Origin of the sequence: Achromobacter sp. LC458 (genome assembly GCF_001005835.2) — a bacterium.
Taxonomy (GTDB): Bacteria; Pseudomonadota; Gammaproteobacteria; order Burkholderiales; family Burkholderiaceae_B; genus Achromobacter; species Achromobacter spanius_B.
Map to the genome: position 1 here is coordinate 1 of NZ_LBHW02000021.1, position 107,283 is coordinate 107,283.

A 107,283-nucleotide genomic window follows, 5' to 3' on the forward strand; every position below is an offset into this window, starting at 1 on the left:
ACCCCATTTACATGGTCGCCATGGTTCCCCACCCTTGGGCGGCCCGCCAGCGTGTAAACTCCCCCCTTTTTGACTCTGGTGGTATGTTGCAAGCCCCACAGCGCACAGGTTTAAGCGGCCCGACGCTCATTCGCTTGCTGACTCGCCTGACGGATGTCGACGTTCCGGAATCCAGGCAATCGTTGTCCGACCATTTGAGCCAGTGGCTTGGTTGGACGGACGCGATCGCATTGTCCGCGGCCCTGAACACGAGCCCGCCGGTGATCGCCCCCGGCGCGCGCATGTTCAGCAGCGCCGAAGAGCGGGAATGCGCGCGCGTTCGCACGACGCTGGCAGACGCCATCGCCAGCGACACGGCAGCCACAAGCGCCAAGCGGATCGTGCCGGGACAGGCGCCGGCCAAGAAGTCGGCGGCCGTCGAGCAGGCCGAGGCCGATTACTCGAATTTTCGCCAGCGCTACCTGTCGTTGCAGCACACGATGGAAACCAGCGTGGGCAACTTGCGCAGCCGTCTGCGCGGAATGGTCGCGGCCAAAAATGGCGAGATGACCCGTCTGGCCGTGGTGGACGCCATCATGGACCGGGCGCTGCTGCCCAAGGAACGCGCGCTGTTCGGCGCGATCCCCAAGCTTTTGCAGGGGCATTTCGAGCGCTTGCGGATGGCCGAGGCGGCGGCGTTGGCGCCCGTGGATGCGTCTGTGGACGCACCCGCTGCCGAAGCCGACGCTACACCGCCCACCGATGGCGCCGCCAAGCTGGATAACGGCAACGGCAAGGCGCCCGCGCCGGCAACCGCAACACCGCCTGTCACCCCCGGCGCCTGGCTGGACGTTTTCCGCAAGGATATGCGCAGCGTCCTGCTTGCCGAATTGGATGTTCGACTACAACCGGTCGAAGGGCTGCTTGCCGCCCTTCGCGCCAGCTAACCAGGACACCATGTCCAAGACTCTGATCAATTTCGTTGTATTTGTGGCCGGCTTGGCCGTTGTGGGCTGGATTGGCGCGGGCTATGCGGGGACGAACCCGTTGGCGCTGGCCGTGACGCTGCTGATCGGCATCTGCTATCTGGCGGGCGCTTGGGAACTGCTGCGGTATCAGCAGGCCACCAGCGGACTGGCGCGCGCCAGCACGTCACTGAACGAACCGCCGGCCAGCCTGGCCTCGTGGCTGGACCAATTACCGGCCAGCCTGCGCAACGCCGTCCGGCTGCGCGTGGAAGGCGAACGGGTGGGTTTGCCCGGCCCGGCGCTGGCCCCTTATCTGGTCGGCCTGCTGGTTTTGCTGGGCATGCTGGGCACCTTTTTAGGCATGGTCGTGACGCTGCGCGGCACCGGCATGGCCTTGGAAAGCGCCACTGACCTGGGCGCCATCCGCGCCTCGCTCGCCGCGCCGGTCAAGGGCCTGGGCTTTGCGTTCGGCACCTCGATTGCCGGCGTAGCCACATCCGCCATGCTGGGCCTGCTGGCCGCGCTGTGCCGCCGCGAACGCGTGCAGGCCGCGCAGCTGCTTGACGCCAAGATCGCCACCACGCTGCGCGTGTACTCGCAAAGCTATCAGCGCGAAGAATCGTTCAAGCTGCTGCAACGCCAGGCCGAAGTCATGCAGCGCCAGGCCGAAGCCATGCCCACGCTGGTTGACCGCCTGCAAGCCATGATGCAGGGCATGGAACAGCAGACGCGTTCCCTGAACGAACGCCAGTTGGCCAGCCAGGACGCGTTCCAGGGCAAAGCCGAGGCGGCGTACGCCCGCCTGGCTGCCGTCATGGAGCAGTCCATGAAAGAAGGCGTGGCCGAAAGCGCGCGCTCTGCCGGCGTTGCCTTGCAGCCGGTGGTGCAAGCCACGATGGAAAGCCTGTCGCGCGAAACCGCCAGCCTGCAAGACACCGTGGCCCAGGCCGTGCAGCAGCAACTAAGCAGCCTGACCTCGGGCTTCCAGGCGTCCACCAGCAATGTGGCCGACATCTGGAACCAGGCGCTGGCCGGCCAGCAACGCGCCAGCGAGACGCTGGCGCAAGATCTGCGCGCCTCGCTGGACCGCTTTGCCGAAACCTTTGAACAGCGCTCGGCTGCCTTGCTGGACGGTGTGTCGGCGCGGCTGGAAGCGTCGTCGGGCAACCTGTCCGAGGCCTGGACGGCGGCGTTGTCGCGCCAGGAACACGTCAGCGAAAAGCTGGCAGGCGACAATCTGCAAGCGCTGACGGCTGCCGCCGCCAGCTTCGAAAAACACTCGGCATCGCTGTTGCGCACGCTGAACGATTCGCACACCTTGCTGCAATCGGAACTGGCCTCGCGCGATCAGCAACGCCTGGCCGCCTGGACCGAAACGCTGGGCGCCATGGGCGCCACGCTGCGCCAGGAATGGGAACAGGCCGGCACGCAAGCCGCCACCCGGCAACAGGCCATCAGCGACACGCTGGCGCAGACCGTGCGCGACATCAACGCCCAGGCCGCCGCGCAAGCCAGCGTGCTGGAGGCGGTGTCGGCCCGCATGGAAGCCGCTGCCAATAACGTGTCTGACCGCTGGAACACTGCCCTGGATCGCCAGAGCGAAGTGGCCGAAAAGCTGGCTGCCGACAACCAACAAGCCCTGACCACCGCCGCCGCCGCCTTCGAGCAGCATTCTGCGTCGCTGCTGCGCACGCTGGACCAGTCGCATGCGGAACTGCAAGCGGCGTTGGCGTCCAAGGACGAAGCGCGTCTGGCCGCCTGGACCGAATCGCTTGCCGCTACGGCTGCCACCCTGCGCGCTGAATGGGAACAGGCCGGTGCGCAGGCCGCGACTCGGCAGGAAGCCATCAGCGCCGCGCTGGCCGGCACCGCGCGCGACATCGGCGCGCAAGCCCAAGCGCAGGCGCAGCTGCTGCAAAACGTATCGACCCGCCTGGAATCCGCCGCCAACAGCGTGTCGGACCGCTGGAACACCGCGCTGGATCGCCAGAGCGAAGTGGCCGAAAAGCTGGCCGCCGACAACCAACAAGCCTTGACGACCGCCGCCGCTGCGTTCGAGCAGCATTCGGCATCGCTGCTGCAAAAGCTGGACCAGTCGCACGCCGATCTGCAAACGGCGCTGGCCGCCAAGGACCACGAACGCCTGGCCGCCTGGACCGGCACGCTGACCGCCATGGCGGCCACGCTGGGCCAGGAGTGGAAGGCCGCGGGCGACCACACGGTGGCGCGCCAGCAGGAAATCAGCGACGCACTGGCGCTGACCGCGCTGGACGTCACCGGCCAGACCGAAGCGCAGGCGCGCCTGCTGGAGAGCGTATCGGCCCGCCTGGAAACCGCCGCCAGCAGCGTGACGCAGGCGTGGACCGAGGCGCAGGCGCGCCAGGAACAGGTCAGCGCGAAGCTGGCCGCCGACAACCAGCAAGCCCTGACGACCGCCGCCGCCACGTTCGAGCAGCACGGCGCATCGCTGCTGCAAAAGCTGGATCAATCGCACGCCGATCTGCAAGCCGCGCTGGCGTCCAAGGACGAAGCGCGCCTGGCTGCCTGGACCGGCAAGCTGGCCGCGCTGGCCGATGCGCTGGGCCAGGAATGGGAATTGGCGGGCGCGCAGGCCGCCACCCGCCAGCAGGAATTGACGCAGGCGCTGGCGCACACCACGCAAACAATCACGGCGCAGGCCGAGGCGCAGGCAAGCGTGCTGGAAACCGCGTCCACCCGCCTGGAGACGGCGGCAAGCCAGGTCACCCAGGCCTGGACGGACGCCCAAACGCGCCAGGAGCAGGTCAACCAGCAACTGGCCGACGGCAACCAGCAGGCGCTGGAGGCCGCCGCCGCCACGTTCGAACAGCATTCGGCATCGTTGCTGCAAACGCTGGACCAATCCCACGCCGATCTGCAAGCAGCACTGGCCGCCAAGGACGAAGAACGCTTGGCCGCGTGGACCGGCAAGCTGGCCGCCGTTGCCGACACGCTGGCGCAAACCGCCAACGACATCACCGCGCAAACGCAGGCGCATGCCAGCGAAACCATCACCGAAATCGGCCGATTGGTGCAAGCCGCATCGGAAGCGCCCAAGGCCGCCGCCGACGTCATCGGCGAACTGCGCCAGAAGCTGTCCGACAGCATGGTGCGCGACAACGACATGCTGCAAGAGCGCAACCGCCTCTTGGAAACGCTGGACACGCTGCTTAACGCCGTCAACCACACCGCCGCCGAACAGCGCACGGCCGTGGATGCGCTGGTGGCCTCGTCGGCCGAGCTGCTGGAACGCGTGGGCACGCAGTTCACCGACCGCGTCCAAGCCGAGACCGGCAAGCTGACCGATGTGGCTGCGGCAGTGACCAGCAGCGCCGTGGAAGTGGCCAGCCTGGGCGAATCGTTCGGCGCGGCGGTGCAGCTGTTCGGCGAGTCCAACGACAAGCTGGTGGCGCACCTGCAACGCATCGAAGCGGCGCTGGACAAGTCCATCGCGCGCGGCGACGAGCAACTGTCCTACTACGTGGCGCAGGCGCGCGAAGTGGTGGACCTGAGCCTGATGTCGCAAAAGCAGATCATTGAAAACCTGCAACAGCTGGCCACCCAGCGCGCCACCGCCGGAGAGCAGATCGCATGAGCGAGGACATCGACGGCGGCGTCGAAGCCTCCGCACCGGCCTGGGCCGTCTTCGGCGACTTGATGTCGGTGCTGCTGGGCGCGTTCGTGCTGATTCTGGTCAGCGTGATCGGCGTGCAGCTGCAACTGTCGACGCAACTGGAAGAAGAGGTCAAGCAACGCCAGGAAGAAACGCAGCGGCGCGAAACGCTGGAGCAGGCGCTGGCGGGGCCGCTGGCCGCCGGCCGCGTGACCTTGATCAACGGCCGCATCGGCATCAGCGGCAGCGTGCTGTTTGCCTTGAACTCGGACCAGTTGCAGCCCGAAGGCCGCGAGGTCTTGAAGACGCTGATCGAACCGCTGGCCGCGTACCTGAAGACGCACGACGAAATCCTGATGGTCAGCGGCTACACCGACGACCAGCAAGTGCGCGAAGGCAACCGCCGTTTTGCGGACAACTGGGACTTGTCGGCGCAGCGCGCGCTGACGGTCACGCGCGCGTTGATCGACGAAGGCGTGCCGTCCGCCACCGTGTTCGCCGCCGCCTTTGGGTCCGAGCAGCCGGTGGCATCGAACGCCGACGAAGCCGGCCGCGCCAAGAACCGCCGCGTGGAAATCACGCCTATCCCGAAGCCGTCCAATGAGCCGGGAAAGCCGCGTGAACAGTAACGACGATATCGGCGGCGCGGTGGATGCCGTGAATGGCGTGGACGGCGTGGACGCGGCGGATGCCGTGGACCCAATCAATGCCGTCCAGGCCGCCCACGCCGTGGATACCGCGGGCGCCGCCGACGCGGCGGACGCAGCGGGCGTTGACGTGCCCACGCTGGCGGCACAAGCCACCCTGGACGCCTGGGGCGACAGCGGTGCCGACCGCCTCGACCCGGTGCGCTTTCGCTTTCTTCAAGCCATGGCGCGGCGCACCGCCGCCCTGCAAGGCCTTGCCCGCCAACAGCTGGAGGACAAGATGGACACGCATCTGCGCGCTTATGCGCAGCTGCTAGAGGCAGTGGAGCCGGACGCTTCGACGATGGATTCGGCCGAGGCATCAGAGCCCGCTTCGCCCCCCTCTTCGCATCGCCCTTCGCACCCCTCTTCGCCCCACTCATCGCATCCCGCGTCGACATCGGCCGAGGCATCGCCTGCCGCCTCTGCCACCCCCCAATCCGCCCCCGCCGCGCTGACCGAACTGCTGGCCTACCTGACGTACCCTGACGCCCCGGACAACGACCCGACCTGGGACCGCGATGCGCTTGGCCTGCGCGAGGCATATCCCGACGTGCAGATGCTGGAGTATTTTCGCGGCGTCTGGTCGCGCGTCAGCGCCGACCGGCAGGTGCGCCAGTCGCAAGAGCAGGTGCACAAGAACGCCGGCCCGCTCAACTCCAACCAACTGGTGCACCGCGCGCTGTCGCTCATGCGCGAGTTGTCGCCCGGTTACCTGCAACAGTTTCTGTCGTACACGGACGCGTTGATGTGGATGGAGCAGATCCACGCGGCCACGGCTCCCGCGCCCAAGGAAAGCACGCGCTCGGGCGCCGCGAAAAAGACCTCGCGGGCGAAGGCGCGGCAAGGCTAGCCGCTGCGGCCGGGTTGCCGGCCCTGCCTATAATTAAGCCCATCCGTATCCGGCCACCCCGTCGGCCACCCATCGCCCCCACCCGCTTTGACGGCCCCGTCGCCGTGCCTCATGTCCACCTTGCCTATCCGTGTGCTGTCGATCATCCCCCCGATGACCCAGCTCAATACGCCCTACCCCTCCACCGCCTATCTGACCGGCTTTTTGCGGTCGCGGGGGGTCACTGCCTATCAGGAAGACCTGGCGCTTGCGCTGGTGTTGCGCCTGTTGTCGGGCGACGGCCTGCGCGCCGTGGCGGACCGGATCGCCACGTTGCCGCTTGAAAAGCACACGCCGGCCATCCAGGCGTTCGTGGCGATGCAGCCGCGGTACCTGGCCACCATCGGCCCGACCATCGCGTTTTTGCAAGGCCGCGATTCCACGCTGGCGCATCGCATCGTGGGCCGTCACTTTCTGCCGGAAGGCCCGCGTTTCAGCACCTTGGACGTCTATATGGACGAAGACGGTGGCGACCCGCTGGGCTGGGCGTTCGGCGCCTTGGGGCTGCAAGATCGGGCCAAGCACCTGGCCACGCTGTACCTGAATGACCTGGCGGATGTGCTGCGCGACGCGGTGGACTCGCGCTTTGAGTTCGTGCGCTACGCCGAATCGCTGGCCGGCAGCCAACCCACGTTCGACCCTTTGGCCAACGCCCTGGCCGGCGCGCCCACGCTGGTGGACGACACGCTGCACGGCCTGACGATCGACGCCCTGGCCCGCCATCAGCCAACGATGGTGCTGCTGTCGGTGCCGTTTCCGGGCGCGGTATACGCGGCGTTCCGCATTGCGCAAACCATCAAGGCGCAGGACCCGGCCATCATCACCGTGCTGGGCGGCGGCTTCGTCAACACCGAACTGCGCGAACTGAAAGACCCGCGCGTGTTCGACTACTTTGACTTCGTCAGCCTGGACGCCGGCGAACGCCCGCTGCTGGCGCTGCTGGAACACGTGCAAGGCAAGCGGTCGCGCCAGCGTCTGGTGCGCACGTTCCTGCGCGACAAGGACAGCGGCGCCGTCCAATACGTGAACCTGGTCGAACCGGACGTGGCCTTTGCCGAAGTCGGCACGCCCACGTGGGACGGCCTGCCGCTGGACCGCTACCTGTCGCTGCTGGACATGCTGAACCCCATGCACCGCCTCTGGAGCGACGGGCGCTGGAACAAGCTGACCGTGGCGCATGGCTGCTACTGGAAAAAGTGCAGCTTCTGCGACGTCAGCCTGGACTACATCGGCCGTTACGAGGGCGCATCCGCCTCGGTGCTGGCCGACCGCATCGAAGCCATCGTGCAAGAAACCGGGCAAACCGGTTTCCATTTCGTGGACGAAGCCGCGCCGCCCAAATCGCTGAAGGCGCTGGCCACCGAACTCATCGACCGCAACGCGGGCATTTCGTGGTGGGGCAATATCCGCTTTGAAAAAACGTTCAGCCCGGAATTGTGCGAACTGCTGGCCGACAGCGGTTGCATTGCAGTGTCGGGCGGGCTGGAAGTGGCGTCCGACCGCTTGTTGAACCTGATGAAGAAAGGCGTGTCGGTGGATCAGGTGGCGCGCGTCACGCGGGCGTTTTCCGACGCCGGCATCCTGGTGCACGCCTACCTGATGTACGGCTTTCCCACGCAAACGGTGCAAGACACCGTGGACGCGCTGGAATACGTGCGCCAGCTGTTCGCCAACGACTGCATCCAAAGCGGCTTCTTCCACCGCTTTGCCTGTACGGTGCATTCGCCGGTGGGCAAGAACCCCGAGGAATACGGCGTCACGCTGCAACCCCTGCCGCCCGTCACGTTCGCCAAGAACGACATCGGCTTTCATGACCCCACGGGCGTGGACCACGACGCGCTGGGCCGCGCGCTGAAAAAAGCCATCTACAACTTCATGCATGGCATCGGCCTGGACGAAGACGTGCGTACGTGGTTCCCATTCAAGGTGCCCAAGACCACCGTGTCGAAAAACCGCATCGCCCGCGCGCTCAGCCAGCAAGGCTGAAGCCGGGGCGCACGCCGGCCAGGGCTGGCTCCGGGTGGCTTCGGTTTGCTCCGCTTTGCCCGGGTTGCCCCGTTTGCCCCGTTTGCCCCGTTTGCCCCGTTTGCCCCGTTTGCCCCGTTTGCCCCGTTTGCCCCGTTTGCACGTGATCGTCGCGCGCAGTACTATACGATCCATATACAAACCATATACGGATCGTTCCTTCATGGGCCTCGTCAAAATTTCCGAGCAGATGCATGAGAATCTGCGTGTCGCCAGCAGCGCGCTCAGCCGCTCGATCAATTCCCAAGCTGAACACTGGATGCGCATCGGCATGCTGTCCGAGCTTTACCCCGAGATGTGCCACGCGGACATCTGCCAGTTGCTGATCCGCATCGAACAAAGCGAAGGCTTCACGATTGCATCGCTGTCCCGGCGCACGCCGGACGCCGCCCAGGAGGTTGCGTAAATGGCGCGCAAGGTTTCCATCAAATCCGCCGCTGATATCGCCATGGCCCGCAAGGCAGGCGCCATGGCGGCCGAAGTGCTGCACATGATCGGCGAACACGTGCGCCCCGGCGTCACCACCGACGAGCTCGACCGCATCTGCAACGAATACATCGTCAACGTGTTGAAGGCCATTCCGGCCAACGTCGGTTACCACGGCTTTCCGAAGACGATCTGCGCGTCCGTCAACCACGTCATCTGCCACGGCATCCCGTCGGCCAAGGTGCTGAAAAACGGCGACATCCTGAACATCGACGTGGCCGTCATCAAGGATGGCTGGTTTGGCGACACCAGCCGCATGTACTACGTGGGCCAGCCCAGCCCCTTGGCGCGGCGCCTGGTCAACACCACGTACGAAGCCACGCGCGCCGGCATCATGGCCGTCAAGCCCGGCGCCACGCTGGGCGACATCGGCCACGCCATCCAGACGGTGGCGCATCGCGAACACTTCAGCATCGTGCGTGAATATTGCGGTCACGGCATCGGCCAGATCTATCACGACGAGCCGCAAGTGCTGCACTACGGCCGCCCCGGCGAAGGGCTGGTATTGCAACCCGGCATGATGTTCACGATCGAACCGATGATCAACGCCGGCAAGCCGGCCACCAAGCAATTGCCGGACGGCTGGACGGTGGTCACCAAAGACCGCTCGCTGTCGGCGCAATGGGAACACATGGTGGTTGTGACCGACACCGGCTACGAGGTGCTGACGCCCTGGCCCGACGGCTACGGCGACTATCCGCCGATACCCTGACGGGAAGTGTGACCGTTGCGGCGGGCCGCGCGGCCTGTCGCCCCAACGTCGCGGGGTCCATGGCAAGGACCGGAGTGCAGGCCATCAAGGGCACGATCATGATCGTGCCCTTGCCGTTTCCGGCGCGATTGCAGCCCCCTGCCCCATTCCTTCATGCCCGTCCCGCCCGTCCTGTCTTCCCTGCCCGCCGCCTTTCGCCGCTTGGCCGCGTCCAACCTGGCCGCCCAGTTTTCCGAACAGATGGCATTGGCCGCCGCCCCGTTGGTGGCGGTGTTGACGCTGGGCGCCACGGCCGCGCAGACCGGCGCGCTGCAATCGGCGCAGACCTTGCCGTTTCTGCTGCTGTCCCTGCCGGCGGGCGTCCTGGCCGACCGAATGTCGCGCAAGGCGCTGATGACGGGGGCCGAATGCGTGCGCGCGGCCAGCCTGTTGGTTTTGCTGGCTCTGCTTTGGATGGGCGCGCTGAACCTGACGTGGCTGGCGGCGCTGGGCTTCCTCGGTGCAGTGGGCACCGTGGCGTACAACGTATCGGCCCCGGCGCTGGTGCCGCGCCTGGTGCGGGCCGGCGACCTGGCCAACGCCAACCGCTGGCTGGAGTTGGCGCGCAGCTGCGCGTTCTCGGCCGGGCCGGCTGCGGGCGGCGCGCTGGTGGGCTGGATGGGCGCGCCCATCGCCTATGTGCTTGCCACCACCTTGTCGCTGCTGGCGGCAGTGTGCCTGGCGGGCTTACCGCAAGATGCCGCGCCGGATGCGGGGTCTGATGCGGGGTCTGATGCGGTGTCTGATGGGGGGGCTGATGCAGGGGCGCCTGCGCGGCATGCGCTGCCCGTTGCCGCCCCCTTGCGCCCCGGCATCCTGGCGCAATTGCGCGAAGGCGCTGCGTTTGTCGCGGCGCATGCATTGCTGCGTCCCGTGCTGATCACCGCCGTGTTCTTCAACACCGCCTGGTTCATCCTGCAAGCGGTGTACGTGGCGTACGCCATCGACCGGCTGGGCCTGAGCGCCACGGGCGTGGGCATCACGCTGGGCGTGTATGGCGCCGGCATGCTGGCCGGTGCGTTGGCGGCGCCGTGGCTGGCGCGCCGGCTTAGCTTCGGCGCGATGATCGCGGCCGGGCCGTTGACGGCGTTGGTGGCAAGCGGCATCTTGCTGTCCACCCTGGCCTACCCGTCCGGCGTGTGGGCGGCCCTGGGGTTCTTTCTGTTCGGCGCGGGCCCGATTCTGTGGACGATCACCACCACCACGCTGCGCCAGGCCGTCACGCCCAATGCGCTGTTGGGCCGCGTGTCGGCGGTGATCCTGACCGCCACGTTCGGCGCCCGCCCGGTCGGCGCGCTGATCGGTGCGGGCCTGGCGGCGCGCGTGGGGGTCGAAGCGTGCCTGTGGGCGTCCACGGCGGGGTTCGTGATTCAGTTCCTGGTGCTGTTCGCGTCGCCGGTGTTGCGGCTGCGCAGTCAGCCGGAAAGCGTCGGCGCGGGCGCCTAGCGCGGCGTTGCCATCAGGCGGGCTGGCGGGCTGGCGGGCTGGCCGGACGTTACGACGAATGCCACGCGGGCTGGGTGGCTAGCTAGCTGGCCGGCCGGACGTTACGACGAATGCCACGCGGGCTGTTGCGGTCGTCGGTGGGCGTTTCTGTATCTGGCGGGGCACGACACGGCCCGTTAGACTCGCCCCTGTCCGCGCGCCGGTAAGCCGATGGCATCCCCCCTTAGTTGCCCCTCTCTTCATTTGCCCTCACTTCATTTGCGGTCACTTCATTTGCGCTCACTCCACCAATACGCCGCCCCCGCATGATGCTGAAAATTCTAGGTAAAGCTTCGTCCATCAACGTGCGCAAGGTGCTTTGGACCTGTGCTGAATTGAACCTGCCTTTCATCCGCGAAGACTGGGGCGCGGGCTTTCGGCCCACCAGCGACCCGGAATTTCTGGCGCTGAACCCGAACGCCATGGTGCCCGTCATTGAAGACGGCGACTTCGTGCTGTGGGAGTCCAACAGCATCATCCGCTACCTGGCGGCGCAATATGGCGGCGATGCGCTCTACCCCGCCAATCGCAAGACACGCGCCCGCGTGGACCAATGGATGGACTGGCAGGCCACTGACCTGAACCGGTCATGGAGCTACGCTTTCATGGCGCTGGCGCGGCATTCCCTGGCACACCAGGACGCGGCAAGCATCGACGCCTCGCGCCGGGCATGGGCGTTCTATATGGGGATACTGGACGCGCGACTGGCGGCGACCAAGGCCTACGTGGCGGGCGACGCATTCACACTCGCGGACATCGCCATCGGCTTGTCCGTCAACCGCTGGTTCGCCACGCCCTTCGCTTTGCCGTCCCTGGCGCCGAACGCCGCAGCGCCCGCTGCTACGAACGCTGCACCGTCCGCCGCCCCGACCGCCACACCGGCCACGACGCCGCCGGCCTCGCTATCCGCCGCGGCGTCATTGCCTGCCTTCGACAAGCCCGCGCTGCCCGCGGTGCAGGCCTACTACGATCGCCTGACCGAGCGCGACGGCTATCGGCTGTACGGCCGCAACGGCCTGGCCTGACCCTGGCAGGCGGGCGACGCCGCGCCCGCATGCCCTGTCCGCACGCCCTGTCCGCACAGCCTGCCCGCACGCCCTGTCCGGACGCCCCGCCCTGACGCCCTGTCCGCGCTACTTCACCACGCCGCAAACCAGTCGGCCGCCTCCGCCGCCCAAGGGCGCCGGGGTGTCGCTGTAGTTGTCGCCGCCCACGTGCACCATCACCGCATGCTTTTTCACGTCGGCCAGCTTCAGATGCGGCGCCACCACGGCTTTTTTGGCGGTGCCATCGGCGGCCACCACGATGAAAGGCAGATCGCCTTGATGGCCGTCGGTGGCCATGGGGCCCTTGTGCGCCTTGGTGCCCTTGGGGTCCAGGTGCCCGCCCGCCGCGCCGCCGGGCGCCATCTTGTCGTTCACCATGCCTGGCATGCACGAGCCTTTTTCATGCACATGAAACCCATGCTCGCCGGGCGGCAGGCCTTTCAGATGGGGCGTGATCTGCAAGCCGCCCTTGGTGTCCTTCAGGGAAATCGTGCCGGCGCTTTTGCCCAGGCCCTCGGCAGTCAGAAACGACATCGTGACGTCTTCGGCCAAGGCCGCGCTGGATGCGCCCGCCAACGTCAGGCCCGCGACCAGCATCGAGATTTTCTTCATGAAGTGCCTCCTGGAATCATGCACGCAAGGTGCGGATGCCCGGCCACGGCGACCGTGCCGCCTGGCCGATGGCGCAGAAAACAATAGCACCGGCGCGCCAACGCGCGCCAGCACTCTTCCTTCCTGATACAAGCCATCAGGCTTGTTAACGATTCAGCAGCAGCACCAATGCGTGCAACGCCACGCCGATCAAGCCGCCCACCAGCGTGCCGTTGAAACGGATGTATTGCAGATCGCGGCCCACGCTCAGTTCCAGTTCATCGACCAGATGGCGTTCGTCCCAGTTCTTGACCGTGCGCGAGATGTGCTCCGTCACGCCGATGCGCAGCCGCCCGGTCAGCCGCCGCGCGCTGCCCAGCACGTGGCTGTTGATGGCTTCGCGCAGGCCGGGGTCTTCGCCCAGCTTGCGGCCCAGGGCCAGCAACGCGCTTTCAAGGTGAGCCGCCAGCGCCGAGCCTTCGTCGGACAGATCGCGCCGCAGCGCCGCGTGGATGTCGTCCCACAGCCCTTGCACGTATTCCTGCACCTTGGGGTGGTCAATGGCGCGCTGCTTCAGTTCTTCAACCTGGGCGGACAAGGCCGGGTCGGCCTTCAGGCGTTCGATGTAGTTCAACACCCACGCCTCGTAGTCGCGGCGCACGGGATGGTCGGGTTCGGACAGCACGTCGCGCAGCTCGTCCATCAACGCCATCGCCAGCCGGTCCGCCAGGTTGTCGGCGATGCCGTCCACTGACTTCACCGCGTTCACGGCCGCGATGATGCGCGGCCATTCCTTGCGCGCGAATTTCACCAACAGCGTCGACGCGCGATCCTTGACCTCGTCCTGGCCCAGGTAGCCGCCCAGCCGTTCCATGGCGGCATCCAGCAATTCCTGATGGCGGCCGTCGCGGGTCAGCAATCCCAGCACTTCGCCCACCGTGCCCGCCGCGTCCCAACGGCGCAGGTTCTTCACGACGAATTCCTGGATCACGCCACGCACGGCGTGGTCGTCCAGCATGTCCAGCGTTTGCAGGGCCACGCGGCGCGCGCCGTCGCTCAAGGCCTGCGCCTGCCTGGGCCGCACCAGCCAGCGTGACAGCCGCGCGGCGGGATCAAAGACGCGCAGCTTTTCCATCAAGGTGTCCGGGTCCAGGAAGTGGTCTCGCACGAACACCGCCAGGTTGTCGCCGATGCGGTCTTTGTTGCTGGGGATGATGGCGGTGTGCGGGATGGGCAGGCCCAGGGGGCGGCGAAACAGCGCCACCACCGCGAACCAGTCGGCCAGCGCGCCCACGGTGGCGGCTTCACAGAACGCCCGCACCCAGGCCCACGCGCCCTGCCCGCCCATGACGTGGCTGGTGATGAAGCCGCACACCATGGCCACCAGCAACGCCAGCGCGGCGATTTTCATGCGCCGCAATTGTGTGCGGCGCACATCGGAAGCCAGGGACGAATGCGTGGCGAACGCGGCGGCGGGCGAGGAAGTTTCGGGCATGGCGGTTCCGGCGTGGCGAGGCGTCAGCATACCAACAGCGCTATTCGCCCAGGAACTCCGACACGGCCTCCAGCCCTTCGATATGGTCGGCCACCACCTTCGCGATAAAGGCGATGGGCACGGACAGCAGCGTGCCCCAGATGCCCCACAACCAGGTGAACAGCAGCAGCATCATGAACACCGCCACCGAGTTCATCCGGGCAATGCGGCCCGACATCCACGTGGTGACCAGCACGCCGATCAGCAAGGCGATCACAACCGAACTGCCCGCCACCTGAAGCGCCGGCCCGATCTCGCCGAACTGAATCAAGGCGGCCACCCCCGTGCCCACCGCCGTCAGCAGCGGGCCAAAGTACGGAACGATGTGCAGCGCGCCCGCCACCACGGCCCAGGTGGCGGCGTTTTCCAGGCCCAGCAGCCGAAACGCCCCCCACGACAGCACGCCCAGCGCCACATTGGTCACCAGCATCATCGCCATGTACATGTGGATCGAGCTGTTGATCTGGTCCAGCATGTGCACGCTGATCTTTTTCTGCGACAAGGTCTTGCCCGCCACCTTGACGAACTTGCGCTTGAACGCGTTGCCCGACAGCAGCAGGAAGAACACCAGGAATACGCTCATCGTCGCCTGGCCCAGGAAGGTGGCCAGGCCCTTGGAGCCCCACAGCAGGAATTCGCTGAATCCCGCGTCCGACTTCGTCACCACAACCTGGCGGCCGGGCGGGATGCCGCCGGTTTCCTGCAGCACGCTGGCCGCGCCCTTGATGCGTTCGATGATGGAGCCGTCGCCGCTGGCAAAGCCGCCCAGCGTGCGCGAGATCTTGCCCGAGATCTCGGGCAAGGCGTCCACGATGGAAGTGACCTGGCTTTGCGTGGCATACACCAGCCCGGCCAGGCCGAAGGCGATCACGGCCATCAGGATGACGATGCCGATGGGACGCGGCACGCGGACGCGCTCCATCAGCGCGACGGCCGGGTCCAGCGCATACGAGACCACGATGGCCATGACCACCGGCACGATGAATTCCTGCGCCATCTTCAGTGAGAACAGCACGGCCAGCACGGTCAGCGTGGTCAGACAGGCGCCGCGGGCCCAGACGTGCGTGACGTCAGGCGCGGGCTCGGGGACGATGCCGGCGTCCTGGACCGTGGCTTTTTCGTCCGAGGCACGATCATCCGGCCCCGACTTTTCCGCCGCGCGTTCTTCGGGTGATTTTGGCTCGGCCGCGCCGGCCGCAACCGCCACGGCCTTCGCCTGGGCGGCGCCCGCTGCGGGGCCTGCCGTGTCAGGCACTGTGGTGTCGCGCGTGCGGTCCCGCGCGCTGTCCTGCGTGCCGTCCCGCGTGCCATCCCGCGTGTCATCCCGCGTGTTGTCACGCGTGTTGTCCGGCATCTTGTTCGCCGGTGTCGCGCTATCCATCCCGCCCCCACTTTCCGTTTTTTGGTTGAGGTGGTCAGCAAGTATCGTGCCCGGCGCTTGTCAGCCCTTCACCGCCAGCAGGCCGGCCTGCCCTTCGTGACTGCGCTGCGCGCGTTCCAGGATGAATTCGATCAGCATCGAAATCGCGCGCGGATGGTGTCGGTTGGGCATGTACAGCATATACATGCCGCGTCCAAAAATGCTTAAACGCCATGGTGTCAGCACCGGCAGCAATTCGCACCGCGCAATGTCGTCGTGCACCACGTAATCGGGCACCACGCCCACGCCCAGCCCGGCCCGGATGGCATCGCGCAGAAATGCGTAGTTGCGGGAAATCACCGTCGGTTCCAGCACCACGTGCTGGCGCGGCTGGCCGTCGTAATACGCCGATAGCCGCAGCGGCCTGCCGATCACGGCGGCGCTGATGACCGGCAGTTGCGCCAGGTCTTCCGGGCGTTCGGGCAAGCCTCGGGCGTCGGCATAGGTCTGGGACGCGCATGCCACGTAGCGCACCAGGCCCAATTCGCGCGCCACCAGGTTTTGCGGAGGCTCGGACATGATCCGCACCGCGATGTCGACCTCGTCGCGCAGCAGATCGTCCACGCTGTTCTCGAACAGCACGTCCAGCACGATGTCGGGATAGGCCGCCTTGAATTCCAGCAGCCAGGGCGTCATCACGAATTGCCCGTAGCCACTGGGCACGCTCAGCCGCACCTTGCCCTGCGGCGTCTTGCCCAGCGTATCGACGGCTTCGCGCGCCGCCACCAGCTCGTCCTGAATGCTGCGGCCATGTTGATACAGCTTCAGGCCGATCTCGGTGGCCTCAACGTGCCGGGTCGTGCGCCGCACCAGCTGCATGCCCACCGACCGTTCCAGCTGGTTCAGGTGATAGCTGACGTTGGCGCGCGTCATCTTGAGCCTGCGCGCCGCTTCGCTCAGGTTGCCGGCGTCCAGGATGTCGACCAGCAAGGTCAGGGATTTGGTGTCCATGGTGTCTCCTTGCGCGGCATTGTCAAATTTTATTATCCGTAGTGTCAATTCCAGATGTCATTGTCAAGACATCTTTACTGCGAAAGAATAAAGAAATAAGAGATCAGCGATACGCGACAAGCGATCAGCGATAAGCCGTTACCGGCTTGCCCAGGCGCCGCCCCGGCGGACGCCTTACCGGAGACAAGGACCCCATGACGGACAGCAGCCCTGCCGGCGCCGCCCACGCGCGCCGCGACGAAGACATCCTGGTCATCACCCTGGACCATCCTCCCGTGAACGCCCTGAGCGCCGATGTGCGCCGCGACCTGGCCGACGCCATCCAGGCAGGCCAGGCCGATACATCCGTGCGCGCCATTCTGTTGGTGGGCGCGGGCAAGAACTTCATCGCGGGCGCCGATATCCGCGAATTCGGCAAACCGCCCAAGCCGCCCGCGCTGCCCGACGTGTGCAACTACATCGAGGCCAGCACCAAGCCCGTCGTCGCCGTGCTGCATGGCGCGGCGTTGGGCGGCGGCCTGGAAGTCGCGTTGGCCGCGCACTACCGCGTGGCGCTGGCCAGCGCCAAGCTGGGCTTGCCCGAAGTGAACCTGGGCCTGTTGCCGGGCGCCGGCGGCACGCAGCGCACGCCCCGCCTGATCGGCGCGGCGGCGGCGCTGGACCTGATGCTGTCCGGCAAGCACCTGTCGGCCGACGCCGCTTTGCGTGCGGGCTTGGTGGATACGCTGGCCGACGGCGACGACGCCTTGGCGGCCGGGCTGGCCTACACCCGCCAGCTGTTGGCACAGGGCGCCGGCCCGCGCCGCAGCCGCGACGCCACCGCCGCGCTGGCCGACAAGGCCGCCGCGCTGGCCGAAGCCGCCGCCGCCGGCGAACGCGTCGCCCAGACCCTGCGCGGTTTGTATTCCCCCGCGAAGATCGTCGAAGCCGTGCGCGCCGCCATCGAACAACCGTTTGACGAGGGCCTGCGTACCGAACGCGCCTTGTTTCTGCAATGCCTGGACAGCCCGCAACGCGCCGGCCTGGTGCACGCCTTTTTTGCCGAACGCGAAACCACGAAAATCCCCGAACTGAAGGAAGCCAAGCCGCGCCGCCTGGACAAGATCGGCGTGGTGGGCGGCGGCACGATGGGCGCCGGCATTGCCGTGTCAGTGCTGGACGCGGGCTTGCCGGTGGTCATGGTGGAACAGGACGACGCCGCGCTGGAACGGGGGCGCGCCCGCGTGGCGCAGGTCTACGACCGACTGGTGAAAAACGGCCGCATCAGCGCGCAGGAACGCGATGCTCGGCTGGCGCGGCTGACCGGCGCCACCACCTACGATGCGCTGGACGATGCAGACCTGATCATCGAGGCGGTGTTCGAGGACATGGACGTCAAGCTGGCCGTCTTCGCGCAGCTGGACCGCGTGGCCAAGCCCGGCGCGGTGCTGGCCACGAACACGTCTTACCTGGATATCAACCGCATCGCCTCGGCCACGCGCGGCCCGGCCGACGTGCTGGGCCTGCACTTCTTTTCACCGGCCAACATCATGAAGCTGCTGGAAATCGTGGTGGGCGAACATACCGCCCCCGACACGGTGGCCACCGGCTTCGAATTGGCGCGCCGCCTGCGCAAGACGCCGGTGCGCGCCGGCGTGTGCGACGGCTTCATTGGCAACCGCATCCTGGCCGTGTACCGCCAGGCCGCCGACATGATGATGGAAGACGGCGCGTCGCCCTATGACATCGACGCCGCCGCGCGCGAATTCGGCTACCCGATGGGCCCGTATCAAATGGCGGACCTGGCGGGCGGCGACATCGGCTGGGCCACGCGCAAGCGCCGCGCCGCCACCCGCGACCCGGCGCTGCGCTATGTGCAGATCCCGGACCGCCTGTGCGAACGCGGCTGGTTCGGCCAGAAAACGGGCCGGGGCTTCTACCAATATCCCGACGGCGCGCGCGTGGGCACGCCGGACCCCGAGGTGCTGGCCATCATCGACGAAGAACGCCGCCGCGCCGGCGTTACGCCACGCGCCTTTACCCACGAGGACATCCTGCGCCGGTATCTGGCCGCCATGGTCAACGAGGCCGCCAACGTGCTGCACGAAGGCATCGCGCTGCGGCCGTCGGACGTGGACGTGGTGTTTCTGTCCGGCTACGGCTTTCCGCGCCATCGCGGCGGCCCGATGCACTACGCCGACAGCGTGGGCGCGGCGCAGGTGCTGGCCGACATCCGCGCCTTTGCCAAGGAAGACCCGGCGTTCTGGAAGCCGTCGCCCTTGCTGGTTCGCCTGGCCGAATCCGGCGGCACCTTCGCCAGCCTCAATCAAGGCGCTTGAACGCGGGGCAATCCATGCAAGCCCCGATCGCCACCCAGGATCGCCGCGCCAGGTCGCTGCACCGGATCGCAGCCACTTAGCACGGCTGCCTGATCCCTGCCCCTTACTTTTTACTGGAACTCTTATGCGCGAAGCCGTCATCGTCTCTACCGCCCGCACCCCCATCACCAAGGCGGGGCGCGGCGAATTCAACCAGATTGCCGGGCCCACGCTGGCCGCGCACGCGGTGCGCGCCGCCGTTGATCGCGCCGGCATCGACCCCGCGATGATCGAAGACGCCTTCATCGGCTGCGGCTACCCGGAAGGCGCCACCGGCCGCAACATCGGCCGCCAAGCCGTCATCCGCGCGGGCCTGCCCGTCAGCGTGGGCGGCGCCACCATCAACCGTTATTGCGCGTCGGGCCTGCAAGCCATTGCGTCGGCCGCCGGCCGCATCGTGATGGACGGCGCGCCGGCCGTGATCGCGGGCGGCGTGGAATTGGTGTCACAGATTCGCACTCGCGATGACGGCGTCAGCGGCATGGACCCGTGGATCCTGGCCAACAAGCCCGAGCTTTACCTGCCCATGATCGAAACGGCCGACATCGTGGCCGCGCGCTACGGCATCAGCCGCGAAGCGCAAGACCGCTTTGCCGCGCAAAGCCAGGCACGCACCGAAGCCGCGCAGGCCGCCGGCCGCTATCGCGAAGAAATCATTCCGGTCACCACCACCATGTCCGTCACCGACCGCGCCACCGGCGCGGTCAGCGAACGCGAAGTCACCGTGGACCAGGACACCTGCAACCGCCCCGGCACCACCTACGAAGCCCTGGCGAGCCTAGCGCCCGTGCGCGGCGAAGGCCAGTTCGTCACGGCCGGCAACGCGTCGCAGCTGTCCGACGGCGCCGCCGCTTGCGTGCTGATGGAAGCGGCCGAGGCGCAGCGCGCCGGCATCCGCCCGCTGGGCGCGTTCCGGGGCCTGGCCATTGCCGGCTGCGAGCCCGACGAAATGGGCATCGGCCCCGTCTACGCCGTGCCCAAGCTGCTGGCGCGCCACGGCTTGAAGGTCGAGGACATCGACCTGTGGGAACTGAACGAGGCGTTTGCGTCGCAAGCGCTGTATTGCCAGGAAAAACTCGGCATCCCCATGGACCGCCTGAACGTGGACGGCGGCTCCATCGCGCTGGGCCACCCGTTTGGCGTCACCGGCGCGCGCCTGGCCGGCCATGTACTGATCGAAGGCCGCCGCCGTGGCGCCCGCTACGCCGTGGTCACCATGTGCATCGGCGGCGGCATGGGCGCGGCCGGCCTGTTTGAAATCTATGCTTGATATCGCCTGAGGATCGTCATGGACCTGGAATTCACCCCCGAAGAAAATGCCTTTCGCGATGAAGTACGCGCGTTCCTGGCGGCCAAGCTGCCGCGCCGCCTGTCCGACAAGGTCAACCTGGGCAAGCTGCTGACCAAGGACGACATGGTCCAGTGGCACGCCATCCTCAATGAACAAGGCTGGCTGGCCACGCACTGGCCCGTGCAATACGGCGGCACCGGCTGGAGCGCCACGCAGAAGTACATCTTTGACAACGAATGCGCGCTGGCCGCCGCGCCGCGCATCGTGCCCTTCGGCCTGAGCATGCTGGGGCCGGTGCTGATCAAGTACGGCAACGACGCGCAGCGCCAGTACTGGCTGCCCCGCATCCTGGACGGCAGCGACTGGTGGTGCCAGGGCTATTCGGAACCGGGCGCGGGGTCCGACCTGGCCTCGGTCAAGACCACGGCGGTGCGCGATGGCGATCACTACATCGTCAATGGGCAGAAGACGTGGACCACGCTGGGCCAGTACGCCAACATGATCTTCTGCCTGGTACGCACGTCGCAGGAAGGCCGGCGCCAGGAAGGCATCAGCTTTTTGCTGATCGACATGAACAGCCCCGGCATTGAAGTGCGCCCCATCATCACGCTGGACGGCGAACACGAAGTCAACGAGGTGTTCTTCTCGGACGTGCGCGTGCCGGTGGCCAACCTGGTGGGCGAAGAAAACCGTGGCTGGACCTGCGCCAAGTACCTGCTGACCTACGAACGCACCAACATTGCTGGCGTGGGCCAGTCCACCGCCGCGCTGGAACGCTTGAAGGCCGTGGCCGCCAAGCAAAAAAAGAACGGCCGCCCCCTGGCCGAAGACCCGGACTTTGCCGCCCGACTGGCGCGCGTAGAAATTGAATTGGCCAACATGCGCACCACCAACCTGCGCGTAGTGGCGGCGGTGGCGGGCGGCGGTGCACCGGGCGCGGAAAGCTCCATGCTGAAGATACGCGGCACGCAGATCCGCCAGGAAATCACGGCGTTGAACCGCCGCGCAATGGGCCCGTACGCGCGCCCCTTCGTGCCCGAAGCGCTGCATGACGGCTATGAGGCCGCCTCCATCGGCCCGGAAGGCGCCGACAGCGCCGCCGCGCAGTACTTCAACAACCGCAAGCTGTCGATCTTCGGCGGCTCCAACGAAATTCAAAAGAACATCATTTCCAAGATGATCCTGGGACTGTAAGGGCCGGCCATGAACTTTGAACACACCGAAGACCGGCGCATGCTTTCCGACATGCTGCGCCGCTTTGTCACCGAGCAGTACGACTTTGCGACCCGCGAACGCAATGCCCAATCGCCCCAAGGCTATAGCGAGCAGTTCTGGCGCCGTTATGCCGAGCTGGGCGCGATCGGCGCCCTGTTTACCGAAGCCGACGGCGGCTTGGGCGGCGCGGGCTTCGATATCTCCGTCGTCTTCGAGGCCTTGGGGCGCGGCTTGGTTGTTGAACCCTTTTTGGACGCCTTGATGGTGGGCAGCGCGATTGCCGCCGCCGGCACGCCCGCCCAGCGCGAAGCGCTGGACGGCCTGATCGCGGGCAGCATCACGGCCGCGCTGGCGCAGGCCGAACCGGACTCGGGCTACGAACTGTCGCGCGTCAGCACGCGCGCCGAACGGTCAGGCGAGGGCTGGGTGCTGAACGGCGCCAAGGCCGTTGTCACGGCGGGTGAACATGCCGACCTGTTCCTGGTGTCGGCGCGCACTTCGGGCGCGCAAGACGACGAAGCGGGCATCAGCCTGTTCCTGGTCAGCGCGGGCACGGCCGGGCTGGGCGTGCGCGGCTATGGCTTGATCGACGGCGGGCGCGCGGCGGAAGTCACGCTGGACAACGTCAAGCTGGGCCACGAGGCGCTGCTGGGCGACGTGGATACGGGCTATGCGGTGCTGGAACGCGCCGTGGGGCGCGGCATCCTGGCGCTGTGCGCCGAAGCCGTGGGCGCCATGGACTGCGCCCGCGACGACACCTTGGAATACTTGCGCACGCGGCGCCAGTTCGGCACGCCTATTGGCAGCTTCCAGGCCTTGCAGCACCGCATGGCGGATGTCTTGCTGGAAATTGAACAGGCGCGCTCAGCCGTCATCAACGCCGCCGCCGCGCTGGACCACCCGGACCGCGCCACCCGAGAACGCGCGCTGTCCGCCGCCAAGTTCACCATCGGCCGCATCGGCACGCTGGTGGCCGAAGAAAGCATCCAGCTGCATGGCGGCATCGGCATGACCTGGGAATTGCCGCTGGCCCACTACGCCAAGCGCCTCGTCATGATCGACCACCAACTGGGCGACGAAGACCACCACCTGCGCCGCTACATCGCGCTGGCACAGGCGTGAACGGAGGCCGGCACACCATGACGCAGGCCCACGCCGCCCCGCCCCTGTCGCCCCCATTCTCGGCGCCGTTCCCCGTGCGCAGCGCCGCCGACGTACAGCGCCTGCAAGCGCGGCCGCTGGCGGAAACGCTGACGGTGCAAAGCACCTACGAGATCTTCCGCAACTCGGCCGCGGCCTTCGGCGACAAGACCGCGCTGACCTTCCTGCGATCCGCCGACCCGGACGACGAGGCCATCCGCTGGAGCTACCGCGACTTGCTGGCCGGCATCCACCAGACGGCCAACCTGCTGCACGACCTGGGCGTGCGCGCGGATGACGCCGTGGCGGTCATGCTGCCCGGCTGCCTGGAATACCACCTGGCGCTGTGGGGCGGCGAGGCGGCGGGCATCGTCCAGCCGCTGAACCCGATGCTGACCGAAGACAAGCTCGCGTCTCTGATGACGGCGGCGCGCGCCAAGGTGCTGATCGCCTACGGCGCCGAGGCCGAATGCGAGATGTGGACCAAGGCCCTGCGCCTGCGCGACCGCGTACCGACCTTGCAGACGATCCTGCGCGTGGCGCCCCACACCGAAGCGCTGTCCGACCGGCCCGCCCTGCCCGATTACGCGCTGGACTTCAACGCCAACCGGTCCGCGCAGCCCGCCGGCCGCCTGCTTAGCGAACGCGTTATTCGCGCCAGCGACGTGGCGGCGTATTTCCACACGGGCGGCACCACCGGCGCGCCCAAGCTGGCCATCCACACCCACGCCAACCAGGTCTTTACCGCCTGGGCCGCCGTGCAGTTGCAGAACGCCGGGCCGACGGACGTGGTCATCAACGGCTATCCGCTTTTTCACGTGGCGGGCGTATTGCCGGCGTCGCTGGCGGCCTTGTCGGCGGGCGTGGAAACCGTCATCCCCACGCCCATGTTGCTGCGCAACCGCGAGGTGCTGCGCAACTACTGGCGGCTGGTGGAAAAGCACCGCGCGACCTCGCTGCAAGGCGTGCCGACGATTTTGGCGGCCCTGGCAGACATACCGTTGGCCGGCGCCGATATCTCATCGCTACGCTATTGCCGCACGGGCGCCGCGCCCTTGCCCGCTGAACTGGCCGCGCGCTTCAAGCGGCTGTTCGGCTTGCAGGTTAACGAAAGCCTGGGCATGACGGAAATGGCGGGCATATCGTCCATCACCCCGCCCGGCTCGGTATTCCCGGTCAATTGCGTGGGTTACCCGCTGCCTTACGTGCAGGTACGCATCGTGGGGCTGGACGTGCCCTCGGGCCAGGCCGCGCGCGACTTGCCGCCCGGCACGCCGGGCATGGTGCTGTTCAAGGCACCGAATGTGATCCCCGGCTTTCTGGACCCGGAAGACACCGCCCGCGCCTTCACGGAAGACGGCTGGCTGATCAGCGGCGACGTCGGCTTCATGGACGACGAAGGCCGGCTGCACCTGCAAGGCCGCGCCAAGGACCTGATCATCCGGGGCGGCCACAACATCGATCCCAAGACCATCGAAGACGCCCTGGCCACGCACCCCGGCGTGCACCTGTGCGCGGCGGTCGGCGCGCCGGACGCCTACGCCGGCGAGCTGCCCGTGGCCTTCGTCACGCTGATGGAGGGCGCCGAGGTCACGGAGGCCGAACTGGTTGCCTACGCCGCCGCCCATGTGGACGAAGGCCCGGCGCGGCCCAAGCGCGTGATCGTGCTGGACGCCATGCCCATGACCAATGTGGGCAAGATCTACAAACCCGATTTGCGCCGCCTGGCCACTGCCGTCTCGGTAGAGGCCGTGGTGGCGCGCACCCTGCAAGCGGCCGGCCTGACGGAAGACAGCAAGATCTTCCGCGTGCTGGCCGATGCACAACCGGATGTCGCCGTCCAGGCGGACGCCGACGCGCCCGCGCCGCTGAAGGAGCAGCTGCGCGAGGCGTTGGCGCGATTGCCGGTCAAGGTGGCCTTGCGCGACTGAACCGACGCCGCCCCCCCCGCCCTTTCAGCGACAACCGACGACCGACCACAACACATCACAACAACACCACAGGAGACAACCCATGCTGAAGATGCCTTTGCGCCGCGCCTGCCTGGGCGCATTGCTGCTTGCCGCCGTTGGCGCCGCCGTGCCGCTGGCCGCCAGCGCGCAAGCCGCTTTTCCCACCAAGCCCATCACCCTGATCGTGCCGTTCCCGGCTGGCGGCTCGACCGACCGCCACCTGCGCATCGTGGCGCAGGACGCCTCCAAGTACCTGGGGCAACCGGTCATCGTGGAAAACCGCCCCGGCGCGGGCGGCACGCTGGGCACGGCCACCATGGCGCGCACCGCCAAGCCCGACGGCTACACGATCGCGCTCTACACGCTGGCTATGCTGCGCATGCCCTACATGCAGAAAAGCAGCTGGGACCCGATCAACGATTTCAGCTTCATCATCGGGCTGTCGGGCTATACGTTCGGCTTCACCGTGCGCTCGGATTCGCCGTACAAGACGTTTAACGAATACATCGAGGCGGCTCGCAAGGCGCCGGGCACCATCGACTACGGCTCCACGGGCATCGGCTCGTCGCCGCATCTGCTGATTGAAGAAATCGCCATCAACGCCAAGGTCAAGCTGAACCACGTGCCGTTCAAGGGCAACGCCGACATGCAGCAGGCGCTGCTGGGCGGCCACGTCATGGCGCAAAGCGACGCCACGGGCTGGGACCAGTTCGTGGACTCGGGCAAGATGCGGCTGCTGGTGACCTTTGGCGAAAAGCGCACCACGCGCTGGCCCGACGTGCCCACGGCGCAAGAGCTGGGCTACAAGGTCGTGTCCACGTCCCCGTATGGCTTGGCCGGCCCCAAGGGCATGGACCCCGCCGTGGTCAAGACCTTGCACGATGCGTTCAAGAAAGCGCTGTTCGACCAGGCCAGCATGGACGTGATGAAGCAGCTGAACCAGGAGCCGGCCTATCGCAACAGCGAAGACTACAAGGCGTGGGCGCAGGCGACCTATGTGAAGGAAAAGGGCTTGATCGAATACCTGGGTCTGATGGCCAAGGACTGACGCCGGGGGGTGCGCGCGGGCGATAAGGCTGCGCGCACCGCGGTATGACGGCCTGGGGGGCAAAGCGTATGCAAGCACAACGCGCGCCCGGACGCGGTTTTGCATCCGTGCTTTGTATGCAAAAAATGTTTGTCTTTCCTGTCCGGCTTTTTGATAGACTGGCTGCCCGAAGATTTTGCCCTGCGGCCGCCGCAGCCGCGTCCCATGACCCAGGAAGTTTCCACAGACCCCAGCGCCGACGATATCGCCCGCGAAGTTTCCGCCGCCATCGTGGCGCACAAGCTTCCGCCCGGCACCCGGCTGCGCGAAGAGGCGCTGGCGCGGGTCTACAAGGTCAGCCGCACCAAGATCCGCGCGGCCCTGCTGATGCTGTCCAAGGACAAGCTGATCAATATCGTTCCGGACAAGGGCGCGTTCGTCAGCAAGCCCGACGCGAACGAAGCGCGCGAGGTCTACGCCGTGCGCCGCATCCTGGAAGCCGCGCTGGCCAAGGAATTCGTGGCGCGCGCCACGGCTGCCGATTACCGCCGCATTGACGCCCATCTGGCCGAAGAACGCGCGGCGCTTGAAGCTGGCGACGTGCAAAAGCGCAACCAGCTGCTGGGCCATTTCCACATCCTGCTGGCCGAAGCCGTGGGCAATTCGGTGCTGACCGGCATGCTGCGCGAGCTGTCGGCGCGCAGTGCCGTGATTACCGTGCTGTACCAAAGTTCGCACGACGCCAGTTGCTCGTCGCAAGAGCACCACGCCTTCATCGAGGCGGCCCGCGCGGGCAACACCGAACGCGCCTGCGCGCTGATGGACGAGCATCTGGAACACGTGCAGACAGCGCTGAACTTCACCGACGACAGCCAGGGCGGCAGCGATCTGGTGACGGCGTTGCTTAGCTAGCCGGGCTGGCATCACTCCAGCAATTGCCCCATCCGTTCCTGCAACCAAAGCTCGGTCGCGCTTAACGTCGCCCCTTGGAGCCACAGCGCGCGCACCGACAGCATCGGCAAGGACAGGCCCGCGCACGGCACGCGCGCCAGCGTGCGGCGAAAGCTTTCGTATTCCGCGATGTTCAGCGGCAGGATCGCCCAGCCCAGCTCGTCCGCCACCATGCCGGCGATGCTGTAGAAGCTGTCCGTGCGCCACACCGTCGGGCTCAGCACCACCTCTTCCACGCCTTCCATCTGCATCACCAGTTGCCGATAGCGGGCCAGATCGCTGCGCGTGACCTCGGCCAGTTCGGTCAGCGGATGCCCCGACGCTACGAACACCGCCTGCGCCACATTGCCCAGGTAGCGGTGCGCGAACGCGCTGCCCGGGTCGCCCCGGTCAAAGTGGAACGCGAGGCTGGCGCGGCCTTGCTGCACGTAGTCGGCCACCTCGGTGGCGGTGCCGTTCAGCTGCGTCAATTCCAGGGCGGGAAAGCGGTCGGCCACTTCGACCACCAGCGCGCCCAGCACCTGATACGGCAGCGCTTCGTCCAGCGCGATCGACAGGCGGGCATCCTGCCCGGCGGCAAACGACAGCGCCCGCTGGTCCAGCCCGCCGGCCTGCCGCAGCAGTTCGCGCGCTTCTTGCAGCATGACTTCGCCGGCGGGCGTCAGGGTGGCGTTGCGGCGCGACCGGTCGAACAGTTCCACACCCAGATCGGCCTCCAGCAGGCCCACCGAGGTGCTGATGGCGGACTGTGCCCGCCCCAGCCCACGCCCCGCCGCCGAGAAAGAGCCGGCGTCGGCCGCCGCGACGAAATGCCGAAGTTGGTCCAGGGTCCATTGCATGAGCGTCTCCTTAATTCATCTATTTTATAGATGGAATCAAACTTTTTAGCGCAAATAAACAGATAGATAATGCGTGCCTTGCGCTTGGCAGCCGCCCTTGCGGCGCAACAACCCAAGCGTGGATTCAAAGGGAGTAGAACTATGCAGCGGACTCATTCGATCGCTGTCGCCACGGCCGATCCGCGCCGTTGGCTGGTGCTGGGCATTGTGTCCATCGCCTTGTTATTGATCGTGGTGGACATGACGGTGCTGTACACCGCCCTGCCCCGGCTTACGCACGAGCTGGGCGTCACCGCGTCTGAAAAATTGTGGATCGTGAACGTGTATGGTCTGGTGGTGTCGGGCCTGCTGCTGGGCATGGGCACGCTGGGCGACCGGCTGGGCCACAAGCGGCTGTTCATGATGGGGCTGGTGGTGTTCGGCGTGGCCTCGCTGGCAGCGGCGTATTCGCCGGCGGCCGCCCCGCTGATCGCGGCGCGCGTGCTGCTGGCCGTGGGCGCCGCCATGATGATGCCCGCCACGCTGTCCATCATCCGGCTGACTTTCGCGCAAGAGCGCGAGCGCGCCGTGGCGATCGGCATCTGGGCCTCGGTGGCCTCGGGCGGCGCGGCGCTGGGGCCGGTGGTGGGCGGGGTGCTGCTGGAGCATTTCTGGTGGGGATCGGTGTTCCTGATCAACGTGCCGATTGTGCTGCTGGCGCTGCCGCTGGCCTGGCGGCTGATTCCGGCCAGCCGCCCCGCCACCGCGCGGCCGTGGGACCTGACCGGGTCGCTGCAAGTCATGGCCGGCTTGATCCTGTGCGCCTATGCGCTAAAGGAACTGGGTCGCGCGTCTACGTCGTGGCTGCATGCGGGCCTGGCCTGCGCCGCCGGGGTCGCGATGCTGACGGTGTTCGTGCGCCGCCAGCGCCGCCGCCCCTATCCGTTGATCGACTTTGCCATCTTCCGCAACGCCACCTTCAGCTCGGGCGTCGCCGCCGCGCTGTTCGCCGGCGCCGCGCTGCTGGGCCTGGAACTGGTCTTCAGCCAGCGCTTGCAGCTGGTGCTGGGCATGTCGCCCATCCAGGCCGCGCTGTTCATCCTGCCGCTGCCGCTGGCCGCTTTCGTGGCCGGCCCCGTGGCGGGATGGCTGCTGGCCTACGTGCGCGGACCTCGGCTGATGTTCCTGTCGCTGGCCGTCTCGGCGGCGGGCATGGGCGCGTACCTGCTGTGCTATGACGGCGCCGTGCTGCCGCAGATGGTCAGCCTGAGCGTGCTGGGGCTGGGCATCGGTGCAACGATGACGGCGGCGTCCAGCTCCATCATGCAAAGCGCCACGCCGGAACGCGCGGGCATGGCGGCATCGATTGAGGAAGTGTCGTACGAGCTGGGCGGTGCGCTGGGCGTGACGCTGATGGGGTCCATCCTGTCGGGCGTGTACGCCAACACGCTGGACGTGCCGCCGGCGTTGGCAGCAGCCCCCGCACTGCGCGACAGCCTGGACGAAGCGTTGATCGTGGCCGAAGGCCTGCCCACCGACCTGGCAGCCACGCTGACCGAGTTGGCCCGGACGGCGTTCGACACGGGCTACGCCGCGGTCATCGCCACCGCCACGGTCATGCTGGTGGCCACCGCCGCGTTCGTGCTGCTGAACCGGTCGCGGCGGCAGGCGGTGGCTGCGTAGGGTGGCTGCGTATGGTGGCGCAACCCGTCCCCTGCCCCCTAAGCATCCAAGCGCTCAGCGCGTGCGAAACGCGTTGTCCATGTCCGCGATCAGGTCTTCTTCGTGCTCCAGCCCGATCGAAATGCGGATCAGCCCTTCCGACACGCCCGCCGCCTCGCGTTCGGCGGCCGGCACGCCGGAATGGGTGGTGGACGCGGGATGGCACACCAGCGATTCCGTGCCGCCCAGGCTCACGGCCGACTTGAACAGATGCAGCGCGTTGATGAAGCGGAAGGCGCGTTCGCGGCCACCGTCCAGCACGAACGCAAACGTCGAGCCAGGCCCCGTGCACTGCCGCTTGTAGACTTCCTGATAGGCGCGATCCGCAATCATCTCGGGATGAAAAAGCGTGACCTTTTCGTAGGGGTTGCCGGCCAGCCATTGCGCCACCTTGGTCGCCGTGCGCGCGGCCTGCTTCATGCGCAGCACCACGGTTTCCATCGACCGCGTAATCATCCAGCACGAATGCGGGTCCAGCTGCGAACCGAACGCGCTGCGTATCGCCCGCACCTTCTTGATGAGGTCCTTGCTGCCCGTCACCGCGCCCGCCACCAGGTCGCTGTGACCGCCTACGTATTTCGTCAGCGAATACACGCACAGGTCCACGCCATGCTCGGCCGGCTTTTGGAAGATGGGCCCCAGCAGCGTGTTGTCGCACACCGAAACCGGGCGATAGCCGTGCCGCGTTTCGAAGGCATCCAGCTCGTTCTTCATGCCTTCGAAATCGATCAGCGCGTTGGTGGGGTTGGCGGGCGTTTCCACGTAGAAGACGCGCACCGGCCCCTTGGCCGCCGCCGCTTCCAGCGCCGCGCGCATGTGCTTGGGCGACAGCCCGTCCTGAATGGGGTGCGAGCCAATACCCCATTCCGGGAAAATCTTGGCGATCAGGGTTTCCGTGCCGCCGTATAGCGGCAGCGATTGCACCAATTGGTCGCCCGGGCGCAAAAAGGCCATCAGCACGGCGCTGATCGCGGCCATGCCACTGGCCGTCACGGCCGCCGCCTCGGACCCGTCCAGCAGGGCCAGCCGGTCTTCCACGATTTCCAGGTTGGGATGGTTGAAGCGGCTATAGACCAGCCCGGCGGATTCGCCCTGGGGCAAGGGTTTGCGGCCCGACACCAGGTCGAAAAACGCCGCGCCGTCCTCGGCGGACCGGAAGGCAAAGGTGGACGTCAGGAATACCGGCGGCTTGACCGCCCCTTCGGACAGGAAGGGGTCGTAGCCGTACGACATCATCTGCGTTTCCGCATGCAGCGGACGGCCAAAGATATCTTTCTTGTGATAGGTCGAATACGTCATGGTGTGCCTCTTTCTTCGGGGTTCCAGCCGACCGGGCAGGCGCGTGTCGCATGCTGCGACGATAGCGCCAGCCGCCTCGGGATGTCTTGCAGTATTGATGAGAAATATTGTTTCCCATTCGCACTTGTCCCTGAAAGACACTGCCTTGTTACATCAACTGGACGCGATCGATTGGAAAACCATGAAAATCCGTCAAGAAGATGGCCGGCTCAGCAAGGCCGAGCAGGCCGAGCGCGTGTCGCTATCGGCCCTCGCCCTGCTGGAAACGGTTACCGCGCCTGGAGCGCCTTGCGCGCATGAAGCGAAGTCGTCAACCCCGCTTCACCTGTCGCGGCGCCTAGGCAGGCGCTTGCATCTGCCCGGGAACGACGCGGTTGCGGCCGTCGCGCTTGGCTTGGTAAAGGCCGCGATCGGCCACCTGGATCAGGTCGGTGCAGGGTTGGTCGGCCACCGGAATGGCCGTGGCCGTCCCGATGCTGACGGTCAGCCAAGGGCCTGAGCCCGTGTCCTTTTGCGGAATCTGCATGGCCTCGACGGCGCGCCGCAGTTTCTCGGCCGCCAGCCTGGCGCTGCCCGCCGGCGAGCCCGGCAGCACCAGCGCAAATTCTTCGCCGCCAAAACGGGCGGCCAGGTCGGTGGACCGGTCGCAGCTGGCGAAGATGGTGTTGGCTACGCGCTTCAAAGCCTCGTCGCCCGCGATGTGGCCATAGGTGTCGTTGTAGGCCTTGAAGTGGTCCACATCGATCATCAACATGCTGATTTCGCGTTGGTCGCGACGCGCGCGTTGCCATTCGGCATTCAGGTATTCATCGAAATACCGGCGGTTGCCCAGGCCCGTCAGCCCGTCCGAATTGGTCAGGCGGCGCAACTCCATATTGCTTTCCAGCAGCTGCTGCTGGCTTTGGCGCAGCGCCTGGTAGGCCTCGTCGCGCTGCACCAGCGCCAGGTACGAACGCGAGTGATAGCGGATGCGCGCCACCAGTTCGATGGCGTCCGGCAGCTTGACCAGATAGTCATTGGCGCCGGCGGAAAACGCGGCGCTTTTGATGGCTGCGTCTTCCTTGGTGGACAGCACGATGATGGGAATGTCGCGCGTCACCGGATGGCTGCGGTATTCCTTGACCAGGCTCAGCCCGTCCACGCCCGGCAGCACCAGGTCTTGCAGGATCACGGTGGGCCGCGTCTGGATCGCCACCGTCAGCGCTTTGTACGGGTCCGAGCAATAGTGGAAATCGATGTTCCCTTCGGTGGCCAGCGCCCTCCGGATCGCTTCGCCGACCATCACCTGATCGTCAACCAGCAGCACCATGGCTGCGTGCGCGTTCAGGTCGGCCGATGCTGCGCTGTCGAAAGGTGGGTGCATGGTAAGTCCTTGATGTCGAACGGGATCGAGCGCTTAGGCCAAGGCCTGAATCAAGCGCGGCGCGATCTGGTCCAATGGTTTGATTTCCACCGCGGCCTGCATGGCGGCGGCCGCCTTGGGCATGCCGTAGACGGCACTGGTGGCTTGGTCTTGCGCGATGGTCAGGCAGCCCCGCTCGCGCATGGCCTTCAAGCCACGCGCGCCGTCCTGGCCCATGCCGGTCAGCAGCACGCCAACCACCGTGCCGCGCCAATGCTGCGCCACGCTGTGAAAGAACACGTCAATGGAAGGCCGATACAGGCTTTCTTTTGGGTCTTGCGTGTAGCGCAACGTGCCGTCGGGCAGCAGGTGCAGATGGTCGTCCGTGCCCGCCAGCAAGATCTGGCCGGGCACCGGCCGTTCGCCCTCGCGCACCAGCCTGACGGGCAGTTGCACCTGGTCGTTCAGCCAGTCCGCCATGCCTGCCGCGAACGAGGCATCCACGTGCTGCACCAGTACGATGCCGGCGGGAAAATCCAGCGGCAGGTCGCCTAGCAGCTGGGCCAATGTGGCCGGGCCGCCCGCCGAGGCGCCGATCACCAGCAGGCGTTGCGCGTCGGCACGCGCCGCTGATTTGGGCACGGGCGTCAGCGTGGGCCGGTTGCCATAGCGCCCGATCAGCCAGCCGATGTTGCGAATCTTGCGCAGCAAGGGCGCGGCGGCGGCACGCATGTCGCCGCCGCTGACCACCGGCGTGTCCACCGCGTCCAGCGCGCCGTGGCCCATGGCGTCGAACACCCGCGCCGTATGGCGGGCGACGTCCACCGTCACCACCACGATGGCGCACGGCGTTTCCGCCATGATGCGGCGGGTGGCCTCTACCCCGTCCATGACGGGCATGATGAGGTCCATCAAGACCACATCGGGCCGGTCGCGCGCGCATTGCGCCACGGCTTCTTCGCCGTTTGACGCCACCCACGCCACTTCCAGCCCCGGTTCCAGCGCGATGGCGCGGCGCAGGGTTTCAACCGCCATCTGCATATCGTTGACGATGCCGATTCTCACGTCAGTGCCTTCCCGATCAAGTCCTCGACGGCGTCCAACAGCGCGTCATCGTGGAAGCTGCCCTTGGCCAGATAGTAATCAGCGCCGGCGTCCAGCCCGCGCCGCCTGTCTTCTTCGCGATCCTTATACGACACCACCATCACCGGCAAGCCCTGCAGCTTGGGGTCGGCCTTGATGCGCGACACCAGTTCGATGCCGTCCATGCGCGGCATGTCCACATCGGTCACGACCAGGTCGAAATCCTCGCCGCGCAGCATGTTCCAGCCATCCATGCCGTCCACCGCCACGGCCACGTCGAAGCCCCGGTTCACCAGCAGCTTGCGTTCCAGCTCGCGCACGGTCAGGGAATCGTCCACCACCAGCACGCGCTTGCGGCGCCGCTCCTGGGCGATGGGGCCACCGCCGTCCACCCGCGCCAGCCGCCCGCCTTCGATCAGCTTTTGTACCGACAGCAGCATGTCTTCCACGTCCAGGATCAATAGCGGCGTGCCGTCGTCCATCAGCGCGCCCGCCATCACGTCCTGCACTTTGCCCAGCCGGGGGTCCAGCGCTTGCACCACCAGCGTGCGCTCGCCGACGTAGCGGTCAACGGCGATGCCGTACCGCTTGTCGTGGTCGCCCACGACCACCACGGCCATGGACTCGGTCGAGGGCGCGTGCTCGCCGCCGCGCAGGATCTGCCGCGCGGACACCAGGCCCACCTGCCGGCCCATGAAGCGAAAGTGCTGGTGCCCTTCCAGCTGCTCGATCTCTTGCGAGCGCACCTGCAAGGCATGGCTGACATAGGCCAGCGGAAACGCGTAGATGTCGCCTTGCACCTCGACCAGCAGGCTGCGCACCACCGATAGGGACAGCGGCATTTCCAGCACGAAACGCGTGCCCTGCCCGGTCGTCTGGTGCACACGCACGGCGCCGCGCAGCTGGCGCACCATGGTCTGGACCACGTCCAGCCCCACGCCGCGTCCTGAAATTTCAGTGACTTCGCCGCGCGTGCTGAAGCCGGACAGAAACAGAAATTCCAGCAGCTCGGCTTCGCTTAGACGGGCGGCCGTTTCCGCCGTGGTCAGCTTGCGCTGCACGACTTCAACGCGTAGCCGGTCCAGCGAAATGCCCGAGCCGTCATCGCTCAGTTCAATCACCAGCATGCCGGCCGAATGGCGCGCCGACAGCCGGATCAAGCCTTCGGGCGGCTTGCCGAGGTCCATGCGGTCCATCGGCATTTCAATGCCATGATCCACGGCGTTGCGCAGCAGGTGCATCAGCGGCGCGTCCAGTTTTTCCAGGATGTCGCGGTCCACCTGCGTGGCGTCGCCGTCTATTTCCAGCCGCACCTGCTTGCCCAGCGAACGGCCCAGGTCGCGCACCATGCGCGCCATGCCGCCCACGCCGTCGGCAAACGGGCGCATGCGGCACGTCAGCGCGGTGTCGTACAAGCGCTGCGCCAGATGGCTCATGCGCCAGCCGAATTCATCCACTTCATTGGTGCGTTCAATCAGTTCCTGCTGGCATTGGTCCACGATGCGCTGCGCGTCGTCCAGCGCCGCCTGGGCGCGCGCGTCCAGCTGCTGTCCGGCCAGGGCGCCGCGCACGCCGTCCAGCGCTTGCGCGGCGCCCGCCTGCATGCGCCGCAGCCGCAACATGGACGCGCCAAACGGCCCGACCCAATGCGATTCCACCAGCGTTTCGCTGGACAGGCCCAGCAATTTGTTCAGCGTGTCGGCCGTGACGCGCAGCACGCGTTCGCCTTCGGAGAGCCCCTGGTCGGAGCTGCGGCGCACCGGCGCCGGGGTGGGCGATGCGGGCGAACCCGGCACGCCCAACGGCATCGGATCCGGCGACCTCGGCGGCGTTGCCGTCAGCGGCTCGTCCTCGACGCGCTTGATGGGCGGCAGGAAATCCGACGGCCGGGGCGCGCGCGGCGGCACGGCCGGCGGAGCGTTGGGCGCGCTGCTCAAGCGCACCACCACCTCGTCGATTTCACCGCCCAGCTCCGCGCCCGGCGTGGCGACCCGCTGCAACAAATCGGTGCCCAGCAGCAAGGCGTCGATATCGTCTGCCTGCAAGCGCAGCCGCCCTTCCTGCGCGGCCACCAGGCAATCTTCCATGGCGTGCGCGATGCGGACAGCCGGGTGCAGGTCCACGATGCGCGCGGCCCCTTTCAGCGAATGCGCCGCCCGCATGCAGGCTTCCAGCTGCGCCGCCGAGGTGGGGTCGTGTTCCAGCGCCAACAAGCCGTTGTTCAACACCTGCACCTGGGTGCGGGTCTCAAGCTGAAACAGCTCAAGCAGCGAGGCGTCGCGCATTTCGTCCGGGTTCACGCCAGACTCCGTTCCAAAGCTTGCATCAACTGGGTTTCGTCCAGCACGCCCACGCTGCGGCTGCCGCAGCGCTGCACCCCGCGCGAATATTTCAGGCCCGCGCCCTGCACCGTCGACGGCAGCGGTTCCAGCCGGTCCAGGTCGACGGCGTGTATCCCTTCCACCTCGTCCACCGGCAACACCACGGCCCGGCCCGCGCCGCCGAAGATCAACATGCGCGCGGCGCCCGAGCGTTCGCGCACATCCAGCGGGGCCGGCGTCATGTCCAGCCCCAACAAACGCGCCAGCGACACGCAGACGGTCAAGGTGCCGCGCACGTTGGTCACGCCCAACACCGCCGGGTCGCGGCGATGGGGCAGCGCCAGAATGCCGCGCGTGCCGGCCACTTCGTCCAGCGCGCGCGTCGGCAGGCCCAGCCATTCGCGGCCCAGCCGGAAGACCAGCAGCGAAGACATCTGAACGTCTTCATGGGGTTTGTCGTGGTCGGCGTCTGGCGAATCACCATCCAACGCGTCCATCTGCGGCGGCAGGCGGTCCAGGATGCGTTTGGCGGCGGCGGCGTAGACGGGGCAATTGCGGCAATGCACGTGCTCGGGCAATTGCGGGCAGGTTTTGTCGCCCCGGATGCCGATGCGGTTCCAGCAGTCGTCCACGTCGGACAGCAGCGCGATGGGTTCAACCACGTCTGGCCTCCTGTCGCGCCGCGCGCGCTTGCAGGCGGCGCGCGCCTTCGATATCGCCCGCCGACGCGATTAGCGCGGCCAGGTGCAGCAGCGCCTCGCGGTGGGTGGGGTCCAGGTACAGCGCCTTGCGGTAGGACGCCTGCGCCTCGCGCGAGTCGCCCGCCGCATCCTGCAAGAGGCCCAGCAGATGTAGCGCATCGGCGCTGACGCCGTGGATGTCGATATGCGCGCGGCACTGCGCCAGCGCGTCTTGCACGCGGCCCCGGTCGGCCAGCGCGGCGATCTGGCGCAGGGAAGCGTCGGCGCTGGGGGATGGGCTGGGGGATGGGCTGGTGGATGTGCTGGATGTACTGGTCGATGCGCCGGTCGCCGCGCTGGGCGATGCCTGCCAGCTAGCGGCGTTTGTCGCCCCCGACGTCGACCCGGACGTCCCGGTCGGGCCGGCCACGGATGAGCGCATCGGCGAGGCCCCCGAAGCGGGCGGAATCGCCGCATGCGGCACCGGCAGGTGTCCGGTTGGGACCTGCGCCACCGGCCGTCGGGGCGGCGTCCACGCGTGCACGATCGGCCGGGATGCCGCGGGCATATCGGCTTGGGGCGGCATGGCTTGATTACGGAAGGCGAACGAGCGCGCCATTGCCACCGACGGCAGGCGGCGCGCGGTCAGCAAGCTGGTTTCAGCCGGACCCACGAAGATGACGCCGTCGGCGCGCGTGAAGCGCCGCAGCACCTGCACCGCGCGCTCCTGAGTCGGCCCGTCGAAATAGATCAGCAGGTTGCGGCAGAACACGAAGTCATACGGCGACGTGCCCAGCAGCAACTGGCTGTCGAACACGTTGCCCTGCCGAAAGCACACGCGTTCCCGCACCTGCGCGGATAGTTGATGGCCGTCGGCCGTCTCGGCAAAGTGGCGGTCGCGGTACGCCAGGTCGTCGCCGCGAAACGAGTTGCGCCCATACACGGCGCGTTGCGCAAACTGGACCATGCGTTCGCTGATGTCCACGGCATCGATCTGGAAACGCGCAGCGGGCACCCCGGCGTCCAGCAAGGCCATGGCAATGGAATACGGTTCTTCGCCGCTGGAACACGGCATGCTCAACACGCGCAGCACGCGGTCATCGGGCGCGCCCGCCGCGAACAGGCGTTCACGCGCCAGCGCGGCCATCGCCGTCTGCGATTCCGGATACCGAAAGAACCAGGTCTCGGGCACGATCACGGCTTCGATCAGCTGCTGCATCTCGGCCGGCGTGGTGTGCAGGCGCGTCAGGTAATCGTGTTCGTCGGCCACGCCCGCCGCGCCCATCCGATGGCGCACGGCGCGTTCAACGGCGGCCTTGCCGATGGAGCCGCTATCCAGCCCCATCTTGCGTTTGAGCAAGGCGCTGAATTCGTCGACCAGCATCATGGCGTGATCTCCCGGTCCGCCGGGTACAGCATCGCGCGCACGGACGGCGGCAGCAGTTCGTTCACGCCCACCGCCTGCACCATGCCCTGCCCGTTGTTCAGCACGGGTCCCAGGTAGCGCGCATTGGCGTTATCCAGCGCAAACGGCTGGAACGCGGCGGGGTCGTAATGCACGGTTTCGGTGGCCTGTTCCAGGATCAGGCCCAGCACATGCTCGGCCGCCGCCCCGGCTGCCCGATAGCGCACCAGCGCCAGGCGGGTGCTGGTCACGCGCGCCGCGTCGGCGTGGCCGGCCAGCGCGCTCATGTCGATGGCGGGCACCGCCGCGCCGCGCCATTGCAACATGCCCGCCACCCACGACGGGGCGCCCGGCACTTGCTTGAAGACGCGCAGGCCCAGCACCTCGATCACATCCCCCGCGTCCAGCGCATAGCGGTCGCCGCCGATGCGAAACAGCAGATACAGCCGCCTGGCCGCCGCGTTGGCGGCGACGCTGGGCTTGGGCAAGGACGCAGTTTCCACCATGGAAGAATCAGATCTTGAAGCGCGACACGCCGCTGCGCAGGTCGTTGGCCACCAGCGTCAGTTCTTCGATGGCCAGGCTGGACTGTCGCAGCGATTCCACCGTTTGCTGGGCCGCATCGCTCAATTGCTGCAAGGCCTGGTTGATCTGCTCGGCGCCCGTGGCCTGCGCCTGCATGCCTTCGTTGACCATCTGCACGCGCGGCGCCAGCGTCTGCACCTGCTGGATGATCTGCGACAGCTGATCGCCCACCTGTTGCATGTCGGCCATGCCCCGGCGCACTTCTTCCGAGAACTTGTCCATGCCCATCACACCGGCCGACACGGACGACTGGATCTCGCGCACCATCTGTTCGATATCGTAGGTGGCGACGGCGGTCTGGTCGGCCAGACGGCGGATCTCGGTGGCCACCACCACAAAGCCACGGCCGTATTCGCCGGCCTTCTCGGCTTCAATCGCCGCGTTCAGGGAAAGCAGATTCGTCTGGTCCGCCACTTTCGTGATCGTCGTGACCACCTGCGTGATATTGCCGGCCTTCTCGTTCAGGATGGCCAGCTTGGCGTTGACCGAACCCGCTGCGCCCACCACGTTGCGCATCGTGTCTTCCATGCGCGCCAGGCCCACCTGCCCGCTGCCCGCCAGCGACGCCGTCTGCTCGGCCGCGCTGGATACTTCCGTCATGGTGCGCACCAATTCGCGCGAGGTCGCCGAGATTTCGCGCGAGGTTGCGCCGATCTCGGTCGTGGTGGCCGCCACTTCGGAAGCCGTGGCTTGCTGCTGCTTGGAGGTGGCGGCGATTTCCGTGACCGAGGTCGCGACTTGCACGGCCGAGCGCTGCGTCTTGCCCACCAGGCCGGTCAGCTCATCAACCATGCCGTTGAAGCCGGTTTCGATGGCGTTGAATTCGTCTTTGCGGGCCAGCGACAGGCGGCGGGTCAGGTCACCCCCGCCGGTCGCTTCCAGCGTCTTGACGATGTCGCGCATGGGGTTGGCGATGGCGCGCATCAGCAAGAAGCCGCACACCAGCGCCGCCGCGATGGCGAACGCCAGCGACACCAGCATGCCGACCTCGGCCGAATCCACGGCGGACTTGATGCTGACGGCGGCATCATCGGCCTGCTTCTTGTTTTCGGCCACCATCTTGGCCAGGATGTCGCGCCCTTTGTAGAAGGCGGGCCGCAGTTCGTTCTTGACCCGCATGCGCGATACAAGCGGATCGGCCGTCGCCGCCAGGATGTCGGCGCGAATGCGTTTGTATTCCTGCAAGTCTTTTTCAAAATCCGCGAACATCGCGCGGTCGTCATCACGCGCAATTGTGCGGCGGTAGAAATCGACGTTTTCTTGCAACTGCTGATCGTTCTTGGGCAGCGTTTCCAGCGTGTCGCGGCGCTCTTGCTCGGTGTCGCTGTTAAAGGCGTCCTGCACCACGACAAAGCCCGCGAACCACGACGCCCGGATCGACGTGCTGTAGTAAATGCCCGGCACGGCATCGGTGTTGATCATCACCACTTCGTCTTCGATGTGCAGCAGGCGCCGGTAATCCACCACCACCATCAAGGCCATGATGGCCAGGATCACCATGAAGCTGGCCAAGATGCGCTGGCGAAGAGTCAGATTATTCATACTGGAAGACCTTTGTGGTGGTGCCACACGACAACGCCCGCCCTGCACCCATGACAGGATGTGGGGAATTTGGCTGATTATTGCAAAGCCCGGTCCACCCAGCCATGAAAAACTAGGGAAATCCCCGCCAAAATGGGGCATTCGTCAGAAAAAAGCAAAGATCGCTTACAAAGCTTGTCTTTTCTGGATGACGGTGCGTAGCGCGGTTGGGGCGCGGCGTGGGGCCGGTCAGGCCCCTATGGCGGCACGGGGGCACGGGGGCCGGCGCCGGGGCCGACCGGCAGTTCCCGCGCCTACGTCGCCGCGGACCACAGCGCAGCAGGCGGATACGCGGCAACCCAATCGCAGGCCTGGTCGTACGCCTGGGCCAGGCGCAACACGTCCAGGTCCGCTTGCGGCGGCCCGATCAGCTGCATGCCCATCGGCAGGCCGTCAGGGCTGAAGCCCACCGGCACGCTGATGACCGGGCAGCCGGCCAGCGTCCACGGCGTGACGGTTTCCATCCAGCGGTGATAGGTGTCCATGGGGCGCCCGTCGATGTGCTTGGGCCAATCCAGCGTGGCGTCAAAGGGAAACACCTGCGCGGACGGCACCGCCAGAAAGTCCACGTCTTCGAACATGCGTAGCACCGTCTGGTACCACGCGCTGCGTTCCTGCGTGGCCTGATAGACATCCAGCGCCGTCATGCCGTCCAGGCCTTCCACTTCCCAGATCAGCGCCGGCTTGACCAGCTTGCGCGTGGCTGGGTCCTGCACCAACGCCTGGAACTGCCCGCCCACCATCAGGTGGCGATGCGTCAACCACATGCGCCACAGCCGGTCGCCGGCGAACGGCACGTCGTAATCGACCACGTCGCAGCCCACGGTGTCCAGCGTGGCCAGGCCCTGCGCGCACACGTCAAGAATGCCCGGCTCCATTGGCAGATAGCCCTTCCAGTCACTCAACCACCCCACGCGCTTGCCTCGCATATCCGCATCCAGCGCGGCAGTGAACTGCGCCGGGTCGTCACGCAAGGACAAGGGCGAACGCTTGTCATAGCCAGCCAGAACGGACAGCAGCATTGCAACGTCGCGCGGGGTGCGACCCATGGGGCCTTCGTAGGACAGCTGTTTCAAGAACACTTCGGGCGACGGCCCAAACGGCACGCGCCCCGCCGACGGCCGCATGCCGTACACGTTGCAGAACGCGGCGGGATTGCGCAGCGAGCCGCCAAAGTCGCTGCCGTCGGCCACCGGCAGCATGCGCGCGGCCAGCGCTGCCGCCGCGCCGCCGCTGCTGCCGCCGGCCGTCTTGATGGGGTTGTAGGGGTTGCCCGTGGTGCCATAGACCGGGTTGTACGTATGCGAGCCCAGCCCGAATTCCGGCACGTTGGTGCGGCCGATGAAGATGGCGCCCGCCGCCCGCATGCGTTCGACGATGATCGAATCGTGCTGCGTAACCTGGTCTTTGTAGACCAGCGAGCCCATCGACGTGACCATGCCGCGCACGGCGGTCAGGTCCTTGGGCGCCTGGGGCATGCCGTGCATCCAACCCAGCCACTGGCCGGCATCCAGCTGCGCATCGCGTTCAGCGGCCTCGCGCAGCAGTTCATCGGCATCGCGGCGCGCGACGATGGCATTGACCTTGGGATTGACCTTGTCGATATGCGCCAGATAGGCGCGCATGACCTCGACACAGGAGAGCTCGCGGCGCCGGATCGCGTCCGACAAGGCATGCGCCGACATGGCGACGATGGGGTTCAGGCTGGCGGCGTCGGCCGGCGTGGCGAGTGGCATGCGAGAGGCTCCGGAGGATCGTGATGGTTGTCACACTGGCAGGCAGTGCCAGTGCGCCCAGGCCACATACTACGCAACCTGGGCGGGCGCAGGCCAGCGCCGCTACGGAAACAAATGCTGCGCCAGGTGGTCGATGAACACGCGCAGCTTGGGCGACGCCTGACGGCTGGCGGGCCACAACGCCCACATCGTGCCGCCGCCGCGCGTGCGGTCTTCCATCACCACGTGCAACTGCCCCGCCGCCAGCTCGCGGCGGATCGTAAAGTCCGGCAAGCAGGCAATGCCCTGCCCGCCCACGGCAAGCGCAATCCGCATTTCCACGCTGTTGCACACCAGCGTCAGCGGCAGCTCGGGTGCCTGCGCGTCCGGCCCCAGCTTGAACGGCCACTTTTCCAGGCGGCCCGTGGCGGGATAGCGGTAATGCAGGCAGGCGTGGCCCAGCAGATCGGCGGCGCGCTTGGGCGTGCCGTGCTGACGCAGATAGTCGGGCGAAGCCGCCAACACCCGGCGGAACGGGCCCAGGCGGCGGCGCTTCAGGCCGGAGTCTTCCATGTCGCCGGTGCGGACCACGGCGTCGTAGCCCTCGCCTATGACATCGACCATGCGGTCGGTGAAGTCCAGGTCCAGCTCCACAAGCGGGTATTGCCGCATGAAGCTGGCCACGGCGGCGTCAAACAGGCCGCTGTAGCGGGGCAGGCTCACGCGCAGCTTGCCCTGCGGCGCGTCCGAGGCGGCGGAAAGTTCCAGCTCTGCCGCTTCGACCTCGGCCAGGATGCGGCGGCAGCGATCCAGAAATTTCTCGCCTTCCGGCGTCAGCGCCAGTTGACGTGTGCTGCGATGAAACAGTCGCACCTTCAGGCGCGCTTCCATTCGCGCGATGCTCTTGCCCACCGCCGACGGCGACACCCCCAGCGCGCGCCCTGCCTCGGCAAAGCTGCCCGCTTGCGCTACCAGCACAAACACCCCTATGCCGCTAAGGCTATCCATTTCACGCACTCCAATACGGACATCAATGTCCGGAATGTCGGGAATCCTAGCCTATTTTTCTTTTATGCATCGCGCCCTAAGCTGACCGTCCTTTCGTTTTCCCTGGCGCGTTCCATGCCTACCCACGACCATTTACCCCCTTACCGCCGCTGGCTGCAATTGCTGTCGGCCTGCCTGACCGCATTGTTGATTCCGCTGTGCTTTACTGGCCCCGCCGTGGTGCTGCCGTCCATCAGTCACGACCTGGGCGGCACGCCCGTACAACTGAATTGGATCTTGAACGGCTACATCCTGGCGTACGGCAGCGTCATCATGGTGTCGGGCAGCCTGACCGACCTGTACGGGCCGCGACGCGTATGGCTGCTGGGCCTGGTGGGCTTTTGCGTCACGACCTTCGCCATTGCCTTCGTGCCGACAACGGGCTGGATCAACTTGCTGCGCCTGATGCAGGGCGTGGGTGGCGCGGCCGCTTTCGCCGCCGCCATGTCGTCGCTGGCGCCGCTTTTCCACGGCGTGGCGCGCACCCGCGCGTTCAGCCTGCTGGGCACCACGTTTGGCGTGGGCCTGTCGTTCGGGCCACTGGCCGCCGGCTGGATGGTGGACGCGGCCGGTTGGCAGTGGGTGTTCCTGGCTACCGGTGCAGTGGGCGTGTTGGGCGCCGCCATGGTCGCCGTCAGCGTGCGCCCCACGGCGCGCGCCGTGCAAGGCCGGCTCGACTGGCCGGGCGCCATCAGTTTTACCGGCGCGCTGGGGCTGTTCACCTACGGCATCCTGCTGGCGCCCGAAGCGGGCTGGACGGACACGCACGTCCTGGCCGCGCTGCTGGCGTCCGTGCTGCTGGCCGTGGCCTTCGTGCGGATTGAACGGCGGGTAGCTCGGCCCATGCTGGACTTGCGCCTGTTCCGCAGCCCGCGCTTTGTCGGCGTGCAGGTGCTGGCGGCATCCCCCGCGTTCCTGTTCATTGTGCTGGTCGCGCTGCTGCCCGGCCGCTTTATCGGCATCGACGGCCATAGCGCGCTGCAAGCAGGGCAACTGATGATCGGCCTGGCAGCGCCTTTGCTGGTCGTGCCTTTCGTGGCCGCGTTGCTGACACGCTGGTTCCGGCCGGGCGTGCTGTCGGCGCTGGGTTTGTTGGCGGTGGCGGCGGGTTTGGTGTGGCTGGCCGGCATCCTGGACACCGGCACGGCGGCGCTCTGGATGCCGATGCTGTTGATCGGATGTGGCATCGGTTTGCCGTGGGGGTTGATGGACGCAATGGCGGTCAGCGTGGTCGACGCCCGCAACGTCGGCATGGCGACCGGCATTTTCAATACGGTGCGCGTGTCGGCGGACGGCGTGGCCATCGCCGTGGTCGGCGCGCTGCTGGCGTTGCTGATCCAGACGCAGTTGACGGCGGCGATGCCCGAGGCGCAGGCCTTGGCCGCAGCCGCCAACCGCGCGGCGCTGGGGCAGTTGGACGACGCGGCGGCGCGGCTGCCGGCATCCCTGACCGATGCCCTGCCGCTGCTGCATCACGCCTATGACAACGCGTTTCGCCACGTTTTGCATGCCCTGGCCGTCATCGCGGTGCTGACCGCGCTGGCGATAACGCTGCTGCTGGGCCGTCGTGATCCGGTTGCCGCGCCGCTCAGTCCACCCGCCACCAGCTAGGCAGCAGGCCGCGCACCTTCGCGCGGCGGTAGCGGTCGTCGATCAGGTGGACCGTGCCCACATCGTTTTCGGTGCGGATAACGCGGCCGGCCGCCTGCACCACCTTTTGCATCCCGGGATACAGGTAGGTGTAGTCGTAGCCGTTTTCCTCGCCGTAGCGCTGGTCCATTGCCCGCTTCATGTTTTCGTTCACGGGGTTGACCTGCGGCAAGCCCAGCGTGGCGATGAACGCGCCGATCAGCCGCTTGCCCGGCAGGTCCACCCCTTCCGAGAACGCGCCGCCCAGCACCGCAAAACCCACGCCCTGCCCCGTTTCGGTGAAGCGCGCCAGGAAGGCCGCCCGGCCCGCTTCGTCCATGCCGGGCGTCTGCAACCAGATCGGCACCGCAGGATGGCGCTCGCGCATCAGGTCGGACACCTGCCGCAAATAGTCAAAACTGCTGAGAAAGCCCAGGTAATTGCCCGGTCGTTCGGCGTACTGCGTGGCGATCAGGTCGACGATGGGCGCCAGCGAGCGCTCGCGGTCGCGATAGCGGGTGGACACGTTGCCCACCACCCGCACCGCCAACTGTTCGGCCTGGAACGGCGCGGCCACGTCGATCCAGGGCGTGTCGCGCGGCAAGCCCAGCGTGTCGCGATAGAACTGCTGCGGGCTTAACGTGCCGGAAAACAGCACCGTGGCATGCGCCGCGGCGTAGCGCGCCGCCAGATACGGGGCGGGTATCACGTTGCGCACGCACAGGGTCGACGGCCGGGTCTTGGCGCTGGCCACGCCCACGTCAGACAGCGTCACGTCGAACAAGGCGTGCGAACCGAACTGTTCCGCCAGTCGCATGAATTGCAGCGCCTGGAAGTAAAAGGTCAACACCGGGTCGTCTTGCGGCAAGGGGGTTTGGCCCATGTATTCCATGATGGCGCCCACCGCTTTCTGCACCGCCGACAGCACACCGGCCGCCACCGCGTCGTACGCCTGATAGCGTTCCGCCTGCTTCTTGTTCAGCGCATTCCAGGACCGCTGCAAGCCATCCAGCGGCTTTTTCAATTCCTTGGGCGCGGCATAACGCGCCGCCGACAGCGACGCCTGATCCAGCTCGCCCGTGTACATGCGACGCGCCCGGTCGACCAGGTTGTGCGCCTCGTCCACCAGCACCGCCACTTTCCATTGATAGGCCTGCGTCATGGCGTACAACATGGCCGACGCGTCGTAGCAATAGTTGTAGTCGCCCACCACCACATCGCTCCAGCGGATCAACTCTTGCGACAGGTAATACGGACAAACGTGGTGATCCCGGGCAACGGCTCGCACCGTGGGCGCATCCAGCCGTGCGTGCTGCACCGCCGCCTCGCGCGCTTGGGGCAGGCGGTCATAGAAGCCTTGCGCCAAGGGGCAGGAATCCCCGTGGCACGCCAAATCCGGATGCTCGCAGGTCTTGTCGCGCGCTTGCAGATCCAGCACGCGCAGGCCGGGCGCGGCGGGTTGCGCGTTGACGGTGTCCAGCGCTTGAACGGCCAGCGCCCTGCCCGAGCCCTTGGCCGCCAGGAAGAAAATCTTGTCCAGACCGGTGCCGGGGCTGGCTTTGAGCAACGGGAAAATCGTGCCAAGCGTCTTGCCGATACCGGTGGGCGCCTGCGCCATCAGGCAACGGCCGTCGCGCGCGGTGCGGTACACGGCCACGGCCAGGTCGCGCTGCCCGGCACGGAATTCGCCATGGGGAAACGCCAGTTTTTCCAGCGCCGCGTCGCGGGCCTGCCGATGCGCCAGTTCGGTCTTGGCCCACGCCAGGAAACGGTTGCACTGTTCCTGGAAGAACGCGCGCAACGCGGCGGCGTCATGCGTTTCGGTCAGCACCGTTTCTTCTTCGGTAACCACGTTGAAGTACACCAGCGCCACGCGCACCTGCTCCAGCCCGCGCGATTCACACAGCAGATGCCCATAGACCCGCGCCTGCGCCCAGTGCACCGCGCGGTGGTTGTCGCGCACGCTGTCCAACTGGCCGCGATACGTCTTGACCTCTTCAAGCTGGTTCAAGACCGGGTCAAAACCATCGGCGCGCCCGCGCACCAGCAGGCCCTCGTGCTGGCCGGACAAAGACACCTCGGTCTCGTACTGTGGGCCCCGCCGCCCCGTCACCACCGCGTGCCCGGCCATACCCTCCAGGCCGGTCGGCGCGGGGGTAAAGCGCAAGTCCAGGTCGCCGGCCCGCGCCGTGAATTCGCACAGCGCGCGCACCGCCACGGCATAGCTCATGCCGCGCCCTCCTGCCAACTGACGTGGCATACGCGCACCGGCATGCCGTGCGACACGCAGTATTGCAACCACCGAATCTGGTTGTCTTGCAGCTTGTCGCCCGGGCCTTTTACTTCGATGAGTTCATAACGGCGCTGGGCGGGCCAAAAGCGGATCAGGTCCGGCAAGCCGGATCGGTTGGTCTTGACGTCGCGCAGCAGGCGCGTGAAAACCAGTTTCAGGTGCGCGGGGGGCAGGCAATCCAGCGCCAGCGTCAGCAAGGTTTCTGACAAGGCGCCCCAGAACACAAACGGCGATTGCACGCCGGCTTTATCGGCGTAGCGCTGCAAGATCACGTCGCGATATTCGGGCGTGTCCAGTTGCGCCAGGCAGTCGGCGAACAGGTCTTGGCGGCGCAGGTAAAAATCAGGCGCGTCCAGGTCGGCCGGGCCGCGTTGGAACGGATGAAAGAACGCGCCCGGCAATGGCGCGAACACGGCTGGCCAGCACAGCAGGCCGAACAGGGAATTAAGCAGCGCGTTTTCCACGTAGTGCACGGGCGCGTCGTCTTGATGCAGGTGGTCGCGCGTGATGAATTCAACCGAAGCCGGCGTCGGCGGCCGTTGCAGCGTCAGATCGGTGCGCGGCACGGCATGGACGGGTGGGCGGGCCGGCCGGCCCTGCCCCACCGCCCGATACAGGCGCGGCAACATGCGCGCCACGCGCTGGCTTTCTTCTTCGCTTTCCGGTGCGTCGCGCGCTTGCAGCGCCAGGGTCAGCGCCTGGTCATACCGCGCCATGCGCTCGTGCACGCGGATGCGGCGATGGCGCGCGCCGGGGTACGCGCATTGCTCATAGGCGGCTTGCGCCGTGGGCCAGTCGCGGGCGCGTTCACATGCCTGCCCGATGCGCAGCAGCACCTTGGCGCGGCGCTTTTCCAGCCAGGGGTTCTGGCTGACACAGCCGTGTACTCGGGCCAGCAGGTCGGGCATGTTCGCGCCTTCTTCCAATGCCGTCCGGCAGGCGTGCAACGCCAGATAAGCGTCTACGTCCGCCCGCGTCTGGAACGCGCGGGACGACGCATCAAACGGTACGGCTTCATACTGGAAGACGCCCAGGTCAGCCAACACGAATTCCGACCAGTCCTGGTGCAGATTGCCGAAGAACATCAGGCGCAAGCGTTCGCAAAAGTCGCCGACCATGACGCGCCAGACGGGTTCTTGCGCAGCGGGGTTCCATTCGGCATAAGGCCGGGGCGCGGCGTGCACGGCACGCAGCGCGATCAGCAGATCGGCTTTGCGCGCGCTGGGTCTGAGGCTGGCGAAGTGATGCGGGCCTGTGCTTGGGCCGCAATTTGATTCCGAATTTGAGCCCGGATTCGATCCCGAATTTGAGCCCGAATTTGAGCCCGGATTCGATTCCGGATTCGATTCCGGATTTGATCCCGGATTTGAGCCCGACTTTGAGCCCGAACTTGCGCCGAAAAACAGCCGGCAAAGCTCGGGCTTGGTATGCAGATCGAACAATTCATCCAGCGTCATCGGCGCTGCGGCATCCAGCCAGCCCAGCGCGGCAAGCGGCCCGGCGGCATCGACGGCGTTGCCGATTTCCTCGTATACCAGCCGGCTGGCCCGAAACCAAGGCCCACGGCGCATCAGCATGCGCGCCATCAACGCCTGCGAGGCTTGCGGCAAGGCGTGGAAGTCTGCCAGGAAACGGCGTTCGTCGGCGTCCAGCAGGTCGGCGTAGCGCTCGCCGACCCACGCCAGGGCGCAGAGGAAATTGTGCAGATAGTAGTAGCGGTGCGGGGGAAACATCGGCCGGGCCGGATAGCTGGGGTTTTATCCAGTAATCATAGCAGGCGGCCCGGCGTTGCACCGGGACATTCTTGCGTCGGTTCTCAGCCTTGCGCGTGCGTCACGATGGTCAGCCCTTCCTGCGGACCGGGCTCGACAAAATAGGCGGTGATGGCGTCGTACTGCGCATCCGATGTGGAAAATGCATGCGTACCGGACGCGTTGCGCGCGCGCAACCGCGCTTTGCACAGCGCATCCGACGCGCGCAAGTAGTGCAACTGATGCGGGCAGCCCGCTTGCCGCGCCACGTCCAGCAGCCATTGCCTGCCCGCCAGCGTATTGGCCGGAAAGTCCAGCACCACGGATACCCCTGCCCCTACCAATGCCGCCACATGGCTACCCATGGCGTTGCGCAGCCTATCCGCGCAGCGGGCGTAATCCGCGATGCCCAGGATCTCGCCGGGATACAAAGCCGCCAGCCACGCATCTTCGCTGATCAGCACCGTATGGGGTTGCGCGGCAAGCTGCGCGGCCAGGGTGGACTTTCCGGCGGCAATCTTGCCACACAGAAAATGCAGGGTGGCAGGCGTGAAGGACGGGCTTCGGGCCTGAGCTTCGGTTTGAGCTGCGGCTTCGGCCTGGGGTTGGGCGGGGGTCGGGGTCGGGGACGGCGGCGTCATGCAGGGCTCTCCTGGGAAATCCATGCCTGGCGAGCCAACGAAAAACCCGCCGGTTGGCGGGTTTATGTGGCGATGTACCGATGCGCGCTAACCCACCTTGGTGACAAGGCGGCTAATAATCACGGCGAACGCGTTCAGGGTTTGGCGCATGGGCACAACAGTGCGCCTGGCGCGCTTTGTTGTCAATGGCCGCTCCGAAAAGCGGCCACTTCCCACACTGCCTTAGCGCGCCGGTTGCGCTGCCGCGCCGACGTCCTTGCGGACCTTGGCTACGTCGGCCGCGCTGACCGCCGCGCCCTTGTTGCCCCAGCTGGAGCGCACAAAGGTCACCACGTCGGCTACTTCCTTGTCGGTCATGCGCCAGTCAAAGCCCGGCATGGCGTAGGCGGTCGGGGCCGCCGTCGTGCCCGGCATCTGCGCGCCCTTGAGCACGATGTGGATCAGCGACGTGGGGTCCGCCGAATTCACCGTCGAGCTCAGCGCCAACTGCGGGAACGTTTCCGTGTAGCCCTTGCCGGTGCTGCGATGGCAGGCCGCGCAGTTGTTCAGGAAGGCCATGGCGCCGTCGCCCTTGTCCTTGCCGGTACGCAGCGCTTGCGCCACGGTCTCGTCATAGGCCAGGGGCTTGGTGGCGGCGTCCTTGTTCACCGGCGGCAAGCTCTTCAGATACACGGCGATGGCGTTCAGGTCGTCATCGGTCAGGTGCTGCGTGCTGTCCTGCACCACCTGTGCCATGCCGCCGAACGCGGCCGAATGGCCGTTGCGCCCGGACTTCAGGAAGACGGCGATGTCTTCCTTGGTCCAGCTGCCCAGGCCGTCGACCATGTCGCCACGCAGGTTCTTGGCCAGCCAGCCTTCGACCACGCCGCCCGACAGGAAGGCCGAGCCGTCCGCGTCGCTCAGCGCCTTTTCCTGCAAGGCAAAACCGCGCGGGGTGTGGCAGGTGCTGCAATGGCCCAGGCCTTCAACCAGGTACTGGCCGCGCAGCAGTGCCGCGCGGTCCGCGCCCTTCAGGTCGCTGGCGGCCGGGCCGTTCACGACATCCGGCGCAAACATCCAGCGCCACACCGTCAGCGGCCAACGCATCGACATGGGCCACGAAATATCCGTGTCCTTGTTTTCCTGCTTGACCGGCTCGACCCCGTGCATGAAGTACGCGTACAGCGCCTTCACGTCCTCGGGCGTGACCTTGGCGTACGCGGTGTAAGGCATGGCCGGATACAGCGAATGGCCGTCCTTGGCCTTGCCGTGGCGCACGGCCTGGTCGAAGTCCTCGTACGTGTAGTTGCCGATGCCAGTTTCTTTGTCGGGCGTGATGTTGGTCGAATAGATCGTGCCAAGCGGCGATTCAATGCCCAGGCCGCCGGCAAAGGGCTTGCCGCCCCCAGCCGTGTGGCAGGCAATGCAATCGCCGGCGCGCGACAGGTATTCGCCCTGCTTGATCATCTGCGCGTCGTTCGAGGCCGGCGTGCCGTCCGCCGCGAAAGCGGCGCTGGCGACCAGGGCCGAGAAGGCCGCAACAATGGTTTGCTTGAACATTGTTCCGTCTCCTTATGCCTGGACCAGCGGGCCGGGGTTCTTCAAGTACTGATCGCGGATCGCCTGCGCGGCCCAATAGGCCAAGGCGCCCACCAGCCCGGTCGGGTTGTAGCCCATGTTCTGCGGGAACACGCAGGCCCCCATCACGAACACGTTCGGCACATCCCAGCTTTGCAGGTACTTGTTGACCACGCTTTCCTTGGGGTTCGAGCCCATGATCGCGCCGCCCGTGTTGTGCGTGCTTTGGTAGACACGCGTGTCATAGCGCGCGCCCTTCTTGCGTACCGCCACGAAATGCTTTTCCGGATTCATGGCCTTGGCCACGGTTTCCATGCGCTTGCCCATGTAGCCCAGCATGTCGAATTCGTTGTCGTGCCAGTCGAACGTCATGCGCAGCAGCGGTTGGCCGAAGGCATCCTTGTACGTCGGGTCCAGCGACAGATAGGCGTCGCGGTACGACATCACCGAGCCCGAGATGCCGATCGTCATGAAGCGCTGGTACGCGTCTTGCACCCCGGCCTTCCAGGCCGTGCCCCACGACGGCGTGCCCGGCGTGGTGGGCGTCTGCTTGATCGGACGACCGCCGTAACGCACGTGGCGGATGCTGGCGCCGCCCACGAAACCCAGCGGGCCGTGATCGAATTGGTCGCCGTTCAGGTCGTCCATGCCGACGCCGCCCGCGCCCGTGCCCACGAAGGGGTTCAGTTGCGTGCCCTTGGGCAGCAGCACGTTGACCGCGCCGTTCATCTGGTAGGCGTAGTTCTTGCCGACCACGCCTTCGTTGGTCTTGGGGTCATACGGCTTGCCGATACCCGACAGCAGCAGCAAACGCACGTTGTGCATTTGATACGCCGACAGGATCACCAGGTCGGCCGGCTGGTCGATCTCTTGGCCCTGGGCGTCGATATACGTCACGCCGATGGCCTTCTTGCCGGTCGAATCCAGATTGACCTTGATGACCTGCGAATGCGTGCGCAGTTCGAAGTTGGTCTTCTTCAGCAGCACCGGCAGAATCGTCGTCTGCGGCGATGCCTTGGAATACATGTAGCAGCCGTAGTTTTCGCAGAAGCCGCAAAAATTACAGGGGCCCAGGCGCACGCCGTACGGGTTGGTGTACGGGCCGGACGCGTTCGCGGCAGGCGCGGGATACGGGTTGAAGCCCACTTCGCGCGCGGCCTTTTCAAACAACTGCGCGCCGTAGGTGGTGGTCAGCGGGGGCAGCGGAAATTCCTTGCTGCGCTTGCCTTCCAGCGGATTGCCGCCTTCCACGATCTTGCCGTTCAGGTTGCCGGCCTTGCCCGACGTGCCGCACACGTATTCGAACTTGGAGAAGTATGGTTCCAGTTCGTCGTAGGTCACGCCGAAGTCCTGGATGGTCATGCCTTCCGGGATGAAGTTCTTGCCGTAGCGCGTTTCGTAGCGCGTGCGCAGTTCCAGTTCTTCGGGCAGCACGCGGTAGTGCATGCCGTTCCAGTGGAAGCCCGCGCCGCCCACGCCAGTGCCCAGCAGGAACGAACCATTTTGCCGATACGGCACGGCTACGTCATCCACGCCGTGGCGGATGGTCACGGTTTCTTTCGACAGGTCCTGGAACAGCTTGCCACGCACCGAATAGGCCAGCTCGTCGATCACCTTGGGGTATTCGGCGTCCTTGGGGGTGTCCTGCATGCCGCCGCGTTCCAGCGCCAGCACGTGCAGGCCGGCTTCGGTCAGCTCTTGGCCCAGGATCGCGCCGGTCCAGCCGAACCCGACCAGGACCGCATCAACTTTGTCTTTCTTGATTGCCATGATTGATTACCCCTTTTCCCCAGAAATCGACACGGGGCCATAGGGGTACTTGACGTTGGGCTGGTCGGCCCAGTCCATGTAGTCGGCGCGCGCGCCGGGAAAGCCCACCATCTTCCAGCCCACCATGTTCTTGTTGCCGCCGTAGATCGGGTCGGCAAAGAAGCCTTCTTTGGTGTTGGAAAGCAGGAAGCTGAAGAAGGTCGATGCGGGAACGGTTTCCAGCTTGATCTTGTTGCCTTGCAGGTCTTTCAGGATCTGTTCCTGCAAGGCCTTGTCCAGCTCGGCATACACCTTGCCGTGCGTTTTCACGCACCAGGCATTGCAGGCTTCGATGCCGTGGCGATAGACCTCGCGCGGGTTTTGGTTCAGCTGATAGCCCAGTTCAGGCACCTGGTCGGTGTGGAACGGGCCCTGCATGTACCAGAGCTTGCCGTGGCCGAACGGCGTTTCCATTTGACGGTCGATGAATTCGGGCACACCGGCTTCAATCGCGCCAGGACCGTATTGGTCGGCGGGGATCAGGTGATCCACCGCGGCAACGATGAAGTCCCATTCGGGCTTGGTGAAATAGGTGGGCTCGTAGGGCTTGGCGGGCGCGGCGGTCTTGGTGTCCGCAGCGTTGGTACAGCCGGTGGTCAGTGCACCTACCGCCAATGTCGACGCCGGCACGATAGCCAACGCCTGAAGAAACCGACGACGCGGCTTTGCATCATCTGTCATAGACATCTCCGTGAATTTTCCAAGTTGTCCTAGCGCGCTACCGAACATGAACCCTGGAAACACGAACTGCCGAGCTAGTGACAACACGCTCTGTACTTACAGAAACAAGCTGAACCTTCTCTTCATGGGGGACGCAAGAGAAGGTGCTGCATTATGCGCCTATTCAGGCATCTGATCTGCTCATTGGAGCGGATCAGATCAAAATTCTTGACATGGAAAAGACTTTTTCTTTAAGGACAAAGTAAGAAGTCCGAAAATGCGGGCTTTTCTGACAACTGGGTGAACGGATTCTGTATATTCCGCGCATGGAACACCACGGATGGCAGGCATGAACGACAAGACCAAGATCTGGAAAAGTTCGACGACAACGCGCAGCTGGAGTTCCACAACGAACTTGACGCCCGAGCAGCAGGCAAGCATCGAAGAACTGTTGGGCGGCGCGCCGGGCAGCGTCAGCGTTCAAGAAAAATGGAGCTACGCCGGCACGGAAAACGGCGAAGCCTTCAAGGTCGATATCGACAACGGCGCGGTCACCGTCAACGGCCGGCACTACGACAGCCTGGACGAAGTCCCGCGCGCCACCCGCGAACGCATCGAGGCGCTGCGCGACGGCGAAGGCATGAAAGGCCTGTGGGACATGCTGAAAAATGCCGGGGTGCAGATTGAAGATATGCCTGGTGATCACGTTGCGCGCACTGGCAAACCCGCGTTCACGATTGAGACGGACGGTGATGGCGCGGGTGCGATAGCGGCAACGTCTGCGCCGGTGGCTGACGTGCCGGACGCCGCTGACACCGGCAGGCCCCCAAGCACTGCCGCCGCGCAGGGCGCGCGCGTCGAGATGGACCCCGCGGCGTCCCCCGGCGCCGTGCCCAAAAGCGGCGGCCTGCGGCGCGCGCTTTTAATCGGCATCGCCGTGGGCTTGGCGCTTTGGGTGGCGCGGGCGTTGAATGTGTTTTAGGGCGATTGCCGTCGCGCGACACGACACGAGTGCTTTGCGTCCGCCAATGCATCACGCACGGACTATTTGATCAGGCGCATGCCGGTGGCTTTTGCCGCCTTCACGTCAAACGTCGCCGTGTATTCACACAGCGCCTCGTGCCCCGTGCGCTCGATCAGACAATCGGCAAAATCCGCTGTGGAGGCGGCGTACAAACGCACTGCCTTCCATACCGTCTCGCATTGGTATCCAGGCCAATCATCGCGCTGACTTGCCCTGCTCGGCGATCGCGTCGTTCATCTCTTGAATCGTGACGGGTTTGCGTGGTTTCGCGATGATGCCTTTGAGCGCCGTAACCGAGTACGTTGCCGGCACCATTTCGTAACGGCCGCTTGCCTCGTTTAGAACAAACTCGATTCTGTCGCCAGTCGACAAGCCCAGACGGTTCCGTACATCGACCGGAATGGTGATCTGGCCCTTGGAAGTCACGGTGGCGGAAGGCATTGGCTAGCTCCTCGGAAGTGCGCCTTACCATAATGTAAGGCACGCGCTTGCGCAAGGCTGCGCCATCGGATTGCAGCAACCCTATGCGCCCTGTCATCCGCGCCGCGCGTAGCACCCCAGGAACATCTCCACCGCCGAATCCGCCACGCGCTTACGCTCGGTGGCGCTCAATGGCGGTTGCCCCAGCGTGACTTGCGGCCAGAACGCAAAGCTCTTGACCAGCCCCTGCAACTGGTGGCCGGCGAACTCGGGGTCCACGTCCATTAGCCGCCCGTCCTGGATCGCCGCGCGTATCCACGCCGTTTCGCCGCCCTCTTTTTCGCCCATGCGGCACACGATGGCCTGGGCGCGTTCGGGGGAATGGATGATTTCGGCCATGGCCACGCGCGCCAGATCGATGAAGTTGGGGTCCGCCAGCAGGTCCAGCTTTTGCATCAGCAGCTGCCGCAACTGCTGATCCAGCGCCACGTCGGGCTGATAGGCCAGCGAAACGCTGTCCGCACTGGTGGCCCAGAGCTCTTCAAGAATCAGCGAGAACAGCGTTTCCTTGCTGGGGAAATGGTTGTAGACGGTGCGCTTGGAAACCCCCGCCGCCGCCGCGATGCGGTCCATGCTGGTGGCCTCAAACCCGGCCGACCGAAACTCTTCCACCGCCGCGCGCACGATGGCTTGGCGTTTGCGGTCAGTGAGGCGGGTCGGGGGGCTGGACATGAACAGGCTCGGCTTTTTGAGGGGTGGAATATGCGCACGGAATACGCGGATGGAATGCGCGGATGGGAGTGCGAAAAATTTTACACTGATCGGTGTACTTTTCAGAAAAACAAAACTACACTGCGCAGTGTAATTTTTTGCCCCCTGGAACCCGCCGTGACCGCCCTCACCTCCTGCCCCACTGCCAGCCCCGCTATCCGCAGTCGCCCCAACACCACGAGGGCCGTTTTAGAAACCCCTTGCCGCGCCCCTCGCTGGGCTTCTGGCAAGGCGTGAAACTGATGTGGACGTTCTTCTTCGCCAAGCCCCGTGGCACGGTCCCCGAGCAAGCCATTCCCGTGCGCCCCCTCACCCTGGCCGACCTGCAAGCCGCGCCCGACCGCAGCCTGTACCGCCTGGGCCACTCCACCATCCTCTTGAAACTGCGCGGCCGCTTCTGGCTGACCGACCCGGTGTTCTCCAAGCGCGCCTCGCCCGTGCAATGGGCCGGCCCCGCGCGCTTTCACGCCCCGCCCATTTCCATCGAAGACCTGCCGCCCATTGCCGGCGTGATCCTGTCGCACAACCACTACGACCACCTGGACCGCGCCGCCATCGACAAGCTGGCCGTCAAGACCGCCCGCTTCATCACCCCCTTGGGCGTGGGCGACCAGCTGATCGCCTGGGGCGTGGACCCGGCGCGCGTCGAACAACTGGACTGGTGGCAATCCACCGACGTCGACGGCCTTCGGCTAACCGCCACGCCGGCCCAGCACTTTTCGGGACGCGGCCTGACCGACTCCGACCGCAGCCTGTGGGCCTCGTGGGTCATCCAGGACGCCGACCTGCGCGTCTTCTTCAGCGGCGACAGCGGCTACTTCGACGGCTTCAAAACCATCGGCGACACCTACGGCCCTTTCGACCTGACGCTGATGGAAACCGGCGCCTATGACAAGCGCTGGGCCTTCGTACACATGCAGCCCGAAGAAACCCTGCAAGCCCACCTGGACCTGCGCGGCCGATGGTTGCTGCCCATTCATAACGGCACATTCGATCTGGCGCTGCACCCATGGGAAGACCCGTTTGAACGCATTGCCGCGCTGGCAGCGGCCAAAGGCGTCGCGCTGACGACGCCGGTCATGGGGGAACGGGTGGCGATAGAGACCCCGGAGCTGGGGACAATGTGGTGGCGCGGTGGCAGCGCCACCGCTTGATGGCCGCACGTCGCTCCCGCTATTGAGCGAGCGCCGGAACAGGGAGTTGCTGGGCCGGCAACAAGTCCATGACATCGCAAAATAGCTTCCGATGTTTCCAGTCATTGATATCACCGATCACATAGAACCGGCGCTTGGCTCGGGTGGCGGCAACATTCAAAAGATTGGGTTCCGAGACCGCCCAATTGCGCGCACCGGGGCTAGCCGAATTGCCACCCAGCACCATGATGACGACGGGGGCCTCCTTCCCCTGCATCGTGTGTATCGTGCCGCGCACCATGCCGCTTGGTAATAATTGCCCCAACTGCTGACGCACTGCCTGAAATGGTGTGATCACTGCGATATCGGTGGCGGCTACACCGTCCGCCGCAAGGGCGGCCAGCAGCTCAAGCAGTGCCCGGCCTTCGGCGGGCACCCAGTTGCCAGAGGACGGCCCCTCGGCGTGAAGCCATCCGGTCGCCAGGCTGGCCTTGGTTTCCTTGGCTGGCACCGGCGCCAGCGTTCCATACACCATGACGCCGCCGTAGGCGTTTCGATTCGCCAGCGTATACATCGGCCTATCGCATCGGCGGTGCACGACCAACGGCAAACCCACCCACTTTTTAGCGTCGCTGGGTCCGATCATTCGTCCCCATCGTGTCGCCTGATCGGCAAGCGCCTGGGCCGAACGCCGTGTCGGCATCCAATAGTCATCAACCTGGTAACGCGTCCTCATGTGTTCGAGCACGGCGTCGGACACGGTGATGATGGGCTTGAGCTGTAGGGGATCACCCACCAGCACGGCTCGACGAGCACGCCAAAGTGCGCCCACGGCAGCCTGGGGAGGAGCCTGCCCGGCCTCATCCACGAAAAGCCAGCCGATCTCTCCCACGCCCAAGGATCCGAACGAGCGCGCGAAAGACGCAAAGGTGCTGCTCAACACCGGTACCACCATGAATAGCGATGCCCAGGCCGACCGTATGGCATGGCGCGAGACGGCGCGAAACCGGTTGCCTGTCAGCATGCTGTTGACAAAGAACAGATTCGAGCGCACTCGCTTGGCTTCGAGTTCGAAGAAACAGCGATGCAGTTTGAGCGCTTCGATAAATACCGCAGCGCGTGCCTCGCGCAGGCCTTCGATTGCCCATGGTTCGGCCAGCTCGATGGCATCGCCACGGCCGATCGCCCCCGTCTTCAGCCAGTCCAGCAAGTGTTGGGCTTTGCCGGCTTGCGCTACCGCCCTGATCTGCGTTTCGTGCGCCCGGGCCTTCTCTTGCAACTGCTGCAACTCGCGCAGTCGGGCAAGCCGCTGTTTCTCCAGGTCCTTGCGCTCAGCCTCCAATCGCTCGACGGTGCGCCTGAGACGTTCGAATTCGGCATGCGACAACGCGTGGCGTTCAGCCAGCAGCGCGCCGCCAGCATTCCATTTGCGCTGAGCGCCCCAAAGGCTGATCAGGTTTTCCCACAAGCCGGGTTTGGCCTCAGTGTGTTTGCGCAACGCGTCCAGCGAGATTGACAGTGCCTGGTGCGCGGATTTCAGATCGCCGGCATCCAAACGCGAGGACTCTGCAATGACGGTGGCAATGCGCTCTTCGGCGCTGGACAACGCCTGGGATTCCGCCAGCGCCGCGCCACGGACCGTCGTAAGCGCCTTGATGCGCTCCTGAATACCGGCTGATGCGGCGGTAAGGTCGGCCACCCGGCGCTTTGCCGCCAGGTATGCCGAAACAGCTTGCGTCCAGATTTCGCGACGTTGCTCGGCAGTTCGCGATACGTCCGCATACGTTCCCAGCCAGTCCAGAAAACCCTGGGGCACTTCTTGCCCCTGCGCACCCGCGCCGTCATCGGTATCGACCATGTCTGCGGCGACGTCGGATTCGCTGGACTCGTCGGACTCGTCCTTGGGCTGAGATTTAGTGTTCTTACGAGCTGGGACCACGCCATAGAAATATCTATCGACAAATACCTTGCGCCTGGTCTTGCTTCCCAGCGCGGCGGAAATCAAGCCCCATGCGGGTTTGCCGCTAACCAATTCTCCGAGCTCGCCAAAGTAGTCGGCTTCGGGTAACCAGCTCTCGTCGATCTTGTCGCGCTGCGGCAACTCAAGTGTCACGTTTTCGACCGCGCCGTTATTGGACGACGCAATCACGATCTCGAAACCGTATAGCACGGGCCTGAGCGGATGGCAGTGTTGGGATTTTGCACCGTCGCTTGCCGATTCCCTGCCATTCTTAACAAAGGCGTCAGAGGCGCGCGGCAGCGTCGCCAGGACATCGGCGCGTTGGGTGACGATTGCCGCGATCAAGTCGCGCAGCAGCGTAGTCTTGCCGGTGCCGGGCGGGCCGTTGACCCCCAGCAGTCCCTCGCCATCCCCCAACGTATTCAGAATGGTATTGACGGCCAACTGCTGGGAATGGACCAACCCCAGATGCTTCTCGGCAGGCCAGCAGCCACTGGCAAAGTTGTTCGGCGCCAAGCGCTCGATAAGAGGCAGGGACGCTGTGTCGTCGTCCACGTGCAGGCGCTGCGCGGGATCATGGCGACGCAGATACTGGTGCAGGGGTTCGCTTGTGACGCCGGATTGCAGGCTGTCTGCAACGTCAGCTAGATCAGACAGAAAAAAACTATTCAGCGGGTCGTCTTCTTGCTCCGCTTTATCCTCTTTGATTGGTGCGCACCGAAAACGCAGGCGTCGACGGCCCGCATCTCCAAAGAACTCCTCGACCCCTAGAAAGCGCCGCACTTCGTGGATCAATTCACGGAGCACGTCCGCACTGATTTGCCCTCCCATCCGCGCCTTGATTTGTTCACGCAGGAAGTCCTGATCGCGCTCAAAACCCCGTGTCCAGTCCTGCCCGGACAGCGCACGCCCCAGGAACCAAGCCTCGCTGGAAAGCACAAGGCTGTCCGGCACCATCATCCCATCGGCCGTGAACTTCATTGCAAAAAGGGCAGACTCGCGGCGCCTTTGCTCGTCTCGATATCCTTGGTCAGCCCCATAAAGCTGCTTAAGCTTCTCGGCGACATCTTGGCTGTCGTACAGATGTGCGTAGAGGGTATGGCTCCACACCCGCTTTGCCGGAATCGACTGTCTTTTAAGCTGGCTATCGTCCGCCCAGGGCGGGACAAGCGTTTCCATCTCGGTGTCGTAGAGGAATGGATGGTAGGGACTATCGCGCTTTTCAAGCTTTGGCGCTGCCTGGGGTTGCAGCAGTTCTACCGCGTGCCAGTATCGGACCGTGCTTTCCTGAGTCATCAAACCTGGATTCCTTGTGCCGGTCATCGGACCTGTCGTTATTCGTTCTAATAATCATCACGCAGCCCACATGTTACAAGACGTGTGGAGTTCTTGATGTTCGGACCCGACGTCATCCGCTCCTGAAACGACGCAGCAGCCGTCTCGATGCACGCTTTTCTGGTGCCGTTCCGCCTGCTCCGCGCTCCAGTACAATCCCGCGTTTGGCGACGTTGTGATCGCCCACCTTCTGGACCCGAAGCATGTTGCGACTGACCGAAATCAAGCTGCCGTTGAACCACACGCCCGAGGAATTGCCCGCCGCGATTCTCAAGAAACTGGGCATACCGGCCAGCGACCTGCACGGTTTCACCATTTTTTTGCGCAGTTACGACGCGCGCAAAAAGCACAATATCCTGCTGACCTACACGCTGGATATCGACGTGGAAAACGAGGCCGCGCTGCTTGCCCGCTTTCATGACGACCGCCACGTCAAGCCTACGCCCGACACCGAATACAAATTCGTCGCCCAGGCGCCCGCCACGCTGACCAAGCGCCCCATCGTCATCGGCACCGGCCCCTGTGGCCTGTTCGCCGGCCTGGTGCTGGCGCAGATGGGGTTCAAGCCCATCATTCTGGAACGCGGCAAGGCGGTGCGGGAACGCACCAAGGACACCTGGGGCCTGTGGCGCAAGCGCATCTTGAACCCCGAGTCCAACGTGCAGTTCGGCGAAGGCGGCGCGGGCACGTTTTCGGATGGCAAGCTGTACAGCCAGATCAAAGACCCCAAGCACTACGGCGAAAAAGTCCTGAAGGAATTCGTGCTGGCCGGCGCACCGGAAGAAATCCTGTACGTCAGCAAGCCGCACATCGGCACGTTCCGGCTGGTGGGCATGGTGGAAGTCATGCGCGACACCATCACGAAGCTGGGCGGCGAAGTGCGCTTTTCCAGCAAGGTGGAAACGCTGCATCGCGAAAACGGCCAGGTCACCGGCGTCACGCTGGCCGGTGGCGAGCACATCGAAGCCGACCACGTGGTGCTGGCCATCGGCCACAGCGCGCGCGACACGTTCCAGATGCTGCATGAGCAAGGCGTGTTCATGGAAGCCAAGCCTTTCTCGATCGGCTTCCGTATCGAACACCCGCAGTCGCTGATCGACAAGGCGCGCTTTGGCCCCAGCGCCGGCCACCCCATCCTGGGCGCGGCCGATTACAAGCTGGTGCATCACGCCAGCAACGGGCGGTCGGTCTATAGCTTTTGCATGTGCCCGGGCGGCACGGTGGTGGCCGCCACGTCGGAGCCGAACCGCGTCGTCACCAACGGCATGAGCCAGTATTCGCGCAATGAACGCAATGCCAACGCCGGCATCGTGGTCGGGATTTCGCCCGAAGAAGACTACCCGGAACACGTGCTGGCCGGCGTGGACTTCCAGCGCAAGTGGGAATCGCAGGCCTTTGTGCTGGGCGGCGAAACGTACAGCGCGCCCGGCCAGTTGGTGGGCGACTTCATCGCGGGCAAGGCGTCCACGGAATTCGGGTCCGTGCTGCCGTCGTACACGCCCGGCGTGCACCTGACCGACCTGGCCACCGCGCTACCCGACTTTGCCATCACGGCCATCCGCGAAGCGCTGCCCGCGTTCGACAAGACCATCAAGGGCTTCGGCATGCACGACGCCGTGCTGACCGGCGTGGAAACGCGCACGTCGTCGCCCGTGCGCATCAAGCGCGACAACGACACGCTGCAAAGCCTGAATACCAAGGGATTGTTCCCGGCCGGCGAAGGCGCCGGTTATGCGGGCGGAATCTTGTCGGCGGGCGTGGACGGCATCAAGATTGCCGAAGCCGTGGCGCTGAGCATCATGGGCCGCCAAGGCTGAGAACGAATAGCCAAGGCTGAGGCCGAATAGCCAAAGCTAAGGCCGAATAGCCAAAGCTAAGGCCGGATCGATAAGCCCCCCGGGGCAAAGGCCCCCGCACGACAAAAGCCCCACGACAAAGGGCGCCGGGCAGCAAGGTTGACCTTGCTGCCAGGCGCCCTTCTTTCGCACTGAATCGGGGTGGGCAACCCCGAGTCCCCCTTAGAACGACATCTCAGGCGTGGGCGCGGCGGGTGCCTTGGACTCCTCCGGCAGCTGCGCCACGGTGGCGTCGGTGGTCAGGATCAGGCCCGCGATAGACGCCGCGTTCTGCAACGCGGTGCGCGTCACCTTGGTCGGGTCGACCACGCCCAGGTCCACCAGGTCGCCATAGTTGCCGGTGGCGGCGTCATAGCCGTAGTTGCCCTTGCCTTCCAGCACCTTGGCCACAATCACCGAGGGCTCGTCGCCGGCGTTCGTGACGATGGCCCGCAACGGCGCCTCCAGCGCGCGCAACACGATCCGGATGCCGGCGTCCTGATCGGCGTTGGCGCCCTTCAATCCGTGAATGGCCGTGCGCGCCCGCAGCAACGCCACGCCGCCCCCGGGCACAATACCCTCTTCGACGGCCGCGCGCGTGGCGTGCAGCGCGTCGTCCACGCGGTCCTTCTTCTCTTTCATCTCGACCTCGGTCGCGGCGCCCACCTTGATGACCGCCACCCCTCCCGCCAGCTTCGCCACGCGCTCCTGGAGCTTTTCGCGGTCGTAGTCGCTGGTGGCCTCGTCCGCCTGTTTGCGCAGGACCGCCACGCGCGCCTGGATGTCCGCCTGCTTGCCCGCGCCGCCGATAATGACCGACTCTTCTTTGCGGACCTCGACGCGCTGGGCGTTGCCCAGCTGTTCCAGCGTGGTCTTTTCCAGCTGCATGCCGGTCTCGTCCGAGCTCACCGTGGCGCCCGTCAGGATGGCGATATCTTCCAGCATCGCGCGGCGGCGGTCGCCAAAGCCGGGGGCCTTGACCGCCACCACCTTCAGCACGCCGCGAATCGAGTTCACGACCAAGGTGGCCAGCGCTTCACCGTCCACATCCTCGGCCACGATCATCAACGGCTTGCCCGCCTTGGCGGCAATTTCCAGCACCGGCAGCAGATCGCGAATGTTCGAGATCTTTTTGTCATGCAGCAGCACCAGCGGCTCGTCCAGCTGCGCCACCTGCTTCTCGGGGTCGGTCACGAAATACGGGCTGAGGTAGCCACGGTCAAACTGCATGCCCTCGACCACATCCAGTTCGTTGTCCAGCGACTTGCCGTCTTCCACCGTGATGACGCCCTCGCGGCCCACCTTGTCCATGGCCTTGGCGATGATCTGGCCGATGGTCTCGTCGGAATTGGCCGACAAGGACGCGACCTGCGCAATTTCCTTGCTGGTCGAGATGGGTTTGGAAAGATCCTTCAGCTTGTCCACCACCGCCTGCACCGCCTGGTCCACGCCCCGCTTCAGGTCCATGGGGTTCATGCCCGAGGCCACATACTTCATGCCCTCTTGCACGATGGCCTGCGCCAGCACGGTGGCGGTGGTCGTGCCGTCGCCTGCCACGTCGGCCGTCTTCGAGGCCACTTGCTTGACGATCTGCGCACCCATGTTTTCGAACTTGTCCTTCAGCTCGATTTCCTTGGCGACAGACACGCCGTCCTTCGTGATGGTGGGCGCGCCGAAGCTGCGTTCCAGCAGTACGTTGCGGCCCTTCGGACCCAGCGTGACCTTGACGGCGTCGGCCAGAATGTTGACGCCCTTTACCACGCGGGCGCGCGCGTTATCGTGAAATTGAATGTCCTTGGCACTCATTTCTAAGGCTCCTGCTATTTCTTGGGTAGATTCCTGATAGCGGCTCGGGCAAGCGCGTTATGCCGCTTTCTTGAACGTGTCGCGTGTGGGTTCCAGCACCGCCAGGACGTCGTCTTCACGCATGACCAAGAGTTCCTGGCCGTCGACCTTGACGGTCTGCCCGGCGTATTTTCCGAACAGGACGTGGTCACCCACTTTAAGTTGCAACTTCTGCACGGCGCCGTCGCGACCGACCTTGCCGCCACCGACCGCCACGACTTCGCCCTGCTCGGGCTTTTCCGCCGCGGAATCGGGAATCACGATGCCGGATGCGGTCTTGCGTTCCTGTTCGATGCGCTTGACGATTACCCGGTCATAGAGGGGACGGATCTTCATGACTCAATCTCCTGAACAATTCAGATCACCAAACACTGCGCCTTTGCGGGCGCGCATCAGGATTTATGGGCAGGGCCGCGCAAGTTCAAGAGCCGCAAATTGAATCAAATTGCATCAGGGACGTGCATCACCGACGTGCATCACCGCAGACCCAGATGCCGACCGCCTTTCCCAGACGAAAGGTCACGCGCTTTTGCAGCTGGGCGGCAGGCGCGGCATGCACGGGACAGGGTTGCGTACGGCCGCCCTCGGCGTCCACCGTGGCGTCATCCGCGTCCGTCTGATTCCAGATGCCGTTCTTGCGCGGCCGGAACATCCAGCGCAGATATCCCTTGCGCGCGGCCAGCTCCATCAGCGCCGAATGATCCGGCGCCTCAAGCGCAACGCGTTCCTGCCCGCCGGGCAGATCGGAATAGTCGGCAAACGCCCGACGGCAAGCCACGGCTTCTTCCAGCGGCGCATTCAGGCGGCACCAACCGGGATGCGCCACGCGTTCCACGTCCCAGGCGCCCAAGCGCCATCCGGCTTCAAGCACGGCTTCATCGATTTCGGCGTAGTGGTTCCAGCGCTGATTCAACTGCAAGGCCGACGCCGCCACCGAACGCAGCGGCTGTGCAATCGCCGTCCGGTCAGGCTTGAAGCCATGCCAGTGCAGCGTCAACAAAATGGGGGTGTCTGCCTTTTGCACCGCGCTGGCGCTGACCGCATACAGCGGCAGGCCCAGCGCGGCGATGTGCGTGTGGATAGTCGTGAATATGTCCATGGGATCTCCGTTTGCCAAAAGCGGATTTCGCGTGGGGTCATGCCCATCGAACCAACGTGTCGAATGAATTTATCGCGTCTTCACAGGGCGCTCAACCGGCGGGGAAAGGCGCATCGTGCCACGGCCGTTCAACGCCGCCCGCGGGCCACCACCCGCGCTAAAAATCCGCAATTTTTCCCGTTGCCTTGATTGAAGAATTCAATCGCCCCCTCTCTTGAAACCCGCAAACCCGATGCCACATTTGCGCTATGGCGGGGCAGCGCAGCGTAGACACCCCATGCCGCCAAGCCCTACGCCCGTCTGAACCAGACCTTATCGGGAGACGAACATGGCAACTTATCCATTTTTCGATAGCGGCATCAGTTCCGCCCTGGACACCCTGCAACAGCTGGACAAAATCCTGCGATCCTCGACCGCGCCTTCCAACCTGCGGTCCACGGCACGCGGTGACTTTCCGCCCGTGAACGTAGGCGCGTGCGCCGACTCGATTGAAGTCGTGGCGTTTGTGCCCGGCGTAGACCCGGACGCGCTTGAAGTCACCATGGAAAAAGGCCTGCTGACCATTTCGGGTGAACGCCGCGAAGAAGAACCTTCCGGGCAAACCACCCTGTATGCACGCGAACGCGCGCGCGGCCGATTCAGCCGCGTGGTGGAACTGCCTGCCGACGCCGATCCAGAGAACATCCAGGCGCGCTACACCGACGGCTGTCTTTGCATTTCGATCGGCAAACGCGAGTCCGCCAAGCCGCGTTTGATTTCCATCCAATGAACACTGGCCGACGACACAGGAGGATCATCATGGAAGAACGCAACCAACTAGCCGCCACGCGCGGCTCGGAATCCCTGGCCAAGGTCGCTGACGACACCAACCGCCCCGCCACCCTGCCCGCCGTGGACATCTACGAGAACGCCACGGGCATTACGCTCTTGGCCGACCTGCCCGGCGTGTCCAAGGACAGGCTGTCGATCAAGGTGCAGTCGAACGAATTGCTGATCGAAGGCGAAGCCGCGGTGCAGGTGCCGGCCGAGGTGCGGCTGGTGCATAACGAACTGCGCGAACCGCTGTTCCGCCGCAGCTTCACGCTGGGCCACGATCTGGACAAGGACAACATCACCGCCAACTTGAAGCACGGCGTGCTGACCTTGCAGATTCCGCGACTGCGCGAGGCGCAGCCCCGCAAGATCTCTTTCACCGTGACTTGATCGGCAGGCTTGAAACGTTGCGCCCGGTGTATGCCGGGCGCGTTCGCGTTTTAGCCACCATGTGGGGGAGGCCTTATGGAGCATTCCGTCATCACGCAGTATCGCGGCTACGTCCTTAGCGTACGTGCCATCCCGTTGCGCGCGCTGGAAAAACCAGGCTCTTTGCCGGCCGGTTTCATTTCGCTGGTGCAGGTGGTGCGATGCACCGACATCCTGGTTGACTGGTGCATGCCGTGCCCGCACACGCCCTGGGAAACCCCCGCCGAGGCGTTGCGCGAAGGCACGCAGTATCTGCAACGGCTGATCAACACGGGCGCGATCGGACTGGGCGCGCCGATGCTTCAATAGCCTTGGCTGGGGCACCAAGACGTGGCTTGGGCACCCACGATCGCAAAGATGGGCGGGCATGTCGGCACCGACGCCCGCCCATCGTCGCCTCACGCTGCCTGATAGCGCGCGGCCGCGCTGGCCATCTTGATGTCGCCCAACAGCGCTTGGCGCGCCCCGTCCAGGGCATCCCAGCGCGACGCCTCATGCAGCGGCGGGATCGTCACCGTCTCGCGGCGGTCAAATCCGACCAACGCCGCATCCACCAATTCACCCACGTCCATCACTTCCGGCAGCGCATTGATATCGATGCCCGCGCGTTGCCAGATCTCGGTGCGCGTGGCGGCGGGCAGCACCGCCTGCACATAGACGCCGGCGGGCGCCAGCTCTTCATGCAAGGCCTGCGACAAGAACAACATATAGGCCTTGGTGGCGCCATACACCGCCATGCCGAACTGCGGCATGAAGCCCACCACCGACCCCACATTCACGATGGCGCCGGTGCCGGCCCGCACCAGGCGCGGCGCGATGGCGCTGGCCAGCCGCGTGGGCGCGGTCGTGTTCAGCGCCACCAATTGGCCGGCCGCCTGGGGCGTCTGCGCCACAAAGTTGCCGGTCTGCGCAGCGCCCGCGTTGTTGATCAGGATCTGGATGCGGGCATCATCGCGCAGCCGGGCCTCGACGGCTTCAATGTCGTCATTGCGCGTCAGGTCGGCCGCCAGCACGTCAACCGCGACGCCATGGTCCTGCCGCAAGCGCGCAGCCAGCGTCTCCAGCCGGGTCAGGTCGCGCGCCACCAGCACCAGATCGTGGCCGCGCCGCGCAAAGCGCTCGGCATAGGTTGCGCCTATGCCCGACGACGCGCCGGTAATCAAAACAGTAGAGGAATTCATTTTGCAGTTCTCGTTGTAAGTCCGCGGATGGCACGCCGCGAAAACGGCGATAGCCCGCCAGTCAGCGCGCGTCGGCCAGCGCCGGGTAGTCGATATAGCCTTGTGCGCCGCCGCCATACAGCGTGGCGGGGTCCAGCTGCGCCAGCGCAGCGCCCGTCTTCAGGCGCTGCACCAGATCGGGGTTGGCGATGAACGGGCGGCCGAATGCAAACAGGTCGGCATGGCCCTGGGCAAGCTGAGTGGCGGCCAGGTCCAGCGAATACCCGTTGTTGGCGATATAGGTGTTCGTAAAGCGCCTGCGCAGCGAACCGTAGTCGAACGGCGCCACATCACGCGGCCCGCCCGTCGCGCCCTCCACCACGTGCAGGTAGATCACGCCCAACGCATTGAGCTGGTCAGCGATGTAGTCGTACTGCGCCTGCGGGTCGCTGCAAGTAATACCGTTGGCCGGCGACACCGGCGAAATGCGCACGCCGGTACGGTCGGCGCCAACCTCGTTGGCCACCGCCTGCGTCACCTCCAGCAACAGCCGCGCACGGTTCTGCACCGAACCGCCGTACGCGTCGTCGCGATGGTTCGCGCCGTCCTTGGCGAATTGCTCAAGCAGATAGCCGTTGGCGCCGTGGATTTCCACGCCATCGAAACCCGCCGCGATGGCGTTCGCGGCTGCCTGACGAAAGTCGTCGACGATGCCGGGCAACTCGTCCAGCGCCAAGGCGCGCGGCATCGACACCGGCTCAAAGCCATTGTTGACAAACGTCTTGGTCTCGGCGCGGATGGCGGACGGCGCGACGGGCGCGGCGCCGTTCTCTTGCAGGTCCACGTGCGACACGCGGCCCACATGCCACAGCTGAAGGAAAATCTTGCCGCCCTTGGCATGCACGGCCTGCGTCACTTGCCGCCAGCCTTCGACCTGCGCCGCCGTGTAAATACCCGGCGTGTCCTGATACCCCTGCCCTTGCTGCGAGATCTGTGTCGCCTCGGCAATCAACAAACCCGCCGAAGCGCGCTGGGCGTAATACGTCGCGGCATGGCGGCTGGGCACAAAGCCCGCTTCGGCGCGATTGCGCGTCAGCGGCGCCATCACGATGCGGTTTGAAAGCGTCAGGGTTCCTAAGGTGTAGGGCTGGAACAAAGCGTTGTCGGTCATGGTCGGGTTCCATAAATGGGGGTTGATTGCGGTGCGCAAGGCGGTGGCCTTGGGCTGATCGCGGCAGGGCCAGGTCCGGATTACGGTCCGGGCCGGGCGGCCAACGGCGTTAATGATGATGATCAACATCTAAACCGTCAAGTACTTTGATGATGATCGACATCAATGTATATTTGTCACCTGCACATGGCATTAACAAACTGGCACGCGCGGGCGTGTCATCAAACGAGGTTGCAAAAATGAGGGTCACCAAGGCGCAGGCGCAGGCAAACCGGGCGCACATTGTCGAGACCGCATCGACCCTGTTTCGAGAACGCGGGTACGACGGCGTGGGCGTGGCCGAACTGATGGCCGCTGCCGGCTTTACCCACGGCGGGTTCTACAAGCACTTCCGCTCCAAGGCCGACCTGATGGCCGAAACGGCCGCGTCTGGGTTGTCGCAATCCCTGGCGATGACGGGCGACATGGACCCGGCCAAGTTCGTCAACATCTACTTGTCCCGCGCCCATCGCGACGGCCGCAGCGCGGGCTGCACCATGGCCGCCCTGTGCGGCGACGCCGCGCGCCAGTCCGACGACGTCAAGACCACCTTTGCCGCAGGCATCGAGAACATGCTGGCGGCGTTGGCCAAGGACGACGTTGCGCCGCAAGATTCGGGCCTGAACGCGGGCCTGAACGCGGACCCGGATTCGGGCGCGCATTCGGGTGCGCATTCGGGTGCGAATTCGGGTGCGCATTCGGGTGCGCATGCAAACCCCGATTCAAACCCGAACATAGACCCGTCTTTATCCGCCAAGCGCGCGCGCGCCAAGCGCATCGATTTGCTGGCCCACGTGATCGGCGCCGTCGCGCTGTCGCGGGCCTGCCCTGATGACTCGCCGCTGGCCGACGAAATCCTCGAAGCCTGTCGCAGTGAATTGCTGGCGTCCCTGGCTTCGGAATCCCCCCGCTGATTTTTCCTTATTCACGCCTGCCACGCCCACCGACGGAGCAAACCAACATGGCCGTGCACTACCTGGAAGACCTGACCCCCGGACAACGCTTCATCGGCACCGCCCGCGTGCGCGTCACGCGCGAACGCATCAAAGCCTTTGCCAAGGAATTCGACCCGCAGCCGTTCCATCTTGATGAAGACGCGGCCAACGTCACGCTGTTCAAAGGCCTGGCCGCCAGCGGCTGGCACACCGCCGCGCTGACCATGCAACTGCTGGTCGCCAGCGACTTCAAACCCGCCGGCGGCATCATCGGCGCGGGCGTGGAAGAAATGCGCTGGCCGCTGCCGGTGCGTCCGGACGACGAGTTGCGGATAGAAAGCGAGGTGCTGGAAGTGCGGCCGTCGAAAACCCGGCCGGAACAGGGCTTGGTCAAAGCCCGCACCACCACCTTGAATCAGAAAGATGAAGTGGTGCAGGTGTTTGTGAGCAATTTGGTGGTGAAGAGTCGCGGGGGGTGATGACCGGCGTTTGCGCGGGGCGGGCTGGCAGCGTCTTCCCCCCGCTCACCCTTGCTCCACCGCCAACGCAAAGTACGCCGCTGCCCCGACCTCTGTGCCGCGTGTCAACACCGCCCGCACGTTCACTGCAAGCCAGCGGCCATCCTTGCCGCGCATCTTTGCGCCAAACGCGGCGGTGGGCCTGCCGTGCAGCATCTTCTTCAGGCGCGCGCCGCCATCGGCCAGCAGCCCGGCCAGGCCATCGCCCAGCAGCGCTTTCGGGTCGGCCCCCAGCATCCTCGCCAGCGCCCCATTGACGGATTCGCAGCGCAGGTCGGCGTCCAGCAGCGCCATGCCTTGCGACGTCAGCTCAAATACCGCTTCAAAACGCGCCTGCTGATCGCGCAGGGATTGCTCGGCCAGCTTGCGGGCGGTGTTGTCCATGCTGATGCCGACCACCTTGACGATGCGTCCGTCAAAGTCGCGCACGGGGGTGGCGCGTGAGGAAATCCAGCGCAGGGCGCCATCCGGCTGGATCACGCGAAAGTCGAATTCGTGCGCGTTGCCGGTGCGCAGGGATTCGTCGTAGACCGCCTGCATCATGGCAACGTCGTCGGGGTGCACGTGCAACCAGAAGCTGTCGTTGCTGACGATGCGCCAGCCGTATACGGCTTGGACGTTGGGCGAGTAGCTGACGTCGTCCGTGATCAGGTTCCATTCCCACGTAACGATGCGCGCGCCCTCTTGCGCCAGCTTCATGCGCGCTTCGCTTTCCATGATGTCGGCCATGTAGCGGCGGCGCGTATCCGTCATGGGAATGTCCACGGCGCTTGCTGCACCCGCCTCTTCCCGCGCTTGCTCGCCGTATCGCAGCCAGATCCAGTTCACCCCCAGAAACGCCGCCAGCTTGCGCAGCTTTTCGTAGTCGATCTCGCCGCCCTTCGTCCATTTATGGACGGCGGGGCGCGAGACGTTCAGCGCGCCGGCCACGGCTTGCAGGGTCAGTTGCTTGTGTTCAAGCAGCTCTTTCAAGCGGAACGCAAAGCTGTCTTCTTTCATGACGACCGAGTCCAGCCGACACAGCGAAAACAAAAACCACCCGTTACAAACGCGCCGTTTTCCGATTGAAGCTTGTGCATGGGCAAGGTTCTTCCTACAGTCCGGGTCAATCATTGGGTTAATCAATGGTTAATGTAAACCGCTGGTTAACACACGACAAGATACCGTGCGCAACAACGCAAGGAAGGAGACAACGTGAAAATAGCCGCGCCACGCCGCGACGGGTTCCTGACGCTTTGCACACTTACCGCCGTGCTGCTCACCGTCATCGCCATGGTCCTCTGGCCCATGCAAGCCGCCGCCACCGCGGCCGATCTATTCGACTGGACCACGCGTTCATTCGGCTCGCTGATCCAGGTGTTTGTTTTCGGCTGCGTCATCGCCTGCATTGGCCTGGCGTTCAGCAAATACGGCAACGTGCGCCTCGGTGACAGCAAGCCCGAATACTCGACGCTGTCCTGGATCTTCATGTTCATCTGTGCCGGCATGGGCTCGTCGACGCTGTATTGGGGCGTGATGGAGTGGGCCTACTACTACCAAACGCCCGGGCTCAACGTCGCGTCCGGCACGCGCGAGGCCCTGGAAACCAGCATCAGCTATTCGTTTTTCCACTGGGGGTTAAGCGCGTGGGCGGTATACGCCCTGCCCTCGCTGGCCATGGCCTACCACTTTCATGTGCGCAAGAAGGCGGGGCTGAACCTGGCATCTATCCTCCAAGCGATAACCGGGTTCCGTGCGACGGGTCCCGTCGGCCGTCTGGCGGACCTGATCTTCCTGCTGACGATGTTCGGCGCGCTGACGGTGTCCATTGCGTTGACGGCATCCACCTTCACGCGCGGCCTGGCCAGCCTGGTCGGCACGCCCGACACCTTCGCCATGCAGGTGATCGTGATCGTCGGCGTGTCCGCGCTGTTCTCGGCCAGCGCCTATATCGGCATCGCCAGCGGCATGAAGCGCCTGAGCCATCTGGTCTGTTGGGGCGCGCTGCTGCTGGCTGCCGTCGTGCTGGTCGTGGGCCCCACGCAGTTTTCCGGCAACAACATCGTCAATGGCCTGGGCCTGATGCTGCAAAACTACGTCCGCATGAGCCTCTTCACCGACCCCGCCGGCGACGGGGCCTTCAACCGCGGTTGGACGGTGTTTTATTGGCTGTGGTGGGTGTCGTATTCCCCGGGCGTGGCCATGTTTGTGGCGCGCGTTTCCAAGGGCCGCAAGATCAAGGAAGTAATCTATGCGCTGCTGCTGGGCGGCAGCGCCGGATGCTGGTTCTTCTTCGGCGCGCTGGAAAGCTATTCAATGCACCAGTTCATGACGGGCGCCATCGACGTGCCCCGCGTCTTGCAGGAACAAGGCGGCGAAACGGCAGTGGAAATGTTGCTAAGCGCGCTGCCGGCCGGCAAGCTGTTTTTGGCGCTGTACCTAGCAACCATGCTGGTCTTTCTGGCCGCCCACGTCGACGCCGTGGCCTACGCCGTCGCCGCCACCACCACGCGCAACCTGTCGGAAGGCGAAGACCCCACGCCCGCCAGCCGCGTCTTCTGGTGCATTGCACTGACGCTGGTCCCGCTGGCAATGCTGTTCACCAAGGCGTCTTTGGAAACGATGAAAACGGCCGTGGTGCTGACCGCCATCCCCTTTGTCTTCATTCTGGGCATCAAGCTGTTCGGCCTGTTCCGCTGGTTGATGCAGGACTACGGAGATATCCCGGCGCATCAGATTGAATCGCCCACCCAACCGGCCTTTGTTCCCAGGAGATCATCATGAACCGCATCCCCAAGCTACCCGCCGACTTCAACGCCGACGAAGAAAACGCCTGGACGCTGCCCGCCCCGTATTACACCCAGGACGCCGTCTTCCAGTACGAGCAGGAAAAGATCTTTGCCCACAGCTGGATCTGCGTGGCCCACCGTAGCGAATTGGCCGAGCCCAACGACTACGTAACGCGCGACATCATCGGTGAAAGCATCATTGTGCTGCGCGACCGCGACGGCATCCTGCGCGCGTTCTACAACGTGTGCCCGCATCGCGGCCACCAACTGTTGCAAGGCAGCGGCAAAGCCAAAAACGTCATCACCTGTCCGTACCACGCCTGGACGTTCAAGCTGGATGGCGAGCTGGCCTTCGCCCGCAACTGCGACAACGTGCCCAACTTTGACCGGGACAAGGCCACGCTGGTCCCGATCAAGGTCGAAGAAGCCGCGGGCTTTGTCTTCATCAACCTGAACCCGCGCGCGGGGTCGGTAGAAGACCAACTCCCCGGCTTCGAAGCCCGCCTGCGCGCCGCCTGCCCGGTGGTGGACACCCTGCAACTGGCCGCGCGCTTCGTCACCGAAACCCCCGCCAATTGGAAGTCCATCGTCGACAACTACCTGGAGTGCTATCACTGCGGCCCGGTGCATCCCAGCTTTGCGGACTCTGTCCAGGTCGACAAATACACCCACACGATGCACGGCAACTGGACGTTGCAATTCGGCCTGGCGAAATCGTCCGAAAAATCCTTCAAGGTCGATGCCTCGGTGAAGGACCCCAGCTTTGCAGGCTTCTGGGCCTGGCCCTGCACGATGTTCAACGTGCCACCGGGCGCCGACTTCATGACCGTCATCTACGAATTCCCCGCCAGCGCGGGCGTCACGTTGCAGCACTACGACATTTACTTTCTGAACAAGGAATTGACCGAGGAACAGCAGAAGCTGGTGGACTGGTATCGCGACGTTTTTCGGCCTGAAGACCTGCGACTGGTAGAAAGCGTGCAGAAGGGATTGAAGTCGCGCGGCTATCGCGGGCAAGGCCGCATCATGGTCGACCGCCAGCGCAGCGGAATCAGCGAGCACGGCATCGTGCATTTTCATCGCAAGCTGGCCACGGAATACCAGGAAGCCTTGTCTGCCGACACTTCCCCGCCCGCGCTCCATCGCGCCACGGCCCAAGCATGAGCACCATGAGCGCCATCAGCACCATCAGCACCATCAGCACCATGAGCAGCCTGAGCACCGCCAACACAGAGAGCACCACCAGCACCGCCAGCACCCTGAGCACCCAAGCGGCCCTGCTCGTGCGCGTCGCGCGCATCGAGCACGTCACCCCGCTGGTCAAGCGCTACACGCTGGAAGCCATGGACGGCGGCGCGTTGCCGCCCTTCACGGGCGGCAGCCACATCATCGTGCAGCTGCGCGACGGCAGTCGCCATTACAACAACGCTTACTCGCTGATGAGTTCGCCCAACGCCCTTGGCAACTACCAGATCGGCGTGCGGCGCGAAACGCCGTCCAAAGGCGGGTCTGCCTTTATGCATGACAAGGTGGCCGAAGGCGACGCACTCTACATCACCGCGCCCAGCAACTTGTTTGCCCTGGACGAGGCCGCCCGCCACCATGTCCTGATCGCCGGCGGCATCGGCATCACCCCATTCATGTCGCAGTTGCATGACCTGCACCGGTGCGGTGGTTCGTACGAACTGCACTACGCCTATCGCGCTGACGAACACGGCGCCTTTCGGGACGAGCTTGCCCGGCTTTGCGGGAATGGCGTCCGTTTCTATGTCGACAGCAAAGGCCAGCGCATGGATCTGGCGGACCTGCTGGGCGGCATGGAACCCGGTGCGCACGCCTACGTGTGCGGCCCCACCCCACTGATCGATGCCGTGCGCGGCGCCGCGCAAGCGGTCGGGATCGAGTCAGCGCGCGTGCACGTCGAACAATTCGCCGCGCCCAAGCAAACCGGCGGCGCTTTCACCGTGGTGCTGGCCAAGTCCGGCAAGACCGTGGAGGTGGCCGCCGGCGAGTCCATCCTGAACGCCATCGAGCGCGACAGCACCGTGCCGGTGGATTGCCTGTGCCGCGAGGGCGTGTGCGGCACCTGTGAGACCCGCATTCTGGAAGGCGAAGCCGAACACGCCGACCAATATCTCAGCAACGCGGAAAAGGCCGCGCAAAAGACGATGCTGATCTGCGTGTCCAGCGCCAAGGGCAGCAGGCTCGTGCTGGATTTATAAGGCAGCGCCGCCCGGACAGCCTCAACACGTCACCGCCCGCGCGGCCAGCTTTCGTAGAAAAATTCCAGGCCATCGCCCGATGTCGGGTTTATTGCGGGGAGCCCACCGCGTTGTCCGGCCTTGTCATCAACGCGGGCGGGCGTCATCAAGCAAGGCCAGCGCGGGCCGAACCAGACCACGCAGCAACTCCGGTTCCGGCCGCGAGCGCGCCAGCACGCGCAGGCCCATCAGCAAGCCGAGCAGCATGCGCGCAAGGTCATCCGCCGGCTGCGTGGCGTTGATCGTGCCGGCTTGCTGGCCCGCCTGCACGCAGCGCAGGAAGAAAGCCTCCATATCCCGCAGCACAAGCGCCAGCGCCTCTTGGAACTCGGCATCGTGCGCAGACAACTCCAGCGCCGAGTTCACGATCATGCAGCCCTTGCGCTGTTCGTCCGCCAGCGATAGTTCGATGATTTCGTCAAAGAACGCGCCGATGGCCTCGCGGGGTGTCATTTGCGATTCAAAACGCCTGACCCGTTCGCAAAAGCCGCGCTCGACGTAATGCGCGAGCGCCCGCTGGTACAGCCGGCGCTTGTCGCCAAACGTGTTGTACAAGCTGGGGCCCACGATGCCCATGGCAGCGGCCAGATCACGCACCGACGTGGCTTCATAGCCGCGCGACCAGAAGCATTCGATAGCGGCATCAAGCGCCGCCGCTTCGTCAAACTCTTTGGGGCGCGCCATGTGCAACCCTACGCGGCTGTGTCGCGCAACAAACAGACGAAGGTGACGTCGTTCTATTACGCTCGTTCTGCATCTTCATTTCAAATCGCTTGCGACGACGCAGGCGCGAAATTTGAGGGGAACAAGGCCCGCTTGGTCTCGTCGTCGTTGACGGTTTTCCATTGGTGGCTTTTGCTGAGCGCCCGGGCGCGCGCAACCGCCGGGCGTGCATCCACGCCGGCGAACCAGCGCTTCAATTCCGGAAACGGCGCCAGCGGATCTTCCGAGCCCTTGCGCACGCGCGAGGCCCGATCAAGCCAGCCCCACGCCGAAATATCCGCGATGGTAAAGCGGTTGCCCACGATGAATTCGCGCCCCTTCAGATGCTCGTCCAGCACCTGATAGTGCCGATCGGCTTCGCGGCGGTAACGGTTGACGGCGTAGTCCAGACCATCCGGCGCGGCAAACTGAAAGTGCACCGCCTGGCCGGAAAACGGACCCAGGCCGGACGCAATGAACAGCAGCCACGACAGCAGCTCAGGCCGATCTTCGGGCGTGCCCGCAAGCTGGCCGGTCTTGTCGGCCAGATAGATCAGGATGGCCGTCGAGTCGAACACGCGCGCTTCCTTGCCGCCAGGACCGTCAGTATCAACAATGGCCGGCACCTTGCCGTTCGGGTTGATGGCGCGAAACGCCGGCGTGTGCTGCTCGCCTTTGCTGGTGTCGACCGGCACGGCTTCGTACTCCAGCCCGGTCTCTTCCAGGAAAAGCGCGATCTTTGCGGGGTTAGGCGTCGGATGAAAGTAAAAACGGATCATGGCTGTTGTCTCGCTGTCGTGGTGGTCGATGGGACTGCTGCCGGGCGCTTGGGACGGGCCGCCAGCAGCACGCCGCCAACCACGGCAAGAAGGGCAATGCCCTCTTCCCACGACGGCAGCTCGCCCAGGACGGGAATGGCGGTCAGCGCGGCAACCGCCGGGATCAAGGCAATGATGGCCGTGGCGGCGGACGGCCCCAGCAGCGCAACGGATCGGTTGAAGGAAACGATGGCCACGCCGCTCATCAAGACGCCTTGGTAAAACGCCTGCAAAGCAATTTCGCCTGGCGACGCCAAAGCAAGGCGGCTGAGGCCGGCAACCAGGTAGATCGGCAGAAACAGCACGGCCGACCAGAAGCAGATCAACGCCGCCGCCTGCACCGGCGTCAGCGCGCTGCGCCGAAACAGCAGCGTATAGACGGCCCACATCGCGGCGGCGGTAATCAGCGCCAGGATCCCCACGGGGTTCGCCACCCCGTGCGCCGAGGCGCCGCCCGCAATCATGCAGACCAATCCGATGACGATGGCCAGATACCCCAGCCAGCGGCCCCAGCCCTGCTTTTCTTTCAGGAAGACCCAGGCAAAAAGCCCGACAAAAACGGGCATCAATGTCGGCGTCACTGCCGCCGCCCGCCCGGCTGACGTGAGCTGTAGTCCCAGAGCTACCGCCAGGACAAAAGGCATGCCCCACAGACAGGCGTACAACAGTCCTTCACCCCATTGTTTGCCGGATATGCGCCCGGAACCCCGCAGCAGCACCGGAAAAAGAATTACAGCGCCGATACCGAACCGCAGCGCGGTGACATCCCACAACCGCAGTTCGCGCGTCACGCTAAAGCGCGTCACCACAAACCAGCCGGCAAAGATCAACACGCTGAGGCCCGCCCAGCAAAGCCCGTGGAGGGTTTTGCGGGAGGGTCGCGGAAGTCGGGGTACGGACACGGGTCCGACGGGGGCATCCTGGACGGGGTCGGCAAGTTGCGTCATGCGGTGGCCTTCCGTGGGGCAAGCGGGTTGACGAAGGCACGTGCGTGGCAGGTACCCGAGAACGTCCAGGGATTTTATATCGATCGCCATAAAACATGCCAGCGTTGATATTTGCGCTGGGCACATGAACGGCTAACGCCGCGTCGCGGCGTCAGCAAAGGCGGACAGATCGCGGTTGAAACGCTCGGCCTCCTCCAGAAAGGGAGCGTGCCCCGAGTCTGCGTAGAACTTGCCGATGGCGCCGGCGTTCAAGGCCTTGGCGCGATTGAAGGACGGTTGGGCCTGCACCAACGCATCACGCGCGCCATAAATCAACAACAGCGGCTTGTGCATGGCCCCTAAGCCCTTGGGCGCATTCAGCGACATACCATGCACGGCGTTCTGCATGCTCTGGGAAGCCATGGCGGCATTGGCCAGCAAACGCTGGAACGTCCGCGCGTCAGGCTGGGTGGCAAAGCACAGGGCCACAAATTCGCGTTCAGCATCGAGATGCGTCTTGAGATCTGGCGATGCCATTCCTTTGTAAGCATGCGGCTGCGACACGATTTGTTCCGGTGTCAGTTCGATGACACCCCCCACGTACACAGCACCGGCGATTTTCTCGTCACCATAGGCAGCCAGATAATTCGTGGTAACTGCCGCGCCTAGCGACCATCCCACCAAGACGGGCTGCCGGGCGCCTGACCCCGCAATCACCGCAGCCAGATCATCCGCCCAACGGCGTCCATCACGGTAGGCATCGGCACGCTCAGGTTGCCCGGACAGGCCATGCCCCCGCATATCGAAAGTGATCAGGCGGTAGCGCTGCAACTGAGGGCTGTTGACCTGCTTTTCCCAGCTAAGGTGGCTGCCAAGCAAACCGTGAATAAAGATGATGGGCTGACCGTTCGGGTCACCGGCCTCTTGCACCGCGATGCGCACGCCATCAGGCGCCGTCACTGTGTATGGATCTACTGCGGCCCGCGCCAGCGTGGATAGAACCATCAGGGCCACTGCGGCAAACCCCTTGCGCCAATGGGTGAAAGCGCTGAAAGACATCATGTTGAAGCTCCTTCGAATGGAAAGAGCCCAGGCTAAAGCCTGACATTAGTGTCACAGTCAAGCACTAGGTGATAAGGTTCGATCCATGAATAAAACTGAGCCCACCACCCTGCTGAAGATCGGCGCGCTGGCGCAAGCAACCGGCGTCAGCGTACGCTCGATTCGTCACTACGATCAGCACGGCTTGCTTGCGTCAACGCGTGCCCAGAATGGCTACCGCGCCTTTGACGCAGTGGCCGTCACTCAGGTCAAGCAGATTCAGCGATTGATCGCCACCGGCTTCAGTTTGGAAGAAATCCGCAGCTTTCCGGGTTGCATGTTGCTGATTGAAGGGGCGAAGGCATGCGCGGATATGAAGGATGCGAAGCGCAAACGGCTGGCGATCTTGGAGAAGCAGATAGCGGCGCTGGAAAGACAGCGCCAGCGGTTGCGAGGCATGCTGATCGAGGGGGGCAGGCACGAGTGAGCCTTCGGCTTTCGTTTATTGCGACATCCAGATCTTCGATGCCTGCGTACTCTACCCCGCGCCGCTGCGTGACTTTCTAATGTAGCTGGGACTGTCAGCACGATTCCGTGCCCGCTGGAGTCGCGACATTCACTGTAGCGCTACCGTGATTGTCCATTGGCTTCTTGCGCCACAGCGGTCGGCGCGTCGGTGCCCGGGTGGCGGGCCAGTTCAATGAATGCCCGCACGTAATCAATGGCGCTGTCCGCTTCGCGCGCGCCAAGAAAAATCTGCTTGGCGATGCCGCGCGCGCCCAGCCGTACCGGCACCACCTCCATCCGGGCCGCGTACTCCTCGACCAGCCAGCGCGGCAGCGCGGCCACGCCGCGTCCGCTGGCTACCATCTGCACCATGATGTCGGTGGTTTCGATGGCTTTGTGGCGCTTGGGCGTGACGCCTGCCGGCAGCAGGAACTGGTTGTAGATGTCCAGGCGCTCGATGTCCACGGGGTAGCTGATCAACACTTCCTGCGTCAGCTGCTGCGGTTTCACGTACGCAGCCGTTGCCAGGCGGTGGCCCTTGGGCACGACCAGCACCTGCTCGTAGTCGAACACGGGCTCGAACTTCAGGCCCGGCTTAAACAGCGGGTCGGGCGTCACCAGCAGGTCGATCTCGTAGCCGAACAGCGCGCCGATCCCGCCAAACTGGAACTTCTGCTTGACGTCCACATCCACGTCGGGCCACGCCGCCAGATACGGTGAAACCACCTTCAGCAACCATTGATAGCAAGGGTGGCATTCCATGCCGATGCGCAGCGCGCCGCGTTCGCCCTGCGCGAACTGGCCCAGTCTCTCTTCGGCCAGGTCCAGTTGCGGCAGCACGCGGTTCGCCACCGCCAGCAGGTATTGGCCGGCCTGGGTGAGGCGCAGGCTTCGACCTTCGCGCAGCCAGACGTCCGTGCCCAACTGCACTTCCAGCTTCTTCATGCTGTGGCTCAGTGCCGACTGGGTCAGGTTCAACACGCCCGCAGCGGCCGTCAAGGACCCTTGCTTTTCGACCTGCTGGACGATGCTGAGGTGGATGCGTTCAAGCATTCAGATGATTCCTGCTCATGGATAGGTGAAATAAAACCATTTTACTTCATCGTTGCCCTCCTCTAGCATGCGGTTCCAGCTTGATGCTGCAACTGCACAAAGACAGATGCCGCGCCGGGCAGCTCTATTCATGTGAAGCAAAGATGACACGTCCACTCCGTCTAGTCGCAGTTTCCGGCGGACTGCAACGCCCCTCGAAGTCAGCGGCCCTGGCAGAACACCTGCTGGACCTGATCGCCGACCATATTCCGTGCGAACAACACCTTGTTGAACTGGGTGAGCTCGCCCCGCAACTGGCCGGCGCCGTCTGGCGCTCTCAATTGCCCGACACGGTGGAGCGCGAGCTTGGCGCGGTCGAACAAGCGGACGTCCTGGTGGTGACAACCCCGGTCTACCGAGGCTCGTACACGGGGCTGTTCAAGCACTTCTTCGACTTCATTCATCAAGACGCCCTGATCGACAAGCCCGTCTTGTTGGCGGCCACCGGCGGCAGCGAACGCCATGCCCTGATCATCGATCACCAGTTGCGGCCCTTGTTCAGCTTCTTCCAGGCGCGCACCTTGCCGCTGGGCGTCTACGCGACCGACAAGGATTTTGCCGACTACCGCCTGCACGACATGGCCCTGATCGAACGGGCCAGACTGGCGGTCCAGCGCGCGTTGCCCTTGATCGAATTGATGCGCCATCCGAGCACCACCGCCACAGAAGAACCGGTAGCAGCCTGAAGCAAAGCCAATTCAACGCCGCCCGCAGCGGCCATAGCGTCCGTCGCCTGGCGGCAGCCGGCTCCGTATTCCATTCGCCAAAATCAGCACACCATCACCATGAGCAACGCGTTCACTTTCAACATCAAGAGCATTCCTTTTGATGAAAATTATCAGCCGTCCGACAACACGCGCATCACGACCAACTTCGCCAATCTGGCGCGGGGCGCGAGTCGCCAGCAGAACCTTCGCAACACGCTGAAGATGATCGACAGGCGCTTCAATAGTCTGGCGCATTGGGACAACCCCAAGGCAGATCGCTACACGGTCGAACTTGAAATCATCTCGGTTGAAATGAACATTGCCGCCAACGGCGGCAGTGATGCGTTTCCGCTGATTGAAATCTTGAAGACCAATATCGTCGACCGCCACAACAACGAACGCATCGATGGGATCGTCGGCAATAACTTCTCTTCGTACGTGCGCGACTACGACTTCAGCGTGCTTTTGCAAGAGCACAACAAGAACAAATCCAGCTTTAGCTCGCCCGACGGTTTCGGCGACTTGCACGGCAAGCTGTTCAAGCACTTTGTCGGTTCCAGCGCTTACACCGAGCGATTCAGCAAGCCGCCGGTCATCTGCATCAGCGCCTCAAGCAGCAAGACGTACCTGCGTACTGAAAATCAGCACCCCATCCTGGGTGTTGAATATCAGCAAAGCGAATTCTCGCCAACGGACCAGTACTTCGAAAAAATGGGCTTGCAGGTCCGTTACTTCATGCCCCCGGGCAGCGCCGCGCCGTTGGCCTTTTACTTTCAGGGCGACCTGCTTGGCCACTACACGAACCTTGAGCTGATCAGCATCATCAGCACGATGGAAACGTTCCAGAAGATCTACCGCCCCGAGATCTACAACGCCAATTCCGCCGCGGGCAAGGTCTATCAACCGAGCCTGAAGAATCAGGATTACTCGCTGACGCAGATCGTCTATGACCGCGATGAGCGCAGCCAGCTTGCCGTGAAGCAGGGAAAGTTCACGGAAGAGCACTTCATCAAACCCTACAAGCACGTGCTGGAAAGCTGGGCCGCCAACTACGCGCACTAATCACTCAGATAACACACGAGACCAACTGATCATGAAAAAACTACTGCCCACCTCCACCGCCGGCAGCCTGCCCAAGCCCTCGTGGCTTGCACAGCCTGAAAAACTTTGGTCGCCTTGGAAACTGCAAGACGAAGAGCTGGTCGAGGGCAAACAAGACGCCTTGCGCCTGGCGCTGCAAGAACAACAGCATGCGGGCATTGATATCGTCAGCGACGGCGAGCAAACCCGTCAGCACTTTGTCACGACGTTCATCGAGCATCTCGACGGCGTCGATTTCGAAAAGCGCGAAACCGTTCGAATCCGTGATCGCTATGACGCCAGCGTGCCGACCGTGGTGGGCGCCGTCAGCCGTCAAAAGCCGGTGTTTGTTGAAGACGCCAAGTTCCTGCGCCAGCAAACCAAGCAACCGATCAAATGGGCGCTGCCAGGCCCCATGACGATGATCGACACGCTGTACGATGCCCACTACAAGAGCCGTGAAAAACTGGCCTGGGAATTCGCCAAGATCCTGAACCAGGAAGCCCGCGAATTGGAAGCCGCGGGCGTGGACATCATCCAATTCGATGAGCCGGCATTCAACGTGTTCTTCGACGAAGTCAACGACTGGGGCATCGCCACGCTGGAACGCGCCATCGAAGGCCTGAAGTGCGAAACCGCCGTGCACATCTGCTACGGCTACGGCATCAAGGCCAACACCGACTGGAAGAAAACGCTGGGGTCCGAGTGGCGTCAGTACGAGGAATCGTTCCCTAAGCTGCAGAAGTCCAATATCGACATCATCTCGCTGGAATGCCACAACTCGCACGTGCCGATCGATCTGCTTGAACTGGTTCGCGGCAAGAAGGTGATGGTCGGCGCCATCGACGTGGCAAGCGATAAGGTTGAAACGCCCGAAGAAGTGGCCAATACGCTGAGAAAGGCGCTGAAGTTTGTGGATGCCGACAAGCTGTATCCGTGCACGAACTGCGGCATGGCGCCGTTGTCGCGGGCTATTGCGAAGGGCAAGCTGCTGGCTTTGAGCGAAGGCGCGGAAATCGTTCGCAAGGAACTGTTGGGCTGATACTGAGCTGCACCATGGAGTCAGACTGCATTTTTGCGCTGGCATCGGCGAAATTGCAGTCTGACTCCTTATTTCTTATTTCTCTACTGTTCCTTCAGCCCCAATGACTTCATCAATGGGGCGAACAATTTCTTTTCGTCCTGCACACGCGCGGTGTAGTCGGCCACGCTCAGCGGTAGCGCCTCGGCGCCGGCGTCCAGGAATCGCGCCTTGATCTCCGGCCTCGCCAGCACCTTGTTGATTTCGCCGTTCATGCGATCAACCACATCATCGCGGGTGCCAGCGGCGGCATACACGCCGAACAGGCTGTCCGCGAAAACGCCGTCAATGCCCGCCTCAGAAAAGGTTCGTATGTCCGGCGCCACGGCGGCCCGTTGCCGGCTCGCCACCGCCAGCACCTTCAGCTTGCCCGCTTGCACCATGGGAAAAACCGTGGCCGGTCCAAACGCAAAGTCGATCTGGCCCGCAGCCAAGTCTTGTATCGCCGGCGCCACGCCGCGATATGGCGCATGGGTGGCCTGCATGCCGGTCGCCTGCTTGAGCAGCTCGCCAGCCAGATGCGGCGTCGTGCCGTTGCCGGCCGACCCGTAGTTAAGCGGATTGGGCTGCTTGCGCGCGTATTCGACGAACGCTTCAAGCGTGTCGACGCCCAGCGAGGACCGGACAAACAGGAACAACTGGCTGTTGGCCAACAAGGCGACCGGCCGCAAGTCCCGCTGCGGATCGAACGGCATGCTGGCGAACATCAGCGGGTTGACCGATTCGGTGGTCGATGGATTCAGCAAGAAGGTATGGTTGTCCCCGCCGTTGCGCACGACCTCGGCGCCCGCCACGTTGCCGCCCGCCCCGCCCCGATTCTCCACGATAACGGTCTGCTTCAAGCCCTCGGCCAAATGCGGCTGAACCGTGCGCGCCAGCACATCAACCAGCCCGCCCGGGGCCAGCCCCACGACCAGGCGCACCGGCTTGGTGGGCCAGCCCTGAGGCGCCGTTTGCGCCTGGCTGCCCGTCGCCCAGCCAGTCAGCGCCAGCATCATCACGGCCAGGCAATGTCTACGCAACAGCATCCGATTCTCCTTCTGGGCCGCCACCGCGCGATCCTGCGTACGGTGCGTCAGGTGCCGCACCCCGGTGAACCACCTTGATGCCTCATCGCGGCGGAGCCCTGCATCTGGCGCTTATTCTTCACAAAAGTTTAAGCATAAAGAATCCCGGATAACCCTAGTTTGCGGGGGACGAGCGAGCGGCGGTTAGCATGATCGCTTTGGTCCGAATAAAAAACGGGAGGACTTTAATTTGAACCTCCCATTCTTATTGAGCTGCGAGCCCCCCCCCAATTAAAGCCACTGACAACCACGGCAGAAACAAAAAGAGCGCCGAAGCGCTCTTTTCTCTTACCTCAACCCTTAAGCAGGATCACTCCCACTCAATCGTCGCCGGCGGCTTGCTCGACACGTCATAAACCACGCGATTAATCCCGCGCACTTCATTAATGATCCGCGAAGAAACGCGAGCCAGCAGCGGGTGCGGCAGCGGCGCCCAGTCAGCGGTCATGAAGTCAAACGTCTGCACGGCACGCAAGGCAACCACGTACTCATAAGTCCGTCCATCGCCCATCACGCCCACCGACTTCACCGGCAGGAACACGGCAAACGCTTGCGAGGTCAGCTCGTACCAAGTCAGACCACTAGCCTCATCCTTGGTGTTCCGCAATTCTTCAATGAAGATCGCATCGGCGCGGCGCAGCAGTTCAGCATATTCATGCTTCACTTCGCCCAGAATCCGAACACCCAAACCCGGACCCGGGAACGGGTGGCGGTACACCATCTGCGGCGGCAACCCCAACGCAACGCCCAGTTCGCGGACTTCGTCCTTGAACAGTTCGCGCAGGGGTTCCAGCAGTTGCAGGTTCAGCGTGTCCGGCAGGCCGCCCACGTTGTGGTGCGACTTGATCGACGTGGCCTTGCCCGTTTTTGCGCCGGCGGATTCGATGACGTCGGGGTAGATCGTGCCCTGGGCCAGCCACTTGGCGCTTTGCTGCTTGCCGGCTTGTTCCTGGAACACTTCGACGAATTCGCGGCCGATGATCTTGCGCTTGGCTTCGGGGTCCGCAACGCCAGACAGCTTGCCCATGAATTGGGCGGTGGCGTCGACGTGGATGATCTTCACGCCCATGTTTTCGGCGAAGGTCTGCATGACCTGCTTGCCTTCGTCCAGGCGCAACAGGCCGTGGTCGACGAACACGCAGGTGAGCTGGTCGCCGATGGCCTTGTGGATCAGGGCAGCGGCCACCGAGGAGTCCACGCCGCCGGACAGGCCCAGGATGACTTCGTCGGTGCCGACTTGCTCGCGGATGCGGGCGACGGCTTCGGCGACGTAGTCGGGCATATTCCAGTCGCCCTGGCATTCGCAGATCTCGTTCACGAAGCGGGCCAGCATGGCCTTGCCTTGGACGGTGTGCGTGACTTCGGGGTGAAACTGAACGGCGTAGAAGCGGCGGTCTTCGTCGGCCATGCCGGCGATGGGGCACGACGGCGTGGACGCCATCAGCTTGAAGCCCGGGGGCAGCTCGGTGACCTTGTCGCCGTGGCTCATCCAGACCTTCAGCATGCCGTGGCCTTCGGGCGTGGTGAAGTCGTCCAGGCCTTCCAGCAGCTTGGTGTGGCCGTGGGCGCGCACTTCGGCGTAGCCGAATTCGCGGTGGTCCGAGAAGCTGACCACGCCGCCCAGTTGCTGCGCCATGGACTGCATGCCGTAGCAGATGCCCAGCACCGGCACGCCCAGTTCGAACACGGCGTGCGGCACGCGCATCGAGCCTTCTTCGTACGCGGATGCGTGGCTGCCGGACAGAATGATGCCCTTCAAGCCCTGCGCCATTTGGTCGCGCACGAAGGCGTCGTCGACGTCGCCCGGGTGCACTTCGGAATAGACGCCGGCTTCGCGGACGCGGCGGGCAATCAGTTGGGTGACTTGCGAACCGTAATCAAGAATGAGGATGCGCTGGTGCATTGAGCTCTACCGATTAAATAAAACCGCACCGGCAGAACCGCGATTGTTAATGCGATTCTGCCGGTGCGTGATGCATGACATTGTAGTTGACTGTACGGATCAGTCGGCGCGGTAGTTAGGCGCTTCCTTGGTGATCTGCACGTCGTGTACGTGGGACTCGCGCACGCCGGCGGAGGTGATCTCCACGAATTCGGCCTTGGTGCGCATGTCGTCAATGGTGGCGGCGCCGCAGTAGCCCATCGAGGCGCGGATGCCGCCGACCAATTGGTAAATGATGGCCAGCACGCTGCCCTTGTAGGGGACGCGGCCTTCGATGCCTTCGGGGACGAGCTTATCGGCGTTGTTGGCCGGGTCCTGGAAGTAGCGGTCGGCCGAGCCGTCCGTCATGGCGCCCAGGCTGCCCATGCCGCGGTACGACTTGTACGAGCGGCCTTGGAACAACACGACTTCGCCCGGGGCTTCTTCCGTGCCGGCGAACATGCCGCCCATCATGCACGAGAACGCGCCGGCGGCCAGCGCCTTGGCGACGTCGCCCGAGTAGCGGATGCCGCCGTCGGCGATCAGCGGAACGCCCGTGCCTTCCAGCGCCTTGGCGACTTCGGAAATGGCATGGATTTGCGGCACGCCCACACCGGCGACGATACGCGTGGTGCAGATGGAGCCGGGGCCGATACCGACCTTGACGCCATCGGCGCCGTACTCGACCAGCGCGCGCGCGGCGGCAGCGGTGGCGATGTTGCCGCCGATGACTTCAACCTTGGGGTAGTTCTGCTTGACCCAGCGCACGCCTTCCAGCACGCCCTTGGAGTGGCCGTGCGCGGTGTCGACGATCAGGACGTCAACGCCAGCGGCAACCAGCTTTTCCACGCGTTCTTCAGTGCCCGCGCCCACGCCAACCGCTGCGCCAACGCGCAACTGGCCTTGGCCGTCTTTGCTGGCCATCGGATGTTCGGTGTTCTTGACGATGTCTTTGACGGTGGCCAGGCCACGCAGCTCAAAGCCGTCGTTCACGATCAGCACGCGTTCCAGACGGTGCTTGTGCATCAGCGCCTGGGCCTCGTCCAGCGTGGCGCCTTCCTTCATGGTGACCAGGCGTTCCTGCGGCGTCATGATGTTGCGCAGGGGTTGATCCAGGTTTTCTTCAAAACGCAGATCGCGATTGGTCACGATGCCGACCAGCTTGCGGCCTTCAACGACCGGCAGACCCGAAATGCCATGCTGGCGCTGCAACGCAATGGCGTCGCGCACTTTCATTTGGGGGGTGACGGTGACCGGATCGATCACGATGCCGAATTCGTGGCGCTTGACGCGAGCCACTTCACGGGCTTGCTGATCGGCGGTCAAATTCTTGTGAATGATGCCGATGCCACCTTCTTGGGCCATGGCGATAGCCAGGCGCGACTCGGTGACGGTGTCCATGGCGGCGGACACAAGCGGAATATTCAGGCTGATATTGCGGGTCAGGCGGGTGGCCAGGGAGGTGTCGCGCGGCAACACCTCGGAATACGCAGGCACCAACAACACATCGTCGAAGGTGAGCGCTTTTTGAACGAGACGCATGGGTAACTCCGGGCGCAAAGCAAGATTATACGCCGCCCGCTGATTTTTTCTAGGTGTCTACCCTAGGTTTATGCAGGGTTTTTTACAGGGTACGGCGCAGCCAGGCCGGCACGCATGGGCGCCGGAATCAGTGCCCGGGTTATAGCCTCGACACATGAATCCCACAACTATTTTTACCCGGACGTTATTGACAGGTTATTTTTACCCGGATCATAATTGCACCACGTTTCCGCCGCCGTTTCACAAAAGGCGTTGGACGCATCCAAGCCGATATTGGCCACCGGAACCCATACGCCATGACTGCCTCTGACCACTCGCCCGCCCCCACCTACACCGCCTTCGAAGGCTACCGAATACTTGCCGCCGGGCCGCTGGCCGACGTGGCGCTTGCCGTCAAGCGCGCCATGGACGCCGATGCGGCGCAAGCGCTGCTTGTCTATCAAGACGGCAGTGGCACGCAGACGGACCTGAACCTGTCCGGGTCCGACGCGCAGGTTGCCGACCGCTACCGTTCGCCCGCTGGCGCGGCGCCCGCTGGCGCGCCCCCCGAATCGAACGAGATCTCCGACAGCGCCGCCCTGGCGCCGCGCGGGCGCGGCCGGCCCAAGCTGGGCGTGGTGGCGCGCGAAGTCACGCTGTTGCCCAGGCATTGGGAATGGCTGGGCGCGCAGCCGGGCGGCGCGTCGGTGGCGTTGCGCAAGCTGGTGGAACAGGCTCGCCGTGACAACGACGCGCAAGGTCGGCAACGTCAGCGCCAGGAAGCCGCGTACCGGTTCATGTCCGGCATGGCCGGCAACCTGCCCGGCTTTGAAGAAGCCACCCGCGCGCTGTACGCCGATGACCGCGACCGCTACGCGCAATGTGTCGCCGCGTGGCCGGAAGACGTGCGCGGCTACGCGATGGGCCTGGCGTGGGATGCGCCGACGACGCCCCGGCCGCAGCCCTAGTCGCCGCCCCAGCAGCAGCCATAAAGGTAAAAAAAGGCATCAAGTTTCTGTACGATTCGGTTTTCGTCCTTCGCCCTTCTTGAACCGGAAAACACAGGCATGCCACAACTTGTATTGCTGCTCTTGGGAGTCCCCTATCTGCGCAAGCGTTGGAAGGGCCTGTTCGCGGCCGGGTTGTTTTTCTTGGTTGCGGGCATCTTCGTTTTCATCGACGCGCTGGACAACGCGCTGTACTTTCCGCTGAACGCCTTTGCCATCCTCTTCATCATCGAAGGGCTGGCCACGCTGATGATCGCGTCCAGCGGCGTGGGCGGGCAGCGTGTGCTGCGTTATGTGAAAGGGCTGTTCGTGCTGCTGGCCGGCAGCTTGATATTGGCGGGCCACCACCACGGGCACTTTGCCCTGTCGATGATTTTTGGCGCCTTGTTCCTGACCGACGGCGTATTGCAGTGCCTGGCCGCGTATGTGGTGCGCTACCAGCGTTGGCGCTACGCCTTTGCGGGGGGCATTGCAGAAATCCTGCTGGCCATTTTCTTCTTCCAGCCGTACCCCACCAACTATGTCGGCACGCTGCCGTATTGCGTGGGACTGTTCCTGGGCATCGCGGGCCTGAAGCTGCTGTGGCTGGCGCGGCGGGTCAGGCACCTGGCATCGAACCCGGCGTTCGCCTCCAACCCGTCGCCGGACTTCATGCCGTCGGAGCCGGCTTCTGCGGCGGCTTCACAGGCAGGGTCGACACTGGCGCCCCGCCCCCTTGGCCCCACCATGTGGGATGGCCCGCCCGCCGACTCCGAGCCCGCGCTGACGGTACACGTGTGGACGCCGTCCGGCTCGGCCAAGGCGCAAACACGCAACCTTCCGCTGGTGGACCGCTACATCGCGGCCGTGGACGTCAACGGGGTCATCTCGACCGGGCACGCCGCCCTGGAATCGCCAGAAGGCATCTACATCAGCCTGTACCCGCGCGACGAAATCGACCGCTCGCCCGATGAATTCGGCAACCTGCTGCGCGCCACCGCCGAAAACGATATCCCCGGCGTGTATCAACCCGACTACCCCACGGAATCCAAGGCCTGGTGCCCGTCCACCGTGCGCGTGCGGTTTCGCAATTACGACGCGCAGAAGCTGGCCGATTTCTGGCAGCAGTATCGCCAGGACAGCACCTACAACCTGACTCACCGCAACTGCTCCAGCTCGGTCGCCCGGGCGCTGGATGCCGCGCTGGACGGCGTGGTGGGACGGCTGCATGGCAGCCAGGCCGGCTGGCGCGTATTGCTGCGTCTGCTGTTGACGCCGGAACTGTGGGTGGCCTCGCAGATTCGTAAACGTGCCCTGACGATGGCCTGGACGCCCGGGCTGACGCTGGACTACGCGCGCGCCATGAGCATGCTGGCCGACCCCCGGCCGTTCGGCTGGTGGAAAATGTCGCAAGCGGCGCTGCGCCAGATCGGACAGCTGCGCGCGCGCTGGCGCGACCAGGATCGCGACGCCGCCACGCGCCGCCCGCCCGCGCAAGGGTGAAGGCCCGGGGCTGGCAGAACGCCCCGCGCACAGCGGCACGCATTGCGCTTTAATGGACCTGTATTTTCAACCCAAGGTGCATCATGTCCATCTCCAAAAACTTCCTGTTGTACGACGGAGACTGCCCCTTCTGCTCGAACTACGTGCGGATGCTGCAATTGCAGAAAGCGGTGGGGCCGATCGACCTGCTGAACATGCGCGACCACCCGGACCTGGCCGTGGCCTACAAGGCGCAAGGCTACGACTTGAACCAGGGCATGCTGCTGCACCTGGACGGGCAAGACTACTGGGGCGCCGATTGCATCAACCGGCTGGCCCTGATCAGCACCAGCAACGACCTGTTCAACAGCGTGAACGCCGCCGTGTTCCGCAACCCCTGCCTGTCCACGGCGTTGTACCCGTTCATGCGTACCGGCCGTAGTTTGGCGTTGACGCTGCTGGGCAAGCGCAAGATGCAGCTGTAGGCACGGCGGCCTACGGCGCGCGGCGCCCCGCGCCATCCACCCCCACCACGCGTTCCAGAAACGCGTCCAGCGCGGGATTGTCATGCTGGGCGTGCCACGCCAAATACATATCCGCGTAAAGGTCGCGCTGGCCGATCGGACGAAACTCCACGCCTTCAAAGCGCAGTTCACGCGCGGAATCCGGCACGATGCCCACGCCCAGCCCCGCCCGCACCAGCGCCAGCAAGGTATGGGTTTGCCCCGCCCGTTGCACATAGTTCGGCTGCACATCGGCCAGCCCAAACGCGCCCACGATACGGTCGTAAAAATACTTGCCATCACGCGGCGAATACAGCACGAAGGGCTGCCCTTGCAACAAGCGCAGCGGCACCGTCTCGTGTTCGCATAACGGCGATCCGACGGGCAAGGCCAGCACCAGCGGCTCGCGCTCGACCAAACGCGATTCAATGCCCGCCTGCTGCGGCACGCTGCGCGCCAGAATCGCGTCAAGTTCGCGCGCCACCAGCAAGCGCGCCAGATCGGTGCTAACTGTTTCGCGCAGCTGGATTTCAACATCGGCCAGCAGCTTGCGCGCCCGCATGATCATCGACGGCATCAAGCGGTAGGACGCCACGGCGGTAAAGCCCAGGGTGATATGCCCGGCCTCGCCGCCCGAGGTGCGCCGCGCCGTGGCGGCGGCACGTGCCGAGAACTCCAGCAAATGACGGGCATCGCGCAGAAAGCGGCGTCCGGCGGCGCTTAGCAACACCTGCCGGCTGTTGCGCTCGAACAGCGTCACGCCCAGGTCCTGCTCCAGCAACTGGATCTGGCGCGACAGCGGCGGCTGCGTCATGCATAGCCGTTCGGCCGCACGGCCGAAGTGCAATTCCTCGGCTACCGCAATGAAACACTCGAGCTGACGAAACTCCATCGATTCAATCATTGAATTGATCAATGCTATTTATAGCTCGAACGGCTATCCATCGAAAGCCGTTTCTATACTCGCAAAAAATGGCCGCACGACGGCATCAGGGATCCAAAGGAGCATCACCGCAGCACGGTAATTTTTCGCGGCGCAAGCCGTTTCCCACCCCAAAAAGAGAAAAGATATGGAGACAACCCCCATCGCACGCCACCGCGTCCGGCTCATCGCCGCGGCGCTGGCCCTGACCGCCACCGCCGCATTGCCGTTCAGCGCGCAGGCCGCCGGTTACCCCGAGCGCCCGATCAACCTGATCGTGCCTTTTTCACCGGGCGGCGGCACCGACATCTCGGCGCGCCTGTTGGCGGCGGCGTTGGGCGACAAGCTGGCGTCGTCCGTGGTGGTGGACAACCGCCCCGGCGCGGGCGGCCAGATCGCCGCCGACCTGGTGGCGCGTTCGCCCGCCGACGGCTACACCCTGCTGTTCGCCAATTCGGGCATGCTGGCGATCAACCCGTGGATCTACAAACTGCATTCGGACCCGGCCACCGCCTTCGCCCCCGTGTCACTCTTTTCGGACCTGCCCTTCGTGCTGGTCGTGCCCACCACCCTGCCCGCCAAGAATGTGGGCGAGCTGGTCAAGCTGGCCAAGGCGGAACCGGGCAAGCACACGTTCGCCAGCTCGGGCACGGGCGGCGCGCCGCACCTGTCCGGCGAAATCTTCCAACAGGCAACGGGCGTGGACCTGATGCACGTGCCGTACAAAGGCGGCGGCCCCGCCATGACCGACCTGATGGCCGGCCGCGTCGACATGCTGTTTGCGTCCGTACTGGAAACCATGCCCTACGTCACCGGCGGCAAGCTGCGCGCGCTGGCCGTCACGGGCGCAACGCGTTCGCCCGCCATGCCCGACGTGCCCACGATCGATGAGGCGGGCGTGAAGAACGCGCAATCCGGCTCGTGGACCGCCGTGCTGGCGCCTGCCGGCACGCCGCCGGCCGTGATTGAAAAGCTGTCGCAAGCCATTCGCGACGTGGCCAACGATCCGGTCATGAAGACCAAGCTGGAATCGCAAGGCGCCGTCGCGCACGGTTCCACCCCGCAGCAGTTGCAAGAGCTGGCCGCCAGCGAACGCGCGCGCTATGGGCAGATCATCAAGACCCGTAATATCCAGACCAATTGATCGTTGACCGGCCCGATGTTCGGGCCGGTCGCTTTCATTCCGCCATTTTCTTTCAGCCTTTCCAATAAGCCGCATCCATGACAGATTCCACGCCCTCCTCCGCCCCGCACCTGTTGATGGTCGGCCCATTGCTGCCCGATCTGGTCGCCGACCTGGAATCGCGCTATCACGTGCATCGCCTGTGGGAAGCCGCCGACGCCGATGCGCTGCTGCGTGAACACGGCGCCAACATACGCGGCATCGCCACCAGCGGACGCTTTGGTGCTACCGCCGACCTGATCAACGCGCTGCCCGCGCTGGAAGGCATTTTCAGTTTTGGCGTGGGATACGACACGATAGACCTGGCGGCAGCCCGCGAGCGCGGCGTGGTCGTCACCAACACCCCCGGCGTGCTGGACGCCTGCGTCGCCGACACGGCGTTGGCCTTGATGCTGGCCGCCCCGCGCCGCATCGCCCAAGCCGATCGCTTCGTGCGCGCCGGCCGTTGGCCCAACGAAGGCTTTCCGCTGGGCACCCGCATGAGCGGCAAGCGCTGCGGCATCGTGGGGCTGGGCAATATCGGTTTGCAGATCGCCCGCCGCGCCGCCGCCTTCGACATGCAAATTCTGTACACCAACCGCAAGCCGCGCGCGGATGCGCCGGCGGAATACCGTTACGTGCCGGACATCGAAACGCTGGCCGCGCAGTGCGACTTCCTGGTGCTGGCGGTGCCCGGTGGCGGCGCCACGCAGCACATGGTGAACGCGCGTGTGTTGGAAGCGCTGGGCCCCGACGGGTGGCTCATCAATATCGCGCGCGGCACGGTCGTGGACGAGGCCGCGCTGGTCAGCGCCCTGGAAGGCAAGCGGATTGCGGGCGCCGGGCTGGACGTGTTCGAACATGAACCCAAGACCCCGGCCGCCCTGCACGCCATGGACAACGTGGTGCTGTTGCCCCACATCGCCAGCGGCACGCACGAAACCCGCCGCGCCATGGCCGAGTTGATGGTGGCCAATCTGGACGGCTGGTTTCGGGAAGAAAAGGTGCTGACGCGGGTGGTGTAAAGCCCGGCCTACTCGCTAACCCATTGCAGATCGGGTGACGGCGCGCCTTCCTGGTGGAAATGCAGCAGCGCCGCCTTCGCCATGTCGCGGTCCACGCATTGGTATTGCTGGTAGCTGCCCGCCTGCCCGCCCACCACCACTTCCTGATCGTGGTCTTCGGACCGCGACGGGTCGATCAGCGTATAGATGCGCGCGTCGTCATCCAGCGTAATGGACACGACAAACGCGCCATCGCCGCCCCCGATCGCCATGACGGTGTCGTCTTCCGTCACGAAGGCGACGGAACTGTATTGCGCGCCGTCCAGCTGGTCCAGCGCGGCCAGCGTATCGGCGTGGGTCGGGTCGTCGCGTTCGCTGACGGCGACGCGTTCGCCCAGACGGCGTTCTTCAATCAGTTTTTTTATTTTCACAGCGTTGATGCCCCCTTGATATTGGCGCCTGGCCACCCGCATGGGCCGGCGCCGGTTCGTTGCCCCATTAAAACCGGGACGCGAAAGCAAGCAGTCTACCGGCATTAACGCGTGCCGGCGCAAGCTGGGGTTTATGCCAGAATGGCGCCATGAAATTGATCATCACCGCCGCCATTTTGCTATTGGCCACCGTGGCATCCGTGGTTTATCGGGTGACTCGACGCAGCCCGGATGACACCGGCCACCGCATACGCAGCGATATTTTCGCGGGCGGCTTGATGTTTGCGTTCATCGCGCCCGCCATTGGCGGCATCGCCGTTACGCTGGTTCTTAGCGTGCTGTCGCAAACGCCCCAAAACCTGATGATCATGGTCTTTGGCCTGCCCTGGTTTTATCTGTTTGGCGTCATTCCCGCGCTGCTGTGCGGGATCGTGGCGGGCGCGCTACGGCCGGTGCGATCCAACTGGAAAGCCTTGGGCAAGGTAGCGCTGGTCGGCCTGATCTTTGGCATGGGTGCATTCCTGCCGTTCTCCGGCCGCGACGCCGCCGTGCGCGACATGGTGTTTCCGTTATTCGTGGGTGGCCTGCCGGGCATGCTTGCCGGTTTTCTTTGTGCCTACTGGTATTACGGCAAACCCGGCAGTGTGCGTCCGGCTAACGCAGAGGCGTCGGAAACGGCGTGACGTAAAGGGAGTGACCTAAACGGGGTGACCTAAACGGGGAAACGCAAACGGGGTAACGCAAACGACGTCGCGCCCCCGGGTGCAATGACCCAGCGGGGCGCGACTGAAACCGGCCGCTGATCAGCGGTCTTCCCGCTGCTCCTGCTCTTCCGCCGCCGCCACATCCTCCAGCTTTACCGTCTGCGTACAGCCATTGGCTGCCGCGCATTGACCGGGCTGCTGGGAGCTTTTCACGCATTCGGCAAATGCCAGCGCGGCGTCCACCGTGGCGAAATGGTACGAATGGCCGTCCGCGAATGCCACCTTTCCTTCTACCGAACAGTCCATGACGTCTCCAGCTGATTGGATTCGTCCCCATAGCCGAAAGGCCAGCGACGCTTATTTGGTTCGGGTGTCGGCTTCTCGTTATTCATGATGGACTCCTAGTTTCGAATATCCAAATCCTATCGTTGGAGTCGTAACACCGATGTAAGGGATCGAAAACAAGCCCTTCAATAGGGGGAAACCCTCGCTCAGCTGGGGACCTATCGGCGGGCAGCAGCGCGTCTGACTTCAGTGATTTTCCTTCGCATGGTTGACCGTGTACTTGGGGATGTCGACCGTCACGTCCTCATCGCCGACGATGGCCTGGCAGCTTAGACGTGACTGCGGCTCGACTCCCCAGGCGCGGTCCAGCAGGTCTTCTTCGCCCTCTTCCACTTCATTCAGCGCGTCGAAACCGCTGCGCACGATGCAGTGGCATGTCGTGCAGGCGCGGCTTTGTTCGCACGCGTGTTCAATGGCTATTCCGTGGTCCAGCAGCGCGTCGCAAAGCGACGTTCCCGCGGGAACGTCCAGCTCTGCGCCGGCGGGAGCAAGATCGGGATGGGGAAGAACGGTGATTTTTGGCATAGGGCCCGCCTTATTGGGTGGTCTTGGAACATTCAAACCAGGACCCCCAGCCTAAAGATGCCCACGCTGGCAAGGTCAAGCGCCAGCCAGCCAAAACAATTGTTAAGTCCACACGGGTTACCGCGTCAGAACACAGTTATCGCCGCACAATGATTGCGCACGAATTCTCTGGACATTTGTCCTTTGGGAGAAACCTATGTGCGACTGTGCTGATTGCCTGACTGCTTCCACGCTGGACAACCCCCGCCGCCGCCTGCTGTTGGGCGCGGCGGGTCTGGCGGCTTTTGGCGCGACGGGCTGGGCGGAAACCGCCTATGCCGAAGTCCCGTCGAATGACATTGGTGGCGAAGAGGCGTTGAAACGACTGCTGGCCGGCAACGCCCGGTATGCGGCCAACAAACCCAATATGCGGGACTTTTCAGCGGGCCGGGCGGCTCGCGTCAAAACGCAGAAACCGATTGCCGCGATACTCAGTTGTTCGGATTCCCGGGTGGCGCCGGAATTGGCCTTCGACCAGAACCCGGGCGATGTATTTATCGTTCGCGTGGCGGGAAACTTCGTCAATGACGATGGCTTGGCCAGTTTTGAATATGCCGCCAAGTTTCTGAACGTGCCGCTGATCGTGGTGCTGGGCCATAACAATTGCGGGGCGGTGGATGCCACGGTAAAGGTGCTGAAAGAAAACGCCGAGCTGCCCGGCCATCTGCCCGAACTGGTCAACGCCATCAAGCCCGCCGTGGAACGCGCCAGCCAGGGCGAACCGAAAAACCTGCTGGCCGCCGCCATCGCTGAAAACGTCCGATTGGCCGTCCAGCGATTACAGAGCGCGCAGCCGGTGTTGAAAAGCATGGTCGAGCAAAAGAAGCTGATGGTGGCGGGCGGCGCGTACGACTTGGCCACTGGGAAGGTGACGCTGGTTTGATCGCGCGGGGCTGATGGTTCAGCCTCATCCGTGTGGGCACGGTCGCGGCCTTCCTTGGTTGGAAGGCCGCGACCGGATAGCAAGGAATGACGAAGCAAGGAATGACGACCCCCAGTGCTGGGGTCCTTATTCCCTTACTGCTTCGTCGCCAACGGATGCTCGAAGAAAAACCGCAGCATCTCTTGCGTGGCATCCGGGCCAGAAGCATCCGTGTACGAGCCCTTGGGCGACCCGCCTGCCCAGGCATGGCCCGCGCCGTGCACCACCCAATATTCCGCTACCACCTTGCCCGATGCGTCCATATATACGCGCTTGGTGCTGTCGCGCCCCCGGTTAGCGCCCGCCACACGCTGGCTTTGGACCTGGGCATTCGCCCCGGCGCTGGCGGCCACGACCGCATCGCCATTGCTCGGATGCACGGTGGCGTCGCGGTCGCCGTGAAAGACAATCGTCGGCACCGGCGTGCCGGACGCCGCGCCGGGGCGCACGCCGATCCCCTTCATGGCGGACAAGGCCGACGGCAGATCCGTGGCCGCGCCCGCCGCCAGGCCGGAATGCACGCCGGCGGCTGCATACAGCTGCGGATAAGTATTGGCCAAAATCGCGGCCATCGCGCCGCCTGCTGACAAACCCGCCACGTACACACGGCGCGGGTCGATGCCATATTCGGCGATGACGTGGCGCGTCATGTCGGCCAAGATCGACGGCTCGCCTTTGCCAGCCTGCTGGTGATTGTGCTTGAACCAGTTCCAGCACTTTTGCGGATTGGTCTCGCGCGGCTGCACCGGATACAGCACATAGAAACCTTGCTTGCGCGCGGCCTCATTCATCGCGGTGCCGGCGGCAAAGTCGTCGGCATCCTGCGTGCAGCCGTGCAGCATCACAACCAGCGGCCGAGCTTGCCCGTTTGCACCGGGCGGCACATACAACTTGTAGGCCCGCTGGCCGGCGCTATTGCGAAACGAGCCGGCCGTAAAGTAATCACCCGGCGTGGCCGAAGATTCGCCGGGCGCCCGGGGCGTGGCGGGGGTGTGGGGGTTTTGCCCGACGTCGTCGTCCCGGGCCTGGGACGGCGCGGGGGTGGAGTGGGAGCCGGAGTCAGAGGACGCGGCAGCGCTTACCGTCGACGCAGGAACCTCGCGCGCCTCGACATCAATGACATCGGCCTCGTCATAGCGCGGCGAAGCAGATGCCGCCGTGGGCGACGCGCCCATCAAGGCGGCCTGGATGGCGGCGGTGGCCGCGGCCAGGTTGCCGGACCGGGTAAGGCGCGTGGCCTGGCTCATCAACTGCTGAAAATCTGGATGCATGGAGTGACCTTTAAAGCGGCAATAACGTGTCAGCGGATGCGCTGACGCAGGGCGGCCTTGACTGCGGGGCTGGCGTGCAACGCGCCCAGCACCGTCACGGATTCAATCGTGGCAAGCGCCAATTCGGGCGTGACGTCGGGCGCGATGGTCGCCAGCCCCAGGATTCGGATCTGCAACATCTGCCCGGCAGCCTGCACCGCCAGCAAGTCGTCGGCCGTGTAGTGCTGAATGCCCAGCACCAAGGTTTTTCGGCTGACCGCCTGCCGCACCGCGTCGCCATGGGCGGCAAGCTGGTTGCGGATTGCGGTGCGGATCAGGTCGGTACGGTTGGCGTAGAAGCCTTCCTGGACCAGAAGATCGATCTGCCCCAGGTCGACATAACCGAGGTTGATCGTGATCTTTTCGTCCGAAGGCTTAGGGGCGGAAGCGAGGCTTGGAGGGCGAGGAGGCATGGACGGAATCTTAAAACCATCCAAGTGGATGGCCTATGGATGTTTCAATTTGACGGACTTTCCCGCCACACCCGCGCATTCGCTCCGTCCCTAAGCCCTTGAAATAACGCGTAGTTATGAAAAAGCATAAGGAAATCCCCTATTAGGGAATTTGCTTATGCCTTTTAACTATTTGCTGCGCGCATACTTGCCGGGCAAGAATTCGCCCTGAGCATAAAGCAACACAGATGGAACTTCGCCAACTCGAGGCCTTCGCGGCCGTCATGTCCACAGGTAGCGTCACCGCTGCCGGGCGCCTGCTTGGGCGCTCGCAGCCGGCCATCAGCCGCCTGTTGCAAGAGCTGGAAGCTGAGATCGGCTATGCCCTGTTCAACCGCAGCGGACCGCGCGTCACGCCTACCGAACAGGGCTTTCTGCTGTATGACGACGTAGAACGCGCGCTGGCCGGCTTGCAGCAGATTCGCAGCCGCGCCGAAGAAATTGCGCGGGGCCAAGCCAAGCCGTTGCTGCTGGCGGCAACGTCGGCGCTGGCCGCCGGCCTGCTGCCCGACGCGCTCAAGCGCATCGAATCCCAAACCGGCGCCACGCGCGTGCAAGTGCGCAGCGCCTCGCCCGAACGCGTGGTGCACGCGGTGCTGACCGGCGCCGCGCAACTGGGCGCCACCAGTTTGCCGCTGGAACATCGCGGCCTGACGGTGCATTGGATTGCCCAAGCGCCCTGTGTCGTGGCACTGCGCGACGACGACCCGCTGGCCGCGCACGACGTGGTGCCCGTTCATCTTCTAGCCGGCCGCCGCCTGATCACCATGGCCAACCCGTACCGGCTGCGTCGCCGCCTGGACGCCGCGCTGGCGCCGGACGGCAACGCGCCGGGCACCATCGAAACCAATTCTTCCGTCAATGCCCTGGCCGCCGTGCGCGCCGGGCTGGGCGTGTCGGTGCTGGAACCGATCACCGCTTACGGCGTCCCGATGCCGGGCGTGGCGATCCGCCCCATCGACCTGGACATTCCTTTTTTCTTCGGGGTCATCACCCCGCAATCGCAACCGCAATCGCAACCGTTGACGCCCGCCTGCCAGGCCATGGCCGACGCCCTGGCCGAAGCCGCCGCCGCCCTGCTGCCCGGTTTTGTGCTGCACGACGCCTGCGAACACGCGGCGCTGTTGCAGTCGATCTACGGTGATGACGCCCCTGTTTTGGACACCCCCACACTATGAATCTGCCCATTGCCACCCCGCCGCAAGGCCTGGATGCGCTGGAAGCGCGTCTGCGGCAAGACCTGTCCTGGCTGGAAATTCCCGCCAAGAACTGGGTTGCGCCCCGTCTGGTTGATGGACAACAGGTACTGGACGTTGTCGTCATCGGCGGCGGCATGGCCGGCCTGGCCGCGGCCGCGTCGTTGACGCACCTGGGCATCACCGCGCCCATCTTCGACCAGGCGCCCGAAGGCTACGAAGGCCCGTGGGCCACCACCGCCCGCATGGAAACGCTGCGTAGTCCCAAGCAGCTGACCGGCCCCGCGCTGGGCTTGCCCGCGCTGACGTTCCGCGCCTGGTTCGAAGCGCAATTCGGCACCGCCGAATGGGACGCGCTGGACAAGATTCCGCGCCTGCAATGGATGGACTACCTGCGCTGGTATCGCCGCGTGCTGAACCTGGACGTGCGCAACAAGCATCGCGTGCTGTCCGTGCAACCCCGCGCCGACCGCCTGGTGCAACTGGACATCGAATCGCCCGCCGGACGCAGCACCGTGCTGGCCCGCCGCGTGGTGCTGGCCACCGGCCGCGACGGCCTGGGCGGCGCCTATGTGCCTGACTTTGCCAAGAAACTGCCGCGTGACCGCTGGGCGCATTCGTCCGACGTGATGGACTACGCCACGCTGGCCGGCAAGCGCGTCGGCGTCGTGGGCGCGGGCGCGTCCGCCATGGACAGCGCAGGCACGGCGCTGGAAGCCGGCGCCGCCAGCGTCGACCTGCTGATCCGCCGCAACGACATCCCGCGCGTGAACAAGGGCAAAGGCGCGGGCAACCCCGGCCTGACCCACGGCCACCTGACCCTGCCCGACGAATGGAAGTGGAAGATCCGCCACTACATCAACGCCGCGCAAGTGCCGCCCCCGCGCGGCAGCACCTTGCGCGTGTCGCGCTTCCCGAACGCCCGCTTCAACCTGGGCTGTGGCGTGCAAGACCTGGCCTTGGTCGGCGAGGACATCCACGTCACCACGCCCAAGGGCGTGTTCGTGCTGGACTTCCTGATCTTCTCGACAGGCTTTCGTATCGACTGGACCGTGCGCCCGGAATTCGCACCGCTGGCGCCCCACGTGCGCAACTGGGGCGACCGGTTCACCCCGCCCCCCGGCGAAGAAGACCAGGAACTGCATGACTCGCCCGACCTGGGCGCCGTCTTTGAATTGCAGGAAAAAGTGCCCGGCGCCTGCCCGGGCCTGGACCGCGTGCACTGCTTTTCCTACCCTGCCGCGTTGACCCAAGGCACGATCTCGGGCGACATCCCCGCCATCAGCGACGGCGCCAAGCGCCTGGCGCAAGGCATCGCCGGCCTGTTCTACCGCGAGGACGTCGAAACGTACTACGCGAATATGGAAGCGTTTTCGGAACCGGAAGTGTTCGGCGATGAATGGACGCCGGCCCCGCCGCCCGCGGCAATTGCCACCCCGGCCTCGCAAGCGGAGACCACGCAATGACCGGTTGGTTGATACGCCGTGTCGCGCAAGCGGCGGTGGTGGTGTTGCTGATGACGCTGATCGTCTTCGTGGGCCTGCACGCCATCGGCAACCCCGTGGACATCCTGATCGGCCAGGACGTGGACCAGGTGGACCGCGCCCGCATCATCGCGGAACTGGGCCTGGACAAGCCGCTGTGGCAGCAATACCTGGGCTTTCTGAACGGGGCGCTGCACGGCAACCTCGGCAACAGCTTCGTCTACAACATCCCCGCGATTGAACTGGTGATCCAGCGCCTGCCCGCCACGCTGGAACTGGCGATCAGCGCGCTGCTGCTGGCCGTCATCATCGGCCTGCCGCTGGGCTTGATTGCCGGCCTGTACCCCGACAGCCGCTTTTCCAAAATGATCATGGCCGGCAGCATCGTCGGCTTCTCGCTGCCCACGTTCTGGGTCGCGCTGATGCTGATCATGACGTTCAGCGTGTCGCTGGGCTGGCTGCCCGCCAGCGGCCGGGGGCAGACGGTGGAATTCCTGGGCTTTCAGTGGTCGTGGCTAACCGCCGACGGCTGGCGCCATTTGATCCTGCCCGCGCTGAACCTGTCGCTGTTCAAGATTTCGCTTGTCATCCGCCTGACCCGCGCCGGCGTGCGCGACGTGATGCCGCTGGACTTCGTGAAGTTTGCGCGTGCCAAGGGCTTGTCGCCGTTTCGCGTGGTCTGTGTGCACGTGCTGCGCAACACGATGATCCCGCTGGTGACCGTGCTGGGCCTGGAGCTGGGTTCGACCATCGCGTTCGCCGTCATCACGGAGAGCATTTTCTCGTGGCCTGGCGCCGGCAAGCTGATTCTGGACAGCCTGAACGCGCTGGACCGCCCCGTCATCGTCGCCTACCTGATCGTGGTGGTGTGCCTGTTCGTCACGCTGAACCTGATCGTGGACATTCTTTATAAAGTGCTGGACCCCCGGGTACGGCTGGAGGGCTCGGCATGAGCACCACTGCAACCCCTGACAAGATTCCGGCCCTGCGCCGTGAATCGCCCTGGCGCCGCAACCTGACCGAATTCCTGTCGTCCAAGACGGCGGTGTTCGGCCTGGCCGTGGCCACCCTGCTGATTCTGGCCGCCATCTTTGCGCCGTGGATCTCGCCGCAGAACCCGTATGACCTGCTGCAAATCGACGTGCTGGATTCCCGCATGCCGCCGGGTTCCATGAACGGCCTGGACACCTTCCACTACTGGCTGGGCACCGACGGCCAAGGGCGCGATCTGCTGTCCGGCATTCTGTACGGCCTGCGCATCAGCTTGATGGTGGGCGTGGGCTCGGCCGTTATCGCCGGCATCGTCGGCACGCTGCTGGGCCTGCTTGCCGCCTACGCGGGTGGCAAGGTCGACGCCTTCATCATGCGTTTGGTCGACCTGATCCTGTCGTTCCCGTCCATCCTGGTGGCCATGATGATCCTGGCCTTTCTGGGCAAGGGCGTGGGCAACGTGGTGCTGACGCTGGTGATTCTGGAATGGGCCTATTACGCCCGCACCGCGCGCGGACAAGCGCTGGTGGAACGCCGCCGTGAATATGTGGAAGCCGCCCGCTGCCTGGACATTCCCAACTGGCGGATCATGCTCAAGCACATTCTGCCCAACTGCCTGCCGCCGCTGATTGTGATTGGCACCTTGCAGATTGCGCGCGCCATCACGCTGGAAGCCACCTTGAGCTTTCTGGGCCTGGGCGTGCCGGTGACCGAACCGTCGCTGGGCCTGCTGATTTCCAACGGCTTTCAATACATGCTGTCCGGCGAATACTGGATCAGCTTCTACCCCGGCATCGCGCTGCTGATCACCATCGTCGCCATCAACCTGGTGGGCGACCGCCTGCGCGACGTGCTGAACCCAAGGACTCACAAATGACCGACCGCACCGCTTTCGCTGGCGCGCCGGCCACGCTTGAAGTGCGCAACCTGCGCACGCACTTTCATACCCGCGCGGGCGTGCTGCCCGCCGTGGACGACGTGTCGTTCACGCTGGAGCGCGGCAAGATTCTGGGCCTGGTCGGAGAATCCGGCTCGGGCAAATCCGTGACGGGCTTTTCCATCATGGGTCTGGTCGACGCGCCGGGCCGCATCGTGGGCGGAGAAATCCTGTTCCAGGGCCGCGACCTGACCAAGCTGGCGCCGCGTGAACTGCGCAAGTTGCAAGGCAACCGCATCGCCATGATCTTTCAAGATCCGATGATGACGCTGAACCCGGTCCTGCGCGTGGACGTGCAGATGATCGAAACCGTGCGCGCGCATAACAAGATGAGCAAGGCACAAGCCCGCACACTGGCCCGCGACACGCTGGGCATGATGGGCATCCCCAGCCCCGAAGAACGCTTGCTGGCCTACCCGCACCAACTGTCCGGCGGCATGCGCCAGCGCGTGGCCATTGCCATCGCCATGCTGCACCGCCCCGACCTGATCATTGCCGACGAACCCACCACTGCGCTGGACGTCACCATCCAGGCGCAGATTCTGTCTGAAGTGCAAAAGCTCGCGCAGCAGCACGGCACCAGCCTGATCTGGATTACGCATGATCTGTCCGTGGTGGCGGGCCTTGCTGATGACGTGGCCGTGATGTACGCCGGCCGCATCGTTGAACACGGCAAGGTCGACGACGTGCTTGACCGCCCGCAGCACCCCTACACCGTCGGCCTGATCGACAGCCTGCCCAGCAATAACCTGCGGGGCCAGCGCCTGCGCCAGATTCCCGGCATGACGCCCAACCTGCTGCACCTGCCCGCCGGCTGCGCATTTTCGGCGCGCTGCTCGCGCGCCACCGCCGCCTGTGGCCAGCAACCCGGCATCACGCAAGCTCTGCCCGAACACGATGTGCGCTGCTTCCATCCGACTATCCAGATCCACAACGAGGTGACGGCATGACTGTATCCGCCGCCCCCACGCCGCTGATTGACCTTTCTCAAGTCAGCAAGCGCTTTGGCGAAAGAAAGGTCGGCGCAGCCGGCCGCGCCATGCAGCGCATGGGCCTGTCCAAGCCGCCCGCCATCACGCGTGCGGTCGACCACGTGGACCTGATCGTGAACCCCGGCGAAGTCGTCGGCCTGGTGGGGGAATCCGGCTGCGGCAAATCCACGCTGGGCCGCATCGCCGCCGGCTTGTTGACGCCGTCCGGCGGTGAGGTTCGCATCAACGGCGTGCGCCCGTCCGACATGAACTCGGCCGCCGCCCACGCCGCGCGCCTGACCGTGCAGATGATTTTCCAGGACCCCTACGCCAGCCTCAACCCACGCCTGCGCGTGGACGAGATCGTGGGCGAAGCGGCCCGCATCCATGGGATGGTCGACAACGCGGGCTTTGACGACTACGTCAGCGCCCAGCTCGAACGCGCGGGGCTCGACCCTGCCCTGCGCCAACGTTACCCGCACCAATTCAGCGGCGGCCAACGCCAGCGCATCGGCATCGCCCGCGCGCTGGCCGTGCGGCCGTCCATGCTGGTGTGCGACGAAGCCGTGGCCGCACTCGACGTGTCCATTCAAGCCCAGATCCTGAACCTGTTCATGGACCTGCGCGAAGAACTGAACCTGACGTACCTCTTCATCAGCCATGACCTGGGCGTGGTGGAACACCTGTCTGACCGCGTCGTCATCATGTACCTGGGCCGCGTCGTGGAAACGGCCACCGTGGCCGAAGTGTTCCAGCGCCCCAACCACCCGTACACGCAAGCGCTGCTGGCGGAAATTCCCAGCCTGAAGTCGCGCCACAAGATCTTTACCGCGATCAAGGGCGAGATTCCCAGCCCGCTGAACCCGCCCGGCGGCTGCCATTTTCATCCGCGATGTCCGCATGCGATGCCGCGCTGCAAGACCGAAGTTCCCACATTGAAGGGAATCGCCATCAACCATTTAAGCGCCTGTCATTTGAACGACATGGCCTGAACCAAATTGGCGGCGTTGCCCTTAATGCCTTTATTGGCCTGAATGACAACGCAGCCTTCGGAACACTTAACTCGTTCCCCCCCTACCAAGGACCCCGAACATGAAACGCTTGATTCTTTCGACCCTGACCGCTGCCATCCTGGGCGCCTCTGCCGCCGCGTCCGCCGACAACCTGTCGATCGGTTTCGCCGACCCGCTGTCGTCCCTGGACCCGCAGCTGAACAACCACGCCGGCGACCGCTCGGTGGCCCTGCACTTCTGGGACCTGCTGATTGAGAACAAGTGGAACAAGCTTCAACCCGGCCTGGCCGTCAGCTGGAAACCGCTGGACCCCACCACCTGGGAATTCAAGCTGCGTGAAGGCGTCAAGTGGCAAGACGGCACGCCCTTCACCGCCGACGACCTGATCTATTCCTACACCCGCGCGCGCGCCGTGCCCGGCAGCGTGGCGACCTACGCCGGCTACCTGCGCACCATCGACACGATGACCGCCAAGGACCCGCTGACCCTTATCGTCAAGACCAAGGCACCCAACCCCGACCTGCCGCTGAACCTGGCATCCGTGCACGTCGTCAGCAAGCACGTTGGTGAAAAGTCCACCACCGAAGACTACAACTCGGGCAAGGCCATGGTCGGCACCGGCCCGTACAAGTTCGTGTCCTACACCCCGGGCGACCGCGTCATCATGGAACGCAACGACGGCTACTGGGGCGACAAGGCCACCTGGGACAAGGTCAACTACCGCTACATCAACAACGCCGCCTCGCGCACCGCCGCCCTGTTGGCGGGCGACGTGGACGTGATCGACAAGGTGTCGGTGTCGGACCTGGCCAAGCTGCAAAAGGCCCCGAACATCGCGGTGTACCCGTACGACGGCCTGCGCGTCATGCTGCTGCAACCCAGCTTCAACCCCGCACCCAACCAGTACATCACCGACAACAACGGCAAGCCGCTGGACAAGAACCCGCTGCTGGACCTGCGCGTGCGTCAGGCGCTGAACCTGGCCATCAACCGCAAAGCCATTTCCGACCGCATCCTGCAAGGCGCCGCCACCGAAGCCAACCAGTGGATGCCCAAGGGCACCTTCGGCTACAACCCCGACGTGAAAGACATCCCCAACGATGTCGCGCAAGCCAAGAAGCTGCTGGCCGAAGCGGGCTTTCCCGACGGCTTCAAGCTGACCATGCACGTGCCGAACGACCGCTACCCGCAAGGCCCGGAAACGGCCCAAGCCGTGGCGCAGTTCTGGACCCGCGTCGGCGTCAAGACCCAAGTGGAAGTCGTGCCATGGGCCGTGTATTCGGGCCGCGCCAACAAGAACGAATTCGCCGTCAGTATGCTGGCGTGGGGCAACGGCACGGGTGAAGCCAGCTACGCGCTGGTCAACATCCTGGCCACCGTCGACGCCAAGAAGGGCCTGGGCGCGTCCAACTGGGGCCACTACACCAACCCCAAGGTAGACGCCGCGCTGGAACAGTCCACGTCGGAATTCGATGTGGCCAAGCGTGAAGCCATCCTGCGCGACTCGGTCAAGCTGGTGTCGGACGACGTCGGCATCATCCCGCTGTTCCACTACAAGAACATCTGGGCCACCAAGAAGGGCCTGAAGGTTACGCCGATGACCAGCGACCGCACGGCCGCCATGATGGTCACCAAAGAACCCGCCGCCGCGGCCGGTAAATAAGCCATGGCGCCGACCCTGACCATCACCCCCGCGGACGCCTTGATCGACGTGCCGCGCCAGATCCGGGTGGAAAACGTGGCACCCGGCCAAACGGTGCATATCACCGCGCGCACCCGCCGCAACGGCGTGCTGTGGCAAGCCCAGGCCGCCTACACGGCGGGCGAAGACGGCGTGGTCGACCTGACCCGCGACGCGCCTATCTCGGGCGACTACACCGGTTTGTCGCCCATGGGCTTGATCTGGTCGCAAGCCCCGGTGGACTCGCCCAGCCGCGAACACTTCAACCACCCGGTGACCGATGCTTTGGTCACTGATGTGGTTGCGCGTGTGGGTGCGGTTGATGGCGGTGCGGTTGATGGCGGTGCGGAAGCCGGCGCTGAAGCCGGCGCTGATGCCGGCATTGCAGCCGACATGCAGGCCCAAGCCACGTTCACGCAACGCTTGGCGCTGGACGGCGTTACCCGCCACGAGGTCCGCGAAGAAGGCTTGGTCGGCACGCTGTACCTGCCGGCAGGCAGCAAGCCCGGTTCGCACCCCGCCGTCATGATCCTGAACGGCTCGGGCGGCGGCATCAACGAACCGCGCGCCGCGCTGTATGCATCGCGCGGCTACGCCGCCTTTGCGCTGGCCTACTTCAAAGCACCCGGCCTGTCCGACTACATCTCGAACACCCCGCTGGAATACTTCCAGACCGGCCTGCGCTGGCTGCGCAAAAAGGTTCAACCCAAGCACGACTTCGTCGCCATCAGCGGCCAATCGCGCGGCGGTGAACTCGTGCTGCTGCTGGGCGCAACCTTCCCCAAGGAAGTGTCCGCCGTCGTCGCCTACGTACCCGGCGCCGTCGTCCACAGCGGCCAGAACGCCTGCGACCCCGAGATCGGCCGCGAAGGCCCGACCTGGCTGCTGGACGGCAAGCCCATCCCCCACGTCTGGGAAAACAACCGCACCGCCACCTGGGCGCCGTTTGACGAAGGCCCATCGCCGCATCGTCACGAGAAAGCCATCCTGACCGCGCTGCAAGACCCCGACGCCGTCGCCCGCGCCCGCATACGCGTGGAAGACATCGAAGGCCCGGTCATGCTGCTGTCCGGCACCGACGATGGATCATGGCCGTCGAGCCTGTATTCGAAGATGGTGCAGGACAAACTGGTCGAGGTGAAACACCCCTACCCCGTCGAATGGCTCGACTACGAGAACGGCGGCCACTCGATCCTGTTCCCGTACGTGCCCACCACCCAGCTCGTCTACGCCCACCCCGTGTCGGGCAAGATCAGCACCAGCGGCGGGAATCCAAAAGACAACGCACGCGCCGACCAGGAATCGTGGGAAGGCGTGAAGAAGTTTTTGGACGCGGCGGTGAAGGCGCGGGCGGCTGCGGTTGCTTCGGCTAGCGCGGATTCGGGACGTTCGGATTCCCCAAGCTCGCAATCGGCTGCCGCACAGTCAACAAGCACTTCCGGCAATGCCGGCTGATCAGACACCAAGGAGAACATCCCCATGGCACAACAACCCATCGTCTATGACGCCGTCAATGATCTGGTCGACAAGCTCGTCGGCCTGACGCCCGGCAGCAAAACTTTTGAAGTCCGCCACCAACGCGAAAAAGTCGCCGCCGCCACGCAAGGCAGCTACGACGCCCTGTTCGACCCGGCCCTGCCCGGCCTGTCGCTGGCCGAACGCCTGCTGGTCGCGTTGTACGCCACCCGCATCAGCCTGTCGCCGCTGCTGGCCTCGCACTACCGCGCACGCTTGGCGGAAACCGACGCAGCCCCCGCCGACATCGCCGTCGCAGAATCCGGCACGCCGTCAGACGCCTCCACCCCGCGCTTGGCTGCCGTGTTGGAATTCACGCGCAAGCTGATCGAAAACCCCGTCGAAGGCGACGAAGCCGCCCTGAAGACCCTGCCCGCAGCCGGCGTCACCACGCCTGCGGTCGTCACCCTGTCG

Annotated in this window: 93 protein-coding genes and 3 pseudogenes; 49 read left to right on the top strand and 47 right to left on the bottom strand. The window is 64.7% G+C overall.

The annotated features are described in order from the left end of the window. Positions 1-83: 83 nt before the first annotated feature. From YH64_RS17845 to YH64_RS17885, 9 genes are all read left to right on the top strand, one after another. A complete protein-coding gene (locus YH64_RS17845; RefSeq protein ID WP_046805915.1) occupies positions 84-926 on the top strand; it encodes a DUF3348 domain-containing protein in 843 nt (280 codons plus the stop codon). A 10-nt stretch (positions 927-936) separates the two neighbouring features. Continuing rightward, the gene (locus YH64_RS17850) at positions 937-4,560 is read left to right on the top strand and encodes a DUF802 domain-containing protein (RefSeq protein ID WP_143215433.1); all 3,624 of its coding nucleotides are present in this window, start codon (positions 937-939) and stop codon (positions 4,558-4,560) included. After that, a complete protein-coding gene (locus YH64_RS17855; RefSeq protein ID WP_046805914.1) occupies positions 4,557-5,207 on the top strand; it encodes an OmpA family protein in 651 nt (216 codons plus the stop codon). The genes YH64_RS17850 and YH64_RS17855 overlap by 4 nt, the downstream gene beginning before the upstream one ends. After that, the gene (locus YH64_RS17860) at positions 5,197-6,117 is read left to right on the top strand and encodes a DUF2894 domain-containing protein (RefSeq protein ID WP_255444553.1); all 921 of its coding nucleotides are present in this window, start codon (positions 5,197-5,199) and stop codon (positions 6,115-6,117) included. The genes YH64_RS17855 and YH64_RS17860 overlap by 11 nt, the downstream gene beginning before the upstream one ends. Positions 6,118-6,228: 111 nt before the next feature. Next, complete coding sequence (locus tag YH64_RS17865) at positions 6,229-8,142, top strand: radical SAM protein (protein ID WP_046805913.1); 1,914 nt, start codon at positions 6,229-6,231, stop codon at positions 8,140-8,142. Positions 8,143-8,344: 202 nt separating this feature from the next. Continuing rightward, positions 8,345-8,587 carry a ParD-like family protein gene (locus YH64_RS17870; RefSeq protein WP_046805912.1) on the top strand — a complete coding sequence of 81 codons (243 nt, stop codon included), beginning with the start codon at positions 8,345-8,347 and terminating at the stop codon, positions 8,585-8,587. Next, complete coding sequence (gene map, locus YH64_RS17875; RefSeq protein WP_046805911.1) at positions 8,588-9,379, top strand: type I methionyl aminopeptidase; 792 nt, start codon at positions 8,588-8,590, stop codon at positions 9,377-9,379. Between the two features lie 171 nt (positions 9,380-9,550). Continuing rightward, complete coding sequence (locus YH64_RS17880) at positions 9,551-10,864, top strand: MFS transporter (RefSeq protein WP_082134550.1); 1,314 nt, start codon at positions 9,551-9,553, stop codon at positions 10,862-10,864. Positions 10,865-11,172: 308 nt separating this feature from the next. Next, the gene (locus tag YH64_RS17885; protein ID WP_046805932.1) at positions 11,173-11,928 is read left to right on the top strand and encodes a glutathione S-transferase; all 756 of its coding nucleotides are present in this window, start codon (positions 11,173-11,175) and stop codon (positions 11,926-11,928) included. A gap of 108 nt (positions 11,929-12,036) precedes the next feature. On the opposite strand, the gene sodC is transcribed toward YH64_RS17885, so the two are convergent. The 4 genes from sodC to YH64_RS17910 all read right to left on the bottom strand — a co-directional run bounded on the left by sodC (position 12,037) and on the right by YH64_RS17910 (position 16,445). Next, the gene (gene sodC / locus YH64_RS17895) at positions 12,037-12,561 is read right to left on the bottom strand and encodes a superoxide dismutase family protein (RefSeq protein ID WP_046805909.1); all 525 of its coding nucleotides are present in this window, start codon (positions 12,559-12,561) and stop codon (positions 12,037-12,039) included. A 145-nt stretch (positions 12,562-12,706) separates the two neighbouring features. Further along, positions 12,707-13,951, bottom strand: a complete 1,245-nt coding sequence (locus YH64_RS17900) for a DUF445 domain-containing protein (protein WP_143215434.1) — start codon at positions 13,949-13,951, stop codon at positions 12,707-12,709. A gap of 124 nt (positions 13,952-14,075) precedes the next feature. Continuing rightward, on the bottom strand, positions 14,076-15,428 hold the full coding sequence (locus YH64_RS17905) for an AI-2E family transporter (protein ID WP_082134549.1): 1,353 nt from the start codon (positions 15,426-15,428) through the stop codon (positions 14,076-14,078). 87 nt (positions 15,429-15,515) lie between these two features. Further along, a complete protein-coding gene (locus YH64_RS17910; protein ID WP_046805907.1) occupies positions 15,516-16,445 on the bottom strand; it encodes a LysR family transcriptional regulator in 930 nt (309 codons plus the stop codon). A 194-nt stretch (positions 16,446-16,639) separates the two neighbouring features. Between YH64_RS17910 and YH64_RS17915 the strand changes: the two genes are divergently transcribed. The 7 genes from YH64_RS17915 (at position 16,640) to YH64_RS17945 (ending at position 26,339) form a co-directional block, all read left to right on the top strand. Beyond that, positions 16,640-18,763: a 3-hydroxyacyl-CoA dehydrogenase NAD-binding domain-containing protein gene (locus YH64_RS17915; protein WP_046805906.1), complete on the top strand. Its 2,124-nt coding sequence runs from the start codon at positions 16,640-16,642 to the stop codon at positions 18,761-18,763. Between the two features lie 124 nt (positions 18,764-18,887). Then, on the top strand, positions 18,888-20,072 hold the full coding sequence (locus YH64_RS17920; RefSeq protein ID WP_046805905.1) for an acetyl-CoA C-acyltransferase: 1,185 nt from the start codon (positions 18,888-18,890) through the stop codon (positions 20,070-20,072). Between the two features lie 18 nt (positions 20,073-20,090). After that, positions 20,091-21,287, top strand: coding sequence for an acyl-CoA dehydrogenase family protein (locus YH64_RS17925; RefSeq protein WP_046805904.1), 1,197 nt, complete (start codon positions 20,091-20,093; stop codon positions 21,285-21,287). A gap of 9 nt (positions 21,288-21,296) precedes the next feature. Beyond that, positions 21,297-22,430 carry an acyl-CoA dehydrogenase family protein gene (locus tag YH64_RS17930; RefSeq protein WP_046805903.1) on the top strand — a complete coding sequence of 378 codons (1,134 nt, stop codon included), beginning with the start codon at positions 21,297-21,299 and terminating at the stop codon, positions 22,428-22,430. A gap of 17 nt (positions 22,431-22,447) precedes the next feature. Then, positions 22,448-24,379 (top strand): acyl-CoA synthetase, encoded by a 1,932-nt coding sequence (locus YH64_RS17935; protein ID WP_046805902.1) that lies wholly within the window; start codon positions 22,448-22,450, stop codon positions 24,377-24,379. Positions 24,380-24,461: 82 nt separating this feature from the next. After that, the gene (locus YH64_RS17940; RefSeq protein ID WP_046805901.1) at positions 24,462-25,448 is read left to right on the top strand and encodes a tripartite tricarboxylate transporter substrate binding protein; all 987 of its coding nucleotides are present in this window, start codon (positions 24,462-24,464) and stop codon (positions 25,446-25,448) included. A gap of 204 nt (positions 25,449-25,652) precedes the next feature. Further along, on the top strand, positions 25,653-26,339 hold the full coding sequence (locus YH64_RS17945) for a GntR family transcriptional regulator (protein ID WP_046805930.1): 687 nt from the start codon (positions 25,653-25,655) through the stop codon (positions 26,337-26,339). An 11-nt stretch (positions 26,340-26,350) separates the two neighbouring features. Here YH64_RS17945 and YH64_RS17950 read toward each other — a convergent pair whose 3' ends face one another. Further along, positions 26,351-27,217, bottom strand: coding sequence for a LysR family transcriptional regulator (locus YH64_RS17950; RefSeq protein WP_046805900.1), 867 nt, complete (start codon positions 27,215-27,217; stop codon positions 26,351-26,353). 141 nt (positions 27,218-27,358) lie between these two features. Between YH64_RS17950 and YH64_RS17955 the strand changes: the two genes are divergently transcribed. Continuing rightward, positions 27,359-28,879: an MFS transporter gene (locus YH64_RS17955; RefSeq protein ID WP_046805899.1), complete on the top strand. Its 1,521-nt coding sequence runs from the start codon at positions 27,359-27,361 to the stop codon at positions 28,877-28,879. 54 nt (positions 28,880-28,933) lie between these two features. Here the strand turns inward: YH64_RS17955 and YH64_RS17960 are convergent, their stop codons facing one another. The 10 genes from YH64_RS17960 to YH64_RS18010 all read right to left on the bottom strand — a co-directional run bounded on the left by YH64_RS17960 (position 28,934) and on the right by YH64_RS18010 (position 41,937). Then, positions 28,934-30,217: a cystathionine gamma-synthase family protein gene (locus YH64_RS17960; protein WP_046805898.1), complete on the bottom strand. Its 1,284-nt coding sequence runs from the start codon at positions 30,215-30,217 to the stop codon at positions 28,934-28,936. 337 nt (positions 30,218-30,554) lie between these two features. Next, positions 30,555-31,580, bottom strand: coding sequence for a diguanylate cyclase (locus YH64_RS17970; RefSeq protein ID WP_046805897.1), 1,026 nt, complete (start codon positions 31,578-31,580; stop codon positions 30,555-30,557). Positions 31,581-31,613: 33 nt separating this feature from the next. Next, entirely contained in the window at positions 31,614-32,624 is a 1,011-nt protein-coding gene (locus YH64_RS17975) for a chemotaxis response regulator protein-glutamate methylesterase (RefSeq protein ID WP_046805896.1), read from the bottom strand. Beyond that, entirely contained in the window at positions 32,621-34,942 is a 2,322-nt protein-coding gene (locus tag YH64_RS17980) for a hybrid sensor histidine kinase/response regulator (RefSeq protein WP_046805895.1), read from the bottom strand. Before YH64_RS17980 ends, YH64_RS17975 begins: the two co-directional genes overlap by 4 nt. Further along, positions 34,939-35,625, bottom strand: a complete 687-nt coding sequence (locus YH64_RS17985) for a chemotaxis protein CheW (RefSeq protein ID WP_046805894.1) — start codon at positions 35,623-35,625, stop codon at positions 34,939-34,941. Before YH64_RS17985 ends, YH64_RS17980 begins: the two co-directional genes overlap by 4 nt. Next, positions 35,618-37,030, bottom strand: coding sequence for a protein-glutamate O-methyltransferase CheR (locus tag YH64_RS17990; protein ID WP_046805893.1), 1,413 nt, complete (start codon positions 37,028-37,030; stop codon positions 35,618-35,620). The genes YH64_RS17985 and YH64_RS17990 overlap by 8 nt, the downstream gene beginning before the upstream one ends. After that, positions 37,027-37,554, bottom strand: coding sequence for a chemotaxis protein CheW (locus YH64_RS17995; protein WP_046805892.1), 528 nt, complete (start codon positions 37,552-37,554; stop codon positions 37,027-37,029). Before YH64_RS17995 ends, YH64_RS17990 begins: the two co-directional genes overlap by 4 nt. 7 nt (positions 37,555-37,561) lie before the next feature. After that, positions 37,562-39,175, bottom strand: a complete 1,614-nt coding sequence (locus YH64_RS18000) for a methyl-accepting chemotaxis protein (protein WP_046805891.1) — start codon at positions 39,173-39,175, stop codon at positions 37,562-37,564. Between the two features lie 293 nt (positions 39,176-39,468). Then, positions 39,469-40,950: an amidase gene (locus tag YH64_RS18005; RefSeq protein ID WP_046805890.1), complete on the bottom strand. Its 1,482-nt coding sequence runs from the start codon at positions 40,948-40,950 to the stop codon at positions 39,469-39,471. Positions 40,951-41,052: 102 nt separating this feature from the next. Next, a complete protein-coding gene (locus YH64_RS18010) occupies positions 41,053-41,937 on the bottom strand; it encodes a LysR family transcriptional regulator (RefSeq protein WP_046805889.1) in 885 nt (294 codons plus the stop codon). 114 nt (positions 41,938-42,051) lie between these two features. Here YH64_RS18010 and YH64_RS18015 point away from each other — a divergent pair, with 114 nt between their 5' ends. Further along, on the top strand, positions 42,052-43,587 hold the full coding sequence (locus YH64_RS18015; RefSeq protein WP_046805888.1) for an MFS transporter: 1,536 nt from the start codon (positions 42,052-42,054) through the stop codon (positions 43,585-43,587). Here YH64_RS18015 and YH64_RS18020 read toward each other — a convergent pair. The 6 genes from YH64_RS18020 to YH64_RS18050 form a co-directional block, all read right to left on the bottom strand. Continuing rightward, positions 43,565-45,835 carry an ATP-dependent DNA helicase gene (locus YH64_RS18020; protein WP_046805887.1) on the bottom strand — a complete coding sequence of 757 codons (2,271 nt, stop codon included), beginning with the start codon at positions 45,833-45,835 and terminating at the stop codon, positions 43,565-43,567. The genes YH64_RS18015 and YH64_RS18020 overlap by 23 nt on opposite strands. Further along, on the bottom strand, positions 45,832-47,631 hold the full coding sequence (locus YH64_RS18025) for a VRR-NUC domain-containing protein (RefSeq protein WP_046805886.1): 1,800 nt from the start codon (positions 47,629-47,631) through the stop codon (positions 45,832-45,834). The genes YH64_RS18020 and YH64_RS18025 overlap by 4 nt, the downstream gene beginning before the upstream one ends. Before the next feature lie 83 nt (positions 47,632-47,714). Further along, entirely contained in the window at positions 47,715-48,290 is a 576-nt protein-coding gene (locus YH64_RS18035) for an ATP-binding protein (protein WP_082134545.1), read from the bottom strand. A gap of 222 nt (positions 48,291-48,512) precedes the next feature. Next, on the bottom strand, positions 48,513-49,829 hold the full coding sequence (locus YH64_RS18040; RefSeq protein WP_046805885.1) for a cytochrome c: 1,317 nt from the start codon (positions 49,827-49,829) through the stop codon (positions 48,513-48,515). Positions 49,830-49,841: 12 nt separating this feature from the next. Then, complete coding sequence (locus tag YH64_RS18045) at positions 49,842-51,617, bottom strand: GMC family oxidoreductase (RefSeq protein WP_046805884.1); 1,776 nt, start codon at positions 51,615-51,617, stop codon at positions 49,842-49,844. 6 nt (positions 51,618-51,623) lie between these two features. After that, complete coding sequence (locus tag YH64_RS18050) at positions 51,624-52,337, bottom strand: gluconate 2-dehydrogenase subunit 3 family protein (RefSeq protein ID WP_046805883.1); 714 nt, start codon at positions 52,335-52,337, stop codon at positions 51,624-51,626. A 328-nt stretch (positions 52,338-52,665) separates the two neighbouring features. On the opposite strand from YH64_RS18050, the gene YH64_RS18055 reads away from it, so the two are divergent. Then, entirely contained in the window at positions 52,666-53,298 is a 633-nt protein-coding gene (locus tag YH64_RS18055) for a hypothetical protein (RefSeq protein WP_046805928.1), read from the top strand. 62 nt (positions 53,299-53,360) lie between these two features. Here the strand turns inward: YH64_RS18055 and YH64_RS18060 are convergent. The 3 genes and pseudogenes from YH64_RS18060 to YH64_RS18070 form a co-directional block, all read right to left on the bottom strand. Further along, positions 53,361-53,516: pseudogene (locus YH64_RS18060) on the bottom strand (VapC toxin family PIN domain ribonuclease); the annotation flags it as partial. A 19-nt stretch (positions 53,517-53,535) separates the two neighbouring features. Then, on the bottom strand, positions 53,536-53,781 hold the full coding sequence (locus YH64_RS18065; RefSeq protein ID WP_046805882.1) for an AbrB/MazE/SpoVT family DNA-binding domain-containing protein: 246 nt from the start codon (positions 53,779-53,781) through the stop codon (positions 53,536-53,538). A gap of 93 nt (positions 53,782-53,874) precedes the next feature. Beyond that, positions 53,875-54,492, bottom strand: coding sequence for a TetR/AcrR family transcriptional regulator (locus tag YH64_RS18070; protein ID WP_046805881.1), 618 nt, complete (start codon positions 54,490-54,492; stop codon positions 53,875-53,877). Positions 54,493-54,665: 173 nt separating this feature from the next. Here YH64_RS18070 and YH64_RS18075 point away from each other — a divergent pair, with 173 nt between their 5' ends. Next, positions 54,666-55,685, top strand: coding sequence for an MBL fold metallo-hydrolase (locus YH64_RS18075; RefSeq protein ID WP_046805926.1), 1,020 nt, complete (start codon positions 54,666-54,668; stop codon positions 55,683-55,685). Between the two features lie 19 nt (positions 55,686-55,704). Here the strand turns inward: YH64_RS18075 and YH64_RS18080 are convergent, their stop codons facing one another. Next, positions 55,705-58,920 carry an AAA domain-containing protein gene (locus tag YH64_RS18080; RefSeq protein WP_046805925.1) on the bottom strand — a complete coding sequence of 1,072 codons (3,216 nt, stop codon included), beginning with the start codon at positions 58,918-58,920 and terminating at the stop codon, positions 55,705-55,707. A gap of 242 nt (positions 58,921-59,162) precedes the next feature. Between YH64_RS18080 and YH64_RS18085 the strand changes: the two genes are divergently transcribed. After that, on the top strand, positions 59,163-60,776 hold the full coding sequence (locus YH64_RS18085; protein ID WP_046805880.1) for an NAD(P)/FAD-dependent oxidoreductase: 1,614 nt from the start codon (positions 59,163-59,165) through the stop codon (positions 60,774-60,776). A 201-nt stretch (positions 60,777-60,977) separates the two neighbouring features. Here YH64_RS18085 and groL read toward each other — a convergent pair whose 3' ends face one another. The 3 genes from groL to YH64_RS18100 all read right to left on the bottom strand — a co-directional run bounded on the left by groL (position 60,978) and on the right by YH64_RS18100 (position 63,738). Next, positions 60,978-62,600 (bottom strand): chaperonin GroEL, encoded by a 1,623-nt coding sequence (groL, locus tag YH64_RS18090; RefSeq protein WP_046805879.1) that lies wholly within the window; start codon positions 62,598-62,600, stop codon positions 60,978-60,980. A 57-nt stretch (positions 62,601-62,657) separates the two neighbouring features. Then, complete coding sequence (locus tag YH64_RS18095) at positions 62,658-62,975, bottom strand: co-chaperone GroES (RefSeq protein WP_046805878.1); 318 nt, start codon at positions 62,973-62,975, stop codon at positions 62,658-62,660. 127 nt (positions 62,976-63,102) lie between these two features. Then, positions 63,103-63,738, bottom strand: a complete 636-nt coding sequence (locus YH64_RS18100) for a hypothetical protein (protein ID WP_046805877.1) — start codon at positions 63,736-63,738, stop codon at positions 63,103-63,105. A gap of 328 nt (positions 63,739-64,066) precedes the next feature. On the opposite strand from YH64_RS18100, the gene YH64_RS18105 reads away from it, so the two are divergent. From YH64_RS18105 to YH64_RS18115, 3 genes are all read left to right on the top strand, one after another. Next, on the top strand, positions 64,067-64,507 hold the full coding sequence (locus YH64_RS18105) for an Hsp20/alpha crystallin family protein (RefSeq protein WP_046805876.1): 441 nt from the start codon (positions 64,067-64,069) through the stop codon (positions 64,505-64,507). A 29-nt stretch (positions 64,508-64,536) separates the two neighbouring features. After that, a complete protein-coding gene (locus YH64_RS18110) occupies positions 64,537-64,941 on the top strand; it encodes an Hsp20/alpha crystallin family protein (protein WP_046805875.1) in 405 nt (134 codons plus the stop codon). Positions 64,942-65,016: 75 nt separating this feature from the next. Beyond that, the gene (locus YH64_RS18115; RefSeq protein WP_046805874.1) at positions 65,017-65,289 is read left to right on the top strand and encodes a hypothetical protein; all 273 of its coding nucleotides are present in this window, start codon (positions 65,017-65,019) and stop codon (positions 65,287-65,289) included. Positions 65,290-65,378: 89 nt separating this feature from the next. Here YH64_RS18115 and YH64_RS18120 read toward each other — a convergent pair whose 3' ends face one another. Both YH64_RS18120 and YH64_RS18125 read right to left on the bottom strand, forming a co-directional pair. Next, positions 65,379-66,161 carry an SDR family oxidoreductase gene (locus tag YH64_RS18120; protein WP_046805873.1) on the bottom strand — a complete coding sequence of 261 codons (783 nt, stop codon included), beginning with the start codon at positions 66,159-66,161 and terminating at the stop codon, positions 65,379-65,381. Between the two features lie 61 nt (positions 66,162-66,222). After that, entirely contained in the window at positions 66,223-67,311 is a 1,089-nt protein-coding gene (locus YH64_RS18125; RefSeq protein ID WP_046805924.1) for an alkene reductase, read from the bottom strand. A 239-nt stretch (positions 67,312-67,550) separates the two neighbouring features. Here YH64_RS18125 and YH64_RS18130 point away from each other — a divergent pair, with 239 nt between their 5' ends. Together YH64_RS18130 and YH64_RS18135 are read left to right on the top strand one after the other, a co-directional pair. Further along, entirely contained in the window at positions 67,551-68,264 is a 714-nt protein-coding gene (locus tag YH64_RS18130) for a TetR/AcrR family transcriptional regulator (protein WP_046805923.1), read from the top strand. Positions 68,265-68,311: 47 nt separating this feature from the next. Beyond that, positions 68,312-68,764, top strand: a complete 453-nt coding sequence (locus tag YH64_RS18135; RefSeq protein ID WP_046805872.1) for a MaoC family dehydratase — start codon at positions 68,312-68,314, stop codon at positions 68,762-68,764. A 45-nt stretch (positions 68,765-68,809) separates the two neighbouring features. On the opposite strand, the gene YH64_RS30810 is transcribed toward YH64_RS18135, so the two are convergent. The 3 genes and pseudogenes from YH64_RS30810 to YH64_RS30820 all read right to left on the bottom strand — a co-directional run. After that, on the bottom strand, positions 68,810-69,187 hold the full coding sequence (locus YH64_RS30810) for a PAS domain-containing protein (RefSeq protein WP_370512761.1): 378 nt from the start codon (positions 69,185-69,187) through the stop codon (positions 68,810-68,812). Further along, a pseudogene (locus tag YH64_RS30815) lies at positions 69,161-69,556 on the bottom strand (PAS domain-containing protein); the annotation flags it as partial. The pseudogene YH64_RS30815 and the gene YH64_RS30810, both read right to left, overlap by 27 nt. 69 nt (positions 69,557-69,625) lie before the next feature. Further along, positions 69,626-69,916: pseudogene (locus YH64_RS30820) on the bottom strand (helix-turn-helix domain-containing protein); the annotation flags it as partial. A gap of 81 nt (positions 69,917-69,997) precedes the next feature. On the opposite strand from YH64_RS30820, the gene YH64_RS18145 reads away from it, so the two are divergent. The 3 genes from YH64_RS18145 to YH64_RS18155 are packed head-to-tail and all read left to right on the top strand — an operon-like array spanning position 69,998 to position 73,793. Further along, positions 69,998-71,566, top strand: a complete 1,569-nt coding sequence (locus YH64_RS18145; RefSeq protein ID WP_046805871.1) for a BCCT family transporter — start codon at positions 69,998-70,000, stop codon at positions 71,564-71,566. After that, the gene (locus tag YH64_RS18150) at positions 71,563-72,735 is read left to right on the top strand and encodes an aromatic ring-hydroxylating dioxygenase subunit alpha (RefSeq protein ID WP_046805870.1); all 1,173 of its coding nucleotides are present in this window, start codon (positions 71,563-71,565) and stop codon (positions 72,733-72,735) included. The genes YH64_RS18145 and YH64_RS18150 overlap by 4 nt, the downstream gene beginning before the upstream one ends. Continuing rightward, a complete protein-coding gene (locus YH64_RS18155; RefSeq protein ID WP_304503185.1) occupies positions 72,732-73,793 on the top strand; it encodes a PDR/VanB family oxidoreductase in 1,062 nt (353 codons plus the stop codon). The genes YH64_RS18150 and YH64_RS18155 overlap by 4 nt, the downstream gene beginning before the upstream one ends. 126 nt (positions 73,794-73,919) lie before the next feature. Here YH64_RS18155 and YH64_RS18160 read toward each other — a convergent pair whose 3' ends face one another. From YH64_RS18160 to YH64_RS18175, 4 genes are all read right to left on the bottom strand, one after another. Then, complete coding sequence (locus YH64_RS18160; protein ID WP_046805869.1) at positions 73,920-74,516, bottom strand: TetR/AcrR family transcriptional regulator; 597 nt, start codon at positions 74,514-74,516, stop codon at positions 73,920-73,922. Positions 74,517-74,596: 80 nt separating this feature from the next. After that, on the bottom strand, positions 74,597-75,313 hold the full coding sequence (locus YH64_RS18165) for a glutathione S-transferase family protein (protein ID WP_046805868.1): 717 nt from the start codon (positions 75,311-75,313) through the stop codon (positions 74,597-74,599). Continuing rightward, positions 75,310-76,299 carry a DMT family transporter gene (locus YH64_RS18170; RefSeq protein WP_052946057.1) on the bottom strand — a complete coding sequence of 330 codons (990 nt, stop codon included), beginning with the start codon at positions 76,297-76,299 and terminating at the stop codon, positions 75,310-75,312. Before YH64_RS18170 ends, YH64_RS18165 begins: the two co-directional genes overlap by 4 nt. A 132-nt stretch (positions 76,300-76,431) precedes the next feature. Next, entirely contained in the window at positions 76,432-77,337 is a 906-nt protein-coding gene (locus YH64_RS18175) for an alpha/beta fold hydrolase (protein WP_046805919.1), read from the bottom strand. Between the two features lie 88 nt (positions 77,338-77,425). Here YH64_RS18175 and YH64_RS18180 point away from each other — a divergent pair, with 88 nt between their 5' ends. Further along, positions 77,426-77,806, top strand: a complete 381-nt coding sequence (locus YH64_RS18180; RefSeq protein ID WP_046805867.1) for a MerR family transcriptional regulator — start codon at positions 77,426-77,428, stop codon at positions 77,804-77,806. 140 nt (positions 77,807-77,946) lie between these two features. Here YH64_RS18180 and YH64_RS18185 read toward each other — a convergent pair whose 3' ends face one another. Continuing rightward, positions 77,947-78,879: a LysR family transcriptional regulator gene (locus YH64_RS18185; RefSeq protein WP_046805866.1), complete on the bottom strand. Its 933-nt coding sequence runs from the start codon at positions 78,877-78,879 to the stop codon at positions 77,947-77,949. Between the two features lie 143 nt (positions 78,880-79,022). On the opposite strand from YH64_RS18185, the gene msuE reads away from it, so the two are divergent. The 3 genes from msuE (at position 79,023) to YH64_RS18200 (ending at position 81,747) form a co-directional block, all read left to right on the top strand. Further along, positions 79,023-79,604, top strand: a complete 582-nt coding sequence (gene msuE, locus YH64_RS18190; RefSeq protein ID WP_046805865.1) for an FMN reductase — start codon at positions 79,023-79,025, stop codon at positions 79,602-79,604. A gap of 99 nt (positions 79,605-79,703) precedes the next feature. Beyond that, positions 79,704-80,687: a DUF1852 domain-containing protein gene (locus YH64_RS18195; RefSeq protein ID WP_046805864.1), complete on the top strand. Its 984-nt coding sequence runs from the start codon at positions 79,704-79,706 to the stop codon at positions 80,685-80,687. Between the two features lie 31 nt (positions 80,688-80,718). Next, on the top strand, positions 80,719-81,747 hold the full coding sequence (locus YH64_RS18200) for a methionine synthase (protein ID WP_046805863.1): 1,029 nt from the start codon (positions 80,719-80,721) through the stop codon (positions 81,745-81,747). A gap of 83 nt (positions 81,748-81,830) precedes the next feature. On the opposite strand, the gene YH64_RS18205 is transcribed toward YH64_RS18200, so the two are convergent. The 3 genes from YH64_RS18205 to guaB form a co-directional block, all read right to left on the bottom strand. Then, positions 81,831-82,814: a tripartite tricarboxylate transporter substrate binding protein gene (locus YH64_RS18205; RefSeq protein ID WP_046805862.1), complete on the bottom strand. Its 984-nt coding sequence runs from the start codon at positions 82,812-82,814 to the stop codon at positions 81,831-81,833. Positions 82,815-83,163: 349 nt separating this feature from the next. Continuing rightward, positions 83,164-84,756 (bottom strand): glutamine-hydrolyzing GMP synthase, encoded by a 1,593-nt coding sequence (gene guaA / locus YH64_RS18210; RefSeq protein WP_046805861.1) that lies wholly within the window; start codon positions 84,754-84,756, stop codon positions 83,164-83,166. A gap of 99 nt (positions 84,757-84,855) precedes the next feature. Further along, positions 84,856-86,316 (bottom strand): IMP dehydrogenase, encoded by a 1,461-nt coding sequence (gene guaB / locus YH64_RS18215; RefSeq protein WP_046805860.1) that lies wholly within the window; start codon positions 86,314-86,316, stop codon positions 84,856-84,858. 296 nt (positions 86,317-86,612) lie between these two features. On the opposite strand from guaB, the gene YH64_RS18220 reads away from it, so the two are divergent. The 3 genes from YH64_RS18220 to YH64_RS18230 all read left to right on the top strand — a co-directional run bounded on the left by YH64_RS18220 (position 86,613) and on the right by YH64_RS18230 (position 89,248). Next, on the top strand, positions 86,613-87,263 hold the full coding sequence (locus tag YH64_RS18220) for a DUF2239 family protein (protein ID WP_046805859.1): 651 nt from the start codon (positions 86,613-86,615) through the stop codon (positions 87,261-87,263). Between the two features lie 99 nt (positions 87,264-87,362). Beyond that, positions 87,363-88,784, top strand: coding sequence for an HdeD family acid-resistance protein (locus YH64_RS18225; RefSeq protein WP_104143722.1), 1,422 nt, complete (start codon positions 87,363-87,365; stop codon positions 88,782-88,784). 83 nt (positions 88,785-88,867) lie between these two features. Next, positions 88,868-89,248, top strand: a complete 381-nt coding sequence (locus tag YH64_RS18230; protein ID WP_046805857.1) for a DCC1-like thiol-disulfide oxidoreductase family protein — start codon at positions 88,868-88,870, stop codon at positions 89,246-89,248. A gap of 10 nt (positions 89,249-89,258) precedes the next feature. Here the strand turns inward: YH64_RS18230 and YH64_RS18235 are convergent, their stop codons facing one another. Further along, the gene (locus YH64_RS18235; protein WP_046805918.1) at positions 89,259-90,158 is read right to left on the bottom strand and encodes a LysR family transcriptional regulator; all 900 of its coding nucleotides are present in this window, start codon (positions 90,156-90,158) and stop codon (positions 89,259-89,261) included. A 178-nt stretch (positions 90,159-90,336) separates the two neighbouring features. On the opposite strand from YH64_RS18235, the gene YH64_RS18240 reads away from it, so the two are divergent. Together YH64_RS18240 and YH64_RS18245 are read left to right on the top strand one after the other, a co-directional pair. Beyond that, on the top strand, positions 90,337-91,332 hold the full coding sequence (locus YH64_RS18240) for a tripartite tricarboxylate transporter substrate binding protein (protein ID WP_104143719.1): 996 nt from the start codon (positions 90,337-90,339) through the stop codon (positions 91,330-91,332). 77 nt (positions 91,333-91,409) lie between these two features. Next, positions 91,410-92,375: a 2-hydroxyacid dehydrogenase gene (locus YH64_RS18245; protein WP_046805855.1), complete on the top strand. Its 966-nt coding sequence runs from the start codon at positions 91,410-91,412 to the stop codon at positions 92,373-92,375. An 8-nt stretch (positions 92,376-92,383) separates the two neighbouring features. On the opposite strand, the gene YH64_RS18250 is transcribed toward YH64_RS18245, so the two are convergent. Beyond that, on the bottom strand, positions 92,384-92,785 hold the full coding sequence (locus YH64_RS18250; protein WP_046805917.1) for an Imm1 family immunity protein: 402 nt from the start codon (positions 92,783-92,785) through the stop codon (positions 92,384-92,386). Between the two features lie 149 nt (positions 92,786-92,934). Here YH64_RS18250 and YH64_RS18255 point away from each other — a divergent pair, with 149 nt between their 5' ends. Then, positions 92,935-93,468 (top strand): hypothetical protein, encoded by a 534-nt coding sequence (locus YH64_RS18255; protein ID WP_046805854.1) that lies wholly within the window; start codon positions 92,935-92,937, stop codon positions 93,466-93,468. Positions 93,469-93,588: 120 nt separating this feature from the next. Here YH64_RS18255 and YH64_RS18260 read toward each other — a convergent pair whose 3' ends face one another. Continuing rightward, positions 93,589-93,795: a hypothetical protein gene (locus YH64_RS18260; RefSeq protein WP_046805853.1), complete on the bottom strand. Its 207-nt coding sequence runs from the start codon at positions 93,793-93,795 to the stop codon at positions 93,589-93,591. A 225-nt stretch (positions 93,796-94,020) separates the two neighbouring features. Beyond that, positions 94,021-94,359, bottom strand: a complete 339-nt coding sequence (gene fdx, locus YH64_RS18265) for an ISC system 2Fe-2S type ferredoxin (RefSeq protein WP_046805852.1) — start codon at positions 94,357-94,359, stop codon at positions 94,021-94,023. Between the two features lie 196 nt (positions 94,360-94,555). Here fdx and YH64_RS18270 point away from each other — a divergent pair, with 196 nt between their 5' ends. Beyond that, positions 94,556-95,281: a carbonic anhydrase gene (locus YH64_RS18270; protein WP_046805851.1), complete on the top strand. Its 726-nt coding sequence runs from the start codon at positions 94,556-94,558 to the stop codon at positions 95,279-95,281. Positions 95,282-95,415: 134 nt separating this feature from the next. On the opposite strand, the gene YH64_RS18275 is transcribed toward YH64_RS18270, so the two are convergent. Together YH64_RS18275 and YH64_RS18280 are read right to left on the bottom strand one after the other, a co-directional pair. Beyond that, positions 95,416-96,591 carry a PHB depolymerase family esterase gene (locus tag YH64_RS18275; RefSeq protein ID WP_046805850.1) on the bottom strand — a complete coding sequence of 392 codons (1,176 nt, stop codon included), beginning with the start codon at positions 96,589-96,591 and terminating at the stop codon, positions 95,416-95,418. A gap of 29 nt (positions 96,592-96,620) precedes the next feature. Continuing rightward, the gene (locus YH64_RS18280; protein ID WP_046805916.1) at positions 96,621-97,043 is read right to left on the bottom strand and encodes a CopG family transcriptional regulator; all 423 of its coding nucleotides are present in this window, start codon (positions 97,041-97,043) and stop codon (positions 96,621-96,623) included. A gap of 227 nt (positions 97,044-97,270) precedes the next feature. On the opposite strand from YH64_RS18280, the gene YH64_RS18285 reads away from it, so the two are divergent. From YH64_RS18285 to YH64_RS18325, 9 genes are all read left to right on the top strand, one after another. Next, complete coding sequence (locus YH64_RS18285) at positions 97,271-98,260, top strand: LysR family transcriptional regulator (protein WP_046805849.1); 990 nt, start codon at positions 97,271-97,273, stop codon at positions 98,258-98,260. Continuing rightward, a complete protein-coding gene (locus tag YH64_RS18290) occupies positions 98,257-99,744 on the top strand; it encodes an NAD(P)/FAD-dependent oxidoreductase (protein WP_046805848.1) in 1,488 nt (495 codons plus the stop codon). The genes YH64_RS18285 and YH64_RS18290 overlap by 4 nt, the downstream gene beginning before the upstream one ends. Continuing rightward, positions 99,741-100,715: an ABC transporter permease gene (locus YH64_RS18295; protein ID WP_046805847.1), complete on the top strand. Its 975-nt coding sequence runs from the start codon at positions 99,741-99,743 to the stop codon at positions 100,713-100,715. The genes YH64_RS18290 and YH64_RS18295 overlap by 4 nt, the downstream gene beginning before the upstream one ends. Then, on the top strand, positions 100,712-101,629 hold the full coding sequence (locus YH64_RS18300) for an ABC transporter permease (RefSeq protein WP_046805846.1): 918 nt from the start codon (positions 100,712-100,714) through the stop codon (positions 101,627-101,629). Before YH64_RS18295 ends, YH64_RS18300 begins: the two co-directional genes overlap by 4 nt. Then, the gene (locus YH64_RS18305) at positions 101,626-102,639 is read left to right on the top strand and encodes an ABC transporter ATP-binding protein (RefSeq protein ID WP_046805845.1); all 1,014 of its coding nucleotides are present in this window, start codon (positions 101,626-101,628) and stop codon (positions 102,637-102,639) included. Before YH64_RS18300 ends, YH64_RS18305 begins: the two co-directional genes overlap by 4 nt. Beyond that, positions 102,636-103,652 (top strand): ABC transporter ATP-binding protein, encoded by a 1,017-nt coding sequence (locus YH64_RS18310; protein ID WP_046805844.1) that lies wholly within the window; start codon positions 102,636-102,638, stop codon positions 103,650-103,652. Before YH64_RS18305 ends, YH64_RS18310 begins: the two co-directional genes overlap by 4 nt. A gap of 100 nt (positions 103,653-103,752) precedes the next feature. Next, positions 103,753-105,336 (top strand): ABC transporter substrate-binding protein, encoded by a 1,584-nt coding sequence (locus tag YH64_RS18315; protein ID WP_046805843.1) that lies wholly within the window; start codon positions 103,753-103,755, stop codon positions 105,334-105,336. A 3-nt stretch (positions 105,337-105,339) separates the two neighbouring features. Next, positions 105,340-106,809 (top strand): acyl-CoA thioester hydrolase/BAAT C-terminal domain-containing protein, encoded by a 1,470-nt coding sequence (locus YH64_RS18320; RefSeq protein ID WP_046805842.1) that lies wholly within the window; start codon positions 105,340-105,342, stop codon positions 106,807-106,809. Between the two features lie 24 nt (positions 106,810-106,833). Beyond that, positions 106,834-107,283, top strand: a 450-nt coding sequence (locus YH64_RS18325; RefSeq protein WP_370512760.1) for a CMD domain-containing protein, incomplete at its 3' end; no start/stop codon positions are given.

Coding starts and splice junctions, on each gene's coding strand:
- YH64_RS17845 (WP_046805915.1), top strand. CDS start 84: ATGTTGCAAGCCCCACAGCGCACAGGTTTAAGCGGCCCGACGCTCATT.
- YH64_RS17850 (WP_143215433.1), top strand. CDS start 937: ATGTCCAAGACTCTGATCAATTTCGTTGTATTTGTGGCCGGCTTGGCC.
- YH64_RS17855 (WP_046805914.1), top strand. CDS start 4,557: ATGAGCGAGGACATCGACGGCGGCGTCGAAGCCTCCGCACCGGCCTGG.
- YH64_RS17865 (WP_046805913.1), top strand. CDS start 6,229: ATGTCCACCTTGCCTATCCGTGTGCTGTCGATCATCCCCCCGATGACC.
- YH64_RS17870 (WP_046805912.1), top strand. CDS start 8,345: ATGGGCCTCGTCAAAATTTCCGAGCAGATGCATGAGAATCTGCGTGTC.
- map (WP_046805911.1), top strand. CDS start 8,588: ATGGCGCGCAAGGTTTCCATCAAATCCGCCGCTGATATCGCCATGGCC.
- YH64_RS17885 (WP_046805932.1), top strand. CDS start 11,173: ATGCTGAAAATTCTAGGTAAAGCTTCGTCCATCAACGTGCGCAAGGTG.
- sodC (WP_046805909.1), bottom strand. CDS start 12,561: ATGAAGAAAATCTCGATGCTGGTCGCGGGCCTGACGTTGGCGGGCGCA.
- YH64_RS17900 (WP_143215434.1), bottom strand. CDS start 13,951: ATGAAAATCGCCGCGCTGGCGTTGCTGGTGGCCATGGTGTGCGGCTTC.
- YH64_RS17905 (WP_082134549.1), bottom strand. CDS start 15,428: ATGCCGGACAACACGCGTGACAACACGCGGGATGACACGCGGGATGGC.
- YH64_RS17910 (WP_046805907.1), bottom strand. CDS start 16,445: ATGGACACCAAATCCCTGACCTTGCTGGTCGACATCCTGGACGCCGGC.
- YH64_RS17915 (WP_046805906.1), top strand. CDS start 16,640: ATGACGGACAGCAGCCCTGCCGGCGCCGCCCACGCGCGCCGCGACGAA.
- YH64_RS17920 (WP_046805905.1), top strand. CDS start 18,888: ATGCGCGAAGCCGTCATCGTCTCTACCGCCCGCACCCCCATCACCAAG.
- YH64_RS17925 (WP_046805904.1), top strand. CDS start 20,091: ATGGACCTGGAATTCACCCCCGAAGAAAATGCCTTTCGCGATGAAGTA.
- YH64_RS17930 (WP_046805903.1), top strand. CDS start 21,297: ATGAACTTTGAACACACCGAAGACCGGCGCATGCTTTCCGACATGCTG.
- YH64_RS17935 (WP_046805902.1), top strand. CDS start 22,448: ATGACGCAGGCCCACGCCGCCCCGCCCCTGTCGCCCCCATTCTCGGCG.
- YH64_RS17940 (WP_046805901.1), top strand. CDS start 24,462: ATGCTGAAGATGCCTTTGCGCCGCGCCTGCCTGGGCGCATTGCTGCTT.
- YH64_RS17945 (WP_046805930.1), top strand. CDS start 25,653: ATGACCCAGGAAGTTTCCACAGACCCCAGCGCCGACGATATCGCCCGC.
- YH64_RS17950 (WP_046805900.1), bottom strand. CDS start 27,217: ATGCAATGGACCCTGGACCAACTTCGGCATTTCGTCGCGGCGGCCGAC.
- YH64_RS17955 (WP_046805899.1), top strand. CDS start 27,359: ATGCAGCGGACTCATTCGATCGCTGTCGCCACGGCCGATCCGCGCCGT.
- YH64_RS17960 (WP_046805898.1), bottom strand. CDS start 30,217: ATGACGTATTCGACCTATCACAAGAAAGATATCTTTGGCCGTCCGCTG.
- YH64_RS17970 (WP_046805897.1), bottom strand. CDS start 31,580: ATGCACCCACCTTTCGACAGCGCAGCATCGGCCGACCTGAACGCGCAC.
- YH64_RS17990 (WP_046805893.1), bottom strand. CDS start 37,030: ATGATGCTGGTCGACGAATTCAGCGCCTTGCTCAAACGCAAGATGGGG.
- YH64_RS17995 (WP_046805892.1), bottom strand. CDS start 37,554: ATGGTGGAAACTGCGTCCTTGCCCAAGCCCAGCGTCGCCGCCAACGCG.
- YH64_RS18000 (WP_046805891.1), bottom strand. CDS start 39,175: ATGAATAATCTGACTCTTCGCCAGCGCATCTTGGCCAGCTTCATGGTG.
- YH64_RS18005 (WP_046805890.1), bottom strand. CDS start 40,950: ATGCCACTCGCCACGCCGGCCGACGCCGCCAGCCTGAACCCCATCGTC.
- YH64_RS18010 (WP_046805889.1), bottom strand. CDS start 41,937: ATGGATAGCCTTAGCGGCATAGGGGTGTTTGTGCTGGTAGCGCAAGCG.
- YH64_RS18015 (WP_046805888.1), top strand. CDS start 42,052: ATGCCTACCCACGACCATTTACCCCCTTACCGCCGCTGGCTGCAATTG.
- YH64_RS18020 (WP_046805887.1), bottom strand. CDS start 45,835: ATGAGCTATGCCGTGGCGGTGCGCGCGCTGTGCGAATTCACGGCGCGG.
- YH64_RS18025 (WP_046805886.1), bottom strand. CDS start 47,631: ATGTTTCCCCCGCACCGCTACTACTATCTGCACAATTTCCTCTGCGCC.
- YH64_RS18035 (WP_082134545.1), bottom strand. CDS start 48,290: ATGACGCCGCCGTCCCCGACCCCGACCCCCGCCCAACCCCAGGCCGAA.
- YH64_RS18040 (WP_046805885.1), bottom strand. CDS start 49,829: ATGTTCAAGCAAACCATTGTTGCGGCCTTCTCGGCCCTGGTCGCCAGC.
- YH64_RS18045 (WP_046805884.1), bottom strand. CDS start 51,617: ATGGCAATCAAGAAAGACAAAGTTGATGCGGTCCTGGTCGGGTTCGGC.
- YH64_RS18050 (WP_046805883.1), bottom strand. CDS start 52,337: ATGACAGATGATGCAAAGCCGCGTCGTCGGTTTCTTCAGGCGTTGGCT.
- YH64_RS18055 (WP_046805928.1), top strand. CDS start 52,666: ATGAACGACAAGACCAAGATCTGGAAAAGTTCGACGACAACGCGCAGC.
- YH64_RS18065 (WP_046805882.1), bottom strand. CDS start 53,781: ATGCCTTCCGCCACCGTGACTTCCAAGGGCCAGATCACCATTCCGGTC.
- YH64_RS18070 (WP_046805881.1), bottom strand. CDS start 54,492: ATGTCCAGCCCCCCGACCCGCCTCACTGACCGCAAACGCCAAGCCATC.
- YH64_RS18080 (WP_046805925.1), bottom strand. CDS start 58,920: ATGACTCAGGAAAGCACGGTCCGATACTGGCACGCGGTAGAACTGCTG.
- YH64_RS18085 (WP_046805880.1), top strand. CDS start 59,163: ATGTTGCGACTGACCGAAATCAAGCTGCCGTTGAACCACACGCCCGAG.
- groL (WP_046805879.1), bottom strand. CDS start 62,600: ATGAGTGCCAAGGACATTCAATTTCACGATAACGCGCGCGCCCGCGTG.
- YH64_RS18095 (WP_046805878.1), bottom strand. CDS start 62,975: ATGAAGATCCGTCCCCTCTATGACCGGGTAATCGTCAAGCGCATCGAA.
- YH64_RS18100 (WP_046805877.1), bottom strand. CDS start 63,738: ATGGACATATTCACGACTATCCACACGCACATCGCCGCGCTGGGCCTG.
- YH64_RS18105 (WP_046805876.1), top strand. CDS start 64,067: ATGGCAACTTATCCATTTTTCGATAGCGGCATCAGTTCCGCCCTGGAC.
- YH64_RS18110 (WP_046805875.1), top strand. CDS start 64,537: ATGGAAGAACGCAACCAACTAGCCGCCACGCGCGGCTCGGAATCCCTG.
- YH64_RS18115 (WP_046805874.1), top strand. CDS start 65,017: ATGGAGCATTCCGTCATCACGCAGTATCGCGGCTACGTCCTTAGCGTA.
- YH64_RS18120 (WP_046805873.1), bottom strand. CDS start 66,161: ATGAATTCCTCTACTGTTTTGATTACCGGCGCGTCGTCGGGCATAGGC.
- YH64_RS18125 (WP_046805924.1), bottom strand. CDS start 67,311: ATGACCGACAACGCTTTGTTCCAGCCCTACACCTTAGGAACCCTGACG.
- YH64_RS18130 (WP_046805923.1), top strand. CDS start 67,551: ATGAGGGTCACCAAGGCGCAGGCGCAGGCAAACCGGGCGCACATTGTC.
- YH64_RS18135 (WP_046805872.1), top strand. CDS start 68,312: ATGGCCGTGCACTACCTGGAAGACCTGACCCCCGGACAACGCTTCATC.
- YH64_RS30810 (WP_370512761.1), bottom strand. CDS start 69,187: ATGGACAACACCGCCCGCAAGCTGGCCGAGCAATCCCTGCGCGATCAG.
- YH64_RS18150 (WP_046805870.1), top strand. CDS start 71,563: ATGAACCGCATCCCCAAGCTACCCGCCGACTTCAACGCCGACGAAGAA.
- YH64_RS18155 (WP_304503185.1), top strand. CDS start 72,732: ATGAGCACCATGAGCGCCATCAGCACCATCAGCACCATCAGCACCATG.
- YH64_RS18160 (WP_046805869.1), bottom strand. CDS start 74,516: ATGGCGCGCCCCAAAGAGTTTGACGAAGCGGCGGCGCTTGATGCCGCT.
- YH64_RS18165 (WP_046805868.1), bottom strand. CDS start 75,313: ATGATCCGTTTTTACTTTCATCCGACGCCTAACCCCGCAAAGATCGCG.
- YH64_RS18170 (WP_052946057.1), bottom strand. CDS start 76,299: ATGACGCAACTTGCCGACCCCGTCCAGGATGCCCCCGTCGGACCCGTG.
- YH64_RS18175 (WP_046805919.1), bottom strand. CDS start 77,337: ATGTCTTTCAGCGCTTTCACCCATTGGCGCAAGGGGTTTGCCGCAGTG.
- YH64_RS18180 (WP_046805867.1), top strand. CDS start 77,426: ATGAATAAAACTGAGCCCACCACCCTGCTGAAGATCGGCGCGCTGGCG.
- YH64_RS18185 (WP_046805866.1), bottom strand. CDS start 78,879: ATGCTTGAACGCATCCACCTCAGCATCGTCCAGCAGGTCGAAAAGCAA.
- msuE (WP_046805865.1), top strand. CDS start 79,023: ATGACACGTCCACTCCGTCTAGTCGCAGTTTCCGGCGGACTGCAACGC.
- YH64_RS18195 (WP_046805864.1), top strand. CDS start 79,704: ATGAGCAACGCGTTCACTTTCAACATCAAGAGCATTCCTTTTGATGAA.
- YH64_RS18200 (WP_046805863.1), top strand. CDS start 80,719: ATGAAAAAACTACTGCCCACCTCCACCGCCGGCAGCCTGCCCAAGCCC.
- YH64_RS18205 (WP_046805862.1), bottom strand. CDS start 82,814: ATGCTGTTGCGTAGACATTGCCTGGCCGTGATGATGCTGGCGCTGACT.
- guaA (WP_046805861.1), bottom strand. CDS start 84,756: ATGCACCAGCGCATCCTCATTCTTGATTACGGTTCGCAAGTCACCCAA.
- guaB (WP_046805860.1), bottom strand. CDS start 86,316: ATGCGTCTCGTTCAAAAAGCGCTCACCTTCGACGATGTGTTGTTGGTG.
- YH64_RS18220 (WP_046805859.1), top strand. CDS start 86,613: ATGACTGCCTCTGACCACTCGCCCGCCCCCACCTACACCGCCTTCGAA.
- YH64_RS18225 (WP_104143722.1), top strand. CDS start 87,363: ATGCCACAACTTGTATTGCTGCTCTTGGGAGTCCCCTATCTGCGCAAG.
- YH64_RS18230 (WP_046805857.1), top strand. CDS start 88,868: ATGTCCATCTCCAAAAACTTCCTGTTGTACGACGGAGACTGCCCCTTC.
- YH64_RS18235 (WP_046805918.1), bottom strand. CDS start 90,158: ATGGAGTTTCGTCAGCTCGAGTGTTTCATTGCGGTAGCCGAGGAATTG.
- YH64_RS18240 (WP_104143719.1), top strand. CDS start 90,337: ATGGAGACAACCCCCATCGCACGCCACCGCGTCCGGCTCATCGCCGCG.
- YH64_RS18245 (WP_046805855.1), top strand. CDS start 91,410: ATGACAGATTCCACGCCCTCCTCCGCCCCGCACCTGTTGATGGTCGGC.
- YH64_RS18255 (WP_046805854.1), top strand. CDS start 92,935: ATGAAATTGATCATCACCGCCGCCATTTTGCTATTGGCCACCGTGGCA.
- YH64_RS18260 (WP_046805853.1), bottom strand. CDS start 93,795: ATGGACTGTTCGGTAGAAGGAAAGGTGGCATTCGCGGACGGCCATTCG.
- fdx (WP_046805852.1), bottom strand. CDS start 94,359: ATGCCAAAAATCACCGTTCTTCCCCATCCCGATCTTGCTCCCGCCGGC.
- YH64_RS18270 (WP_046805851.1), top strand. CDS start 94,556: ATGTGCGACTGTGCTGATTGCCTGACTGCTTCCACGCTGGACAACCCC.
- YH64_RS18275 (WP_046805850.1), bottom strand. CDS start 96,591: ATGCATCCAGATTTTCAGCAGTTGATGAGCCAGGCCACGCGCCTTACC.
- YH64_RS18280 (WP_046805916.1), bottom strand. CDS start 97,043: ATGCCTCCTCGCCCTCCAAGCCTCGCTTCCGCCCCTAAGCCTTCGGAC.
- YH64_RS18285 (WP_046805849.1), top strand. CDS start 97,271: ATGGAACTTCGCCAACTCGAGGCCTTCGCGGCCGTCATGTCCACAGGT.
- YH64_RS18290 (WP_046805848.1), top strand. CDS start 98,257: ATGAATCTGCCCATTGCCACCCCGCCGCAAGGCCTGGATGCGCTGGAA.
- YH64_RS18295 (WP_046805847.1), top strand. CDS start 99,741: ATGACCGGTTGGTTGATACGCCGTGTCGCGCAAGCGGCGGTGGTGGTG.
- YH64_RS18300 (WP_046805846.1), top strand. CDS start 100,712: ATGAGCACCACTGCAACCCCTGACAAGATTCCGGCCCTGCGCCGTGAA.
- YH64_RS18305 (WP_046805845.1), top strand. CDS start 101,626: ATGACCGACCGCACCGCTTTCGCTGGCGCGCCGGCCACGCTTGAAGTG.
- YH64_RS18310 (WP_046805844.1), top strand. CDS start 102,636: ATGACTGTATCCGCCGCCCCCACGCCGCTGATTGACCTTTCTCAAGTC.
- YH64_RS18315 (WP_046805843.1), top strand. CDS start 103,753: ATGAAACGCTTGATTCTTTCGACCCTGACCGCTGCCATCCTGGGCGCC.
- YH64_RS18320 (WP_046805842.1), top strand. CDS start 105,340: ATGGCGCCGACCCTGACCATCACCCCCGCGGACGCCTTGATCGACGTG.